Source organism: Pseudomonas syringae, from assembly GCF_001698815.1.
GTDB lineage: Bacteria > Pseudomonadota > Gammaproteobacteria > Pseudomonadales > Pseudomonadaceae > Aquipseudomonas > Aquipseudomonas syringae_A.
The window spans coordinates 57,672-173,014 of the sequence record NZ_LGSI01000040.1 but is presented as its reverse complement, the minus strand read 5'-3'; the positions used below and the strand labels follow the sequence as shown (position 1 = coordinate 173,014).

The window sequence follows — 115,343 nt, the reverse complement described above, 5'->3', positions numbered from 1 at the left end:
GGGTGATTTCGCCAGTCATCGCCACGTCCGCACGCACAGGGATCTGTGTCAGCGCCGAAACAAGGGCCGTGCACATGCCTACGCCTGCGCTAGGGCCATCTTTGGGCGTCGCGCCTTCTGGCATATGGATGTGCGTGTCGCGCTTCTCGTGGAAGTCCACAGGAATCCCCAGACTTTTCGCGCGACTGCGCACCACGGTCAGTGCGGCCGTAATGGATTCAACCATCACATCACCCAGCGAACCGGTCTTGATCAACTGACCTTTGCCCGGCACAACCGCCGCTTCGATGGTCAGCAATTCGCCACCCACTTGCGTCCACGCCAAACCGGTAACCTGCCCGATCTGGTCCTGCTGCTCAGCCAGGCCGTAGCGGAATTTGCGTACGCCGAGGAAATGCTCAAGCATTTCAGCCGTGACACGAATTGCAAAACGTTTTTCCAGCGCGTGCTCTTTGACCGCCTTACGGCAGACCTTGGCAATCTGGCGCTCAAGGCTACGCACGCCCGCTTCACGGGTGTAGTAACGAATGATGTCGCGGATCGCTTCCTCGTCGAATTCCACTTCGCCCTTCTTCAAGCCATTGGCCTGAATCTGCTTGGGCGAAAGGTATTTGACGGCAATGTTGATCTTCTCGTCTTCGGTGTAGCCAGGCAGACGGATGACTTCCATCCGGTCCAGCAACGCTGCAGGAATGTTCATCGAGTTCGCGGTGCACAGGAACATTACGTCGGACAGGTCGTAGTCGACTTCCAGGTAATGGTCGTTGAAGTTGTGGTTTTGTTCCGGATCGAGAACCTCAAGCAATGCCGAAGCCGGGTCGCCGCGCATGTCACTGCCCATCTTGTCGATTTCATCAAGCAGGAACAGTGGATTGCGAACGCCAACCTTTGTCATCTTTTGAATCAATCTTCCTGGCATCGAACCGATATACGTCCGGCGATGACCACGAATTTCCGCTTCATCACGCACGCCACCCAAGGCCATGCGCACGAATTTGCGGTTGGTTGCGTGCGCAATCGACTCGGCCAGGGAGGTTTTACCCACACCAGGCGGGCCAACCAGACACAGCACCGGGCCACGAATTTTCTTTACGCGTTTTTGCACGGCGAGGTATTCGAGAATACGTTCTTTTACTTCATCAAGACCGTAGTGGTCAGCGTCGAGGATGTCTTCAGCGCGGGCCAGATCCAGGCGAACCTTGCTCTGCGCCTTCCACGGCACCTGAACCAGCCAGTCGATATACGAGCGAACTACGGTGGCTTCTGCGGACATCGGCGACATCTGCTTGAGCTTGTTCAGCTCGGAAGTCGCCTTGGTCAGAGCATCTTTTGGCAGGCCAGCGGCATCGATACGCTTTTTCAGGTCTTCGATTTCGTTGTGACCTTCCTCGCTGTCGCCGAGCTCTTTCTGAATGGCCTTCATCTGCTCGTTCAGGTAGTACTCGCGCTGACTGCGCTCCATCTGCTTCTTGACCCGACCGCGGATGCGCTTCTCGACCTGCAGCAGGTCAATCTCGGCATCCAGCAGCGCCAGCACGTGCTCGACACGGGCCGGCAGATCAATAATTTCGAGAATCTCCTGCTTCTGCTCGATCTTCAGCGCCATGTGCGCCGCCATGGTATCCACCAGGCGACCCGGCTCATCGATGCTGTTAAGCGAGGAAAGCACTTCAGCCGGGACTTTCTTGCCCAACTGAACATATTGTTCGAACTGCGCCAACAGGCTGCGCACAAAAACTTCGGACTCGCGGTCAGGCGCTTCCGTTTCTTCGATCAGCGCGACTTCTGCGCGGCAGTGACCGTCGACTTCCATGAAGCGTTCGACCGAGCCGCGCTGCTCGCCTTCGACCAACACCTTGACGGTACCATCGGGCAATTTGAGCAGCTGCAATACGGTTGCAATGGTGCCGACGCTATAAAGAGCTTCTTCACCAGGATCATCATCAGCAGGATTTCTTTGCGCGAGCAACAGGATCTGTTTGTCGCCGGTCATCGCAGCCTCAAGGGCTTCGATAGACTTCTCGCGCCCCACGAACAGCGGGATAACCATGTGCGGATAAACCACAACATCACGCAATGGCAAGAGAGGCAATTCAATGGTCGTTTTCATGATTTCGCCTCTACGGCGGCCAAGTGGCCGTGACAGGTTGAATGAGCTTGAATTCAAGATGGGGGTAGATCCTGAAAAAAACAAGCTCTGAAGCAGGAAATGCAAAAGGGGCCCGAAGGCCCCTTCTTTATTCATGCAGCAGTGTCACTCACGCGTCCGGAGCAACCTTGGCAGGCGGCTCGCTGTTTTCATATATCAACAGCGGCTTGGACGTGCCATCGATGACGCTCTCGTCGATCACCACCTTGCTCACCTCGGATTGTGAGGGGATCTCGTACATGGTGTCGAGCAGAACGCCTTCGAGAATGGAGCGCAGACCACGGGCACCGGTTTTGCGCTCAAGCGCGCGACGGGCAACCGATTTCAACGCGTCGGCACGGAACTCGAGGTCCACACCTTCCATTTCGAACAACTTGGCATACTGCTTGGTCAGGGCGTTTTTCGGCTCGGTGAGAATCTGCATCAACGCAGCCTCATCCAGCTCATCCAACGTTGCCAGAACCGGCAGGCGACCCACGAACTCTGGAATCAGACCGAACTTGACCAGATCGTCAGGCTCGACTTCACGCAGGGACTCACCGACTTTCTTGCCTTCTTCCTTGCTGCGGACTTCGGCGTTGAAACCGATGCCACCGCGAGTCGAACGGCTTTGAATGACCTTTTCCAGCCCCGAGAACGCACCACCACAGATAAACAGGATGTTGCGTGTGTCCACTTGCAGGAATTCCTGCTGCGGATGCTTGCGACCACCTTGCGGAGGAACGGAAGCCACGGTGCCTTCGATCAGTTTCAGCAGGGCTTGTTGCACGCCTTCACCGGAAACGTCACGAGTAATGGAAGGGTTGTCGGATTTGCGGGAAATCTTGTCGATTTCATCGATGTAGACAATACCCATCTGGGCTTTTTCTACGTCGTAATCGCATTTCTGCAACAGCTTCTGAATAATGTTTTCCACATCCTCACCGACGTAACCCGCTTCGGTCAGGGTAGTAGCATCGGCGATGGTGAACGGAACATTGAGCAGACGCGCCAATGTTTCAGCGAGCAATGTCTTGCCGGAGCCCGTAGGGCCGATCAGCAGGATGTTACTTTTGCCGAGTTCAACATCATCGTTTTTCTTGTCACGCTGGTTCAGACGCTTGTAGTGGTTATACACCGCTACTGCGAGAACCTTCTTGGCACGTTCCTGACCGATAACGTATTGGTCAAGGATGCCGCTGATTTCTTTTGGCGATGGCAATTTATGCGCGCTGCTTTCAGCCTGGGCTTCCTGCACCTCCTCTCGGATGATGTCATTGCACAGGTCGACGCACTCGTCGCATATAAAGACCGAGGGGCCGGCAATCAATTTGCGCACTTCATGCTGGCTTTTGCCACAGAAGGAGCAATAGAGCAATTTGCCGTTGTCCTCGCCGTTGCGGGTGTCAGTCATTCGATCGATCCAATCCGGTAGGCTTGCAACACAAGATGAAGGCAATTGCGGGCTTTTTCAAGTCCGCAGGTGGCCGGTATGAGCAACCACCCACGATTGAGCTGCTTAAGCAGTCATTTGACGCTGAGTCAGAACCTGATCGATCAGACCATATTCAGCAGCGCGCTCGGCGCTCATGAAATTGTCCCGATTGGTGTCTTGCTCAATGGTCTCAAGCGTTTGCCCGGTGTGGTGCGCCAGAATTTCATTAAGGCGGGCACGAATGGACAGGATTTCCTTTGCATGGATATCAATGTCCGACGCCTGCCCCTGGAAACCGCCCAGTGGCTGGTGAATCATCATGCGCGAGTTAGGCAGGCAGTAACGCTTCTTCGCGGCGCCGCCAGCCAGCAGCAAGGCACCCATGCTGCAGGCCTGGCCGATGCAGATAGTCGAAACGTCTGGCTTGATGAATTGCATGGTGTCGTAGATCGACATGCCTGCAGTCACCGAACCGCCTGGTGAGTTGATGTAAAGATGGATGTCCTTGTCCGGGTTCTCGGCTTCAAGGAACAACAGCTGCGCCGCGATCAGGTTGGCCATGTAGTCTTCTACCGGGCCGACCAGAAAGATCACGCGCTCCTTGAGCAAACGCGAATAGATGTCATAGGCGCGTTCGCCACGGGCGGACTGCTCGATAACCATCGGGACCAGGCCGCCAGCGGCTTGGATGTCAGAGTTCTGCTGAATATAAGAATTGCGGGACATGTCCTGCATTCACTCCCAAATAGTCATTTCTTGAATACGCACAAGCCAGCGCGAAGGCTGGCTTGTAGGTGTTTTCGAACGAGAGAAAAAATCAGTCGGCTTGTGGAGCTTCTACCGGCTTGACTGCTTCTTCGTAGGAGACCGACTTGTCGGTCACGCTAGCTTTCTGCAAAACAGTATCCACAACTTGCTCTTCAAGCACAACAGAACGCACTTCGTTCATTTGCTGCTCGTTCTTGTAGTACCAGGCCACAACCTGCTCTGGCTCCTGGTAAGCGGATGCCATTTCCTGGATCAGCTCGCGAACACGAGTGTCGTCAGGCTTGAGGTCGAACTGCTTGACGACTTCAGCAACGATCAGGCCCAGCTCCACACGGCGCTTGGCTTGCTCTTCGAACAGCTCTGCCGGCAGTTGATCAGGCTTGATGTTGCCGCCGAACTGCTGAACAGCCTGCACGCGCAGACGGTTTACTTCGTTTTCCAGCAACGATTTAGGCACTTCGATCGGGTTGGCGGCCAGCAAGCCGTCCATTACCTGATTCTTGACCTTGGACTTGATCGCCTGACGCAGCTCGCGCTCCATGTTCTTGCGAACTTCGGTGCGGAAGCCGTCGATGCCGGTTTCCTTGATGCCGAACTGCTTGAAGAACTCTTCGTTCAGCTCAGGCAGTTTAGGCTCGGAAACAGTGTTGACCGTCACGGTGAACTCGGCGGCTTTACCAGCCAGTTCCAGGTTCTGATAGTCTTCCGGGAAGGTCAGATTCAGAACACGCTCTTCGCCGGCTTTAGCGCCAACCAGACCGTCTTCGAAGCCAGGGATCATGCGACCGGAACCCAATACCAACTGGGTGCCAGTGGCCGAACCGCCAGCGAACGCTTCGCCGTCAACCTTGCCAACGAAATCGATATTCAGCTGGTCTTCGTTCTGGGCAGCACGATCGGCCACTTCGAAACGAACGTTCTGCTTGCGCAGGATTTCCAGCATGTTGTCGAGATCGGCATCAGCTACGTCGGCAGCCAGACGCTCAACAGCGATGGATTCGAAACCTGCAACCGTGAACTCGGGGAACACTTCGAAGGTAGCGACGTATTCCAGATCCTTGCCCTTTTCGAAGGACTTAGGCTCTACAGAAGGAGCGCCAGCCGGGTTCAGCTTCTGCTCAACCACTGCTTCGTAAAAGGTCGCCTGGATCAGGTCGCCCAGAGCTTCCTGACGCGCGCCATCTTCATAACGCTGGCGGATCACGCTCATAGGCACTTTGCCTGGGCGGAAGCCCGGGATCTTGGCTTTACGTGCGGTCTGCTGCAGACGCTTGTTGACTTCAGTCTCGATGCGTTCGGCAGGCACGCCAATGGTCATGCGGCGCTCAAGAGCGGAAGTATTTTCAACAGAAACTTGCATGGATATTCCTCGTTGCACAGACGTTAGCCGGCCGTTTCCGACCCCAGAATCAAGGGCATGCATTCTAGTGGGTCAAACTCAAGAAGTCACCCTACGGAAAAAGGGCAAATGAAGAGGACGGATTCAGCGAGCCCGCAGGTGACAACCATGATGGGTCGCCACCGACCAAAACGCGTCTGGCACGGCCTTATAGAAGGCATTGCGTGCACCTGCTCGTCGCCGATTCCATCCCCAAAGCACGCTTTACGCGACCGACGGCAGCCGGGCTGAGCGATCGAGCAAAACGACAAAACCATAATCCTGAAACAAAAAAAGCCGCACTAGGCGGCTTTCTTTAGTCGTTAGTGCTGAACCAGCAACAACGTTTGTATCCTGGTGCGGACGGAGAGACTCGAACTCTCACACCTTGCGGCGCTGGAACCTAAATCCAGTGTGTCTACCAATTCCACCACATCCGCATTCAATCTTTAAAGCAAAGGCGCCAGATTATGAGTCTGGCGCCTCTCTGAATATGGGGTGGACGAAGGGGATCGAACCCTCGACAACGGGAGTCACAATCCCGTGCTCTACCAACTGAGCTACGCCCACCATATTGCGTTGTAACCGTGACATCTTACTTGTGCCAAAGCTGCCTTTAATGGCGCACCCGGCAGGACTCGAACCTGCGACCATCCGCTTAGAAGGCGGATGCTCTATCCAGCTGAGCTACGGGCACTTATATAATCTGTATTCTTTGACGATCACAAATTAAAAGGCTTTCAATCACACCGAGCCAATTTGCAACTCTGCCTGACCAAATCAACCAGTGCTAGCTTAACCAGTGCTGGGCTGTGCCCGACAAGTGCGACGAATCTTATAGACGGTCCCCAGGGTCGTCAACTCTTTTTTCGAAAAAATTCAGTTAGATAAAGGAGTTAGCTGAATTCGCGGACCAAGCGCCTTTGCCCATGCGTCATGACATGCGAGAATGCGCGCTCTTTTCCAATCCCTCTCGATGGTTAATCACGCGTAATGACTGCAAAACTTATCGACGGCAAAGCGATCGCAGCCAGCCTGCGCCAGCAGATCGCCAAACGTGTCGCCGAACGTCGCGATCAAGGCCTGCGCACACCCGGCCTCGCGGTGATTCTGGTGGGCAGCGACCCCGCCTCTCAGGTTTATGTCTCGCACAAGCGTAAAGACTGCGAGGAAGTCGGCTTCATTTCGCAAGCTTATGATCTTCCTGCCGAAACCACCCAGACTGCGCTGACCGACTTGATCGATCGCCTGAACGACGACCCGACTATCGACGGCGTGCTGCTGCAATTGCCGCTGCCCGCGCATCTGGATTCATCGTTGCTGCTGGAGCGTATTCGCCCGGACAAGGACGTGGATGGCTTCCATCCTTACAACGTCGGTCGTCTGGCCCAGCGGATTCCGTTGCTGCGTCCCTGCACCCCGAAAGGCATCATGACCCTGCTGGAAAGCACTGGCGTTGATCTCTACGGGATGGACGCTGTGGTTGTCGGGGCCTCGAACATCGTTGGTCGCCCAATGGCAATGGAACTGCTGCTGGCTGGCTGCACCGTGACCGTCACGCACCGCTTCACTCAGGATCTGGCCGGCCACGTGGGCCGCGCTGATCTGGTGGTGGTCGCGGCGGGCAAGCCGGGGCTGGTCAAGGGCGAATGGATCAAGCCGGGCGCGATCGTCATCGACGTCGGCATCAATCGCCAGGAAGACGGCAAGCTGGTTGGCGACGTCGTTTACGAAACCGCCCTGCCCCGCGCGGGCTGGATCACACCGGTTCCGGGCGGCGTTGGCCCGATGACCCGTGCCTGCCTGCTGGAAAACACCTTGTATGCGGCAGAAACCTTGCACGGCTGATCAAGACGGCAATTCGCAGCACAAAAAAAAGCACCCAGACGGGTGCTTTTTTTATTCACACCTGTTGTAGCTTACTTCTTGGCGCTTTCCCAGCTTTTGAGCAGTTCCGAATAAGCGATGGTTTCGCCTTTAGGCTTCTCGTTGGCCAGTTTGCGCTGAGGAGCAGCCCAGCCGTCCGGCGATGCTTCGCCTTTCTTGTACCAGGCTTCGGCCGTGGTTTCCGGGTTCATCTTCGGTGCACAGCCGCTGGCTTCCTGGACCTTGGAGCGCTCGATGCGGGTCATGATCGCATCCTGATCCTTGGCCAGACCGTCCAGCGCCACTTGCGCAGTCTTCTCGCCGGTTACCGCTTCAGCCACATGACTCCACCACAGCTGTGCCAGTTTCGGGTAATCCGGTACGTTGGTGCCGGTCGGCGACCATTGCACGCGCGCCGGGCTGCGGTAGAACTCCACCAGGCCACCGAGTTTCGGCGCCAGCGCGGTCATTTCCTTGGAGTTGATGTCCGATTCGCGAATCGGCGTCAGGCCAACAATGGTTTTCTTCAGGGAAACGCTTTTCGAGGTCACGAACTGGGCATAGAGCCACGCCGCCAGACGGCGTTTCTCGTCGGAGGCTTTCAGGAAGGTCCAGGAACCCACGTCCTGGTAACCCAGTTTCATGCCTTCTTTCCAGTACGGACCTTTAGGCGACGGCGCCATCCGCCATTTCGGCGTGCCATCGGCGTTCATCACCGGCAGGCCTGGCTTGGTCATGTCCGCAGTAAAGGCGGTGTACCAGAAAATCTGTTGCGCGACGTTACCTTGCGCTGGCACTGGCCCGGATTCGGAGAAGGTCATGCCTGCCGCTTCAGGCGGCGCATAAGCCTTGAGCCAGTCGATGTATTTCTGCGTTGCGAAAACCGCAGCAGGCCCGTTGGTATCGCCGCCGCGAGTGATGCTCGAACCGACCGGATGGCAGTCTTCCACGCGAATACCCCACTCATCCACCGGCAAACCGTTGGGCAAGCCCTTGTCGCCACTGCCGGCCATGGAGAACCAGGCATCGGTGAAACGCCAACCCAGCGACGGGTCTTTCTTGCCGTAATCCATGTGGCCATAAACTCGCTTGCCGTCGATTTCCTTGACGTCTTCGCTGAAGAATTTGGCGATGTCTTCATAGGCCGACCAGTTGACCGGCACACCCAGCTCGTAACCGTACTTGTCCTTGAATTTCTTTTTCAGGTCGGCACGTTCGAACCAGTCGGCGCGGAACCAATAAAGGTTGGCGAACTGCTGGTCAGGCAGCTGATACAGCTTGCCGTCAGGCGCGGTCGTAAACGACGTGCCAATGAAGTCTTTGATATCCAGGGTAGGCGATGTGGCCTTCATCCCTTCCGGACTGGCCATCATTTCTGTAATCGACAGCGCCTTGCCATAGCGGAAGTGAGTGCCAATCAAGTCGGAATCGTTTACCCAGCCGTCATAAATGCTTTTGTCGGACTGCATGGCGGTTTGCAGCTTCTCGATCACGTCGCCTTCCTGCAGCAAGTCATGGGTGACCTTGATGCCGGTGATTTCGGTAAACGCCTTGGCCAGGGTTTTCGACTCGTACTCATGGGTGGTCAAGGTTTCCGAAACCACCTTGATATCCATGCCACGGAACGGCTCGGCAGCCTTGATGAACCACTTCAGTTCCTCCAGTTGCTGCTCGGGGCTGAGGGTCGACGGCCTGAATTCACTGCCGGCCCATTTCTTTGCCGCGTCTTCGTACTGATCCGCCCACGCCGCCATGCTCAAGCCGCTGATGGTCAGCATCGTGGCGATTGTCACGCTATGTCGCAGCTTGTTTTTGTTATTGAACATAGACACCTCCAGTGTTGATTCTTATTTGGTCCACTCAAAAACCCGCAGCGGATCGCTTGGGCAAACGCGATCCAGCCACCGCCTAACCCCAACGCATTACTACCAACAGCCAAACCAGGGAAATCCCCGAAGCAACCCAGATACTCCAGTCAGTCGCACCAATGACCAAAAGGTGAAGGTAGGCGCTGCCGAGAAGCCCGATGAACAACCGATCACCACGGGTGGTGGCAATCGGTAAGAACCCCCTGCGTTCGATGCTCGCCGAGCGCAACTCCCATACCGTCATCCCCGCCAGGATCAGGGCGATGCCAGCGAAAAATGCGGCAGTCGGTAAAGTCCAGGACATCCACTCCATTTTTCGACTCCTCAGACCCGGCCGAGGGCAAAGCCCTTGACCACGTGATTACGAACAAACCAGATCACCAGCATGCCCGGCAGGATAGTCAGTACTCCCGCCGCCGCCAGGACGCCCCAGTCAATCCCCGACGCCGAGACGGTGCGGGTCATGACCGCCGCAATCGGCTTGGCGTTGACCGACGTCAACGTGCGCGCCAGCAACAGCTCGACCCACGAGAACATGAAGCAGAAGAACGCCGTCACGCCAATCCCCGAACCAATCAGCGGGACGAATATTTTCACAAAAAACTTCGGAAAGCTGTAACCGTCGATGTAGGCCGTTTCATCGATTTCCTTGGGAACGCCCGACATGAAGCCTTCGAGAATCCACACCGCCAGCGGAACGTTGAACAGGCAATGCGCCAGCGCTACGGCGATGTGCGTGTCGAACAACCCGATGGACGAGTACAGCTGGAAAAACGGCAGCAGAAAAACGGCCGGTGGCGCCATGCGGTTGGTCAGCAGCCAGAAGAACAGGTGCTTGTCGCCGAGAAAACGATAGCGTGAAAAAGCGTAGGCTGCTGGCAACGCGACACTCAGCGATATCACGGTATTCAGACAAACGTAGTACAGCGAATTGATATAGCCGCTGTACCAGCTCTCGTCGGTGAAAATCACCTTGTAATTGGCGAAGGTGAAATCCTGTGGGAACAGCGTCAGACCGCCGAGGATTTCCGTGTTGGTCTTGAACGACATATTGATCAGCCAGTAGATCGGCACCAGCAGAAACAGCAGGTAGATCCACAACGGCACTAGTTTGCGCAGGTTCATGGCCACTCCTCAGTTCTTTTCGCCGTGGGTCATGGCGGTGTAGAACACCCACGACACCAACAGAATGATCAGGAAGTACACCAGCGAGAATGCGGCCGCCGGCCCGAGGTCGAATTGGCCCAAGGCCATGGTGGTCAGTGTCTGGCTGAGGAACGTGGTCGAATTGCCCGGTCCGCCGCCGGTCAGCACGAAAGGTTCGGTATAGATCATGAAGCTGTCCATGAAGCGCAACATCACCGCGATCAGCAGCACGCTCTTCATTTTCGGCAGCTGGATATGTCGGAAAACCGCCCAGCCGGATGCACGATCAATCCGCGCCGCCTGGTAGTAAACATCCGGAATGGCACGCAGGCCGGAATAGCACAGCAGCGCCACCAGCGACGTCCAGTGCCAGACATCGATGACCAGCACCGTCACCCAGGCATCCGAGGCGTTGGCCGCATAGTTGTAGCTGATGCCGATCTTGTTCAGTGCATAGCCCATCAGCCCGATGTCGGCGCGGCCGAAGATCTGCCAGATGGTGCCCACCACGTTAAAGGGGATCAGCAGCGGAATGGTCATGACGATCAGGCACAACGAAGACCAGCGGCCTTTGGTCGGCATGGTCAGCGCGATGGCGATACCCAGCGGAATTTCGATCAGCAGCACGCAGCCCGAATAGATGAACTGGCGCAGCAGCGAGTCATGCAGACGCGGGTCCTGCAGCACCTGCTTGAACCAGTCGGTACCGACAAAATAGCGACTGGACTGGTCGAAGATGTCCTGCACCGAGTAATTGACCACGGTCATCATCGGGATGATGGCGCTGAACGCCACCAGCAGGAACACCGGCAGCACCAGCCACCAGGCCTTGTTGTTCTGCACCTTACGCATGGGGCACCTCGCTTTCGGAATCGGCCTGAAGCAGATACTCGTCGGCGTACAGCATCAGCCATTGCCCCGGAAAGCTGATCCACGCCTGGCCTTGCGGCACGGGTTTGTCTTCCTGCAAGCGCACTTTCAGCGACTGGCCAGCCAGATTCAGGGTCAGGATCTTGTAGGTGCCGAGATCTTCGACGTAGGTCACATCGGCGCACATCGCGTCGTCATACGGCCCTTCCCACACATGCACGAATTCCGGGCGGATGCCGATTTTCAAACTGCTCCACTGCGTATTGGCGAGCTTTTGTTGCAGCCCTTCGGACAGCGGCAGATGAATGTCACCGAAGCCGACGCCGCCGGCTTGCGGGGTGACGTCAATCAGGTTCATCCCAGGGCTGCCGATGAAATAGCCGACAAAGGTGTGGGAAGGTTTCTCGAACAGCTCGCGCGGCGTACCGAACTGCACGATCTGCCCGCCATACATCACCGCGATCTTGTCGGCGAAGGTCGAAGCCTCCAGCTGATCGTGAGTGACGTAGACCATGGTGATGTTGAATTGCTCGTGAATCTGCTTGAGCTTGCGCCGCAGCTTCCACTTCAAGTGTGGGTCGATGACCGTCAGCGGCTCATCGAAGAGGATCGCCGACACGTCATCACGCACCAGGCCGCGCCCCATGGAGACTTTCTGTTTTTCGTCGGCAGTGAGGTTCTTGGCCTTGTTTTTCAGCAATGGCTGGAGGTCCAGCACGTCGGCGATTTCCTGGACCTTGGCCTGAATGCGCTTTTCGTCCATGCCTTGATTCCGCAGCGGGAACGCCAGGTTGTCGTACACCGTCATGGTGTCGTAGACCACCGGAAACTGAAAAACCTGAGCGATGTTGCGCTTCTCGGGGGTCAGGTCGTTGACCACTTTCGAGTCAAACATCACCTGGCCTTCCGAAGGGCTGAGCAGGCCGGAAATAATATTGAGCAAGGTCGATTTGCCACAGCCCGAAGGCCCCAACAGGGCGTAGGCACCGCCCTGCTCCCAGATATGACTCATCTCGCGAATCGCATAGTCATCAGGGCCAGACGGCGCGCTGCTGTAACTGTGGGCGAGGTTCTGCAAACGAATTTCGGCCATCAGGCAACCCTCGCCATTCGCAAGCCAGGCGCCTGGATCAGGCGGCCCTGCTCATCGAAAACAAATAATTTGTGGGTCGGGATATACACCCGAATCGAGGCATCGACGTCGTAGGCGTGCACGCCGGGCAAATGCAGGACCAGCGAGAAGTGTTCGTTGCGCACGTGCAGAAAAGTCTCAGAGCCGCTGATTTCCGCCAGCTCCACGGTGACTGCCAGCTCAAGATCGTCATCATTGGACGGCACCAGACTCAAATGGCTGGGCCGCACGCCAAAACGATACTGGCCATCACCGACTTTGCGCAGGTCCACATTCAGCGGGAAATGTACGAAATTGGCGAAGCTGACTTCGTTGCCATCAATGCGCCCTGGCATCAGGTTGATCGGCGGTTCGGAAAACAATTCCGCGGCCAGCACGGTCTTGGGCTGGTGATACACCTCAGGCGTCTTGCCACTCTGCACAATCCGCCCTTCGTGCAAAACCGTCGTCGTGCCGCCCAGCGCCAGGGCTTCATTGGGTTCGGTGGTGGCGTAGATGGCGATGGTATGGCGCGCTTCGAACAGCTCACGCATTTCCTGGCGCAGCTCTTCCCGGAGTTTGTAGTCGAGGTTGACCAACGGCTCGTCAAACAGAATCAGCTCGGCATCCTTGACCAGCGCCCGGGCCATGGCCGTGCGCTGCTGTTGCCCGCCGGACAGTTCCAGCGGATAGCGCTGCAAAAAACGCTCGATGCGCAGCATCTTTGCGGTTTCGTGGACTTTGCTGTGGATAACTTCCTTGGATTCACCGGCCTGACGCAATGGCGAAGCGATGTTTTCAAACACCGTCATGCTCGGGTAGTTGATGAACTGCTGATAGACCATCGACACGTTGCGATGCCGAACCGCAGTCTGCGTGACGTCCTTGCCGTTCATCAGGATTCGTCCGCTGTCGGGTTTGTCCAGTCCCGCCATCAGGCGCATCAGGCTGGTTTTGCCTGACAGGGTGCGGCCCAGCAGAACGTTGAAAGAGCCGGGTTCGAAGCTCAAGGATGCATCGTCGATCCAGGTTTGGCCGTCGACAGCGCGGCTGACGTGCTCGAGCGTGAGTGACATGGCGTGCCCTTTATTGTTGGTTCTTATCAGGGGTGTTGCATGCAGTCGAAATCTGCATCGAAATCTTTTTCGAATGTTTGTGGCTATTTCCAAGAGCATTGCGACAAGCGTGCCAAGTGAGCGCTGCCGAAGTCGACAGAAGCAAAGCTGCGGATTAGAGCCTTCGCCTGGAATCAGCTGCGCAAAGAGGTTTCAGTGCTGAACAAAAATGAACAGCAAACGCTGAACACTTGAACAATCCGAAGGTTGACTTTGAACAATATTGAACAACACTGGATAAACGTTTCGAGCCAAGGCTCGTGCAGGTCGCACAACAAAAACAATAAAAGTACTCGCAGGATTCCCTCTCATGTCCACACCCAGTGCATCCCTCGCTCACGACATCATCGTTCAGGATTCATGGGCCCGTTGTCGGGAGTTCGGCCTGAGCCATCAGTCCAACCCCTCATTCGGTCAGTTGCCAGGTGCGCAAGTGATTGAGCTGCTGGAACGGCATGACTCGCTGGTGCAGACCACCCATCAGGAAGTGCTGCCGTTCTACGAGAACATCCTCGCCAACTCCAATTGCCTGATTCTGCTGGCCGATAATCAGGGCCAACTGCTCAAGTCCTGGGGTGCCCAGCGCTTTATCGAACCCTCGCGCACGCAAGGCTTCAAGGCCGGTGCCAGTTGGGTTGAGCGCGGCACCGGGACCAATGCCATTGGCACCGCGCTGGCCTGTGAACAGGCCGTGCACATCGAACACGACGAGCATTTCCTCAAGGCCAACCGCTTCATGACCGGTTCGGCCGCGCCTATCTTCGATGCCGGCCGGCGCATCATTGGCGTGCTCGATGTGTCCAGCGACAGCTTCCTGCCACCCTCCCACACGCTGGGCATGGTGAAAATGATGAGCCAGTCGGTGGAGAACCGGCTGATCCTTGACCAGTTTCAGGACACGTATTTCCAGCTGACCTTCAATACCGGGCTGAATAACCTGGACAGCCAATGGGCCGGGCTGTTGATCTTCGATGAAGCCGGGAACATCGTCAGCGCCAACCGCCGCGCCGATAATCTGCTGGGCGTCAGCTTGCTGCGGGCCAATATCGAAAATCTGTTCAAAAGCCCGGTCGCGCGCTTGCTGGATGAGCCCGAGGGGCAACCTTTTGCGCTGCAGGCGTCAGGACATAACCGCTTCCATGGTTTGCTCAGACGCCCGAAACGCAAACCGATGCATCTTCATGCCGTGCCGCCGCCAGCCAAAATACTCCCGAGCGATGTATTGCCGTTGGCAGCCGTGGGCTTGGGCGATGCAAAGGTCGAGAAAGCCGTGCGCCAGGCCGAACGGCTTCTGGAAAAGGACATTCCGCTGCTGATCCATGGCGAAACCGGGGTTGGCAAAGAGGTATTTGTCAAAGCCCTGCACCAGGCCAGCTCCCGCGCCGCCCGGCCGCTGATCGCGGTGAATTGCGCGGCAATACCCGCTGAGCTGGTGGAGTCCGAGCTGTTTGGCTATGAGAAAGGCGCGTTCACCGGTGCGCATAACAAAGGCAGCATCGGCCTGATCCGCAAGGCGGACAAAGGCACGCTGTTTCTCGATGAAATCGGCGACATGCCCTTGGCCGTTCAGGCCCGTCTGTTGCGGGTTTTGCAGGAGCGCTGCGTGCAGCCACTGGGCAGCAGCGAGCAGTATCCGGTTGACATTCGGCTGGTGTCCGCGACCAATCGGAATTTGCGCGAGCAGGTGCAAACCGGGCATTTCCGCCAGGATTTGTATTACCGGATCAGCGGACTGAATCTGGAGCTGCCGCCGTTACGGCAGCGCACGGACAAGGCCGCACTGATCCAGCGCCTCTGGGAACAGCATCGCGAAGCTCAGCAACATGTGGGGTTCGAACCGAAAGTCCTGGCGCTGTTCGAGGAGCATCCATGGCCCGGCAACCTGCGCCAGCTCAGCAACGTGATTCAGGTCGCGCTGGCCCTTGCCGACGACCAGCCCATCGGCCTTGAGCACCTGCCGGATGATTTTTTTGCCGACCTGGAACGGGCAAACCCCGTTGGAGCGACTTTAGTCGCGAAGGCGTCAATTGCTCTCCCGGCTAAAGCCGGTCCTACAGAAAGCCTCGCTCCAACAGATTTGAATGACTTGTTGCAAGCCACGGGCGGCAACATTTCCCAACTGGCAAAACGGCTCGGAGTGAGCCGCAATACGCTGTACAAGCGGTTGCGGGAACGGGGGATTTGAAGAGGCCAATGGCCCGTAGGACCGGCTTAAGCCGGGAGGCACTTCGCGGATAATCCGCTCCTACAGAACGGTGGTGTCCAGTAGGACCGGATTTATCCGGGAAGACGCCAGTACAGACGATAGATAAGCATCGAATGTACTGGCCTGTCCGGGAATGAATTCCCTCCCACAAAAACTCAGCCGCAGGTTATCAATCCGCCAATCGCCAGGTCGTTGCGCCTTTGCCGTCTTCCAGCACTACGCCCATGGCGGTGAGCTGGTCGCGGATGCGGTCGGATTCGCCCCAGTTCTTGGCGGCACGGGCTGCCAGACGCGCTTCGATCAAGGCTTCGACTTCAGCGGCATCAACCCGACCTTCAGCGCCAGCACGCAAAAAGTCATCGGACTCCAGTTGCAGGACGCCCAGCACGCTGGCCAATTCCTTCAAGCGTGCCGCCAGCCCAGCCGCAGCGGGCAGATCGGTATCACGCAGGCGGTTGATCTCGCGCACCATTTCGAACAGCACGGCGCACGCTTCCGGCGTACCGAAGTCCTCGTTCATGGCAGCCGAGAAACGCTCGATAAACACCTCGCCACCCGAAGGTTCGGCAACCGGCAAGCCGCGCAGCGCGTGATAGAAACGTTCCAGCGCGCTCTTGGACTCTTTCAGGCTGTCTTCGGAGTAGTTGATGGCGCTGCGGTAATGGCTCGAAACCAGCAGGTAACGCACCACTTCCGGATGATATTTCTCCAGCACGTCGCGAATGGTGAAGAAGTTGTTCAAGGACTTGGACATCTTCTCGCCATTGATGCGAATCATGCCGCAGTGCATCCAGGCATTGGCGTAGGTCTTGCCGGTCGCGGCTTCGCTCTGGGCGATTTCGTTTTCATGGTGCGGAAACTCAAGATCGCTGCCGCCGCCATGAATATCGAAGGTCTCGCCCAGGCAGCAGGTGGACATCACCGAGCATTCGATGTGCCAGCCCGGACGCCCGGCGCCCCATGGTGATTCCCAGCTCGGCTCGCCCGGCTTGACGCCTTTCCAGAGCACGAAATCCAGCGGATCGTCCTTGGACTCATCCACTTCGATACGCGCGCCGATGCGCAGGTCTTCGATCTTCTTGCGCGACAGCTTGCCGTAACCGAGGAACTTGCCGACGCGGTAATACACGTCGCCATTACCCGGCGCGTAAGCGTAACCCTTGTCGATCAAGGTCTGGATCATGGCGTGCATGCCGGCGATATGATCGGTGGCACGCGGTTCCATGTCCGGCGGCAGAATGTTCAGCCGCGCCTCGTCCTCATGCATCGCATCAATCATGCGCGCGGTCAGGGCATCGAACGTTTCGCCATTGTCACGGGCACGGTTGATGATCTTGTCGTCAATATCGGTGATGTTGCGCACGTACGTCAGGTCATAGCCGCTGAAACGCAGCCAGCGCGTGACGAGGTCGAACGCCACCATGCTGCGGCCGTGGCCAAGGTGGCAGTAGTCGTAAACGGTCATCCCGCAGACGTACATGCGCACCTTGTTGCCATCCAGCGGCTTGAAGACTTCTTTGCTCTTGGTGAGCGTGTTGTAGATGGAAAGCACGTGGTGTCCCTTAAGTCCAGGAGTCCCGCAGCGTTACCGTGCGGTTGAATACTGGTTGACCTGGTTTCGAGTCCTTGATGTCCGCGCAGAAATAACCTTCGCGTTCGAACTGGAAACGGTCTTCCGGTTGCGCATTGGCCAAAGAAGGTTCGGCACGACAACCGGTGAGGACCTGCAGCGAATCAGGATTGATGTTGTCCAGGAAGCTGGCACCGTCTTCGGCCTTTTCCGGGTTCGGCGAGCGGAACAGACGATCATACAGACGCACTTCGCATTCAACGCTGGCCGCGGCCGGCACCCAGTGCACCACGCCTTTGACCTTGCGGCCTTCAGGATTCTTGCCCAGGGTTTGCGGGTCATACGAGCAACGCAGCTCGACGATGTTGCCGTCGGCATCCTTGATCGCTTCGTCGGCACGGATCACGTAGCTGCCGCGCAGACGCACTTCGCCGTTGGGTTCCAGGCGCTTGTAACCCTTTGGCGGCTCTTCCATGTAATCGTCGCGGTCAATGTAGATCTCGCGGGCGAACGGCAACTCGCGCACGCCGAGGTCTTCTTTCGGGTGACGCGGCAGTTCCAGCTTCTCGACCTGGCCTTCCGGATAGTTGGTGATCACGACTTTCAGCGGACGCAGCACGCACATGGCACGCGGCGCGCTGTGGTCCAGATCGTCACGGATGCTGAATTCGAGCATGGCGAAATCCACTACGCCATCAGAGCGATTGGTGCCGATCATCTCGCAGAAGTTGCGGATCGACGCTGGCGTGTAGCCACGACGACGGAAACCCGAAATGGTCGACATACGCGGATCATCCCAGCCGGACACGTGCTGCTCGTCGACCAGTTGCTTGAGTTTGCGCTTGCTGGTGACGGTGTAGCTCAGGTTCAGACGCGAGAATTCGTACTGACGCGGATGGCAAGGTACTGGCAGATTCTCCAGGAACCAGTCATACAGCGGACGATGGCCTTCAAACTCCAGGGTGCAGATCGAGTGCGTGATGCCTTCGATGGCATCGGACTGACCGTGGGTGAAGTCATAGTTCGGGTAGATGCACCATTTGTCGCCGGTCTGGTGATGATGTGCGTGACGGATGCGATACAGGATCGGGTCGCGCAGGTTCATGTTCGGCGAGGCCATGTCGATCTTGGCGCGCAGCACGCGTGCGCCGTCCGGGAACTCACCGGCCTTCATGCGGGCGAACAGGTCCAGGCTTTCCTCGACGCTGCGCTCACGGAACGGGCTGTTCTTGCCCGGCTCGGTCAGGCTGCCGCGATATTCGCGGGCCTGCTCGGGGGTAAGATCGTCGACATAGGCCTTGCCCGACTTGATCAGCTCGACTGCCCAGTCGTGCAATTGGTCGAAATACTGCGAGGCATAGCGCACTTCGCCGGACCATTCGAAGCCCAGCCACTTGATGTCATTTTCGATGGCGTCGATGTATTCCTGGTCTTCCTTGGCCGGGTTTGTGTCATCGAAGCGCAGATGCGTTTCGCCGCCAAATTCCTTGGCGAGCCCGAAGTTCACGCAAATCGACTTGGCATGACCGATGTGCAGATAGCCGTTGGGCTCAGGCGGGAAGCGCGTGACGATCTTCGTGTGCTTGCCGGCATCCAGGTCAGCCTGGACGATCGGGCGCAGGAAATTGGTCGGGACGGCAGGGCCTGCCTTGGAATTCGCAACGGGGTCTTGAGTGGGCTTGCTCATAGGATCCTTGGACAATACAAGTGCGCGGCCAGGGTAGGCCGACTAAATCAAAGCGCCTATCATAGCCGATGCCGTCAAGAGGCTGACAGCACACTCTGCGAAAACACGCGAGTTAAAAACTCGACCGAATTATGTAACCACCTCTGTAAACTGCGCGTCAGGGTTATATCGCGCCCCATCCATGAATCAAAAAGAGCGACTTTTCCATGTCCAAAGTAAAATTGACCACCAATCACGGCGACATCGTATTGGAACTCAACGCTGAAAAAGCGCCACTGACCGTTGCCAACTTCATCGAATATGTCAACGCCGGCCACTACGAAAACACCGTTTTCCACCGTGTCATCGGCAACTTCATGATCCAGGGCGGCGGTTTTGAGCCAGGCATGAAAGAAAAGAAAGACAAGCGCCCAAGTATCCAGAACGAAGCTGACAACGGTTTGCCAAACGAGAAGTACACCGTGGCCATGGCTCGCACCATGGAGCCGCATTCGGCTTCCGCGCAGTTCTTCATCAACGTCGGCGACAACGCGTTCCTGAACCACAGCGCCAAGACCACTCAGGGCTGGGGCTACGCAGTATTCGCCAAAGTCGTTAAAGGCACCGAAGTAGTCGACAAGATCAAAGGTGTTTCCACCACCAGCAAATCCGGCCACCAAGATGTACCGGCTGAAGACGTGATCATCGAGAAAGCCGAGATCATTGAGTGATATTGCTGATCTCCGATCTGCATCTTGAGGAGGAGCGCCCGGACATTACCCGGGCGTTTCTGGATCTGCTCGCCGGCCGCGCCCGCGCTGCCGAGTCGCTGTATATCCTCGGGGATTTTTTCGAAGCCTGGATCGGTGATGACGCCATGTCGCCGTTCCAGCGCTCGATCTGCGAAGCCCTGCGCCAATTGAGCGACAGCGGCACGCACATTTTTCTGATGCACGGCAATCGTGACTTCATGATTGGCCGCGCATTTTGCAGGGCGGCAGGCTGCACACTGCTGCGCGACCCCAGCGTCGTCCAGATGAATGGTGAGCCGGTGCTGTTGATGCACGGCGACAGCCTGTGTACCCGGGATGAAGCCTACATCCGCATGCGTCGTATCCTGCGCAACCCGCTGACCTTATGGGTGTTGCGCAATCTGCCCAAAAGTACGCGCTACAAGCTGGCGCGCAAGCTGCGCAGCGAAAGCCGGGCGCAGACCCGCATGAAAACCAACGACATCGTTGACGTCACGCCCGAGGAAGTCCCAAAGGTGATGGCCCAATACGGTGTCCGAACCCTGATCCACGGCCACACCCATCGGCCTGCGATCCACAAGCTGCAAATCGGCGCTGACGCCGCCCGCCGCATCGTGCTCGGCGACTGGGACAAACAAGGCTGGGCCTTGCAGGTCGACGAACAGGGTTTTGCCTTGAGTGCGTTTGATTTTGTGGCGCAGCCAGTGCTGGCCCGCCCACCGGTTTGATGATCCGTTGGAGCGAGGCTTGCTGTAGGACCGGCTTTAGCCGGGAGAGCAGTTGACGCCTTCGCTGATTCGCGGGCAAGCCTCGCGCCAACAAGCATTATCAATGCCCGCCCCCCGCCGCAGGTCCGGCCTTGGCGGCAAACGGCGGCTTGGCCAGCCACACCAGCAAGATCAGCCCCATGAACACCCAACCCAGCAAGTAGAAATAATCCACCGTGGACATCATGTACGCCTGACTGTTGAGCGTCTGCTCCAGCTGCGCGTAAGCCTGTGGACTGGCGCCGCCCAGGCTGTTCAGTGCGTCACGCGTCGCGGGATCATAAGTGCTGAGGTTCTCGCTCAGATACGCATGATGCTGATCCGCCCGACGAATCCAGATCCAGGTGGTCAATGACGCGGCAAAGCTGCCGCCCAGCGTGCGCAGGAACGTCGCCAGCCCGGAACCGTCGGCGATCTGACTGGGCGGCAGGTCGGACAACAAAATACTCAAGGTTGGCATGAAGAACAGCGCTACACCTGCGCCCATGAACAGCTGCACCAGGGCGATGTGCTCGAAATCCACCTGATTGGTAAACCCGGCGCGCATGAAGCAGCTGGTGCCGATTGCCAGGAAAGCCAGGCCAGCCAGCAAGCGCAGGTCGAACTTGTGCGCGTACTTGCCGACAAACGGCGACATCAGCACCGGCAGGATACCGATGGGGGCCACCGCCAGCCCCGCGTAGGTCGCGGTATAGCCCATCTGGGTCTGCAACCATTGAGGCAACAGCAGATTGATGCCGAAGAACCCCGCGTAACCGCCGACCAGCACCATGGTGCCGATGCGGAAGTTGCGGAACGCGAACAGACGCAGATTGACGATAGGATGCTTGTCGGTCATTTCCCAAATGATGAACACCGACAAGGCAATCGCCGAAATCACGGTGCCGATCACAATGAAATTCGATTCGAACCAGTCCAGGTCGTTGCCCTTGTCGAGCACGATCTGCAACGCCCCCACGCCAATGATCAAGGTCAGCAGGCCCACGTAATCCATAGGCTGATAACTGGTCACCACCGGACGCTTGGCCATCTGCATGCGCACCACCAGCACCGCGAACAGACCAATCGGGATATTAATGAAGAAAATCCACGGCCAGCTGTAACTGTCGGTGATCCAGCCGCCGAGTATCGGCCCGGCAATGGGCGCGACCACCGTGACCATCGCCAGCAATGCCAGGGCCATCCCCCGCTTGGCCGGAGGATAGACTGCAATCAGCAAGGTCTGCGTCATCGGGTACAACGGCCCGGCGACCACGCCTTGCAACACGCGAAAGCCCACCAGCTCGGGCATCGACTGGGAAATCCCGCACAGGAACGAGGCAACCACGAACAGAATCGTCGCCCACAAAAACAGTTTCACTTCGCCAAACCGGCGGCTCAGCCAGCCGGTCAGCGGCAAGGCAATGGCGTTGCTGACGGCGAACGAGGTGATGACCCAGGTGCCCTGCTCCGAACTGACCCCGAGGTTACCCGAGATGGTCGGCAAGGCGACGTTGGCGATGGTGGTGTCCAGCACCTGCATGAACGTCGCCAGAGACAGGCCGATGGTGCATAACAGGAGGCTGGGCGGCGTAAATGAAGCGGGGGCGTTGGCGCTCATCGCGAATCCCTGAAAACTCTGGCGGCACCCCGACCTCGCAGGCCGGGGCTACGGATTGGCGGTTCAGCGCTGGGCAGTCTTGCCGGTCGCGGCGCTGTTTTCGTGAACCAGGCGCGCGATCAAGGCATCGGCCTCAGCCAATTGCTGTTCATACACCTTGGTGGTGAACGAGGCTTTTTTCGGCGGTTGCTGGGCCAGCACCGGGCCGCTTTGGTCGTGCAGATTGACATCGACAACCGTGGACAGGCCGATGCGCAACGGATGCTCGGCCAGTTCGTCGGCATTGATGTGAATCCGCACAGGCACGCGCTGGACGATCTTGATCCAGTTACCGGTGGCGTTCTGCGCAGGCAACAACGCGAATGCGCTACCGGTGCCGGCGCCCAGGCTGTCGATGGTGCCGCTGTACTTCACGTCGCTGCCATACAGATCAGACTCGATTTCCACCGGCTGGCCGATGCGCATCTTGCCCAGTTGGGTTTCCTTGAAGTTGGCGTCGATCCACAACTGATCCAGCGGGATCACCGCCATCATGGCCGTGCCCGGCTGCACGCGCTGCCCCAACTGCACGGTGCGTTTCGCCACATAACCAGTCACCGGAGCGATCAGGGTGCTGCGGGCATCAGCCAGATAAGCCTGACGCAATTGCGCGGCGGCGGCTTTGACGTCGGGATGCGACGAGACTTCGGTGTCATCCACCAAGGCCACGCTGCTGGCCAGTTGTTGTTGCAGATTGTTCAAGGCACTTTGCGCGCTGGTCAGATCGTCCTGCGCGTGAGAAAGCTCTTCCTGGGAAATCGCCCCGCCAGCGGCGAGATTCTTCCGGCGGCTGTAATTATCCTGCGCCCTCTTCACTTCCGCGCGCTGCGCCGCCAACTGAGCTTTCATGCCGTCGACATTGCTGTACAAGCCGCGCACCTGACGCACGGTCTTGGCCAGATTGGCCTCGGCGCTTTGCAGGCCGACTTCCGCGTCACTCGGGTCGAAGCGCAGCAACACCTGACCTTCGCGGACCAGATCGCCATCGTCAGCACCAATGCTGATCACGGTGCCGTTGATCAGCGGGGTGATTTCCACCACGTTGCCGTTCACATAAGCGTCGTCGGTGCTCTCGCTCCAGCGCCCATAAAGCTCGTGCCAGGCCAAAATGCCCAGCCCACCCAGAATCACGATCAATAACAAACCCAGCAGGAGGAATTTACGCTTGCCCGGATTGCTGTCTTTTTTGCCTTGCTGAGCCTTGGCGTTATCAGCCTGGTCTTTGGGTGCGGATGTATTTTCGCTAGCGGCAGTGGCCATGACAATTACCTTGAGTTAGTCAGCGAAGCAGTTGGCGAAGTGGCCGGATCGGTAGATTCCGAAGGACCTTGCCCCTCGAAACCACCGCCCAGGGCCTGCATCAACTGGATCGACAAATCGATTCGTTCGGCGTTGAGATCAGCCAGTTGGCGTTGCGATTGCAGCAATTGCTGTTCGATGGTCAGCACATCCAGGTAATTGCCGATACCCGAGCCGTAACGCTGGGTTACGGTGTCGAACGACTGCTGGATGACATCGGTGGCGTGCTGCCGCGCCTGGATCTGGCCATCCATGGCGCGCAGCTGACCAATGTTGTCGCTGACGTCGCCCAAGGCCCGAATCAGGCTTTTGTTGTATTGCGCCACGGCCAGGTCGTAATCGGCATCCCGCGCATCGAGGTCGGCGCGCAGTCGGCCGCCGTCGAACAGCGGCAGGGAAATGGTCGGGGCAATATTAAAGAAGCGACTGGCCGAGCCGAACAGCGCATCACCCAGCAACGACTCGGTGCCCGCCGCAGCGCTGAGGTTGAGGTTCGGGTAGAAATTGGTCTTGCCGGCCACGATGTTCTTGCTCGCCGCTTCGACTCGCCAACGCGCGGCAACGATGTCCGGGCGACGGCCCAACAGTTCAGCGGGCAACGACGACGGCAACGCCACCACAGCAGGCTTGAGCACCTTGGGCCGAAAGAGATCCTCGCCACGGTCCGGGCCTTTGCCGAGCAACACCGCCAGGGCGATTTTCGCGCTGCGCAGACGCTTGTCGGCGTCGATCAGCTGTTCCTGGGAGTTCGCCTCCAGGCTTTCGGTCTGCTGGTATTGATACTGGCTGTCGATCCCGGATTGCAGGCGCCGGCTGCCCAGATCGAGCAGCTGCCGGGTGCGTTTGAGGTCTTCGCTGGCCAGATCGCGAACCACGTAAGCCTGACCCAGATCGCTGTAGGCGCGCGCCACATCGGCGGCCAACGTCAGCTGCGCAGCCTGCTGATCGACTTCGGCTGCTCGGGCCTGACCCAGCGCCGCTTCCCAAGCGGCACGCTGGCCGCCCCAAAGGTCGAAGTTGTAATTGAAATTGATCGCCATGCTGCGCAACGTGCTGTAGCGCCCTCCCACACCGCTCGGGTCCTGATCCTTGGCCAGGCGCGAACGGCTGATGCTGGCGTCGGCATCAACGGTCGGCATGCGCGCGGCATCGGCGGCATAAGCAGTGGCCATCGCCTGATGAGTGCGCGCGCTGGCGACCTGCATGTCCGGGCTGTCGCGCAGGGCTTCGCTGATCAAGCCGTCAAGTTGCGGATCGCCGAGGTTTTTCCACCAATCGCGCTTGGGCCATGCAGCGGGTGAGAGGGTGATGTCTTGCAGATTGCGTTCGCTGTGCAGGGTCTTGGCGTCGAGGCTTTTACCCTCGGTCACCAGACCGCTGTAATTGGCGCAGCCGGCAAGGCTCAGGGCAAGCAACAACAGGCTATGGCGCGCCTGCAAAATCGTGCGACTCATGTTGCACCTGTGTCTTTAAAACTCAGACGAGTAATGGTGGTGTGATCATCAGCGCTCACCAGGATCTTGGTCAGAATGCGCTCCAGGCTGGCGACCTCCTCGGCCTCCAGTACACCGAGCAGGTCATTCAGGGCGTCGGCGCCGATCTGCGGCAAACGATCGGAAAGCGCCTGACCTTCAGCGGTCAACGCCAGATGCACCTGGCGCCGATCAGTCGCCGAACGGCTGCGAACCAGCAATGATTTCTGCTCCAGGCGGTCGAGCATGCGGGTCATTGAGCCGCTGTCCAGCGACAGGCAGCGAGACAATTCCGCCGGGGTATCAAAGCCGCCACGGGCGACGATGATCAACACCTTGAACTGCGAAGACGTCACGCCGTAGGGCGTCAGATGCTTGTCGAGCAAACGATCCTTAACCGAATTGGTTCGGCCGATCAGCATGCCCATGATTGAGGAATGCAGATCAGCAGGACTGAAATGTTTCATGAATCCACCAAAGTAGCTGCCTAGGCAGAGAGTTACATGATATTACTGCTTAGGCAGCAATTGGCCAAGCCTTTATTAGCAGGCTTACTATTTGGGCGAAAAAAAAAGGCGTCCGAAGACGCCTTCTATATAGAGAAAAGAATCAAGCCAGCGCAGGCACGCCGCTATGGAAGCGAAACTCTTCATCAGGGCTTTCGATCAACTCGCGTTCGGCGAGCAGAATTTCCTGGATCTTGGCCTCCACATCCATCTTGTCGCCGTAGGTATGCGCCAACTTCAGATAATCCTGAAAATGCCGTGCCTCGGATTTCAGCAGGCTGGAATAGAACTTGGCAAGATCCTCATCCAGATGCGGGACCAACGCTGCAAAGCGCTCGCAGGAACGCGCTTCGACAATCGCGCCGACAATCAGCGCATCCGTCAGGCGGTACGGATTGTGATTGCGTACCAGCTTGCGCAACGAACCGGCGTAACGGGCGGAGCTGATATTGACCAGCGGGATCGCGCGTTTGCGGATGATGGCGATGACTTGCTCGAAGTGGCGCAGTTCTTCGCGGGCCAGCCGGGACATTTTGCTCAGCAGGTCGAATTTGTCGTTGTACTGGAACATGAACTGAAATGCCGCCCCGGCAGCCTTCTTTTCATTGTTCGCATGATCGATCAACAGGATGTCCAGATTGCGCAAAGCGGCCTGGACCCAGCTGTCGGGGGTGCGGCAAAGCAGGAAGGCTTCTATTTCAGGGATCGGATACATGAGTTCACGGATGGCTGGATGGGCAAAGCCCGGCATTATACGAGGCCGGTCGAACTCCCGCGATATAAATGAAATTGACTTGAATCAACGCCCGATTCCGGGCAGCGCAACTATAGTTACCGGGTGCTTATGCAGCCGGGAGATCCAATTCATGCAAGCCATTCGCAGCATTCTAGTGGTCATCGAACCCGATCATCCTGACAGCCTGGCGCTCAAACGAGCGCGGCTGATCGCGGGCGTCACCCAGGCGCATCTGCATTTACTGATCTGCGACAGGAAAAACCATCCGCATAGTGCCCGGCTGGTCGAACTCAAACGGCGCCTGCATGACGAAGGCTTCACCGCAACCGCAGAACAGGCGTGGAATGAGAGCCTGCACAAAACCATCATTGAGGTGCAGCAGGCTGAAGGCTGCGGGCTGGTGATCAAACAGCACTTTCCCGACAATCCATTGAAGAAAGCGCTGCTCACGCCTGAGGACTGGAAGCTGCTGCGTCAGTGCCCGAGCCCGGTATTGATGGTCAAGACCGACAGGTCATGGGTGAACGGCGTGATCCTGGCGGCGGTTGACGTGGGTAACGCTGACGGCGAGCATCGCGCCCTGCACTTCGACATCATTGATCGCGGCTATGACATCGCGGCCCTGGCCAAGGCCCAGCTGCACGTGATCGCCGCACATCCGTCGCCGATGCTGTCGGCGGCCGACCCGGTATTCCAGCTCAAGGAAACCATCGAAGCGCGCTATCGCGAACAATGTCAGGCGTTCCAGACCGAGTTCGACATCGACGACAGTCATCTGCACATCGCCGAAGGGCCGGCCGACGTCCTGATCCCGTTCACCGCCCGTCAGTTGGGTGCAAGCGTGACCATCATCGGCACCGTCGCCCGCAGCGGGATTTCCGGGGCACTGATCGGCAACACCGCCGAAGTGGTACTGGATTCACTGGAAAGCGACGTGTTGGTGCTCAAGACCGAGGAAATCGTCAGCCATCTGGAAGAGGTCTGGGTGAAGGGTTGAAGCGTGGGTCAACCTGTTGGAGGCTTGCCCGCGAAGACTGCGTATCAGGCGCTATAGATGTCGCATCAAAAAACCGATTCGCGGGCAAGCCTCGCTCCAACGAGCATCACCCACCAAACGCATCCTTCAGAAACCCCGGCGCGATGTATCGCTCGTAGTGGGCTTCGGAAAGCAGAAAAAACTCCCGATCGATTGCGTCGCGCAGATCCGGCAGCGGCCAGTCGCGGAATTCCGGCAATAGCGCCAGGCCATAGGCTTCTATATTGGAGATCACCCGCGCGCCGCGTGCGATCAGCTGGTACGCCCAGCAATACTCGGACTGGTTGGGCACGAAGCGAATCTTGCGCTGCACCAGCTGCAAGCGCAGTTTTTCGGCGTCGAACACTTCGAGCTTGGCGGTCATGACCTGTACCAGCAACTGCTCCAGACGCAGCCACACCGCACGTTTTTCAGCCTCGTTATAGCCGTTCCAGTTGATCACTTCATGATGAAAACGCTTGCAGCCACGACAGACCAGATCCCCGTAAACGGTGGAGCAGAGGCCTACGCAGGGCGTTTTGATGATTTGATTGGGCATGGCGGACAGGACGGCGACAGGCGAAACAAGCCCGCATGTTAGCCCTTTGTCTAACAGGGGTCACCCCCGAAGGTGTAGGGCTTAACTTACCTTTAGCAAAGTTTTCCCGTAGAATCAGCGAGCCTTTTAAGGCGCCAATGTCCGTTGGAAGCTGTTTTCAAAGCGTCACGAGCACAGTCAAGTTAACCCCGCAGTCGGTGTTGACGCAGGTTTCGCGCCTTCGTCAACACTCATCAGCCGTCCTGCAGGCGTAAAACTTTGAAAACAGCTTCTGTAAGGAATTGCCGATTTACCCTGACCAAGGAACTCAAAAAGTTTCGTCGTGCAGGTATCGGGTAATTCCTGGATGAGCGTCCCGGACACCCATTTGGGACCACTGATGAGGGTAATACTGTGCTTGAAGCCTACCGTAAACACATCGAAGAGCGTGCCGCCCAGGGTATCGTGCCCCAGCCGCTTAACGCCGAACAAACTGCAGGCCTGATCGAGCTGCTGAAGAATCCCCCAGCTGGCGAAGAAGCTTTCCTTGTCGACCTGATCACCAATCGCGTTCCACCTGGCGTTGACGAAGCTGCCTACGTCAAGGCCGGTTTCCTGTCTGCCCTGGCCAAGGGTGAAGCCACTTCGCCGTTGATCGACAAAAAACGCGCTGTCGAATTGCTCGGCACCATGCAGGGCGGCTACAACATCGTCACGCTGGTCGACCTGCTGGACGACGCTACCCTCGCACCGGTTGCCGCCAAAGAACTCAAGCACACGCTGCTGATGTTCGATGCGTTCCATGACGTCGCTGAAAAAGCCAAGAACGGTAACGTTCAAGCCAAGGAAGTCCTGCAATCCTGGGCTGATGGCGAGTGGTTCCAGAAGCGTCCGACCCTGGCCGACAAGATCAGCCTGCGCGTCTTCAAGGTGACCGGCGAAACCAACACCGACGACCTGTCCCCGGCACCAGATGCATGGTCTCGTCCTGACATCCCGCTGCACGCCCTCGCCATGCTGAAAATGGCCCGCGACGGTATCGTGCCGGATGTTCAAGGCTCCATCGGTCCGATGAAGCAGATCGAAGAAATGCGCGGCCAGGGCTTCCCGATTGCCTATGTTGGCGACGTGGTCGGTACCGGTTCTTCGCGTAAATCCGCGACCAACTCGGTGCTGTGGTTCTTCGGCGACGACGTTCCTTACGTGCCGAACAAGCGTGCTGGCGGTTTCTGCTTCGGCAGCAAGATCGCTCCGATCTTCTACAACACCATGGAAGATGCTGGCGCACTGCCAATCGAATTCGACGTTACCAACATGAACATGGGCGACGTGATCGACCTGTACCCGCATGCTGGCAAAGTCTGCAAACACGGCACCGATGAAGTCCTGACCACCTTCGAAATGAAGACGCCGGTCCTGTTGGACGAAGTTCGTGCCGGCGGTCGTATCCCGCTGATCATCGGCCGTGGCCTGACCGAAAAAGCCCGTACCGAACTGGGTCTGCCACCATCGACACTGTTCAAGCTGCCTGAGCCTCCGGCTGAAAGCGACAAGGGTTACACCCTGGCGCAGAAAATGGTCGGCAAGGCATGCGGTCTGCCGGAAGGCAAAGGCGTTCGTCCAGGCACGTACTGCGAACCGAAGATGACCACCGTCGGTTCCCAGGACACCACTGGTCCGATGACCCGCGACGAACTGAAAGACCTGGCGTGCCTGGGTTTCTCTACCGATCTGGTCATGCAGTCGTTTTGCCACACCGCTGCCTATCCAAAACCGATCGACGTCACCACGCACCACACGCTGCCTGACTTCATCATGACCCGCGGCGGCGTTTCCCTGCGTCCGGGCGACGGCATCATCCACAGCTGGCTGAACCGCATGCTGCTGCCGGACACCGTCGGTACCGGTGGTGACTCCCACACCCGTTTCCCGATGGGCATTTCGTTCCCGGCCGGTTCCGGTCTGGTTGCGTTTGCCGCTGCCACTGGTGTCATGCCGCTGGACATGCCGGAATCGATCCTGGTGCGCTTCAAAGGCAAGATGCAACCTGGCATCACCTTGCGCGACCTGGTTCACGCCATTCCTTACTTCGCGATTCAGGCTGGCCTGTTGACCGTCGAGAAGAAAGGCAAGAAGAACGCCTTCTCCGGCCGCATCCTGGAAATCGAAGGCCTGGACGATCTGAGCATCGAGCAGGCATTTGAACTGTCCGATGCCTCGGCCGAACGCTCCGCTGCCGGTTGCACCATCAAGCTGTCGAAAGAATCCATCAGCGAATACCTGAAATCCAACATCACCCTGCTGCGCTGGATGATCGGCGAAGGCTACGGCGATGCACGGACTCTGGAACGTCGCGCACAAGCGATGGAAGCCTGGGTTGCCAATCCGGAACTGATGGTTGCCGATGCCGACGCGGAATACGCCGAAATCATCGAAATCGACCTGGCTGACGTGAAAGAGCCTGTGCTCTGCGCGCCGAACGACCCGGACGACGCCCGTCTGCTGTCCAGCGTTGCTGGCGAGAAGATTGACGAAGTGTTCATCGGTTCCTGCATGACCAACATTGGCCACTTCCGCGCTGCGGGCAAGTTGCTGGATCAGGTCAAAGGGCAACTGCCGACCCGTCTGTGGCTGTCGCCGCCGACCAAGATGGACGCTCACCAGCTGACCGAAGAAGGCTATTACGGCATCTACGGCAAGGCTGGCGCGCGCATGGAAATGCCGGGCTGCTCGTTGTGCATGGGTAACCAGGCACGGGTAGAGCCGAATTCGACCGTAGTGTCGACGTCGACCCGTAACTTCCCGAACCGTCTGGGCGACGGCGCGAATGTCTTCCTGGCCTCGGCCGAGCTGGCGTCCGTTGCTTCAATCCTGGGTCGCCTGCCGACCGTCGAAGAGTACATGGGCTACGCGAACCAGATCGACACCATGGCAGCGGACGTATACCGCTACCTGAGCTTCGATCAGATCGCCGAGTTCCGCGAAGCCGCAGCGAATGCCAAGATTCCGGTCATTCAAGCGTAAGAGCGAAACCCAGCGTTAAAAAAACCCCGTCCTGGTGACGGGGTTTTTATTGGGCCTGATTGAGTACATATCCAGCATTTTTGTGCTCTGAAACTATGGTTCCGCTCTTACGGCAGGTCACTTGACGGTTTTTTATGAGGGCATATCCGTTGCTCCGGTAACGGCCACTTAGGGTTGCGCTTTTACAGCGCCTCACTTTTGAACAGCCCAAAAGTAAGCAAAAGGCTCTTGCCCCACCACTTGGTGCCTCGCTTTGGCTCGGCATGCCCGTAATCCGACATTGATTTGGAGGGTCGCCGCAAAGGGCCATCCCTGGCCCAGTGCGGCTAAACCGGCGTCCTGCCGGTTTACCCTCCAAATCAACATCGAATTCCGGCCAGCGTGGTTTTACGGGGCGCTTAAGATCAAGATCAAGATCAAGATCAAAAACAAAGCCAGAGCCAAAGCCAAAGCCAAAGCCAAAGCCAAAGCGCCGCACAGTGTCAGATACACAACGTCATCGCTGTCGGTTACAGCCGGAAAAACCAACGCATACCGCGCGGTAAGTTCGCAAAAAACAGGCCGGCTTTCAGGCCGCCTCGCTTTTGATCTTGGGCGCCCCGTTAAACCACGCTGGCGGAACGCAGGCCTTGAGCCGTGGGCAACCCGGCAGGACGCCGGGTTAGCCGCACTGGGCCAGGGATGGCCTATTGCGGCGGCCCACGGAGCAAGGTCTGCGTTCCGGCACACCGAGCCAAGGCGAGGTGCCGAGTGGTGGGGCAAAAGCGCTTTGGTTACTTTCGCGCTTTTCGAAAGTGACCCGCCGTAAGGGCGGAACCCTAAGTAGCCATTACCGCAGCAACGGATATACCCCCTATTCGCAACAATAAAAAAACCCCGCATCTCTCGATGCAGGGTTTTTCGTTACTACCTGATCAAACCATCAAGCCGCGACGGTTTGTCCGCTCATGGCCAGGTCCAGCAGCTCACGGTTGGCGACTGCATACATGGCGTAATCCGTGCCGCTTGCCGCACGAATATCCACCAGCATCGCGCGCCAGCGGTCGACCATAGACACGTGCTGCTCCAGCCACACAGTCAGACGCTCTTCCACATCTTCTGGGCCGTCCGGCATTTGCAGGACCGAAACCGTGATCGCCCGCTGTTGCCAGTCGATGTCGTCACGGAAAGCTTCACGGGCCAGCGCCTGCCAGTTGTTTTCCACCGGCAGGTTGCTGATCTGTTGCAGGTACCAGGTCACGTCCAGCGCACTGCCCACAGCGAAGTAAACCTTGGCCACATCGGCAGCGTTCTGGCCGGTGACGTCGGAGGCTTCGATGATCGGCAACAAGGTATACAAGTGGCTAGTACCGGCCACCATCCGCGCCAGCAGCTCCGGCACACCAGCTTCGACGTAAGCCTGATAACGGATCTGCCAGACTTCCCGAGTCGGGCCTTCCAGCAGTTCGTCGAGTTTCAGACCCAGCGCCGCGATATGCGGACCGAAGTGCGCCACGTCACGACCGGCATCCAGTTCATTGCGACGGCTGCGCAGGAACCAGCGAGTGGCACGGCGACCCAGACGCATCAGCTCGTCCATCAAAGCCAGCTGGATTTCAGCAGGAACCTTGTAGTCCAGCGCTTCGATCTGACGGAACCAGTGCGGCAGGTGGAAGATGTCCCGCACGATCACGTAAGCGCCCGCCACGTTGGCCGCACTCATGCCAGTGGACTCTTTGAGTCGCTGCACGAAGGTGATGCCCATGTGGTTGACCAGGTCGTTGGCGATCTGGGTGCTGACGATCTCGCGCTTCAGGCGATGCTGACGCATGGAATCCGAGAACTTCGCCGCCAGAGACGGCGGGAACGCGGTTTCCATATCGCAAGCCAGGTAATCGTCGTCCGGAACACGGGATTCCAGCAACGCTTCCTTGAGATCGATCTTGCTGTAGGAAATCAATACCGACAGCTCCGGACGGGTCAGACCCTTGCCATCCGCAACGCGTTCGGCGATCTGATCCTCGGCAGGCAGGAACTCGATGGCGCGATCCAGCTTGCCACGGGCTTCCAGATCGCTCATCAGGCGCTTGTATTCTGCGATGCGCTCGTAGGCGCGACGTGTCGCCAGCGACAATGCCTGAGTCTGTTTGTAGTTGTTGCCCAACACCAGATGGCCGACTTCATCGGTCATGCTTTCCAGCAGCTGATTGCGCTGCTTCTCGGTCATGTCACCGGCCTGCACCACTTCGTTGAGCAGGATCTTGATGTTCACTTCGTGGTCAGAGCAGTCAACGCCACCGGCGTTATCAATGAAGTCGGTGTTGGAACCGCCGCCATTGAGGCCGAACTCGACACGACCCAGCTGCGTCATGCCCAGGTTACCGCCCTCGCCCACGACCTTGCAGCGCAACTCGTTGCCGTTGACCCGCAATGCGTCGTTGGCCTTGTCGCCCACGTCGGTGTGGGTTTCGAAGCTGGATTTGACGTAAGTACCGATGCCGCCGTTCCACAGCAGATCAACCGGCGCCTTGAGCAAGGCGTTGAGCAGCTCGGTTGGCGTCAGCTTGTCGGCCTTGATGTCGAAGCGCTCTTTCATCTCGGGACTGATGGCGATGCTTTTCAGGCTACGCGGAAAGATACCGCCGCCAGCGGACATGATGCTGGTGTCGTAATCGGTCCAGGCCGAACGCGGCAGGTCAAACAGACGCTGACGCTCAGCGAAGCTGCTGGCCGGTTCCGGGTTTGGATCGATGAAGATATGCAAATGGTTGAACGCGGCCACCAGTTGCAATTTATCCGACATCAGCAAACCGTTGCCGAACACGTCACCGGCCATGTCGCCGATGCCGATCACGCTGATATTGTCTTGCTGGACGTTGATGCCGCGCTCGCGGAAGTGGCGCTGCACGCCGACCCACGCGCCCTTGGCAGTGATGCCCATTTTCTTGTGGTCATAACCGGCCGAGCCGCCGGAAGCGAATGCATCGCCCAACCAGAAGCCGTAATCGATGGCGATGCCGTTGGCGATGTCGGAGAACGTCGCCGTGCCTTTGTCGGCCGCCACCACGAGGTACGGGTCATCATCGTCATGACGCACGACGTTGACCGGTGGCACCAGGGTGCCTTCCTTGAGGTTGTCGGTGATATCGAGCAAACCGGAGATGAAGATGCGATAGCAGGCGATACCTTCGGCCTGGATTTCGTCGCGACCGCCGCCCAGTGGCAGACGGCGCGGCAGGAAACCGCCCTTGGCGCCAACCGGCACGATCACCGAGTTTTTTACTTGCTGGGCTTTTACCAGGCCCAGCACTTCGGTGCGGTAGTCTTCTTCACGGTCGGACCAGCGCAGGCCGCCACGCGCAACGTTACCGAAGCGCAGATGCACGCCTTCAACACGCGGCGAATAGACGAAAATCTCGAACTTGGGCACCGGTTTCGGCAGTTCGGGAATCTGCCGTGGGTTGAACTTGAAGCTGAAGTAGCTCTTGTTCTGGCCATTCGCGTCGGTCTGGTAGAAGTTGGTGCGCTGGGTCGCCTTGATCAGGTCCAGGTAACGACGCAGGATGCGGTCTTCGTTGAGCACCTGAACGTCGTCCAGAGCAGACAGAATCGCTTGTTCCAGACGTTGCTGCTTGTCGTCCAGATCGTCGGCGGCCAGCTTGCGCGCCAGATAGAAGCGGGTCTTGAACAGCCGCGTCAGTTCACGGGCGATATCCGTGTGGTTGTTCAGGGTCGCCGCGATATAACCCAGGTCGAAGCCCAGGCGAATCTGTTTCAGATAACGGGCATAAGCGCGCAGCAACGCCACGTCACGCCATGGCAAACCAGCGGTGAGCACCAGGCGGTTGAACGCATCGTTCTCGGCTTCGCCACGCACGATGTGGACGAAAGCGTCCTGCAAGGTGTCGTTGAGCTGCTGGATATCCAGGTTCAGACCTTCACCATAGGTAAAGGCGAAATCATGAATCCAGAACTCGCGGCCATTGCTGTGATGCAGGCGATACGGGAACTCACCCAATACACGCAAGCCCAGGTTTTCCAGGATCGGCAGCACGTCGGACAGCGCCAGCGGCGTATCGGCGTGATACAGCTTGCAGTGCAGCTGCTGTTTACCACCGGTCAGCGGCTGATAGAAGCTCATCACCAGCGGATTGGTTTCGTTCAGGCTCAACAGGTGCTGCATGTCGACCACAGCCGAATGCGCCGCGAAACGCTCGCGATAACCCGCCGGAAAACCTTTCGGGAAGTCCGCCAGAACATTGGTGCCGTGGGCTTCGCCGAAGCTTTCCACGACCAGGCTGGCGTAATCGTCTTTCCACGAACGGCAGGCCTGAATCACTTCGTTTTCCAGCTGCACCGGATCGATGTTCAGATTGACCTTCGGGTCTACCCGCAGGATCAATTGCACACGCGCCAGCACGGATTCGGAGAAGAAGGTCCAGAATTCGCAGTCGCTTGCCTTCAGGCGATCCATCAGCACTTGCTGGATTTTCTGGCGGACTTCGGTGGAGTACACGTCACGCGGTACGTAAGCCAGGCAATAGCAGAAGCGGCCGTACGGGTCCTTGCGCAGGAACACACGAATCTTGTTGCGCTCCTGGATCTGCACGATGGACATCACGGTGGTGAACAATTCATCCACCGGTGTCTGGAACAGATCGTCACGCGGCAGTACTTCGACCACCTGAGCCAGTTCCTTGCCCAGATGCGCCTTGGCATCGAAGCCGGAACGGCGTTCAACTTCTGCGACCTTGCGGCGGATGTACGGGATTTCCCGAACGCTCTCGCCATACACCGATGAGGTGTAGAGGCCCATGAAGCGGCATTCCTTGATGACCTTGCCGGACGCATCAATCTGCCGGATCGACACATAATCCGGGTAAGCAGGACGATGCACACGGCTCGGATGGGCAGCCTTGGCGAACGACAGCAGCGTCGGCTCATGCAGGTAGTTCACTGCATAGCCTTCGATGTGCAGATCGTCTTCGGTCAGGCCGGCGCGCAGGCGCTTGGTCAGGCCCAGGAACGAAGATTCGTCATAGATCAACTGGCCACCATCGGCCTCGCCACGTACCTGGAATTCTTCGTAGCCCAGGAACGTGAAGTGGTTGTTCACCAGCCACTGCAGAAACGCCTTGATCTCGGACTTTTCACCTTCATCAACGCCGTACTGCACATCATCGATGCCTGCCAGCAGCTCGTGGAGCTTGGCTTTCATCGGTTCGAAATCTTCTACCGCAACCCGCACTTCACCCAGCACTTGTTCCAGCTCACGGGCCAGCACATTCAGCTCGCTGGTGTTGGCGCAGCGATCGATCTCCAGATACATCAGCGATTCTTGCAGCACGTTTTCGCCGGTCGTGCCCTTGGGCAGCAACTCCAGCAATTCACCTTTGCTGCCACGACGCACACTCAACACCGTGGTCTGCAGGGTGTGAATGCTGTAGCCGCGACGGTTCAGCTCGGTACGCACCGAGTCCACCAGAAATGGCAGATCGTGATGCAGCACTTCGACGGCGGTATGTGTCGATTGCCAGCCATGCCGTTCGTAATCGGGGTTATAGACCCGCACCAGCGGCTGGGCATGCTCGAAGCGCTCGAGCAGACGCCACGCTGACAGGGTGCAACCGACGAGGTCGGACAACCGACGCTGGGTCAGTTCATCCAGGGAAATGATGCCGAAGAATTGCTCGGCAAACAGCGCCACTTGTGGCAGTGCCTGTTCGCTGATGTGCTGCGCCAGTGCCGCTTGCAGTTGATGCTGGAAGTCGGGCTTGCTGGCTGCGGTGAAGAACGCCATCTGTGGTACTCCGCTTTGGCTTTTATAAGGAGGAAGCTGGATGGTTAGGTCGCGGACCATGCTCTGCCGTGGGTAACGGGCAGAACAGCAAAGCATGGCTGAGTGTAAAGCTAAAGAACTAACGCTTACGGTGCGCGACTCGTCACATCGAAATGCCGAAAATCGCTGTCAGAAAAGTCCACCCGTTGCGCAGGACCTTTCCACCGCCGTTCATATGACCTCCAGCTTAACGACAGCGGGCGGGCGACTGCTTGCGAGGCTGCGACATATTCAGTCATCGGCTCGTAGCGCTGTGGGCGATGATGACTCAGGAAGAGGACGGGAATTGCCGCCAGTCAGGCAGAAGTTACGGCCTCGAGATCCAGGCTTCCTGCCAGTGACTGCCAATTCCCGGTTCGAACTGAGTGTTGCTGCTGCTCCATTGAATGCAATAGCCGCTGTACGGGAACGGCTTACACTCGTAAACGCGCTGATTTTTTGGCTGAAGCACTTTCGTCCCCGCCTTGTAACCCGCCACGCCTTCCGGAAAGGCATGATCATGACTACCAGCGTCCTTGAGCTGGAGACTCTGGACTTTCATATAGCTTTTCGAGGGCTCGCCCCTGATAGTCACAGTCGCAATCATGGTCAGCGGCCCAACCCAACTGTCCGCCGCGCGCACGTCAAAAAATGGCGCATACGTCCCACTCACTATGTCCTGCTTCAACGCTACACGCTCGTCAGTCCCGGTATCGAAGATACTCACAGCCACGTTTCGAGTTTCTGTACCGCCACCGCCGCCAACCTGGAAGGTGAAGTTATCGCCTTTCTTCACGATGGACGGTGCGTCAAAAATTATAGATCCGCCATCATCCGCCGGTTGTGTGGTTACCCCGCCGCCCACAGGGTGGACCTCACTGATTGCGCGGGAATACCTGTCTGGAGCGACCGCGTAGAAATAGCGCGTTACCACGCCCCAGCCATAATTTTCCAGACCGCCATGGTGCACATTGGGATTGCCGGGGACCACGCCGATATTTGCTGTTTGTATCTGGTCCAGCAGGCGCAATGCCCAGCGATTACTGCCTTTATCGTCCTCGCTCACCGTTGAAGAGAAGGTATGCAGTTCTTCGTTCGCGGGTGAGAAAAAACGGACTTTGACGACGTCACCGGGTTGCCGTGGAGCATACATATCGAGCCCGCCCAGGAACTTCCAGGTCTTCCAGACTGAAAGTGGTATTACATCGTCGCTGGTCTCAATCGTGGGCGAGGCGCCAGCAAACTGTCCCGCCATAACGGCAATGACCATGCTCAACATCATCGCGGCTCTGCTGACCTTTCTTCCCTGAATGCAATGTTTCATTGAAGACCTCCCTGGTCTTGTCAGTTGCTGGATAACTCGATGCGGCCCGCCATTCCACGTTCAGGTCGCATACTTTATCCAAGGTAGACGCCTTATGAATTTACGATTCAGTGAAGATTTTCCAAAGATTGCAGCCGTGTGGGATGCCCGCCGCAATTACCCAGCAAAAATCAGGCAACACTGGCAAAATCGCTGGATTCACGCTCAGCTCAGGAACCCATCATGCAAATCACCACCGCCAGCCTCATCGTCAACCCGTGCGACGACGAATATGACGATATGGCGCTGCTCTGCTGCCACAGTGAAGACGGCGAGCTGTTTTCCCTGACCCGTTTCCCGGATGAAAACGAGGTGGAAATCACTATTCGTGACGACAAGACGCACACCGTTTCCAGCCTGAAGGTGACCTTCAGTGCCGAACGCCTGCTGGTGGAAATCGATCCGGCAGACGGCAACGAGCTGGATGGTCACAAGGTATTTGAAATCCACCACTCCACTTCAGCCGATGAGCTGCGGGATGTGGAAGAGACGTTGCAGATAATTCTGGAAAATGTCGGTACATATGTCAGCGAGATCGCTTAAGTCGATGTGAGTAAATAGGGCGCTCTCAGTACACGGACCGGAGCCGTCATGACCCAGCCGATTTTCGACGCCCATTGCCACATCATTGACCCGCGTTTTCCCCTCAAGGCCAATGACGGCTATGTGCCCAAGCCGTTTTGCGTTGCTAATTATCAGGCGTTGGCCGCTCCGTTAGGGGTGGTTGGCGGCGCAGTAGTGTCGGGCTCGTTTCAGGGCTTTGATCAGGGGTATCTGCTTGAAGCGCTGCGCCGACTGGGCGCAGGCTTTGTTGGCGTGACCCAGGTACCCGCCAACATCACCAACGCCGAACTGGAAACCCTCAACGGATTTGGCGTGCGCGCAGTGCGCTTCAACCTCAGGCGCGGCGGCTCGGAGCAACTGGATCAGCTGGAGTTCCTGGCCAGACGAGTGTTTGAACGAGTGGGTTGGCATACCGAGTTGTACGTGGACTCCAGCGAATTGCCAGAGATCGAAAGCCGTCTGCTGCAACTGCCGAAAGTCAGCATCGATCATCTGGGCCTGAGCGCAGAAGGCCTGCCCAGCGTGGTCCGACTCGCCGAAGGTGGCGTACATATCAAGGCCAGCGGTTTCGGTCGGGTGGACTTTCCGGTTGCCGTTGTCCTGAAGGCGATCTTCGCCGCCAATCCCCACGCACTGATGTTCGGCACCGATCTTCCCTCGACCCGCGCACCTCGGCCATTTCGAACCAGCGATATCGACATGATCAAGGACGCCATTGGCGAGCGCGATGCGCAGATGGTGCTTTGGGAGAACGCGTCGATGTTTTATCGGGCGCGATTTGTGTAAAGCGCGGCCAATAACCGGAGCCACGTCAACAGATTCCCGCTTGGCGCCTCAATTCCTACAAACCTTCAACATATGAAGTAGGACAATTCGGAGCTGTTTGTAATCTTCTGCCCGGAATGCCAGAAAAAACCCGTAGCCGTTAGTCGGAACACCCCTCTATGGATTAAAGTAACGCCCCCAGCTTCGGTGTCACCTGACGCCGCTGATTACCTGCCAGGAACAGTCATCGATGGAACATCGTGAAGCGCTGATTGCGCTGCGAACATTTCTTTCTACGCAGATTCTCGGCCAGGAAAAACTGATCGAACGCTTGTTGATCGCCCTGCTCGCCGACGGCCACATGCTGGTCGAAGGTGCGCCCGGCCTGGCCAAGACCAAAGCGATCAAGGAACTGGCTGAAGGCATCGAAGCGCAATTCCATCGCATCCAGTTCACCCCTGACCTGCTGCCTGCCGACATCACCGGCACCGAGATCTATCGTCCGGAAACGGGAAGCTTCGTCTTCCAACAGGGGCCGATCTTCCACAATCTGGTGCTTGCCGACGAAATCAACCGTGCCCCGGCCAAAGTGCAGTCGGCCTTGCTCGAAGCCATGGCCGAGCGGCAAGTCAGCGTCGGGCGCAGCACTTACGAGCTGTCCCCGCTGTTCCTGGTGATGGCGACTCAGAACCCGATTGAACAGGAAGGCACTTACCCGCTGCCGGAAGCACAGCTCGACCGGTTCCTGATGCACGTCAAGATCGGGTTCCCGGACGCCGCTGTGGAGCGCAAGATTCTGCAACAGGCCCGTGGCGAAGCGCTCAATGGCGAGACCAAACCCGAGCGCCGGGTCAGCCAGCAAGCGATTTTTGCAGCCCGCAAGGAAATTCTTAACCTCTACATGGCCGATGCCGTAGAGGAATATCTGGTGCAACTGGTCATGGCCACGCGCACGCCAGGCAAGTTCGATCCGGAAATGGCCGAGTGGATTTCCTACGGCGCCAGCCCGCGCGGCTCCATTGCCCTGGATCGCTGCTCACGGGCCCACGCGTGGCTGGCCGGGCGCGACTTCGTCAGCCCCGAAGATATTCAGGCTGTGCTGTTCGACGTCCTGCGTCATCGGATCATCCTGTCGTTCGAAGCGGAAGCGGCCGGCATCGATCAGGACCGGGTCATCCAGCGCATTCTTGATGTCGTGGCAGTCGCGTGAAACCATGCAACCCTATCTGATTCCCCAGCCAGGTATTCGCGTCAGCCTCGCCGAACTGATCGAAATGCGCCATCGCGTTCGCGAAGTGCAGCTGTTCTCCACCCCGAGTCGGCGCAGCCCGCTGATCGGCCTGCATCACTCCAAGCTGCGCGGCCGTGGCGTCGATTTCGATCAGGTCCGGGTTTATCAGGCCGGCGATGACGTGCGCAGCATCGACTGGCGCGTCACGGCCCGCACTCAGGAACCGCACACCAAGCTGTTCCATGAGGAACGCGAGCGGCCGATTTTCATCCTGGTCGAACAAAGCCGCCGGCTGTTCTTCGGTTCCGGCCTGATGTTCAAATCGGTGCTGGCAGCCCAGGCTGCGGCCCTGATTGGCTGGGCGGCGCTGATCCACAATGATCGGGTGGGCGGGCTGGTGTTCGGTGACAACGAGCATTACGAAATCAAACCCCGGCGCAGCAAGCAAAGCCTGTTGCAATTGCTCAACCGTCTGGTGCGGATCAATCAATCGCTGCACACCGAAATCGCCGCCGACCGCGACGCGTTCGGTATCGCCTTGCGCCGGGCGCGGGAGGTCTTGCGTCCGGGCAGTCTGGTCGTCGTGCTGTGCGATGAACGAGCGCTCTCGGACGCCGCCGAACAACAGCTGAGTCTGTTGTCGCGACATTGTGATCTGCTGCTGCTGCCTTTATCCGACCCGCTGGACCACGCCCTGCCCGCAGCAGGCCTGCTGCGTTTTGCTGAACGTGGCGCGCAACTGGAGCTGGACACCCTCGATCCTCAGCTGCGTCAGACCTACCGAACCCAAGGCGAAGAACGTGCCGCGCGCTGGGAATTGCTCGCGCAGAAACTTCGGGTGTTGCTGATGCCTTTGAGCACGCAACGGGAGATGGTGGAACAACTGCGCGAATACCTGAACGCCCAGCGTCCGGTAAAACACAAATGAACCCGCTGGATCAACTTCAGCCGCTGATCGCGCCGCAAGCCATCGGCTTCTGGCCACCTGCGCCAGGTTGGTGGCTGCTGCTGTTGTTGATCCCGATTGCGGGCTGGGGACTGTGGCGTGTACGGCATGTGATCCCGGTCAAAGCCGGCATCCGCCGCGCCGAGCAGCCATTGGACCCGGTCCGCATTGCCGCGCTGCTGGAACTGGCGCAGATGCCCAAACCCTATGACAGCGCTCCGGCCGGGGCCTGGTTGCAGCAAATCAACGGGCTGCTCAAACGTCTTTGCCGCAATCACTACCCGTACAGCCAGAGCCACACGCTAAACGGCCGAAAATGGTTGGCCTTCCTCGATAACCGTTGCCCGGCTGCTGGCCTGACGCGCTGGATGGTGCTGGTCGAAGGCGCGTATAAACCGGAATGCAAACTGGACGACAAAGCCATTTCCGGCTTGACCCAGGCGGTTGAAACCTGGATTCGCAAACATGTTTGAGTTCGCCTGGCCGTGGGTCTTCGCCCTGCTGCCCCTGCCCTGGGTGATGCGTATATTGCTGCCCGCAGCGGACAGCGGCGAGGCGGCGCTGAAAGTCAGTTTCCTCAGTGATCTGGAAGGTCTGGTGGGCCGTCGCGCCAAGGCCAACCTGCCGGCATGGCGCCAGCAGTTGCCGTTCATTCTGTTGTGGCTGCTGCTGTTGGTCGCCACCGCACGCCCGCAATGGTTGGGTGAGCCGCTGCCCGTCGCGTCCAGCGGACGGGATTTGCTGGTGGCAGTGGATGTGTCCGGTTCCATGGACTATCCCGACATGCAGTGGAAAGCCGACGAAGTCAGTCGGCTGGTGCTGGTCCAGCATCTGTTGGGGGATTTTCTTGAAGGCCGTCAGGGGGATCGCGTCGGGCTGATCCTGTTCGGCAGCCAGGCGTTCGTTCAGGCGCCGCTGACCTTTGATCGCCACACCGTGCGCGTCTGGCTCGATGAAGCGCGAATCGGCATTGCCGGTAAAAATACGGCCATTGGCGACGCCATTGGCCTGGCCCTCAAGCGCTTGCGTCTGCGTCCGGCACAAAGCCGGATTCTGGTGCTGGTCACCGATGGCGCCAACAATGGCGGCCAGATCGACCCCGTAACCGCCGCCCGCCTTGCCGCTGAAGAAGGCGTGAAAATTTACCCTATCGGCATCGGTGCGGACCCGGAAAAAGCCGGTTCGCTGGGCATGCTCGGGCTCAATCCGAGCCTGGATCTCGACGAACCTACCCTCAAGCAAATTGCCGAAATCAGCGGCGGCCAGTATTTCCGGGCCCGCGACGGCGATCAGCTGGAGAATATCCGCAAAAGTCTCGACGCGCTGGAACCGGTCGCGCAACAACCGACCCAGGCGCGCGCGGCGCTGGCGCTTTATCAGTGGCCGCTGGCTGGCGCCATGCTGCTGAGCCTGATCCTCGTGGTGCATGAGCGTTGGCCGAACAATCCGCTGCAACGCCTGCTCAACCGGCAACGTTTCATGCGCGACGGGCGACAATGGCGCGAGCGAATCAAGCGACTGCGGAGGCGCGCATGATCAGCCTCTGGCCGCACTGGTTTCGTCCCTGGTGGCTGCTTTTATTGCCGCTGCTGGTCTGGCTGCTCTGGCGGCTCTGGCATCGTCAGAAACGCGCCGGGCGCTGGCAGATGATTTTGCCGGTCGCCTTCCATTCGGTGCTGCTCAACGGTGGCAAGGGGCGCGACAATAAAACTCCGTGGATTTTCCTTGGGGTCGCGTGGATGCTGGCGATGCTTGCCTTGCTCGGTCCTGGCTGGCAGCGCGTGGAACAATTCAGCCAGAAACCGGTAGACCCGCTGGTAATTTTGCTGGAGGTCACTCCGGAAATGCTCGCCACTGACAGCCCGCCAACCCGGCTGGAGCAGGCCAAACGCAAACTGCAGGATCTGTTGCAGGCCCGCAGCGATTCGCAAACCGCCATCATTGTTTATGCGGGCAGTGCCCACACGCTGGTGCCCCTGTCGGACGATCTGGCCACCATCCGCAATCTTCTGGATGCGGTCAAACCTTCGATCATGCCGCAGGCCGGGCACCGCGCGGACCTTGCCATGCATCAGGCATTGGGTCTGCTCAAGCAAGCGGCGCTGGGCCGTGGTCGAGTCCTGCTGATCGGTTCGTCGTTGAGCGAACAGGAGCGCCAGGGTATTCGTCAGGCATTGGTGGGCCAGAGCCCGCCGCTGCTGATCCTGGGCGTCGGCACGGCCGAAGGTGCGCCGGTACTTCAGGAAAAAGGCGGGTTGCTTAAGGACAGCCAGGGAGCAATTTTGCTGCCGCGTCTGGACAGTGCCAGCCTGGCGGACTTCGCCGGCCAGCTCGGCGGCCAATACCGACAAGTGCGAGTGGATGACGACGACCTGCGCGAGCTTGGCTTGCTGGATGGGCCAAAAGCCCTGCGCAGCGACGGGCAACTGATCCAGCTGGACAGCTGGGCCGACCAGGGGCACTGGTTTCTGCTGCCGCTGCTGTTGCTGGCGGCTTGCGCCGGTCGTCGCGGCTGGTTGCTGTGCCTGCCGCTGCTGCTGATGCTGCCGCAGAACAGCTATGCGTTCGATTTTCAGGACTTGTGGCTGCGTCCCGATCAGCAGGGCCAGCGGTTGCTGGAGCAGCATCGCCCCGCCGAAGCGGCCCGACAGTTCGAAAACCCGCAATGGAAAGGTATCGCGCTCTACGAAGCAGGCGACTATGCCAGTGCCGCCCAGCGCTTCGCCGAAGGTAACACTGCGGCGGACCACTACAATCGCGGCAACGCGCTGGCGCGCAGCGGCGAACTGGAGGCAGCGCTGGACGCCTACGAACAAGCGCTGGAGCGGCAACCGGATCTGCAAGCGGCAGTGACGAACAAGGCGCTGGTCGAGCAGATCCTTGAGCAGAACAAGCAATCCAAAGCAGCGGAACCCGGCGAGACCAAGCCAAGCGACGGTGACGACGACGGCGACAATGCCCAAAGCCAGACGGCGACCGCGCAACAACCTCAAGACAAGGACAAGGAGCCCACCGAGCCCGGCGAGGAAAACAGTCCCGGCACTGAACCCCCGCCGCGTAATGGTGGCAATCCGGCGCCCGGCTCGCCTCTGGACGATAACGAAACCACCCAACCGCCGATCCGGCCTCCGGACCGTCCGATGGATGGCGAACGTCGACAAGCGCTGGAGCAATGGCTGCGCCAGATTCCGGATGATCCAGGGGAATTGCTGCGACGCAAATTCTGGTACCAACAGCAACAGCGTCAGGAAAAAACCCGATGAGTCGCGTGTACACCTTATTGATCAGCCTGCTGCTCTGTCTGGTCGCCCTGCCCAACCAGGCGGCGGAACTGACCGCGAGCGTGGATCGCGCCCGGCTCAACTCCGGGGAAACCGTCGAACTGACCCTGGAAACCAGCGACGTCACCCAATTCGGCAAACCTGACCTTAGCTCTCTGGAGCGCGACTTCGACGTGCGCGGCACGCGGCAGGTCAATCGCCTCAATACGCTGGACGGTGGCAATCAGGCGACTACGCGCTGGATCATCACCTTGCTGCCGAGGCAAACCGGGTCGGTAATCATCCCGGCGCTGGAGCTGGGGGAGCTGAAGAGCGAGCCGATCACCCTGCAAGTGATCCAGAGCGACGAGCAGAATCAACCCGGCAAACTGGCGCCGGTATTCTTCGACGCCAGCCTCGATCAGGACAGCGTTTACGTGCAGGCGCAGGCGGTGCTGAACCTGCGCATCTATCACTCGGTTGCGCTTTTCGACGACAGCAACCTCACGCCCCTTGAAGTGCCCGACGCGCGCATCGAAAAACTCGGCGAATCGAAGACCTACGAGAAACTCATCAACGGCATCCGACATGGCGTGATCGAGATGCGTTATGCCATTTATCCACAGCACAGCGGCACCCTGGTGATTCCGCCGCAGGTGTTTAGCGCCACGCTGGTCCAGCCCGCGGCGGAAAACGCCCAGACCAGCGATCCGGTCAATCCATTCGGCCCGCAGCCGGGCAAGGTGGTGCGGGTCAATTCGGCACCGCTGCCGCTGACCGTCAAGGCCAAGCCTGCCGACTACCCGGCCGATGCGCCCTGGCTGCCGGCCCGCAGCGTTATTCTGAGCGAAAGCTGGAGCCCGGAACCGGGACACAGCCAGGTGGGTGAATCCTTGACGCGGATCCTGACGCTCAAGGTCGAGGGCCTTTCCAGCGCCCAACTGCCGCCCTTGCCGGCCACCGACCTCAGCAGCCTGCGGCGCTATCCCGACCAGCCGCAACTGGCCAATCTGGCCAGCGAGCGCGGCATCATTGGCACTCGTGAAGAACGCGAAGCCCTGGTGCCGAACCGGGTCGGCTCCATCGACTTGCCCGCCGTCGATATTGTCTGGTGGAACACCCGCGAAGACCACCTGGAACATACCTCGCTGGCCGCACGCACCTTGCAGATCAGCAGCAACCCAAGCCTGGAAGTGGACACTCCGGTGAATAACGATCCGGGCGGTGTCACAGTGATTGGCCCGCCTGTCTGGCCGTGGCAGATGAGCACGTTGTTCTTTGCCTTTACCACGCTGATCGGGGTGATTCTCTGGTGGCGGGCGCGCTGGCAACCGGCGGTGGCGCGGGTGGCCCAGGCCGGGCCGAGTCCGCGCACGCTGCTGGATGATCTCAAACGCGCCAGCCTGGCTAACGATCCTCATGCGACCCGTCAGGCGCTGGACGCCTGGGCACGTCAGCAACCGGAAACCCTGGCCGACATGGCGGCACGTTTTGTCCCGCTGTCCGACGCCCTCGATGGCCTGAACGGCGCGCTGTACAGTGAAACCGGCCAACTGTGGCTGGGCGAAGACCTCTGGCGCGCGATCCGCACGCTGCCCGCCTCGGAACATGTTCCGGATGCGGCGACCGACCAGAGTCTGCCGCCGTTGTATCCAAAGTAGAGGGCTTTGCGCTGGAATTGAACGCTGTTGGAGCGAGCGGGCGGCGTTCCGACTTGCCCGCAAATCAGGCGCCGCGGTGGAACAGGCCCACCGCGTTACAGTTCTTCGCGGGCAAGCCTCGCTCCAACGAATATTTACGCGTCGCCAAGCCTCACGACACACAATTTAGAATTGAGAAAAACACATGCGATTGTTCCACACCTCCGACTGGCACCTCGGCCAGAACCTTCATGGCCAGGAGCGGGACTTTGAACACGCCAGCTTCCTGACCTGGCTGCTGGCCCGTCTGGCCGAGCGTCAGCCTGATGTGCTGCTGATTGCCGGGGACATCTTTGACACGGTCAATCCGCCGGTCAAAGCCCAGGAGCGGCTCTACGACTTTATCGTCAATGCTCACGAGCAGCAGCCGAAGCTGACCATCGTGATGATCGCTGGCAACCATGATTCGGGTTCACGCATCGAATTGCCCGCGCCGCTCATGCGCCGCCTGCGCACCCACGCGCTGGGCCGGGTGTTGTGGCTCGACGACGGAACCCTGGATGTCGAGCGCCTGCTGTTGCCACTGCCCGATGCCGAAGGCGAAGTCGGCGCCTGGTGCCTGGCCCTGCCCTTTCTGCGTCCGGCCGAAGTCACCGGCGCGACCCTGGGCGACAATTATTTGCGCGGCATCGGTCGGGTCCATGAACTGCTGATCGAAGCGGCCAATCTCAAGCGCCAGCCGGGGCAAGCCCTGATTGCCATCAGCCACGCGCACATGGCCGGTGGCTCAGTCTCGGAAGACTCCGAGCGCAGCCTGATCATCGGCAACGCCGAAGCCCTGCCCGCCAGCCTGTTCGGCCCGAGCATCACTTATGTCGCCCTCGGCCACTTGCACAAACCCCAGCGGGTCAATGGCGAAGAACGTATTCGCTACAGCGGATCGCCTATTCCGCTGTCATTTTCGGAAATCGGCTACGCGCATCAGATCCTGGAAATCACCTGCGAAGGCGACCAGCTGCACAGCGTCGAAACCCTGCTGATTCCCCGCGCAGTCAATCTGCAACGGATCGGCCCCGCGCCGCTCGCCGAATTACTGGTGCAGCTCAAGGACTTGCCGGACATCGATCTGCTCGCTGATATCGAACGCCAGCCGTGGCTGGAAGTCCGTGTACGCCTGGACGAGCCGCAACCGGACCTGCGCAACCAGATCGAAGGCGCACTGCAAGGCAAGGCCGTGCGGCTGGTGCGCATTGCCGCTGAATATGCCGGCAGCGGCCGTGGCGACGGCAGCGATGACGGCGAAGGCCTGATCGAACTCGATCAGCTCAACCCGCTGGAACTGTTCAGTCGCGCCTGGCAGGAGAATTACGGCAGCGAGGTCGACGAGCAAACCCTGACCGACTTCGCCACGCTGTTGCAGGAAGTCCAGCTGGAGAGCGAACAACCATGAAAATCCTCGCCATCCGCCTGAAAAACCTCGCGTCTCTGGCTGGCCCCTTTGAACTGGATTTCACCGCCGAACCCCTGGCCAGCGCCGGGCTGTTCGCCATCACGGGTCCAACCGGCGCGGGCAAAAGCACACTGCTTGATGCCTTGTGTCTGGCGCTGTTTGGGGCCATTCCGCGCCTGAGCAATATCGGCCAATCGAAAGTCCCGGAAATCGACGGCGACATCAGCACCAACGACCCGCGCACCCTGTTGCGGCGCGGCACCGGCAGCGGCTTCGCCGAGGTGGATTTCGTCGGCATCGACAGCCGTCGTTATCGCGCCCGCTGGGAAACCAACCGCGCGCGCGACAACGCCAGCAAGAAACTTCAGGCCAGTCGCCAGACGCTCACCGATCTGGACAGCGAGCAAATCCTCAGCAGCCAGAACAAGACTGAGTACAAAACCCTGCTCGAAGCGCGTCTGGGTCTCAACTTCGAACAGTTCACCCGCGCCGTCATGCTGGCCCAGAGTGAGTTCAGCGCCTTTCTCAAGGCCGACGACCGGGAACGCAGCGAGCTGCTGGAAAAACTCACCGACACGGCGATCTACAGCCAGTTGGGACGCCGCGCCTTCAGCAAGAGCCAGGAAGCGAAAAAGGCCCACGACGATCTCCAGGCCTTGGCAACCGGGGTCACGCCCATGGAGCCGGATGCCCGTGCCGAGCTGGACCAGCGTTTCGAAACCGCCCAACTGGCGCTCAAGACCCAGCAAAGCGAACTGCGCCAGCTTGAACTGCAACAGCAATGGCACAAAGTCCTGCTGCAACTTCAGCAAGAGCAGCAAAGCGCCGCCGAACAGTTGCAACAGGCGCAGCTACATTGGCAAAGCCAGAGCGGCGAACGGCTGAATCTGGCGCGCCTGGAACAACTGGCACCGCAGCGTCACCAGTTCCTGCGCCAAACCGAATTGACCGCGCAACTGACCCCGCTGACGAATCAGATCCAGCAACACATCGGGCAGCAGAACGAACTGCACACTCGCCAGACTCAGCTGCAACAGGCGTGCGTCGAAGCACAGGCCGCATCGCTCAAGGCGCAACAGCAGCACAGCGATGCCGCGCCATTGCTGCGTCAAGCCTTCGACATCCAGAGCAACGTGGCCCGATTGGCGGACGAATTGCGTCAGGCCGATGAGCACAGGCAACAGGCTGAGCACAGCTACACCCAAGGACAAAGCGCCTTGCAAAACCTGCTTGAGCAACAGGCTCAGGTTGCCGAGCGACTGCAACGGATTGCCGGACAGCTGGAACTCAGCCAGGCGCTGGCCCCGCTTGGCGAAGCCTGGAACGCCTATCGCGACCGCTTGAAACAACTGATGCAGATCGGCGCGCGCCTCAAACAGGGCCAGACCGAACTGCCGAGCCTGGAACAGCGCGCCGCCACTGCCAGCCAGCAAACAACCGAACTGCGCAACGCGCTGGATCTGCTGTATCGCGAAGCCGGCGCTGAAGCCGAAGCGGTGGGCGAGCAGATTCAAATTCTCGGCAGCTTGCTGCAGGACAATCGCAAACAGCAGCGGGCCTTTGAAGAACTGGCGCGGCTTTGGGCCAGCCTGCAGGAACTCGACAGCCGCGCGCTGGAGCTGACGGAAAAACAGCAACAGGTCCAGCAACAGCGCGATCAGCTCAACAGCCAAGGCCTGCAAGCGAAAAACCAACTGCAAGTCGCCGAACAAACCCTGAGCGTGACCCGCCAGTTACTGGAACGCCAGCGCCTGGCCCGCAGCGCCAGTGTTGAAGAACTGCGTCTGCAGTTGCAGGATGAGCAGCCATGTCCGGTGTGCGGCAGCAACGAGCATCCGTGGCATGAGCCGCAAGTCCTGCTGCAAAGCCTCACCCAGCATGACGAAAACGAAGAGAACAACGCGCAAAAAGCCGTAGATGCCCTGAAGGAAACACTGGCCGAGTTGCGCACCACAGTTGGCGGACTGATTGCCCAGCAGAAGGAGTTTCTGCACCAACAGGAACAACTCGCCACCCGCCAGCAGGCACTCGCGCCAGCCTTTGATGCGCATCCGTTGGGCAAGCGCTTGCTGGAACAGGACGCCGCCAAACGCGATAGCTGGTTGAACCAGCAACTGACGCAATTGACGCAAAACATCACTCAGGACGAACAGCGCCAGAACGCCCTGCTCACCCTGCAAAAAGACGCGGCGCGTCTGCAACAGCAACTCTTGAGCGCCAACGAAGCCAGTCAGGCCGCCACGCAACTACTGGCCGAACAGCAACGCGCACTGAACAGCGACCGTGAACGTCTTGAGGAAGAACTGACCGCCTTCGCGCCGCTGTTAAGCGCCGAGCAGCTGGAGGGCCTGCGCCATGACGCTGCTGCCACGGTCATGCAACTGGACCAGCAGGTCACCCAGCGCCTCGATCAGCTGGAACAGCAGCGCGACGAACTGCTGGAACAACGGGAACGCCAGCAGAAAATCGAGCTGGAACAGTCCCAACAGCAAACCCGTACCCGGCAACAGAGCGAACTGCAACAACGTTGCACCGTCCTTGGCGACCAGCAAACCACCGGCCAGCAGGCCTTGGCGCAACTGCTTGGCGAGCACGCCAATGCCGAGCAATGGCAGCAACGACTGGAATCCGCCGTGGAACAGTCGCGACACGCCGAAAGCTCGGCGAGTCAGGCCTTGCAGGATGTCAGCAGCCAGTTGATTCAACTGGCCGCCGAACTTCAGGCGCGCCAGGAACGCTTGCACGGCATGCAGCAGGAAAGCGCCGAACTGGGCGCACGGATTGCAGAATGGCGCAGTCGGCATAGCGAACTGGATGACAGCGGCCTGCAACAATTGCTCGGCGTTGACGATGAGCAAGTGAGCGAACTGCGCCGTCAACTGCAAGCCAGCGAAAAAGCCGTCGAGCAGTTCAAGGTGTTGCTGCAAGAACGCGAACAGCGCTTGAACAGCCATCAAGCGCAACAGGTCGGCAGCGTCGATGCCGAACATCTGCAAAGTGCGCTGACCGAACTGCACGGCTTGATTGCCGCAGGTGAACAACAGTGCGCCGACTTGCGCGCCCAGCAAGCCGACGACCAGCGCCGTCAGGACGCCAATCAGGCGTTGGCGCAGCGCATCAGCCAGGCTTATGACGAATGGCAACGCTGGGCGCGACTCAATGCGTTGATCGGCTCGGCCACCGGCGACACCTTCCGCAAGATTGCCCAGGCTTACAACCTCGACCTGCTGGTGCATCACGCCAACGCGCAACTCAAGCAACTGGTGCGACGTTATCGGCTGAAACGTGGCGGCAGCATGCTGGGTCTGTTGGTCATGGACACGGAAATGGGCGACGAACTGCGCTCGGTGCATTCGTTGTCCGGCGGCGAAACCTTCCTGGTTTCGCTGGCCTTGGCGTTGGGCCTGGCCTCGATGGCTTCCAGCACGCTGAAAATCGAATCGCTGTTCATCGACGAAGGCTTCGGCAGCCTCGATCCGGAATCCCTGCAACTGGCCATGGATGCGCTGGACGGGCTTCAGGCACAAGGCCGCAAGGTAGGGGTTATCTCTCACGTTCAGGAAATGCACGAACGCATTCCGGTGCAGATCCAGGTCCGCCGCCAAGGCAATGGCTTGAGCACTATCGAGGTCAGCAGTTGATGCCGATTCTGTATTCATTTCGACGTTGCCCATACGCCATGCGTGCGCGCATGGCCGTGCACTACGCCGGCTGCGAGGTGCGCACTCAGGAAGTCAGTCTCAAGGCCAAGCCGCCGGAAATGCTGGAGCGCTCACCTAAAGGCACGGTGCCGGTCTTGGTCCTTGGTGACCAGGTGCTGGAACAGAGCCTGGACATCATGCATTGGGCGCTGGCGCAGAACGACCCGGACAACTGGCTGATGATCAATGACGGCGATGCGCGACGTCAGATTCAGGTGTTCATCGAAGAAAACGATCAGGTGTTCAAAGTCCATCTGGATCGCTATAAGTATTTTGTCCGTCACCCTGAATATCCTCAGCAGCATTACCGGCAATTAGCTGAGGTATTTCTGCAACAACTGGAAGATCGGCTGCTACAGCGGGACTTTCTGGTCAGTGATCATCTGACGTTGGCGGATATCGCACTGGCGCCTTTTATCCGGCAATTCAGCGCGGTGGATCCTGAGTGGTTTACCGACAGCCCTTATCCGAAGTTGCGTGGCTGGTTGCAGCGGTTTGTCGAGTCGGCGTTGTTCAAGGCGGTGATGGTTAAGTAAGTACAAAGCCCGTGGGCAAGCTTGCTTGCGAAGTCTGTCTTTAAGACCAGTAAATTTTTCGAATGTAATGTCGCTTTCGCGAGCAAGCTCGCTCCCACCAGTTGCGCGTCAACCAAGTTCGCCCGCCCTTTCCGGCCGATTCCCCGCCACCATGTTCTGTGCCCTTGACCGCTCAATGGCATGGGCGATCTCGTGTCGGCATTCGATACTGCGCGCCAATCCGCCCACCGAACCCTGGCCAACGCCCAGCAATGAACTGCCATTGATCAATACCGCAAGTCCTGCTGTTACCCACAACTTCCCGCCACTCACGACGCACGCTCCTGGGCATTAACCGCAGTACGCTCAACCAGGGTTTGAGCCGAGGGTGTTGTAAGTTGTGGATTCATGCTGGTAACAGTGACCACGGCGATGAAAACAACATAAAGCGAAATGGCGATATAAGCGCCTTGTTTGATTGAATGAAGAATGGCAGCGGCCATGGTTGTAACTCCGTGATGTGTTTCCAGGCCGACAGGATCGTGGAAAAGCGCACTATTGAAAAACGATGGCTGGGCATAGCGGATATCAGTTGGGTTGATGATCAAACAGGACCACTCACGCGCCTGAACGATTAATTTCCCGTGAACGACGGACCCAAGGAGCCACGCCTGTAGTCCAATTCTGATTAACACGAAATCTAATCATTATCATTTGACCCTGATTTTCTACCCGATAATCTCCGCGTGCTCTCTCGAAGTCGCCCAGAGGATCAGGACTTGGAACACGCGCTCTACGATCAAAACCAGCAATTGCTCGCTCGCTGGAGCGAAGCGCTTCGAAGCCCTGCTTTCAAGTCGCACACCGTCACCCTCCATTCGCTCAGCACACACCTGAACCTTGCCATTGAGCGCAGCCTGCAACGACTCATACAGTCGTTGTTTCGCGAAAGTCTTCTCGATCCCCGAACTTGCGTGCATGACCAACAGCACGGTTGCTGGCTACCTTTGGCAGATGACAGCGGACTGCGCTTCGATTATTTGCGCCAGGGCCGCATGAACAGCTGGGACCTTCGTGGCGCAGTCACCTTTCATGAGGTGGGTAAACCGGCCGTTGAGATAACCTTTCCATCGCAGTTGCTGACGCTTGTCCGCGACAGGCTAAATCCTGTGCCGGCGGAACATGTCATCCAGCGATTGAATGAGGAACTCGACGACAGCCTGAGCAACGACACGCTATCCCTGGGCTTTCATCGGCAATGGACGCGGCAACTGATCGAAACAGTTGAACCGCAGTACAACGGCAATCTGCTGGCGTGGCTAAGCCATGGCAACGCCGTTGCCAATCCGACTGCGCTACTTGAGCAATGGGGCACGCTCGGGCATCCGTGGCACCCGAACTACAAGACCAAGCTGGGCTTGAATGTTGCTCAAGTCATCGACTTTTCTCCGGAGTTCGAAGCCCGTATCCCAATACTGCTGTGCGCGCTGCATCGTCAATTTGCCCATGTCGAAGCGATGGTCGGGACCGGCGATTACCGCGGCTGGTGGCAAGCCGGTTTCCCGGAAGCCGCCGGACAACTGGACGACGAACTGCAGCGTCAGGGACTTAACGCTGCCGATTATCTGCCGCTGCCCGTCCACCCCTGGCAAGCCGCGCACCAGCTGCCACTGACCTTCGCCAACGAAATCAGTGATCACTTATTGGTGCTGACCAAAGTGGTGGCGTTCATCGCGCTCCCGACCATGTCGTTTCGCACCGTGCTCCCTGAAGCACGCCCCGACGCGCCAATGGTAAAACTGCCTGTCGCACTGAGTCTTACCAGCGCACAACGCACCGTGTCACCGCGTGCTGTGCGCATGGGCCCACGCATCAGTCATTTGCTTCAGACAATCATTGATCAAGAGCCGCAGATCCGCGCAGTCCTGGACATTCTGCCAGAGCGGATCGGCGTGCACTTCTCGCCGCCAACCGCCAATGACGAGCGTTCTCGGCAGGCGGCTGTGCTGTATCGCGACAATCCACTGAGCCGCTTGCAGCCGGGCGAACTGGCCATACCGGTTGGCAGCCTGTTCACGCTGGACGCTGCCGGTCAGCCGCTGCTGCGTCACTGGATCGCATTGGCCGAAGGTCGGGATGATGCGCACGCCATGCAGACGTTCCTGCGCAAGTATCTGGCCATCAGCGTGCAGGGTTTGCTGGGCATGTATCTGCGCTACGGGATTGCCTTCGAAGCTCACCAACAGAACAGCTTCATGATCATGACTGCGGACAGCCAGCAGGATCGCCTGCTGGTCCGGGATTTTGGTGATATCAGGATCGAACGCAAAGTGCTGCGCGCGCGCGGTCTGGATATTGAACTGCACGACCCGAACATGACGCTGTATGACGATGCGGCCCATGTTCGCCATAAGCTGCTGCATGCAGTGTTCATGTGCCATCTGGGCGAGCTGATTCTGTTGTGCGCCCGGTATTGGGAGGCGCCAGCCTCGACTTTATGGAATGAACTGGCATGTCAGATCGCCCTTTGCTTCGACACACAGCGCCCGCATATCGAACCACAGCGCTGGGACACCGAACGCAGGGCCTTGCTTGAAGAAGACTGGCCAGCCAAATCGCTGCTGCGCATGCGCCTGCTCGACAGCCATGTCGATGTTGTGGGACGCCTGAAAAATCCTTTGCTCGGCTGTGTCTGTGACCACTGACGGCGCAGCGTTGCGCTTGCTGGTGCTCATTCAACTGATCTCCATGGCCGCCATGGAAATGAGCGGACCGTTCTGGCCGCTGCAAATCCGCATCCTGCTCGGCGCCGACAACGCTGCGTATCTTGGAATGTTGTACGCACTGGTCTACGCCGGCCCCATGCTCGCGGCAATGATTCTCACGCCACTGTGGGGCCGACTGGGCGATCGGACCGGGCACAAGCCGATGATCATTCGCGCGCTGCTGGCGCTTGGCATTTGCCAGGCGCTGGCCGCCGTCACGATTGATGCCGAATGCCTGGTCGCAATACGCATGCTGCAAGGCGCGCTGGCGGGATTCATCGCCACCGCTCAAGCCTATGCGATGGCCTGCTGTAAAACCGACGAACGCGGACGAACCCTGACACGCCTGCAATCGGCGACGGCGGTCGGCTCGCTGCTCGGTCCGCTGTTCGGCGGATGGCTGATGGATGCATCCGGCTTCAGCCTGCTGTGCATCAGCGCCGCGCTGATATGCCTGATCTGTGCAGCCATCGCATTGTTCCTGCCCAGCGACCGCCGGGCAGCCAAACCTTCTCGCCAAATGCCACCCCAGCCACTGCCCGGAAGATGGCTGAGCGCGCTGCTCGTCATCATTATTCTGATCCAGGCGGCGAAGATGATGCCGCAGCCCTTCTACGCGTTGTACGTGGTGGATGTCCTGCATGCGCCGGGTTGGTTGATCGGCGCCAGCTATGCAGCAAGCGCAGTGACATTGCTGCTGACGGCGCCGCTCTGGGGACGCTTGTTTGACCGCTGGCAACCGGAGCAAACCCTGCTGTTGATCGAATGGGTTTGCTGGGCCTGCACCTTGACGCTGGCGCTCTCCGCTTTGGCCAGCGAATGGACCGGCTTCTTGATATCCCGACTGCTATGGGGTGTCTGGCAAGGTGCGCTGTTACCTGTGGCTTACGCGTTGATCGCCAACACCGTTTCGACCAGCCAGCAAGGTTTTGCCCTTGGTCTGGGCAACAGCGCCGCCAAGGCAGGCGCCCTTTGCGGGGTCATCATCGGTGGCATCGGCATGCAATTCGTCGGACTTTCCAACGCTTTCTGGATGGTTGCATTCACCTACGCACTTGCTGCGTCGGGCATTCGGCTAATCCGCGCCCATGCACTACCACTCATTCCCTCCACCGTTTCCCCCCTTCTTCTGCCACTGAAAAGATAGAACCATGACCGCGACTCGATTTCCCGTTCTGCTACCCCTGCTTGGCCTGCTGAATGCTCCCGCCTGGGCTGAACAAACCGCTCCGGACGACAAGCCCGGCACTTTGGACCTGCCTGACGTGGTGATTTCCGCCACCCGCAGCGAAGCGAGCATCGCCTCGATTCCGGGCTCAGTGCAGGTCATCGACCAACAGCAGATTCAACAACAAGCCGGTGCCGGACAACGGGTCGCGGATATTCTCGGCAAGCTGGTGCCGGGGTTGGGACCGTCCAGCGGCGGCATGAGCAACTTCGGCCAAAGCCTGCGCGGCCGTAACATGTTGGTGCTGATCGACGGCGTATCGCAGAACGCTACTCGCGACAGCTACCGGCAGTTGAACAGCATTTCGCCGCAAAGCATCGAGCGCATCGAAGTCGTGTCGGGCGCCAGCAGCCTCTACGGTGCCGGTGCTTCGGGCGGCATCATCAATATCATTACCAAACGCAATCAGGGCGATAAGCTCGCATTCAGCAGTCGGCTGGGCGTGACCAGCGGCAACAATTTGAACGCCAGCGGATTTGCCTACGAAGCGTTTCAAAGCGTATCTGGACGCGAAGATGCCCTGGATTGGTATGTCTCGGCTGCCACCACCCAACGCAACGACCAATTTGACGGCAACCGCCAGCGCATCCCTCAGGACATATCCCAGGGAAGCAACATGGACACCTTGACCTATGACCTGCAAGGCAGATTCGGCTACGCGTTGGATGCCGACAAGAAAGTCAGCCTGTCGCTGCAAGACTACAAGGACCAACAGGACACCGACTACGCCAAAGACCCACGCAATACCCGCGAAGCCGTGGCGATCAAAGGTCTGCAACTCAGCGACCAGCCATTCACCCATAACCAGGCCGTCAACCTTAATTACCGGGACAGCGATTTCTACAGTCAGAACTTGCAGGTCGAAACCTATTGGCGTCGAGCCGATGCCTTGTTTGCTCCCGCCGTGTCACGGGGTAAAGCGGGAATATCGGACAACAACAGCGTGCAGAACGTCTACGGGTTTCGTCTGGCTATCGAGAGTGATATGCCGAACATTAGCTCGGCCACCGGCAGCCTGGTGTGGGGCACCGATTATGACAACGAACGCTCCTCGCAGCGTGCCGATCAATATGCGGTCAATGGCCTGAACTACACCAAGACTGGAACGACCTACGAATTGGGACCAGACATCGAAACCACAACCCGTGCGATTTTTGGCCAGCTGTCCTATGACATCGAAGATTGGACACTACGTGGCGGGATACGACGCGAGTGGATCCAAAGCGATATATCCGATAGCGTCGCCTATGGCGAAATCGTGCAGACCGGCAAGCACGCCATCCTGCCGGGCGGCACCCTCAAGTACGACGCCACGCTGTATAACCTCGGGGCGGTTTATCACCTGAATGACACTCAGGATGTATTCGCCAACTTTAGCCAAGGGTTTTCATTGCCGGATATCCAACGCTTCCTGCGCGATGTGCGTAGCACGTACGACGTCCGCGGGCTCAATGCCCAGTCCATCAAGGTCGACAGCTATGAACTGGGCTGGCGCGGCAACTGGGACAAATGGCAAGCCAACCTCACCGTTTACGAAAACACCTCGGACGTGACCCAGTTCTACGATGCCGCCGAACGCGCTCTGCGCCTGATCAGCCAGAAAGAGCGTGTCAGAGGTGTAGAAAGTCTTTTGACCTTTCACATGAACGAGCAATGGTCCATCGGCGGAACTTATGCGCGAGCCAAAGGCGAAACCCGACAGAACGGCAAATGGATTGACCTGCCAGCAACCCGGGTTTCCCCAGCCAAGACCACCGTATTTGTCGGATATGAGCAGAGCGATTACACCTTGCGTCTGCAGGCTATGCGCCTGGCCAACTATGACGCTGCCGCAAAAGACAACAATGGACGCTATGTTCAGGGCTATACCCTGTTCGACTTGCTCGGCTCCTTGAACTTACCGGTAGGCCGACTGGAGGGCGGCGTGCGTAATGTGACCAATCGCACGTACCAGAACATGTTTGCCCAGGCCAATTCTCCCGCCCCTTATGCAAATGCCGAAGGCCGGACGTTCAGCATGAGTTATTCAGTGGATTGGTAACGGACAAAAAAAGCCCGCGACTTAACAGGCGCGGGCCAAGGGGAATTCATCTGACGCTTTCGCGAGCAGGCTCACCGGGCAGAATTTGCAGGGTCTGATACACAATGATCAGTGGTCGCAAAAACCTGAGTAAGCGAACATGCTCGCGAAAGCGGCGGCTGTTACATACAACTTTGATTGCGAATCCATTCCCCGGTATTGAACCGCTCATTAACGGGGAATGGATTCACTTTTTAAATAGGTTCATTGTTGAGTCTTGTGATCCAGTGCAGCGTAGAACTTGGCGCTTTGTTGCAGATACTTGGGGGAGTAAGTCTGGGTAGAGTGTGCTTTTTTGTCGGCAACTTCGACACTGGCGTGAGCTGGCAGCGCAACAGTGGCGGAGATAGCGGACGCGGCGATGATGGAGAAGATATTGAAGTTCATGGCGGTAACCCTCGGATGTTCTGTAAAAGCTTCGTTTCAAGTCTTGACCGTCTTGGCCGTGACTCAAACTTACCCCCGAGGGCCGATCATTCGAAATGTTTTGTAGCACTAGCTCATATCAGCCGGATTAATACACACGCCAGCCCGCGTATCTGGCGGGCTGACGTCGATCCACAGCTACTTGCGCGTCAGGAAACGGAAGTCCGAAGGCGAATCGAAGTCGACCTTTTGCACGGTCTCGCCGAGCAGTCCGGTTTTCGGATCGACTTTGACGGTAACGATCTGATTGCTTTTCTGGTTGGCGATCAGCATGAAGTGGCCGCTCGGGTCAAAACTGAACTCCCGGGGTTCGGTGCCTTCCACGGAGCGTCGCTGAATTTCCTTGAGCTGGCCTTTGCCGTCGATTGCAAATACCAGCACCTGATTGGCTTCACCGCGATTGGCCACGTACAGGAACTTGCCGTCCGCCGAGGTGTGCAAACCACCCGCGCCGACTTTCTGCTGCACGCCTTTATTCTTCAGGTCCACCCGTTGTGTCTGCTTGAATGCACCGTCGTGATAATCGAACACCGCAACCTGGGCGAGCATTTCCAGCGTCAGCCAGGCGTGCTTGCCGTCCTTGCTGAACAACAGATGCCGAGGACCACTGCCCGGCGCCAACTCTACGGTCGGGTGCCTGGCGGGCTGCAACGGCTGGGTTTTCTGGCCGTCGTAGCTGAACACGAACAGCTTGTCGGCGCCCAGATCGCTGGCCACCAAATACTTGCCGTCCGGCGTTGGCACCGCTGAGTGCACGTGGGAAGACGCCTGGCGTTCCGCATTGACCTTGCTGGCGCCATGATTGTTGCTGACCTGCGCAACATCAGACAGCTTGCCGTCCTTGCCCACCGGAATGACTGCCAAGGCGCCGCCCGGATCGGGATGCACCGCGTAGTTGGAGACAAACAGGAAACGCTCATCCGGGCTCAGGCTCGAATGGGTCGGCTCGTCGCCACGGCTCACCACTTGATTGATCGGGGTTATCTCATGGCTTTTGGGGTCAATGGCAAAACTGCTGACCTTGCCCACCACATCGCTGCCGCCGGGGCCGTTTTCGTTGACTGCGAACAGATGACGCTGATCTTTGGACAGCGTCAGCCAGGACGGATTTTCGCTTTTGATCACTTGCAGCGGCTTGGCGTCGAGCTTGCCGGTCTGGCTGTCGAAACGATAACGGTAGATGCCTTCGCTGGCACCCTGGGTATATGAACCAATCAGTACATCGTAGTCGGTCATGCTTTGAGCCTGTAGCGGCAGAGCGCTCATTGCGCTGACCAGCGTCAGCAACGGCAGGAGTTTACGAGTCATGGGCATATCTCTTGTGGATTGTTATCGGGCGCCATCGATGCGAGAGTCACCTCTATGACACTGCCTGCCCCGGATTGGTTTTATACGGATCCGTCCTCTTCAAGCTCGTCCACGTCATTACTCGGAGTGAACGCATCCAGGCATTTCAGACTGTGATCGCTGGTGCCGTCGTTGATCGTCCAGCTTTGCAGCGCTGCGTCGAACGTCGCCGCGTGAATCTGCTCAAGACTGAAACGCCAGGTCTTGCGGTCGCGACCGTCCATGCATTCCAGAGTCAGGAAGTCGCCCAGGAAGAAATCCCAGGCGTGCAGGCCGTCGATTTCCAGCATGGTCGCGGTCTTCAGGGATTCGTGCAGGGTGGCAGGAGCGTCGGTCATTTCATTCGCCTTCATGAAAAAGGCGAATGATAGGCCAAAATGCCCTGTTCGGTCAGGCCGGGGCTTGTACCGGTGATGCAATCGGCTTGTCGTGAATGGTCTCACACACGTAATAGCGATTCGGTATGCCCCAGATAATCAACGCCGTAGCCAGCACGCAGACGGCGCACAGCACATAAAGCGCAGGCGTGGCGACACCGGTCAGGTCCTTGATCCGGCCGACCATGAACGGCGCGATGATCCCGCCGAGCTGACCAATGGAGTTGATCAGCGCGATCCCCGCAGCCGCCGCCAGACCGCTGAGAAAACGCGGCGGAATGGTCCAGAAGATCGGCATCCAGGCGATGATTCCGGTCATGATCATAGTCATGCCGACCATCAACGGCACCAGCTGTCCAGGGAAGCTGGCGCAGACCAGATAACCCGCAGCGGTCAGTGAGGCGCAACCGGCCATGTGCCAGCGACGCTCGCCATGGCGGTCCGAGCTGGCACCGATCAACAGGTTGCCGACGACGGCGCCCAGATACGGAATGACCGTCAACAGCCCAATGTTCATGGTGTCGGCCACGCCTGCGGTCTTGATCAGCTGCGGCATCCAGAACAGCAGGCCGGTCAGCGCCATCACCAGGCACAGATAAATCACCGACATCACGTAAGTGGTCGGGTGTTTCCAGATGTCCTTGAAGGTCTGGGGAATCTCCGGCTGCACTTCCTTGGCCATCCGCGCCAACACGACTTTCTTCTCCCGGTCATTCAACCACGGCGCATCTTCGATCCGGTCGCAGACGAACCAGAACACCACGATGCCGAGCAGCACCGAAGGGATGCCCTCCAGCAGGAACAACCAGCGCCAACCGGGCATGCCCAGCACGCCATCAAAATGACCAAGAATCAATCCGGCAATCGGACCGCCGACAATACCGCACAGGCAGATCGAACTCTTGAAGTAGGAATTGACCCGCGCCCGACGATTACCCGGGTACCACTGGGTAAAGAAATACAGCACACCGGGGACGAAGCCCGCTTCCATCACGCCGATCAGGAACCGCAAGGTGTAGAACCAGAATTCGTTCTGCACAAACATCATGCAGGCCGAGGTAATGCCCCAGGTCACCATGATTCGCGCGATCCACACCCGCGCGCCGATCTTGTGCAGCAGCATGTTGCTGGGCACTTCGAACAGGAAATAGCCGACGAAAAACAGGCTGGCGCCGAGGCCATAAACCGTTTCGCTGAAACCCAGATCGCTCTGCATCTGCAACTTGGCGAAACTGATATTGACCCGATCCAGATAGGCGAACAGGAAACAGGCGATGAACAACGGGATGATCCGCCAGTTCACCTTGCGATATATCCTGTCCTCGAAAGCGTCCTCGTCGAAGGCTTCGACGGGCACAGTAGTGTTGGTCATGTGCACACCTCGTTATTTTTATTGGATGTTTACGTCACGACGTGAAAAACGGTGGCAATCATTGTGGGAGGGGGTTTATCCCCGAAGAGGCCAGGGCGACCGCCTTCGGGGATAAATCCCCTCCCACAGATGTGTACCTGGCCCCGCGTTAAAGCCTGCCAATCCCACCCGGCTGAAACGCGGCTTCAGTGGTGGCGATCCCGTTGACCAGTGGCTTGCCGAATTCGGCCTGGCTGATTTCAAACTGATCGCCTGGCTGGGTACGAATGCCGTCGGCGAACGACAGGGTCGCGGTGCCGAAGAAATGCACATGCACGTCGCCCGGACGCAGGAACTGCGCGTATTTGAAGTGGTGGTATTCGAGGTTTTCCAGGCTGTGGCACATGTTGGCCTCGCCGCTGAGGAACTCCTTCTCCCACAGCACGGCGCCATCGCGAATGACCCGACTGGTGCCGGCCAGATTCTGCGGCAGCTCGCCAACCCGCAACTCAGGCCCGAACGAACAGGCGCGCAGTTTGGAATGGGCCAGATACAGGTAGTTTCTGCGCTCCATGATGTGATCGGAGTATTCGTTGCCGATGGCGAAACCCAGGCGATACGGCTTACCGTCGTTGCCGATCACGTACAGGCCGCTGAGTTCCGGCTCTTCGCCGCCGTCTTCGGCAAAAGGTGGCAAAGGAAACGCCGCGCCAGGGCGCACGACGATGCCGCCATCGCCTTTGTAGAACCACTCAGGTTGCACACCCGCCTGACCGGCCTCGGGCTTGCCGCCCTCCACGCCCCATTTGAAGATGCGCATGGTGTCGGTCATCGACGCTTCGTCGCCCGCCTGCTGGTGCATCTTGTCCCGCGCCGAGGCGCTGCCCAAGTGCGTCAAACCTGTACCGCTGACCAGCAAGTGCGCTGGATCGGGATGGTCCAGCGGCGGCAGAATGCGCTGTTCGCTGAGCAATTGCGCATAATCGTGGCTGTCACCGAGACCTTGGCTGTCGACCTGCCGAGCCAGATCGATGCCCGCATCAATGGCTGACAACGCCAGTTCTCGCACACTCTGTGCGCCCTGCACTTCGCGGATCAGATCGCCGTCCACCAGGCCAACACGACGCTGGCCGTTGCTCAATTCAAATTGCACTAAGTTCATATCTAATGTCCTCCAGAGAGTTGGATCAGGCTTGGCGGCTGCGCGCACTCGCCGCGAAATCGCTGGCGGGCAAGACGTGTTTGCGCTCCAGCAGGCGATACACCACGCCGGTCAGCACCAGGCCGAAGACCATCACACCAGACAGGAAATACAGGCCGGACGCGAGATTGCCGGTGTATTCCTTGAGCGCGCCGATCACGAACGGACCGATGTAACCGCCCAGGTTGCCCACCGAGTTGATCAAGGCGATCCCGGCTGCGGCGCTGGCACCGGCAAAGAAACGTCCCGGCAGCGTCCAGAACACGGCGGTGCAGGAGAACAGCGAGAAAGCCACCAGACACAATGCCGCCAGTTGCGCGACCGGAATGGTCAGCCAGGCACTGAGGAACAGGCCGATGGCGCCCAGCACATAAAGCACTGCCAGATGTCCGTAACGGTCATTCAGGCGGTCAGAACTGCGCGGCACGATCAGCAGGCCGATGATGCCGAAGATGTAGGGCACTGAAGACACGAAGCCGGTCACCAGATCAGTGCCGCCGAACTGCTTGATCAGCGTCGGCAACCACAGGCCCAGACCATAGATGCTCAGCGTCACTGGCAGATAGAACAGCGCCAGCAGCAACACGCGTTTGTCTTTCAGGGCGTGCAGCGGATTGCCGTGGCGGGTCTGGCCGTATTCTTCGAGGTCTTTTTTCAGTTCACCGGTGAGCCAGTCTTTCTCGGCCTGATCCATCCATTTGACTTGTTTTGGACCGTCCGGCAACCAGCGCAGGACCGGCCAGGTCAGCAGAATCGCTGGCGTACCGATCACGATGAACAGCCACTGCCAGCCGTGCAAGCCAAGTACGCCGTCCATGCCCAGCAGACCGCCGGACACAGGCCCGGTGATCATCATGGCGATGGGCTGGGAAAGGATGAACAGGCCGAGGATCTTGCCGCGATGACGAACCGGGAACCACTGGGTGATGTAGTACAGCACGCCAGGGAAGAAGCCGGCTTCCGCCGCGCCCAGCAGGAAACGCATCACATAAAAGCTGTGCGCACCCTGAACGAACGCCATGCCGATGGTGATTGCACCCCAAGTGATCATGATCCGGGCGAACCAGCGGCGCGCACCGAAACGCTCAAGCATCAGGTTGCTGGGGATTTCCAGGAGGAAATAGCCGATGAAGAACAAACCGGCACCCAGGCCATAAGCCGCATCACCGATGCCGATGTCTGCGCTCATGTGCAGCTTGGCGAAGCCGACGGCGGACCGGTCAACGTAGGCGATCAGGTAGAGCAGGATCAGAAAGGGGATCAATTTCAGGGTGATGCGGCGAATAAGCCTGAGTTCCTGGCTCATGAAAGCGGTCTCCAATTGTTTTTGTTATGGAACCTCTGGGGCCGCCTCTGGCTTCAAGCATGCGCTTTTGCCAGGGTCATTCCCTCATTGAAAACCGACTATATAGTATTACTATTTAGCTCACAACTCTTCCAATGAGCCGAATTTACGCTTACTTTAACCATCAGAAACGCCATTAAGTCTTACAATAAGAGAGCCGATCATGTCTGATTCCGATAAAAAACCCACCCTGCGTTCTGCCCAATGGTTTGGTACTGCCGACAAGAACGGCTTTATGTACCGCAGCTGGATGAAGAATCAGGGCATCGCCGATCATCAATTTCAGGGCAAGCCGATTATTGGCATCTGCAACACATGGTCCGAGCTGACGCCCTGCAACGCGCACTTCCGGCAGATCGCCGAGCACGTCAAGCGCGGCGTGATCGAGGCCGGTGGCTGGCCGGTGGAATTCCCGGTGTTCTCCAACGGCGAATCCAACCTGCGCCCCACCGCGATGTTCACCCGCAACCTGACCAGCATGGACGTCGAAGAAGCGATTCGCGGCAATCCCATTGATGGCGTGGTGTTGCTCACCGGCTGCGACAAAACCACTCCGGCGTTGCTGATGGGCGCGGCCAGCTGCGACGTTCCGGCCATCGTCGTTACTGGCGGACCGATGCTCAACGGCAAGCACAAAGGCAAGGACATCGGCTCCGGCACCGTGGTCTGGCAAATGCACGAAGCCTATAAAGGCGGGCAGATTACCCTCGATGACTTCCTCGCGGCGGAAGGTGACATGTCGCGCTCGGCCGGCACCTGCAACACCATGGGCACGGCGTCGACCATGGCTTGCATGGCCGAAGCATTGGGCACTTCCCTGCCCCACAACGCCGCGATCCCGGCTGTGGATTCACGTCGTTATGTGCTGGCGCATATGTCGGGCATGCGCGCCGTGGAAATGGTCCGCGAAGACCTGCGGCTGTCGAAGATCCTCACTAAAGAGGCATTTGAAAACGCGATTCGGGTCAACGCTGCCATCGGCGGTTCGACCAACGCCGTCATCCACCTCAAAGCCATCGCCGGGCGCATTGGCGTGGATCTGGAGCTGGACGACTGGACACGCATCGGCCGAGGCATGCCGACCATCGTCGACTTGCAGCCGTCCGGACGTTTCCTGATGGAAGAGTTTTACTACGCAGGCGGCTTGCCCGCCGTGCTGCGCCGCATGGATGAGGCCAAGTTGCTGCCCAATCCTGACGCGTTGACGGTCAACGGCAAATCCATCCGCGAAAACACCCGGAACGCGCCGATCTACGGTGAAGACGAAGTGATCCGCGCCCTGGACAACCCGATCCGCGCCGATGGCGGCATCTGTGTGCTGCGCGGCAACCTTGCGCCATTGGGCGCAGTGCTCAAACCGTCCGCTGCCACCGCGTCACTGATGCAGCACCGGGGCCGCGCAGTGGTCTTCGAGAATTTCGACATGTACAAGGCGCGGATCAATGATCCTGATCTGGACATCGACGCCAACTCGGTCATGGTCATGAAAAACTGCGGCCCCAAGGGTTATCCAGGCATGGCCGAGGTCGGCAACATGGGCCTGCCCGCCAAGCTGCTCGCCCAAGGAGTGACTGACATGGTGCGGATTTCCGATGCGCGCATGAGCGGCACCGCTTATGGCACCGTGGTTTTGCACGTAGCGCCGGAAGCTGCTGCGGGCGGACCGCTGGCGGTGGTGCAGGAAGGTGACTGGATCGAACTCGACTGCGCAACGGGCCGCCTGCATCTGGACATCTCCGACGCCGAGCTGGCCGCACGCCTGGCCGACTGGCAAGCCCCACCGAAACTGCTGGTCGGCGGTTATCGTGAGTTGTATGTCGAGCACGTGTTGCAGGCGGACCAGGGTTGCGATTTTGACTTCCTGGTGGGCTGCCGCGGGGCCGAGGTGCCGCGTCATTCGCATTGATTGACAGCTTTGGAGGCTTGCACTGTAGGACCGGCTTTAGCCGGGAGGACGCTCTCCCGGCTAAAGCCGGTCCTACGCAAGCGCGCAATCTCCTGCAATCGTGCGCCAATGCTATGATGCGCCGCATTCATCGCTCAGGATCGACTTGCGTTCCCATGGATTACCGAAAGCCTTCCGACCGTAAAAGCATGCACGCCCGCATCGTCCAGGAACTTGGCATGCAGATCGTCTCCGGGCGTTTCAAACCTGACGAAAAGCTGCCCGCCGAAGCCTTGCTGTGCGAAGAATATGCGGTCAGTCGGCCGGTCCTGCGTGAGGCAACTCGGGTTCTGGTTGCCAAGGGCCTGGTTTATTCCCGCCCGCGCGTAGGGACTGTCGTCAAAGCGCGTAAGGAATGGCACTTGCTAGATCCGGACGTGCTGCATTGGGTCATGCAGAGCACCCCGCAAAACGAATTCTTCAACCTGCTCACCAGCGTTCGGGCGGTCATCGAGCCGGCAGTTGCCGCGCTGGCCGCCCAGTACGCAACCGATGAAGAAATCGCCTCCATCGACGAAGCCTACCAACGCATGGAAGCCGCGCCGACGCCGGAAGCGTTGTTGCAGCCGGACCTGGACTTTCACAGCCGCATCGCCGACGCCACCCACAACGACTTGCTCTCGCACCTGTGCAACATGCTGTCGCTGGCGCTGCGTGAAGCCCTCAAGCATTCCAATCGACGGCCCAACCTGCACGAGCTGGCGCTGCCGCGTCACAAGGCGATCCTCACCGCCATCCAGAACCGCGACGCCCTAGGCGCCCGACACGCGACGCTGGTGCAGCTCGACGATGCCAGGAATGCGTTGAGTGTGGTGTTGGGGCAAAGTTCGGGGCTGTAGCGCAACGCACCAACCCCTGGTAACCCGTAGGACCGGCTTCAGCCGGGAGAGCGTCGCTCGCGGCTGAAGCCGCTCCTACGGATGAACACGTCAATGGGAAAACAACGAATTCCCCACCTTGCCCGCCATTTTCTCCGGTTTGATCAGGAACCGAGCCAGTGCTGGCAATAGCCACAACGCGCCGAACATGTTCCAGAGCAGCATGAAGGTCAGCATCAGGCCCATGTCCGCCTGGAACTTGATCGCCGAGAAAATCCAGGTGCACACGCCAATGGCCAGGCACAAACCGGTGAATAACACCGCCTTGCCGGTGGACTTCAAGGTTTCGTAATAGGCTTCCTGCAACGGCAGGCCAGCGCGCAGGAAGCTTTCCAGGCGACTGTAGACATAAATGCCGTAATCAACCCCAATCCCCACGCCCAAGGCAATTACCGGCAAGGTCGCGACCTTGACGCCGATCCCCATGAACGCCATCAAGGCGTTACCCAGCACCGACGTCAGCACCAGCGGCAAGACGATACACAAGGTCGCCGCCCAGGAGCGGAAGGTGATCATGCACATGGTTGCGACGCAGATATAGACCAGAATCAGAATGGTCATTTCGGTCTGTTTGATCACTTCGTTGGTGGCGGCTTCAATGCCGGCGTTACCCGCGGCAAGCAGGAATTCCAGGCCTTCGCGGTTATTTTCCTTGGCGAAGTCCTGCACCGCATGCACGGCGCGATCCAGGGTTTCGGCCTTGTGGTCGTTGAGGAAGATCAACAGTGGGGCCAGCGAGCAATCGTTGTTGTACAGGCCATCGGCCCGGGCAATGGAGCTGTTGAGCACGTCCTTGTTGCGCGACAGGGATTCCCATTTCAGGTTGCCCTCGTTCATGCCCTTGATCATTTGCTTGGACACGGTCACCAGGGAAATCGCCGATTGCACCCCCGGCGTGTTCTCCATCTTCCAGGTCAATTCGTTGATCGCCGACAGGGTTGGGTACGCCGAGCACCCTTCCCGTGGCGTCTTGACCATGACCACCAGCACGTCGGAACTGGTGGAGTAATTGTTGATGATGAAGCTGTTGTCCTTGTTGTAACGCGAATCCGGGCGCAGTTCCGGAGCGCCTTGGTCAAGGTCGCCGATCTTCAGGTTCTGGCTGTACCAAAGCCCGCCACCAAAGGCCAGCAACGCCAGCGCGATGGACACCGGCGCGACCTTGGCGCTGGCGAAGTTCGACAACAAGCGCCAGAACGGATGCTCGCAGACTGAATCCTTCTTGCTGCGGCTGACCGCTTTTTTGCTGATGCCGACGTAGGAAATCGCCACGGGCAACAGAATCAGGTTGGTGAACACGATTACCGCGACACCAATCGAGGCGCCAATCGCCAGCTCGCGGATCACGCCGATGTCGATGATCAGCAGCGTGATGAACCCCACCGCATCGGCCAGAATCGCGATCATCCCCGGCAGGAACAGCTGGCGGAAGGTGCGCCGCGCTGCGGTCAGGGCGTTATCGGCGTCACTGGATTGCAGGGCGATACCGTTGATTTTCTGCACGCCGTGGGAAATACCAATGGCGAAAATCAGGAACGGCACCAGCATCGAATATGGGTCCAGCCCGAAACCCACCACATGCATCAGGCCCAGTTGCCAGACCACGGCAATCAACGTGGTGCTCAATACCGCGACCGTGCTGCGAATACAGCGGGTAAACCAGATCAGCAGCACCAGGGTAATCAGGAACGCCACGCCAAAGAACAGCACCACCATCAACAGGCCGTCGATGAGGTCGCCGACTTTCTTGGCGAAACCGACGATGTGAATCTTGATGTTGGGGTTTTGCGCCTGGTACTTGTCGCGAATCTTTTCTTCCAGTTGATGGGAGAACTGCTGGTAGTCCAGCTTGACCAGCTTGCCCTGGTCTTCAGGGTCCGGGTAGGACTCCAGCAGCGGCACATCGACGATGCTCGACTTGAAGTCGTTGGACACCAGTCGGCCGACCTGACCGGACTTGAGCACGTTGTTGCGCAGCAGATCCAGGCTGTCATCCGAACCGTTGTAGCTCTGTGGGATCACCTCGCCACCGGCGAAGCCCTCCTCGGTCACTTCGGTCCAGCGCACGCTGGGGCTCCACAACGACTTGAGCCCGGAACGGTCGACGCCGGGGATGTAAAACACCTCGTCGTTGATTTCGCGCAGGGTTTCCATGTACTGCTTGGAAAAGATGTCGCCATCTACCGCCTCGACCGAAATCCGCACCGTATTGCCCAGGTTGGCGAGGTCGTTACGGTGCTCCATCATCTTTTGAATGAACGGATGCTCCAGCGGGATCATCTTCTCGAAACTGGTGGAGGGTCGAACCAGCGTGGCCTGCCAGAACAGAAAGGCGCTGACCAGCAGACAGATGACGATCACTGCCGGACGATTGTTGAAAATCAGCCGCTCAAGAAATGTGGCCTTGTCGTTGTTGTGCTGCTGAGTGTGATGAAGATTACTCATGCCGGATGTCCCGCCTTGATATTTCTTATTGTTGGGTCGACTCGGCGCCGGTCGGTGAGGTAACGCGAACGCCACCCTGCCCGACCAGAATCAGATTGCCCTGTGCGTCACCCGCCACGCCGGACAACGAAATCCGGTCCGGACGGTTATAAACCTGAAACGTCAGGCCATCGTCGGTACTGCGCATGACGCTGCCGCCGTTGCCCACGAGCACCAGTGAGCCGTCAGTGAGCAGGGTGGCGTTGGACAAGCCGAATTCCAGCGGCCCACGCGCAGCCTTCAATTCGATGGGACTCCAGGTATCGCCAAAATCCGTCGAGCGATACAGATTGCCGCGCAGTCCGTAGACCAGCAGCGTGCCGGGCTGCCCCGTGCCGATGGCACCAAACAGCGAGCCTTGATAAGGGCCTTCGAGTTTTTCCCAGGTTTGCCCGTCGTCAGCCGAGCGGAACATGGCGCCCGCCTCGCCGACGATGAACAAGCCTGCGTCTGCGACCTGAGCAATCCCGTTAAGGTGATATTGGTCTTCGTTGTCGAGGCGGTCGCTGGCATCTTGCCAATGCTGGCCGCCATCAGTCGTGGTCATCAACGAACCATAGGCGCCGACTGCAAAACCTGTGCTGAGATCCTTGAACCAGACGTCCAGCAGCGGTGCTTCGCGCTTGAGGTCTTCGAACTGTTTGCCCCAGTTCGCGCCGCCGTCGCTGCTGGCAAGAATCTGCGCATCATGGCCAACCGCCCAGCCGTGTTTTTCATCGACGAAATACACCGCGGTGAGCAGCTGCCGGGTTGGCACCTTGGCCTGGGTCCAGGTCTTGCCTTGATCATCGGAATACAGGATGTGGCCGCGATCACCCACCACCACCAGCCTTGCGCCGGCGTGGGTTACGTCCAGCAACAGCCCGCGTGCGGATTTGGCGGATTCGATGGAATAAAGCGCAGCAGGATCACCGCCAGCGCTGCTCGGCGCACTGTCGGTTGCAGCCATGGAGGTAGTGATGAAACCCGCCAGCATCAATGCAGCGAGAAGCGAGCAGGATTTAGCCAGGGGCTTGCCTGTGCGTAGTGTCGGTGAACGGCCAATGGCCGCGTCCGCACTGGACTGGGTGCGCCGATCTGCAGGCTCACTCATGGAGCGTTCCCCTTTTATTGTTATTAGGTCTACCGAAGACTGACCAGCCTTTGCAGAACCGCTGCAAGCGCTCTAGCCCTAGCCTTTTGGAAGCAGACCTATCCTATCCAGCTTTGGAAACCCGTGACAATCGACAAGACGTTATCTTTTGTTAAGCGCCCTTGGTGTGATTGTTTGGGTATCAGTAAAGCTGATGTGGCAGGAGTGCAGCTCCTCGTAGATACCGTCTTGATCCCCCATCACACAACCCTTTGAAGTTCCGTAGGACCGGCTTTAGCCGGGAGGACGCCGGGACATTCGCAGCAGTTGCGTCGTCAGACCTTCCGCCCTCCCGGCTAAAGCCGGTCCTACGACCCCTGTGTGCTGGCCGATATCGGCAATCGAGTTCAGAACCGGTAGGCCACCGCCAATGTGGACACCGTGGTTCTGCTGGCCTGAGCGCTGGAATCGTTGCCGAATCGCTGACTGTCGCCGGTTATTGCGTTCTTGCGCAGCGTAGAACCTTTGGCTTCAGCGTAGACCTGATGATCAACCCCCGCCTTCACCGAGAACTGCGGATTGAAGTTGTACGTCAGCCCCAGAGCCATCGATTGCATACGGCCTGTGTTGCCGTGATTGCCGGCAAACGTCAGATCGCGCATGTGATGCGTGTCGAAATCCCTGGCCTTGACCCACTGGCTGTGCTTGAACCGACCTTCAAGTGTCAAGTTCTGGAGGGTGTAGATGCCGACAAGGCCGAGGAACGGCGTGTCGTAAGTCTGCTGGTAACTGATGGCCTTGGCTCCGGCGGGAAACTCGCCGGTCCGGTCACGATATTCGTCTTTAGACGAATAGATGTAACTGCCGCCACGGGATTCCCAATCGAACTGGCTGCGCTGATAGCCGGCCATCACCCCAAGGGCAAGGTCTTCACGCTTGAGCGCCCAGGCTGTGGCAGCGAACTCGGCCTGCCAGGCATTCTTGAGACGGGTATCCGGGTGATCGGAACGATGGGTCCAACCGGCCTCATCGCCGTCGAGCCAGTCGTAATCGCGCATGTGACTGTTGCCTGCGCTCATGCGCGTCCAACCGCGCACGTCCAGGGTAAGCCAGTCCAGTGCGTGGTAGGTCAGGCCCAGATGCAAGGTGGGTACCTGTTTGATGTCCCAGTTCAGCTGACTGAGCTTTTCGCCACTGTCGTAGACTTTTTCCTCGGACTTCCCGTTCAACAGCCCGACACCGAGATTCAACTCGACACTGCCCACCTGCAACTGCTGTTCCCTGGTCACCTGCGCATTAGCCGCAGCCTCTTGCCCAAGTGCAACCAACCCCAGCATTACCAGCGTATTCCGTCCATTCATCAACAAAGTCCATACCTCAATCGGGATGATGTGCGCGACGATCAGGGTCAACGCAGCACGAAACGAAAGGATGAACTTTGTCACAGGAAATCTCTGCCAGCCGAGTCCGCACGGGTCTGTATGAAACCTCCATGGCTACCTCTGGAAAGCCCCTACATGGACACCCCTTTTACGAACAGCGCGCGCATGAAAAAGGGCCTCTCCGCTTACGCGTCAGGCCCTTTTTTACCAACCGCTGAAGTTACTCGGCCAGGCTTTTGCTCACCACTTCGTACACGTCACTGGACAGCTCACCCGAATCACGGATGCGCACCAGTTCGGCCTTCATCAACGCCTGACGGGCGCTGTCGTATTTGCGCCAGCGGGTCAGCGGCGCCAGTTGACGCGACGCGATTTGCGGGTTGAACGCGTTGAGTTCGATGACCAGATCCGCCAGGAAGCGATAGCCGGAGCCGTCCGCCGCATGGAAGTTGATCAGGTTCTGGCCCGCGAACGCACCGATCAGGGCGCGGACCTTGTTCGGGTTCTTGATGTTGAATGCCGGATGCTGCATCAGCGCCTTGACCCGATCCAGACCGCCCGGCAAGGTGCTGCCAGCCTGCACGCTGAACCATTGGTCCATAACCAGCGGGTTGTCCTTGAAGTTTTCCGCGAACACCGTCAGCGCTTTGTCCTTCTCGGCGGTGAATGGCGAATTGACCAGCACGGCCAGCGCGGTGAGGCGTTCGGTCATGTTGTCGCTGGTGTCGAACTGCTCGATGGTGGCGGCCAGAACTTCCGGCTTGCCACTGAGCATCAGGTACGACAAGGCAATGTTTTGCAGGGCGCGACGGGCAAAATGCTCGGCTTCGGCCACATAAGGCGTGGCTTTCGACACCTCGCGGTTGCTGGTGTAGCGCGACCACAAGGCCTCGAACAGGCTGTTCGCCAGTTGCTTGCGGACGAATTCGCGAGCGGCGTGGATCGCATCCACATCAGCCACTTCGCTGATCTCGGTCAGATAAGCTTCGCCCGGCAACGACAACATCTCGGCGATCATTGCCTGATCCAGCGTGGTGTCCGCCAGAACCGTGCCCAGCGCGGTAACCAGACGCTGATCAAGGACCATGTCCTGACCTTGCTGATACTGGCCGATCAATTCCTGCAGGACTTGCACAGACAGCTGCTGCCCGGCATCCCAACGATTGAAGCCGTCGCTGTCATGCTGCATGAGGAACATCAGCTGATCGCGGTTGTACGGGAAGCTCAGTTTCACCGGGGCCGAGAAACCGCGCAGCAGCGACGGCAATGGCTGTTCGGCAACATCAACGAAGGTAAAGGTCTGCTCGGCTTCGGTGACGGAAATCACCCGAGTAGTACCCGACGCAGCCGCTTCGCCTTGCAGATGCAAAGCCACTTCGCCGCCTTGTTTGTCCAGCAGGCCCAGGGCAACAGGGATCACGAAAGGCTTTTTCGCATCGCCAGGCTGGCCCGGCGTGGTTGGACAGCTTTGGCGGAAGGTCAGGCTGTAGGTATTCGCGGCGCTGTCGTAGGACTCGCTCACCGTAAGACGCGGCGTGCCAGCCTGGCTGTACCAGCGCTTGAACTGGGTCAGGTCGACACCATTGGCGTCTTCCATGGCCTTGATGAAGTCATCGCAGGTCACGGCCTGGCCGTCGTGGCGTTCGAAGTACAGGTCGCTGCCTTTGCGGAAGCCTTCGGCACCCAACAAGGTATGGATCATGCCGACCACTTCCGAGCCCTTTTCGTACACGGTCAACGTATAGAAATTGGAAATCTCGATGAAGCTGTCCGGGCGCACGGCGTGGGCCATGGGGCCGGCGTCTTCGGCGAACTGGTGGGTGCGCAGGTAAGCCACATCCTGAATGCGCTTGACCGTGGCCGAGTTCATGTCCGCCGAGAAACCGGAATCGCGATAAACCGTGAAGCCTTCCTTGAGAGACAGCTGGAACCAGTCGCGGCAGGTCACGCGGTTGCCCGACCAGTTGTGGAAGTATTCGTGGGCCACGATGGCCTCGACCCGCTGGTGCGCGGCATCGGTGGCGGTTTCGGCACGGGCCAGCACGGCGCTGGAGTTGAAGATGTTGAGGCCCTTGTTCTCCATGGCGCCCATGTTGAAGTCGTTGACCGCAACGATCATGAAGATGTCCAGGTCGTACTCGCGACCGTAGGTTTCTTCGTCCCAGCGCATGGATTTCTTCAGGCTGGTCATGGCGTGCTGGCACTTGTCGATATTTTCCGGCTCGACATAGATGCGCAGGGTCACTTCCCGGTCGCTCATGGTGGTGAACTTGTCTTCCACGCACCACAGATCACCGGCCACCAGCGCGAACAGGTACGCCGGTTTCATGAACGGGTCTTCCCAGGTCGCCCAATGCCGACCGTCATCTTCCGGCCCGCTGGCAATCGGATTGCCATTGGAGAGCAGGACCGGAAAAGCGTGTTTGTCGGCGCTCAGGGTCGTGGTGAACTTGCTCATCACGTCCGGGCGGTCGAGGTAATAGGTGATCTTGCGAAAACCTTCGGCCTCGCACTGGGTGCAGAACATGCCGCTGGATTTATACAGGCCTTCCAGGGCGGTGTTGGTTTCCGGGTGAATTCGCACGCTGCTGTCGACCACGAAGGATTCAGCCTTCGGGTGCAGCGTCAGGTGGTCCGGGGTCAGCTGGTAATCGGTGTTGGTCAGTTCGACATCGTCGAGCTTGACCGACAGCAGTTCCAGCAACTGACCATCCAGCACCAACGGCGGCAGACCCGCGCCACGGGCCGGGTTGCGGCGCATGACCAGCTGGGTGTGCACCAGCGAATGGTCGTCGAACAATTCGAAGGTCAGGTGCGTCTCGTCGATGAGGTACTCGGGCGCCTGGTAGTCCTTCAGGTAGATCATTTTCGGTTGATCGGTGCGCATGATGGAGTCCTTTTTACTGATGCACGGCCAGTTGATAGGCCGTGTATTTGCGAATATTGATCACGCCGGTATCGAAAATCAGGTACTGGCCCTTGATCCCCAGCAACGTGCCTTCGGCGATCGGATTCTTGTCCAGGTTGAAGCTGACAATCTTGGTCGGGTACGCCTCGACGGGGTAGCGGATCTCGATTGGCTCGACGTCATGTAGCAATTGGATAGCCTGCAGGCCGAATCGTTCTTGCAGTCCTGCCAGCCCCTCGGCGCAACTGTCGAACAATTGCTGGCGCACGGCGGCAAGGTCCACAGGCACCGCGTCGCCCTTGAGCAGCGCGCGCCAGTTGGTGCGGTCGGCAACCTGGCTACGCAGCAGGTCTTCGACAAAACCGGACTGCTGGCGAGTGGCTACGCGAATAATCGGCAACGCCTGGCTTGCACCCTGGTCGAGCCAGCGTGTCGGCAGCTGGGTCGCGCGGGTGATGCCGACTTTGACGCCCGACGAATTGGCCAGGTACACCACGTGATCGGTCATGCAGAACTGCTCGCCCCACGCCGGATCGCGGCAAGTGCCGTGTTCGTGATGGCATTTTTCCGGGCTCATGATGCAGATGTCGCACTGCGCCAGCTTGAGCATGCACGGGTAGCAATAGCCTTGACTGTAGCTGGACTTGGTCTTGCGCCCGCAATGACTGCAATGAATCGCGCCGAGGAATTCCAGGCGCACGGTCTTGCCAATCAGCGGGTTGACCGGAATCTCGTTGTCACCCAGACGAAAGCTGTATTGCACCAGCGGTTCATCAAGGCGGGCTGACATTTTGTTGACTGCGCCGCGACCAATCTCGATCAATGGATGGCATCCGACTTGAACAGGATGTTAGGCACCGTCGTGGATTTGGAGGCGCATTCCTGCGGCCCCATGTAGCCGATGCGCTGGTCTTCCGGCAGATTCTGCACTTCCCAGGCGATCAGCGCCTGCAAGGACAATTCACGCTGTTCCTGGGTCAGCTTGCGGCCGTCCGACCATTTCCCGATTTCCACGGCCAGCTTCAGGCTCTCGTAGATGTCCGGGGTGATGTTTTCGATCATTTCAACAAAAGAGGACATAGAACGCTCCACAACACTCAATAAAAACAAGCGGGAAATTTTAGACGCTGCGGCGGGCCAGAGCACCGCCCAACAGACCTGTAACACAACCGATGATCAGACCGCCCACATGCGCGCCGTTGGCGATTTCGCCGAAGCCGAGCATGCTCACCAGCCCCGACAGGCACAACGCCAGCCAGACCAGCATCATCACCAGAACCCCGCGCGGTAAACGATAGATGGGGTTCGGTGCGAGCATTTGAAAGATCCAGCAATGACCGAGCAAGCCATACAGCACGCCGGACAAGCCGCCAAACAGGCTCGGTCCACCGAACTGGTATTGAACGTAGTTGGAAACCGCGCTGAACAACAGGGTCAGGCCGAGCAAATACCCACTGCCTTGACGCAATTCGATGCGCCGCCCCAGCTCCCAGTACCACATGGCGTTCATGGCCAAGTGCAGGATGCCGAAGTGAATCAGCATGGGCGTGACGATACGCCACCATTGACCCGCTGCCAGAGTATCGGCAAGTGGCCTGAAACTCGCGTAATCGCCATGAATGCGGAAATCGAGGAAGGTCAGCCAGCTCACCGCCTGCAGGTTGTCGCCCAGCAGCGTGATGCCGGCCACGATCAGACAGGCCAGCAGAATCAGCGACGTGACCGGGCTGTCCTTGAGCTGCCGGACAAAACCCGAGCGCGGCAGGCTGCCGGACTGTTGGCCAGGGGGCAGCTGGTAGTTTTCGTCGCCTTCCGGGTATTGCTGATACAGGGTGCGCACATCTTCGGCGAGCTGCGGGGTGTCCGGCACCCACAACACTTGCTCGCCCGCCTCTTCACTGACGCGATGGGGCACCCGCAAGCGGTTCAACAGGCTGACAAAGCCACTCAGATCAGTGGTCAGCGGCAGACGCAATACAGCAACAGGACTCATTACACAGCCTCGGGGCGTTTGACATCGATCCAGACGAATTTGTCAGGATCGATACGGGTTTCCTGGTCAAGCCGATAGGCGACCAACTTGCCGTAAAGCACGGCGCTGTAATCCAGGCAAGCCAGGTTTGGCCGAATGGGAGCAGGCACGCCGCTGCGCCAGTAATGGCCGACGAACAGCAAGGGTTCGTCGATGCCATAGCGCAACAGGGCGTTTTTTTCAGTGGTGGTCAACGGCGTCTTGGCCACGCCTTCCGGCAAGGCGTCGGGCTGAAAGACCACGTCGCCATAGGTTTGCGGATCGTCTTCCCAGAATTTGGTGCGAAAGAACGCCCGCGTCAGGCCGTCGCCACCGGTAAACGTCATGCCATGGGGCAAACGCATGTCGGTGCCGCGCAACAGGCGATCGAATACCGCGCTGGCAAAACTGCCGGGCACCGCCGACGCCTGGACAAAATGCTTGTCGATGCAACCGTTGCCATGCAAACCCAGCAAGGGTCCGATCAGACTGGAGTCCCAGCACGCATGCACCACGCGAAAACGCTCGGCGTCGATGAACAGCGGCAGTTCGTAGAACCAGTTGACGAAGTCGTTCCACTCGTCCGGATATTGCTCGAACTGCGCCAGGGTTTCGCCAATCAGGCGCGCGTGCCGTGGCGAATGCTCGCGCACGAACAGCTTGCCGCTTTCGGACAAGGCCGGTGTCACCCAACCCAGCGCATTGAACTCGTGATTACCCATGATGCACACCGCATGCCCGGCCACGACCATGTCGCGCACGATATGCAGGGCTTCGCGGATCAAGGGCCCGCGGTCGATGATGTCGCCGAGGAACACCGCGATGCGCTCCGGGTGACGCCAGACGCCGGCCTGAAAACGGTAGCCCAGCACGCTGAGCAATTGCTCCAGCGTATGGGCACATCCATGCACGTCACCGATCAGATCGTAGCTACGCGCGGGATCGAGCATCAATCGCCTCCACCACCAAGCCGGCTGCCCCAGCCAAGCTTGGTGCGGCACACTTCGTAATAGTTGTGATCCAGCGGATGGATCAGGCGCAGTTTCTGCGGCTTCTTGCTCACGGTAATGGTATCGCCGGGTGCGCAAGTGAAATGGTTCTGCCCGTCACAGGAGACCTGTGGATAAATCGTCATGTCCTTGGAGACGACGATTTTCAGTTCACTATTGCCGTCCACCACAATAGGCCGGCCGGACAAGGTGTGCGGGTACATCGGCACGATGACGATGGCATCAAGCTTGGGATGCATGATCGGCCCGCCCGCCGACAGCGCATACGCAGTCGAACCGGTTGGCGTGGCGACGATCAGGCCATCGGCCTTCTGACTGCAGACGAACTGGCCGTCGATGTACAGCTCGAATTCGATCATGCGCGTCGACTTGCCGGGGTGCAGCACTACGTCGTTCAGAGCATCGCCCTGACCAATGGCTTCGCCGTGACGACGGACTTCGGCCTGCAACAGGAAGCGGTTTTCCACCAGATAGTGGCCGTCCAGCACTTCGGCGCACTTCACTTCCAGCTCGTCGGGACGAATATCAGTGAGAAATCCCAGGCTGCCGCGGTTGATCCCCAGCACCGGCACATTGTGCTTGGCCAGCGCTCGCGCCGCGCCGAGCAGGCTGCCATCGCCGCCAACGACGATCACCATGTCGCACACTTCCCCGAGCATCTTGCGCGACGAGGTTTGCAGGCCATGGCCCGGCAACACTTCAGCAATGGTGTCTTCGAGAATGACGTGCAGGTGCCGTCCCAGCAGAAACTTCTTGAGTCGGCGAACGGTATCGAGCACCTGCACACTGCCGAGGCGACCGATGATGCCGATATTGCGAAATTGCTCCATGGGGCTCCTGCGGGGGTTCGATGCGGCTTAAAGAAGGGGATTATGGGTGAAAGGCCGGGGTAGCGGCAATTGCCGATGTTGTGGGGGTCAACTTGTTGGCGAGGCGTTGATCCTGGGTAGAACGGAATAACGCCTCGCGAAGAAGTTCGCTCCCACCATGTCTCCGGTCCGTACACCGAAACAAAGGGGGTCGACCGTCAGGGCGAAACCTGATTAAGCCGCGCCGCAAATGCTGTTGGTGCAACTCGACTCAAGACGCTCGCAAGTGTTTCACCGCCGACAAGTGCATTGGCTGACGTGACGTCATCGCGGGCAAGCCTCGCTCCAACGGATTTAGCGTTTGCCGCGCGACAGGCTGCGCCGTACGCCCTCCCGCAAGTTCCGCTATCCTCGGACCATGAGCCTATTCCCGAGCCTGACTCACCTGCCCCGCCAATTACGCAACTCGCCAGTGCGTGATCTTGCCTGGGTCATCCTGGCGCCTCCGATGCTTGGGCAGACCCCGTGGCCGCAGCGCCATCCATTGTCGGCCAGCGACTGGGTACACCAGCCGCACCAATTGGCCGACTTCCTGCTCCAGCTGGATCAGGACAGCCACAAACTCGATCACTGGCTGGCGCTGGGTGCAACGCGACGCCTGGGTTTGTATTACGAACGCCTGTGGCAATTCGCTGTGCATCATGCGCCGGGCGTCGAGATGATCGCCGCCAACCTGCCGATCCGCGTGGGCGGGCATACGCTGGGGGAACTGGATATGCTGCTGCGCGATGCAGATGGCGTGCACCACGTGGAACTGGCGATCAAGCTGTATCTGGGTCCGCAAAACGGTGATGGCAGCGATCCGGCACAATGGCTGGGGCCAGGCTGCCATGACCGGTTGGATCGCAAACTGGCTCACCTTAGTCAGCATCAACTGCCGATTTCAGCGCGTCCGGAAAGTCGCGAAACCCTTGCGGCGCTGAATATCGAGCATTTCAACGCCGAACTTTGGCTGGGCGGTTACCTGCTGTATCCCTGGCCCGGTCAGGCGCAAGCTCCCGAAGGCGCGCATCCCCAGCATTTGCGCGGCAGTTGGCTGCATCAGCGTGATTGGGACGAATTTGCCAGCCAGCGCCCCAAAGGTCGCTGGCAATTGCTGCCGCGTCACGCCTGGCTGGCACCGGCGCATTACGCGCAACCGTGGAGCCACGAACAACTTGATGACTGGCTGGCAGAGCTGGACCCACGGGCGCCGGCACAACTTCTGGTACGCCTGACGGAAAATCCTGACGGCGAATGGGAAGAAGCCGAGCGAATATTTCTCGTCGCTGATATCTGGCCCAATCTGGGTGACACCAGCAACGCTACGCCGATCCTCGCCCAGCCCGTCGCTCCGGTTTAAACGATCAGGCAGACTTTCTGGAGCGCGGCAGGAAAATCGCCAGGATGCCCAGCAGCGGCAGGAACGAACACAGCGTATAGACGAACAAAATGCCGTGGCTGTCCGCCAGATAACCGAGCAACGCCGCACCGATGCCGCCGAAACCGAACATCAGGCCGAAGAAAATCCCCGCGATCATGCCGACGTTGCCCGGCACCAGTTCCTGGGCGTACACGACAATGGCGGAGAATGCCGAAGCCAGGATGAAACCGATGATCACGCTCAAAACGCTGGTCCAGAACAGGTCCGCGTAAGGCAATGCCAACGTGAAGGGTGCCGCGCCGAGAATCGAAAACCAGATCACCGCCTTGCGGCCGATCTTGTCGCCAATCGGCCCGCCAAAGAAGGTGCCCGCCGCCACCGCGCCGAGAAACAGGAACAGCTGCAACTGCGAAGCCGCCACCGACAGATCAAACTTTTCTATCAGGTAAAAGGTGAAGTAGCTGGTAATGCTCGACATATAGAAGAACTTGGAAAACACCAGAAACGCCAGGATCGCCAACGCCATGGTTACACGGCCTTTCGACAATCCGTGCGTCGCGGCCTGGCCTTGCTTGAGCTTGAACAGACTCAAGTGCGAGCGATACCAACGGCTGATGGCGTACAGCAAACCTAAGGAAAACAGCGCAAACAGCCCGAACCAGGCCACGTGCCCCTGGCCGAACGGAATGATGATCGCCGCCGCCAGCAGCGGGCCGAATGCCGAGCCGGTGTTGCCGCCTACCTGAAAGGTCGACTGCGCCAAGCCAAAACGCCCACCCGATGCCAGCCGCGCGATACGCGAAGCTTCCGGGTGAAAGGTCGAGGAACCGATGCCGATCAGCGCCGAAGCCAGGAGGATCAGCGGAAAACTGCCGACCATGGACAGCATCAGAATGCCAATCAGGGTGCAGATCGAACCCAGCGGCAAGACCAGCGGATTGGGGTGGCGGTCAGTGTAATAACCCACCCAGGGCTGCAGCAGCGAAGCGGTGATCTGGAATGTCAGCGTAATCAGGCCAACCTGGGTGAAGCTCAGCCCGTAGTTTTCCTTGAGCATCGGGTAGATCGACGGCAGCACAGCCTGGATCAGGTCATTGATCAAATGCGCCAGCGCCACCGCGCCAATGATGCGCATCACCAGTGGACTGGTCGTGCTGGAGGGTGAGGCTGGAATTGCGTTTGAAGCAGGGTTGCTGACGGCCATGAAGTTCATCCGTGGAGCGTTTGGATGTGCCCTGACAGCTCATTGCAAAATGTGTCGACGGCACGCGGGGCCGCCAATGTGCCATTTTTTGGGGCGCTATCGCCACAATTTGTTGCAGAAATAAACAGTCAGTGGGAGCGAGGCGCCTGATTCGCGGGCAAGCCTCGCTCCAACAATTTCACGTCGCGACAGTAACCACTGCAGCCTTGTTCTCAGTGGGAACATCATGCAGGGAAATCCGCGAAGTTTCCCGCAAGGCCATCCCGCCCGCCAACGCCAGCAAGGCGACAGCGATCAGGTAAAACGCCGGCGAAAGGTTGCTGCCCGTCGTCGTGATCAACCAGGTCGCCATCAAGGGCGCGGTGCCACCAAAGATGGTGTAGGCCATGTTGTAGGTGATCGCCGATGCGGTATAGCGGGTGCGGGTTGGAAAGGTTTCCGAAAGCAACGCCGCCGTAACCACACCGCACAACACCGCGCCAACGGCCAGCAGCATGACGCCGACAATGGACGCCGCGAACGAGCCGGAGCTGGCCATCAGGAAGGATGGATAAACCACAATGATCAACAACGCGCAGGCGCTCATGATCGTGACGCGGCGCCCGACGCGATCCGAATAGAGCCCGGCCAGCGGACAGATTGCTGCGGCGAAGATCAATGCGATCAATGACACCAGCAGCGCCGTGGCACGACTCAGGCCGCCGGCCACTTGCAGGTAGGTGGCGAAATAAGTGGTGAACATATAGAACGACAAGGCCGTCAGGGAAACGAAAGCGCCAAGACAGCAGATCGCCGCACCGTGGTTGCGCAGGGTTTCCTTGAGTGGCGAGTGGGCAACCGCGTGCTCCTCTTTGACAGCCTGAAACGCCGGGGTTTCGTCCAGTTTCCAGCGCAGGTAAAGCCCGACGAGCCCCAATGGCGCGGCGATCAGGAACGGCAGGCGCCAGCCCCAGCTGCCCATGGCCTCGGCAGACAGCGATGCTTCCAGTGCATAAGCCACCACCGCTGCGGCAGCGAAGGCGGAAAAGGTCGAAACGGGAATGAAGCTGCCATACCAGGCACGCTTGTCGTTGGGCGCATGCTCCATCAGATAAGCGCAGGCCCCGGCGTACTCACCGCCCGCCGAGAAACCTTGCGCGCAGCGGATGAGCGTCAACAGAATCGGCGCCATCACTCCGATGGCGGCATAGGTCGGTAACACGCCGATCAGGGTCGTGGCGCCAGCCATCAGCAAAATGGTCATCGCCAGAGTTCGCTTACGTCCGATCCGGTCGCCCAGCATGCCGAAGAAAATCCCGCCCAAAGGCCGAAATGCGAAGGCCACGGCGAACACCGCGAAGGTTTTCAACAAGGCGGCACTGGCATCGCCGCTGGGAAAAAACTGTTGGGCAATGGTGGTGGCCAGGAAGCCGTAGACCGCGAAGTCGAACCATTCGACGAAGTTGCCGATGGCGGCGGCAACAATGACTTTTCTCAAAGTGGCGGGACTGACCTGCCCTGCAGTTGCACTGGTCATGCTGAACCTCGACGTTGCATCAGGAAGCTATCGATTATCGGGACAGCGGCTGAAAGGGTTCACTCTGAAAGTGTCATCCACGTATTCAGGGCCGACCCGTCATGACCAGAGTGGCGCAGGATTCGTGCCAAAGGCAGGAATCGGCCGCCTAGAGGCCCATCGCTCGCCGACCTTGCAGGCCTCCGGTGTGAATGAAGATCAAACGCGTGCTCGCCACGAAACGCCCAGCCGAAACTTCATCGCGCAGCATCAGCAGGGCTTTGCCTGTGTACAGCGGTTCGAAGGGAATGCCACTCTGGTTTTCGCTGGCAGCGATGAAATCGAGCAGCAGCGGATCGGTTTTGGCGAAGCCGCCGCGACTGGCGTCGAGCAGATGAAACAGGGAATCTGCGGCAGGAGACAACTTGTTGTCGGGACTGAGTGTCAGCCTGCTTCGCGAGCAAGCTCGCTCCCACTCAAGTTCGCTCCTACACGCTTGCGCAGTTCCCGCATGGAGGACCGCCGCCACATTCTCCTGCACCCCATGCCCATCCGGCACCGCCATGGCGCCATACACTGGATGCGCCCCCGCTTCAGCCAGCACCAGCCCGGCCAGCGTCGTGCCCGTTCCGGCGGCCAGCCACCAGCCGTGATAATCGTCCCAACTTAAATTACCCAGCTGGCCACGGGCCATGCTCAATAACTCGGCGCATCCCGAAGCACCGGCCAAACCGCCACCGCCTTCCGGGATCGGATAAAAGTCCGGATAGCGCGCCAGCCAGGGCAGCCAGAAATCAGGCTCGTGCCGCGCCCGATAGCCGCCATAACCGAGCCAATGCAACTGCATGCCAAATGCCTGCAGATCCCGCGTGGTCGGGGTTTCCTGCGCATGACCGCGCAATAAGCCTACGGTGGGGAAATCGAAACGTTTGCCTGCCGCCGCCAAAGCATGCAAATGATTGGAATGCGCACCGCCCAGACTGATCACGCCCTGGGCATTGGCCTCGCTGGCGGCCGCAAGGTGATGATCAAGCTTGAACCATTTATTGCCGCTGATCAGGGCGTCGATCAGGTCCAGACGCAACACTGCCACCTCGACGCAGGCATGGTCTAGCCAGGGCAGTTTCAGCGGTTGCAGAGGGGCATGGGGTTGCCAGTTGATGGGGTTGAGTGACACGTCGTCTGGCCCGCATTGAGAGAGGCGCAGTCTAACACTCACGCACATTCAGCTGGTCTGGCGCAGATTCGTGGGAGCGGATTTATCCGCGAAAGCGCCTGTTCAGGCGACGGATCTTCACCGCCTGTTCAAATGCCTTCGGGAATAAATTCCCTCCTACAGGGATACATCGGTTTACAAACCCGCCGCCAACCTTGAGCCTTGATCAATCGCCCGCTTGGCATCCAGCTCCGCCGCCACGTCCGCGCCGCCGATCAGGTGCACCTGCTGGCCCGTGTCCACCAGCCCGTCGTACAACTCCCGCAGCGGGTCCTGGCCGGCGCAGATCACGATGTTATCCACCGGCAGCAATTTCTCTTCGCCTTCGCCGATGCGGATGTGCAGGCCGGCGTCGTCGATCCGCAGGTATTCAACGCTGTTGAGCATCTGCACCTGTTTGTTTTTCAGACCGGTGCGATGAATCCAGCCGGTGGTTTTGCCCAGACCGTCGCCGACCTTGGAAGCCTTGCGCTGCAACAGAAACACCTGACGCGCCGGTGCATGGGGCTCGGGTTTGATGCCCGCCACGCCACCCCGGGCTTGCAGGGCGGTGTCGATGCCCCATTCCTTCCAGAACGCCTCGCGATCCAGGCTCGTCGAAACACCTTGATGGACCAGGAATTCCGACACATCGAAACCGATGCCGCCCGCGCCAATTACTGCAACGTTATGCCCTACAGGCTTACGCGCAAGGATCACGTCCAGATAGCTCAGCACCTTGGGGTTGTCGATGCCGGGAATGGCTGGAGTGCGCGGCGCGATACCGGTGGCGAGGATGATGTCGTCATAACCCGCGTTGACCAGATCCGCCACGGCAACCCGTTCGTTCAGGCGGACTTCAACACCGGTGGTCTGCAACTTGCGAGCGAAATACCGCAAGGTTTCGAAAAACTCTTCCTTGCCCGGCACGCGCTTGGCGATGTTGAACTGGCCGCCGATCTCGCTCGCGGAATCGAACAGCGTGACCTTATGTCCACGCTCGGCGGCCACCGTGGCCGCTGCCAGACCCGCAGGACCGGCGCCGATCACCGCAATGCGCTTGATCTGCCGGGTGGGTACATAGTTGAGTTCGGTTTCGTGACAGGCGCGAGGGTTGACCAGACAGGTAGTCAGCTTGCCGCCGAAGGTGTGGTCCAGGCACGCCTGGTTGCAGCCAATACACGTATTGATTTCATCGGCGCGACCGGCAGCGGCTTTGTTGACGAACTCTGGATCGGCGAGGAACGGTCGGGCCATGGAGACCATGTCGGCGTCGCCTTCGCTGAGGATCTGCTCGGCGATTTCCGGGGTATTGATCCGGTTAGTGGTGATCAGCGGAATGCTCACCGAGCCGCGCAGCTTGGCCGTCACTTTGCTGAACGCCGCACGCGGCACTTTGGTGGCAATGGTCGGAATCCGCGCTTCATGCCAGCCGATCCCGGTGTTGATGAGGGTCGCGCCAGCCTGCTCAATGGCCTTGGCCAGCTGAACGATTTCTTCCCAGCTGCTGCCGCCTTCGATCAGATCCAGCATCGACAGACGGAAAATGATGATGAACTGCGGGCCGACCGCTTCGCGTACCCGACGCACGATGTCTACCGCCAGACGCATGCGATTTTCGTAGCTGCCACCCCAGCGATCAGTGCGATGGTTGGTATGGGCGGCGAGGAACTGGTTAATGAAGTAGCCTTCCGAACCCATGATTTCGACGCCGTCGTAGGCGGCGCTCTGGGCCAGGGTCGAGCAGGTCACGAAATCCTGAATCTGTTTCTCGATGCCTTCTTCGTCCAGCTCCCGGGGTGTGAACGGGTTGATCGGCGCTTTGATTGCGCTCGGCGCGACTTGTTTGGGGCTGTAGGCATAGCGCCCGGCATGCAGGATTTGCAGGCAGATCTTGCCGCCCGCTTCATGCACGGCTTGGGTGACGATGCGATGCTGTTCCGCTTCCCCGGTATTGGTCAGCTTCGCGGCGCCGGAATACACACCCCCTTCATCGTTGGGCGCGATACCGCCGGTCACCATCAGGCCGACGCCGCCACGGGCACGCTCGGCAAAGTACGCCGCCATGCGCTCGAATCCACCGGGTTTCTCTTCCAGACCGGTGTGCATGGAGCCCATCAATGTGCGGTTGCGCAGCGTGGTGAAACCCAGATCCAGCGGGGCCAACAGGTGCGGGTAGTGAGCGGCGGCCATAAAGACTCCATCAAGCGTGATCACGGGACGCGGATGCCTTGGGCAACCGTCAATTATTCAAGCCCTCGGGGCCTGTTCATGGCGCAACAGTAAAGGCCGCACCCAACACGCTCAATGACTGAAAGTGACAAGTTATTGATCCAAACGTGCAGCAAGGGTTGGCAAGCGCGATGGCGCGCCCTACCCTAGGCGGCAAACCAGTACCCGGCAGCCCTTTTCCTTCTTATGCGTACATTTTTTGCTGTTTTCATTGCCGCGCTGCTGCTGATCGCCCTGACCAGTTACGGGGTCTGGACCGAGCAGCGCCCGGTGGGCCATTACTTGTCCGACCTGCGCATCCAACTGGCAGTCGATGACGGTCAGCCCAGCGAGCGCGGCAACTTGCTGGGCGTGCAGGCGGAGCTGTTTCCCGCCGACTACCAAAGCATCGACCGCCTGCACCGCAAATTGGCGGCTTATCTGCAGCAAGCCCGTGACAAAGGTCTGATCAACAGCAAGACCATCGTTGTGCTGCCCGAACATGTGGGTACCTGGCTGTTTGCCAGCGGCGAAAAGAATCAGGTGTATCAAGCCACCACTATTGATGAAGCGATGACCTGGCTGGCTGTCAGTAACCCGCTGAAGTTCGTGGGTGCCATGCTCAGCGCCACCGGCGAGAACCGTTTGAACGACGCCCACTTGCGCATGAAAGCCAGCAGCATGGCCAACGATTACCAGACAGTGTTCGGCGGGCTGGCGAAAGAATTCGGCGTGACGCTGGTCGCCGGTTCCATCGTGCTGCCCGAACCCCACGTGGTGAACGGTAAACTGGAAGTCGGCAGCGGCCCTTTGTTCAACAGCAGCCTGGCATTCGGCAGCGATGGCCTGCCTCTTGGCCAGCCACAGCGACAGTTGTATCCGGCCAGTTATCAGCGCGGTTATATCCAGTCCGCCGCCGACGCACCGCTCAACGTAATCGATACCCCGGCGGGACGATTGGGCATCCTGATCGGCATCGACAGCTGGTATCCGCGCAACTACAGCCGCTTGAACGACAGCGGCGCGGAGTTGATCGCCGTACCCGCATTCGTGGTCGGCAACGGCGGCTGGCTCAAACCCTGGCGCGGCGAGCAAAGCGCCGACCTCACCCCTTCCGTCGATCTGGCGGCTGGCAGCCTCAGCGAAGGCGAAGCCTGGCAGCGCCTGACCCTGACCAGCAAGCTGCCAGACAGCTCGGCCCGCGCCGGAGTCAGCGTGTTCATGCGTGGTCAGTTCTGGGATCAGGGCAGCGCGGGGCACAGTTTCGCCAGTCGTAACGGCCTGAAGATCGTCGAGCCTTCGCTGGACGACAAGACCGGCCACGGCGCGCGCCTGATCAACGTCTGGCTCTGACCATGAATCCGTCGCCGATGCGTCTGGGAGATCTGTCCGTCGGGTTTGTTCACAGCCTGAGTGATGCGGTGCGCAGCTTCGGTTGCGATCCTGCCCCGCTGCTGGAGCAATACGGCCTGGACGCCGCACGCCTGGGTGAAGCCTGCGCCCGCCTGTCGATTCCGCGCTACATGCGCCTGGGCCATGCCGCCATCCAGCTCACCGGTCAGCCGGGATTGGGTTTGCGCATGGGCCGGTTAAGCCGGATCAGCCAATGCGGCCTGGCGGGCGTGACCGCCGCACAAGCGCCGACGGTGCGTGAGGCAGTGCGCACGCTGATCCGTTTTGAAGCGCTGTACGGCTCCAATTACCGAGGCCATTCGAGTTTTCATGAAGACGCTCAAGGCGCATGGCTGCGTTTTTACTCCATCAGCCCGTACAACGCTTACAACCGCTTCGTGGTGGATTCGATATTCGCCGGTTGGGTGCAGCAACTCTCGACGCTGGCCGGGACATCGATTCGTGCGCAGCGCATTGAAATCGAATTCGACGCGCCGCAGTACGCCGCTGACTATGCAACGCTGAGTGAAAATCCGGTGACGTTTGCTGCGGATTCTAATCAATTGCTGCTGGATCAAGACGTGCTGGCATTGCGCAATCCCGAGCATTGCCCGAGCACCTGGCGGCACTTGCTGCAACTGTGTGAAAAGGAACTGGAGCAACTGACCCGCACCCGCAGTTTGCGTGAACGCATCACGCGTTTGCTCGGGCCGTTGTTGAATGGCGGCAGGGAACCGGACCTGGAAGAGGTTGCCGCACGGTTGAAGCTGCCGACCTGGACATTGCGCCGCAAGCTGGCTGAAGAAGGCACGCGGTTTCGCACCATTCTCAATGACACACGTCGCGATCTGGCCATGACTTACATACGCGATACTGAACTTGCGTTCGGTGAAATCGCCTATCTGCTGGGTTTCGCTTCGGCCGAAGCGTTCCAGCGCGCCTTTAAGCGCTGGAACGGCCAGACTCCTGGGGAGTTCCGCCGCAGCCAACGCCACATTGCCTGAAACCTTAAGTGACGCTTACAGCTCGGTAGCGTCGTCCGCAGGTTCCGGTGGATCCAGTTCAAACGCTTTGTATTCGAGTATTTCTTCCAGATAGTCGTCCATAACGCATGCCCTCTTGGCTGTTCTTTAATGACTGCACTCACTGACCATGACCTCCACCTTAAAGTGCCGAGGTGAAGGAAAAATGTCAGTGCCATTAAAGATACGCGGCGCATTGGCGGGAATTTAGCCAACACCGCCTTGACTTGGCCCGCACAACCGAAATAGTCTTCAGGCCATGAACGTAACCAAGCATTTCTTCGGCCAGATTATTATTACCGCCATTCCAGTCATGGCGGGTTAGCCGACGCTTGCACCCAACCCGCCCTAGAGGCGGGTTTTTTCTGTCTCCAGGGCCAACCACTCAGGAGTCAGACATGATCATTTGCCCAACCCCGCTCGCCCTCTTCATCTCGCAGGACCTGCGCGCTTTCAATACCAGTGAAGGACGGACGCGATGACCGGCCTGCTCAATCATTACGCCCGGAAAATCCTCACCTCCCGCGTCTACGACGTGGCCGTGGAAACTCCGCTGCATGGCGCTCGCCAGCTGTCCGAACGGCTGGGCAATCAGGNGAAAATCCTCACCTCCCGCGTCTACGACGTGGCCGTGGAAACTCCGCTGCATGGCGCTCGCCAGCTGTCCGAACGGCTGGGCAATCAGGTGCTGCTCAAGCGCGAAGACTTGCAGCCGGTGTTCTCGTTTAAGATTCGCGGCGCGTACAACAAGCTGGCGCAGTTGAGCCCGGAAGAGCTGGCGCGCGGCGTGGTCACCGCGTCGGCGGGCAATCACGCGCAAGGCCTGGCGCTGGCGGCCAAGACGCTGGGCGTGGAAGCGACCATCGTCATGCCCAAGACCACCCCGGAAATCAAGGTTGAAGGCGTGCGTTCCCGTGGCGGCAAAGTGCTGCTGCACGGCGATTCGTTCCCCGAAGCGCTGGCCTACTCGCTGAAACTGGTCGAGGAAATGGGCTTCGTCTACATCCATCCGTACGACGACCCCGATACGATTGCCGGGCAAGGCACCGTGGCGATGGAAATTCTCCGTCAGCAACCGGGCCAGCTCGACGCGATTTTCGTCCCGGTGGGCGGCGGCGGGCTGATTGCCGGTATCGCGGCCTACGTGAAATACCTGCGCCCGGACATCAAGGTAATCGGCGTCGAGCCGGACGATTCCAACTGCCTGCAACAGGCCATGGCCTACGGCGAGCGCGTGGTGTTGCAGCAGGTCGGCTTGTTCGCCGATGGCGTGGCAGTGGCGCAGATCGGCAAGCACACCTTCGACATCTGCAAGGATTACGTCGACGAAGTGATCACGGTCAGCACCGACGAAATCTGCGCGGCGATCAAGGACATCTACGACGACACCCGTTCGATCACCGAACCTGCCGGCGCCTTGGGTGTGGCCGGGATCAAGAAGTACGTCGAGCATTACGGCGTCAGCGGCCAGACCCTGGTGGCCATTGATTCCGGCGCCAACGTCAATTTCGACCGCCTGCGCCATGTAGCCGAGCGCGCCGAGCTGGGCGAAGGCCGCGAAGCCATCATCGCCGTGACCATTCCCGAGCAGCCCGGCAGCTTCAAGGCCTTCTGCGAAGCGATCGGCAAACGGCAGATCACCGAATTCAACTACCGCTACCACGCCGACCGCGAAGCGCACATCTTCGTCGGCGTGCAGACCCATCCCGACACCGACCCGCGTGCGGCCTTGGTGGCCAGCCTGACCGAACAGGGTTTTCCGGTGCTGGACCTTACCGACAACGAACTGGCCAAGCTGCACATCCGGCACATGGTCGGCGGCCATGCCGAGCGAGTCAGCGATGAAGTGGTGTTCCGCTTCGAATTCCCGGAACGGCCGGGGGCGCTGTTCAACTTCCTCAACAAGCTGGGCGGCCAGTGGACGATTTCAATGTTCCACTACCGCAACCACGGCGCGGCAGATGGCCGGGTCGTGGCCGGGCTGGTGGTGCCCGAAGGCGAGCGGCATCTGGTTCCGGCGGCGCTGGCCGAGATTGGCTATCCGTATTGGGATGAGAGCGAGAATCCAGCTTATAAGCTGTTTTTGGGGTGAAGCCCTGTAGGAGCGGCTTTAGCCGCGAGAGGCATTCTCCCGGCTGAAGCCGGTCCTACAGTCGATTAGCGAGCAAATCGGAACGCCGCTCGCTCCAACGGTTCAGGGCGTTGTCGTGGTTTCCGGCGTGGCTGGCGCAGCCTCAACCGGCGCGGGCTCGGCCTGGAAGGAATCAGCGGCGCCAGGAGCTGGCACCGGCTGACTGGTTTCCACAGCGGGCGCTGCGGCTGGCTCAGCCTTCGGTGCTTCTTCGGCAGGCTCGGTTTCAGCAGGCTTGGGCTCGGTGAGGGCAGCAGGTTTGGCAGTTGGCTCAGGCACGCCAAGGTCGGCCTTCGGCTTTTCCTTGATATGCGCGGCTTTCTTCGCTTCCGGGGGCAGGAAATTCTCCACCAGAATGAAGAAACGCTCGTAGAACTTGTCCGACGCCACGGTCTCGCTGGCGACCTTGACCATCGAATCATCGGTAGAGCCAATCGGCATCGACACCGAACCCAGCACACCGACACCCAGGCTGGCAGAGTTGTTGGTCTTTTTCAGCGCGTAGCGGTCCTGCAAGGCATTGGCGAACATGGTCGAACCGTTTTCAGCGGTGCCATCAGCGGCGCAGACCACATTGAAGCTGATCTCCATATGGGTTTCGCCGGTTTGCTGGAAGCTTTTGTGCCCGCTGATCATCTTCGGGTCACTGCTGGTGATGATGTAGCCCTGACTGAGCAAGGCACGGCGCGCCGCTTCACAGGAAGCGGAGTCAGTCACGGGGTAGGCTCTGGAAAAAGTCCCCGCATCGTCAAAGTTTTCATGCTCATACATGGCGGTCTTCTTTGCCGAACAGCCTGCGGCAGCCAGCAGGGCAACTGCCCAGCACGCGGTACGAAAGCTAAATAATTTTGGCATCAAGAATCCTGGAGGAGATAACGGTCAGCAGTACTGCGGACTTGGAGAACATCGGCAAGTCTGCAACAAGGCAGGCGCGGGATCAACGCGGACATTGAAAGGATGCGGATACAAATGACGAAATGGCGGTGCCAACACTGAAATCAGCGCAAAAAAAAGCGACCTGTTAAGGTCGCTTTCTTTCGCTTCAAGGAGTTCAAGGGCCTCGAAGCTATGTATGGCGCAGCGGACGGGACTCGAACCCGCGACCCCCGGCGTGACAGGCCGGTATTCTAACCGACTGAACTACCGCTGCGTATCGCTCGGACTTGCATCCGTTTGAACCTGTTGAAACAGATTTTCGAGAATCTGTTTCGTTGTAACCCTGACTAATCGGCCTTGAGGCTTTTCAATCGCAGACCGGGCTGACCCGATCCGTAAAATATGGCGCAGCGGACGGGACTCGAACCCGCGACCCCCGGCGTGACAGGCCGGTATTCTAACCGACTGAACTACCGCTGCTTGTCGGTGGACTTGCGTCCGGTGCTGCTATCAAACCTTGTAGCTTGAAACTCACGAAGTGGTGGGTGATGACGGGATCGAACCGCCGACCCGCTGCTTGTAAGGCAGCTGCTCTCCCAGCTGAGCTAATCACCCTTTGCTTCGTTGAGGCCGCGAAATTTACGCACCTAACGAACCTAAGTCAATAGCCTGCTTGAAGTTTTTTTCAAATGGGCTAAAAAAGCAGTGGCGAGCCTCAGGCTTCAAGCCGCACGCCAGAAACGAAAAAAGGCGCAATCTCTTGCGCCTTTGCCAACTCCGTACAGATCACAGCGCCAATGGCACCTTCACTCCACGTAAACCATTTTGCGGGTCATGCCGCCGTCGACCACAAACTCCTGCCCGGTAATGAAACCGGCATTGCGCGACAGCAGCCAGGCCACCATTGCCGCCACGTCCTCTACGTTGCCTACCCTACCCGCCGGATGCTGCGCATGATCGGCCTCAGACAGCGGCTCAGCGCGTCGCACGGAGGGGTCGCGGACGTCGATCCAGCCTGGACTCACCGCATTGACCCTGATTTCCGGACCAAGGCTGATCGCCAGGGCGTGGGTCAGCGCCAACAGCCCACCCTTGCTGGCCGCGTAAGCCTCTGTATCGGGTTCTGATTGTCGGGCGCGAGTCGAGGTCAGGTTGACGATACTGCCGCAGTGAGCGCGCAGATACGGCGCACAGTGCTTGGCCAGCAGCATCGGACCATTGAGATTGACCGCCAGCACACGATTCCAGTGCGCCAGGCTCAAGCTTTCGAGAGTGGTGTTGCGCGGATCAGCCACCGCGGCGTTGCAGACCAGTGCATCCAGGCGACCGAAGCGTCCAATTACCTCAGCGACGCCGACGGTAACCTGCTCTTCACTGGCCACGTCCATGGCAATGAACAACGCATTCTCACCGAGCGCCTCGGCGACCCGCGAACCACGGGGGCGATCAACGTCGGCGAGGACGACCTGCCAGCCCTCGGTAATCAACCAGGCAGCGATGCCCAGGCCGATCCCGCGTGCTGCACCGGTGACCAAGGCCACCCGGCCATTACTGGAGCTGGCGGCCTGCATCACCCAATCGCTCACAATGCCGCCAGACCACGCGCCAGATCGGCTTTGAGGTCAGCAACATCTTCCAGACCGACCGCGACGCGAATCAGACTGTCACGAATGCCCGCCGCTTCCCGCTCCTGAGGCGCCAGACGCCCATGAGACGTGGTGCTTGGGTGGGTGATGGTGGTTTTGCTGTCACCCAGGTTGGCCGTGATGGAGATCAGGCGGGTAGCGTCGATGAAACGCCACGCGCCGTCCTTGCCGCCCTTGACTTCAAAACTGACCACTGCACCAAAGCCTTTCTGCTGGCGTTGAGCCAAAGCATGCTGCGGATGGCTTTTGAGACCGGCGTAATGCACCTTCTCGATGCCGTCCTGCTGCTCCAGCCACTCGGCCAACTCAAGAGCACTGGCGCAATGAGCGCGCATGCGCAGGTTGAGGGTTTCAAGACCCTTGAGAAAAATCCAGGCATTGAACGGGCTCAGTGTCGGCCCGGCCGTGCGCAGGAAGCCTACGACTTCCTTCATTTGCTCGCTGCGCCCGGCAACCACACCGCCCATGCAACGACCCTGGCCGTCGATGAACTTGGTGGCCGAATGCACAACCACATCGGCACCCAGCAGCAACGGCTGTTGCAGCGCAGGCGTACAGAAGCAGTTATCCACCACTAACATGGCGCCCTTGGCGTGGGCGATTTCGGCCAAGGCTGCGATATCCACCAATTCAGCCAATGGATTGGACGGCGACTCGACGAACAGCAATTTAGTGTTCGATTTGATGGCCGCATCCCAGCCGGCCAGTTCAGCCAGCGGCACATAGTCAACTTCGACACCAAAGCGCTTGAAGTACTTCTCGAACAGGCTGATGGTCGAACCGAACACACTACGCGATACCAGTACATGGTCGCCCGCGCTGCACAGACTCATGACCGTGGCCAGGATCGCCGCCATACCCGTCGCCGTCGCTACCGCTTGCTCCGCGCCTTCGAGGGCGGCGATGCGCTCTTCGAAGGAGCGCACGGTCGGGTTGGTGTAGCGCGAGTAAACGTTGCCCGGCACTTCACCGGCGAAACGCGCAGCCGCGTCGGCGGCCGTGCGGAACACGTAACTGGAGGTGAAGAACATCGGGTCGCCGTGCTCGCCTTCCGGCGTGCGGTGTTGACCTGCCCGTACGGCGAGGGTGTCGAAACCCACGCCTTCAAGATCGCTGTCCAGCCGACCGGCATCCCATTCCTGAGTCATGCCGCGCCCTCCCTGATAATTAGTTGTTGTACAGATCGATGATCGCGCTCACGGCCTGAGTCTTGACCTTGGAGGCGTCATTGCGCGCCTGCTCGATCTTGTTCAGGTAATGCTCGTCGATATCACCGGTCACGTACTTGCCGTCAAAGACCGAGCAATCGAAGTTATCGATCTTGATCTTTTTGCTGCCGCTGACCGCTTCGATCAGGTCACTCAAATCCTGATAGATCAACCAGTCGGCGCCGATCAGATCAGCGACGTCCTGAGTGGTACGGTTGTGGGCGATCAGCTCGTGAGCGCTCGGCATGTCGATGCCATACACGTTCGGATAGCGAACTGCCGGTGCAGCGGAACAGAAATAAACGTTCTTGGCGCCAGCTTCACGAGCCATCTGGATGATCTGCTTGCAAGTGGTGCCGCGCACGATGGAGTCGTCCACCAGCATCACGTTCTTGCCGCGGAATTCCAGCTCGATGGCATTGAGCTTCTGGCGTACGGATTTTTTCCGTGCGGCCTGGCCGGGCATGATGAACGTGCGGCCGATGTAACGGTTCTTGACGAAGCCTTCGCGAAACTTGACGCCCAGGTGATTCGCCAGCTCAAGAGCGGCGGTACGGCTGGTGTCGGGAATCGGGATAACCACGTCGATGTCGTGGTCCGGACGCTCGCGCAGGATCTTGTCGGCCAGCTTCTCGCCCATGCGCAGACGCGCCTTATAGACCGAGATGCCGTCGATGATCGAGTCCGGACGCGCCAGATAGACGTGTTCGAAGATGCACGGGGCGTACTTCGGATTCGCAGCACATTGACGGGTGTGGAGCTTGCCGTCTTCGGTGATGTAAACCGCTTCACCCGGCGCCAGGTCACGGATCAGCGTGAAGCCGAGAACGTCAAGGGAAACGCTTTCCGAGGCGATCATGTACTCGACGCCTTCGTCGGTATGACGCTGGCCGAACACGATCGGGCGAATGGCGTCTGGATCACGGAAACCAACGATGCCATAACCGGTGATCATCGCGACGACGGCATAGCCGCCACGGCAACGATTGTGCACGTCGGACACTGCCGCGAAGACGTCTTCTTCGGTGGGCTGCAACTTGCCGCGCCGGGCCAGCTCATGGGCGAAGACGTTGAGCAGCACTTCCGAATCGGAATTGGTGTTGACGTGGCGCAGGTCGGATTCGTAAATCTCCTTGGCCAGTTGCTCAACGTTGGTCAGGTTGCCGTTGTGGGCCAACGTGATGCCATACGGCGAGTTGACGTAGAACGGCTGGGCCTCGGCCGAGGTCGAGCTGCCCGCTGTTGGATAACGCACATGGCCAATGCCCATATGTCCGACCAGACGCTGCATATGGCGCTGATGGAATACGTCACGAACCAAACCATTGTCCTTGCGCAGGAATAACCGGCCATCATGACTGGTTACGATACCGGCAGCGTCCTGGCCGCGGTGCTGGAGGACGGTTAGCGCGTCATACAGCGCCTGATTGACATTCGACTTACCAACGATACCGACGATGCCACACATGCGACACAACCCCTACTTAGTGGAACTGGATTTACCGAGCACTTCCTGCGGCATTGTAGGCGGCAGAAGGTGATCCTTGAACGGCAGATCAGCAGGTACGCTGATGCCGCTGGCGAGCCACTTGCTGGACATCCCGAGAATCAGGTTTTTCGACCAGTCAGCGACCATGAGAAATTGTGGCAACAATCTGGACTGCTGCCACCATTGATCCTGTTGTACCGGCCCCAGGCTTAACAGCCCAACCGCCACTACGACAAGCAAGCCCCCGCGCGCTGCGCCGAAGACCATGCCGAGAAAACGATCGGTCCCGGAAAGCCCGGTGACTCGAATCAGTTCTCCGATGAGAAAGTTGATCATTGCGCCGACCAGCAAGGTGGCGACAAATAGAATAGTACAGGCTGCGATCACCCTGAACGAGGGTGTCTCGATATAACTGACCAGATACTGCGAAAGCCCCGCACCGAACATCCAGGCAACGACGCCTGCAATGATCCAGGTCACCAGCGACAGAGCTTCCTTGACGAAGCCGCGCTTGAGACTGATCAGAGCAGAAATGACGACAATCCCGAGGATCGCCCAGTCGACCGGGGTAAATGGCACGTTTGAGCCTGCGAACAGATAAGGCGGCGCATTTTAGCAGAGCGCCAGCCTGCCGGTAAGCGGGGATTACCGGCAGGCCTCACATTCGCCGAAAAAGCCTCAGCCGCGCTCGGGCTGGAAGCGTACGACGATGCCCTTGAGCTTCTGCTGCTTGTCGAGCTGATCGCGCAGCCGGTCGGCTTCGGCACGCTCGATCAGCGGACCGACAAACACCCGATTCACACCGTCGGCGGTGCGGATATAGGCGTTATAGCCTTGGGTACGCAGGGTTTTCTGCAGGTTGTCTGCATTGGCTCGATTCGACAGGCTTGCCAGTTGCACCGACCAGCTGACCGACAGACCGTTGGCATCAACGCCGCTTGGCGTGGCCGGTTTGGCCGCCGCTTGCGCGGGCGCAGTGGCCGGCGCGGCTGGAGCCGGTGCGGGCGCAGCAGGCTTGGGCGCCGGCTTTGCAACAGGCGCAACAGGCGCAGGGGTTGACTTGGCCGCGGGCGGCGCAGGTGCGATTGGCGTCGAAGGTGCCTGGGCAATCTGGCCAATTTCGTCGTCAGCCGGTACTGGCTCCTGAGGCAGGGTCTGAGGTTCGGGAACCGGAACCGGCTCGATCCGCACCTGAGGCGTGGGCGGTGTCTGCGGAGCAGCTGGCGCGTCGACCAATACCCGATGCGACTCGTCCTGTCGCGTGAACAGCATTGGCAGGAAAATCACCGCCACGGCAATAAGCACCAGTGCGCCGACCATTCGCTGTTTGAATACGTTATCCAGCAGTGCCATTTGCAGCTTCCTCTTTGGCGTGCCGGGTCAACCATTCCAGGGCCTCGGCAACACAGTAAAAAGACCCGAACAGCAAAATTTCGTCATCGGCCGTGGCGTGCGCGCACTGAGCTTCCAGCGCCAACGCAACACTCTGATAGGACGTCACTTTTGCTCCAAGGTTCTGTAGTGCTACCTGAAGATCGGACGCCGGACGACTGCGAGAGGTTGGCAACGGCGCAACAGCCCATTCGGCAATACTGCCAACCAGCTCGGCAACCACACCTTCGAGCTCCTTGTCAGCCAGCAACCCAAACACCGCAAGGCGCTTGCCGACGACCGGACGCTGCGCCATACGGCGGGCGAGAAACTGCGCAGCATGGGGGTTATGGCCCACATCCAACAGTAAATGCAGGTGCTTGCCATGCCAGTTGAACGAGCGGCGATCCAGGCGACCGATAATCCGCGTGCCGACCAATGCCGCACGAATAACCTCCGGTTGCCAGGCAATATCCAGCAATAAATAGGCCTGCAACGCCAGCGCGGCGTTCTCCATGGGCAAATCAAGCAGCGGCAGGTCGCGTAGTTCAACCAACTGCCCTGCCCCGTCGCGACCCAGCCAGTTCCAGTTGTGGTCGGTAATCGACAGATCGAACTCTCGACCGCGCAACCACAGCGGGCAATTGAGTGCCGCAGCCTGGGCCAGCAAAGGCGCCGGAGGGTCCAGATCGCCACAAAGCGCAGGATGGCCCTCGCGGAAAATGCCCGCCTTTTCGAAGGCGACAGATTCACGGGTATCGCCCAACCAGTCGGCATGATCGATGCCGATGCTGGTGACCAGCGCCAGATCCGCATCGATCAGGTTGACTGCGTCCAGCCGGCCGCCGAGGCCGACTTCAAGCACGGCAACATCCAGCCCGGCCCGCTCGAACAGCCAGAAAGCCGCCAAAGTGCCCATCTCGAAATAAGTCAGCGTGACATCACCCCGCGCCGCCTCCACAGCGGCAAAGGCGTCGCACAGCTCCACATCAGTGGCTTCGACGCCCTGCACCTGCACCCGCTCGTTGTATCGCAGCAGATGAGGCGAACTGTAGACGCCGACTTTCAAGCCTTGCGCCTGCAGCAATGCTGCGAGGAATGCACAGGTCGAACCCTTGCCGTTGGTTCCGGTGACGGTAATCACCTTGGGCGCAGGCCGGGTCAGACCCAATTGCCGGGCAACCTGTTGCGAACGCTCCAGCCCCATATCAATGGCCGAAGGGTGCAACTGCTCCAGATAGGCGAGCCAGTCGCCCAGCGATCCTGGGGTCATACGTTCGCCGGAACCGGCGGAACGACGATAGGTTCCAGGACCGGCGGTACGAATTTAGGGGTAGGCAGGTTCATGAATTGCGCGAGCAGATTGCCCAGGCGCGGACGCAGCTCCTGACGATGGACGATCAAATCGATAGCGCCATGATCCAGCAGGAACTCGCTGCGCTGGAAGCCTTCAGGCAGCTTTTCGCGCACGGTCTGCTCGATGACGCGAGGACCGGCGAAACCGATCAGCGCCTTGGGCTCTGCAACAATCACATCACCCAGCATTGCCAGACTCGCGGAAACACCGCCGTAGACCGGGTCGGTGAGTACCGAGATAAATGGCAGGCCTTCTTCACGCAGACGGGCCAGCACGGCCGAAGTCTTGGCCATCTGCATCAGGGAAATCAGGGCTTCCTGCATGCGCGCGCCGCCGGAGGCAGCGAAGCAGATCATCGGGCAACGTTTTTCCAGCGCGTAGTTGGCGGCCTGTACGAAACGCTCGCCAACGATAGCCCCCATCGAACCACCCATGAAGGAGAACTCGAATGCGCAAGCGACCACCGGCATGCCCAGCAAGGAACCGCTCATGGAAATCAGTGCATCCTTTTCCCCGGTCTGCTTCTGCGCACCGGTGAGACGATCCTTGTATTTCTTGCTGTCGCGAAACTTCAGGCGATCCACTGGCTCCAGATCAGCGCCGATCTCGGCACGACCATCGGTGTCCAGAAAGATGTTCAGACGTGCCCGGGCGCCAATACGCATGTGGTGGTTGCACTTGGGGCAGACGTCCAGGGTCTTTTCCAGTTCTGGACGATAAAGCACCGCTTCGCAAGAAGGGCACTTATGCCAAAGACCTTCGGGAACCGAGCTTTTCTTGACCTCGGAACGCATGATTGAAGGGATCAGCTTATCTACCAACCAGTTGCTCATGCTTTATTTCTCCAGTACCGGTGGCTCGAACGCAGACGAATCGACGTCTGCGCATGCCCTTGAGCTAAATTCTTGGATGATCTGACAACCCGGCGTCAGCGGTCGGCAATTGGCCTGACCTGCATGACAACAACGTCGTCAGTCGTGGAACTGCAACAGCTTCGGCGCGGCGTACCGACACCTGCGCACTCTCAATTCGACCTGTGCGCCAATCGCGCAGCCAGGGTTATGGACGGCGGACAATCATTAGCCGTCACATCTATAGCAGCTGGCTATCAAGCGCCATGCACCGCACTCATGAATGCGCGGATCTTGTCATGGTCCTTGATGCCCCCACTTTTTTCGACCCCTCCGCTGACATCCACCGCATACGGCCGGACCTGAGCAATGGCCTGCGCCACATTGGCGGAAGTCAGACCGCCCGCCAGAATGATCGGTTTACTCAGACCGCTCGGGATCAAGGCCCAGTCAAAGGTTTCGCCGGTTCCGCCAGGAACGCCGGCAACATAGGTATCCAGCAGAATACCGCTGGCTCCGGAATACGCACGGCAACTGGCGGCAATATCATCACCGGCCTGTACCCGCAACGCCTTGATCCAGGGGCGATGATAGCCTTCACATTGCTCTGGCGTTTCGTCGCCATGAAACTGCAAGAGATCCAGCGGCACGGCGTCCAGCGTCTCGTTGAGTTCGCAGGCACTGGCATTGACGAAAAGCCCGACGGTACTGACAAACGGCGGCAGCGCAGCGATGATCGCCCGCGCTTGCTGCACGGTCACCGCGCGCGGGCTCTTGGCATAAAACACCAGCCCAATAGCATCAGCCCCGGCTTCGACAGCAGCCAAAGCGTCTTCTATGCGGGTAATGCCGCAGATCTTGCTGCGAACGGCTGACATGTAGAGAACCCCAAGCCTTTCTGTAAAGTTCGGGATGGTAGCAAATGCTTTTCCGGACGTCAGCCGTCAAGTTCCGAGAACCCTGTCAGAAAGTGCGGGCCGACATAGCGTTCCGGCAACGGAAACTCATCGCGATACTCAACCTGAACCAGATACAACCCATAAGGGTGTGCCGTTACGCCGCCGGTCCTGCGCACCTTGCTCTCCAGAACATCCCGCGCCCATTCGATCGGGCGCTCGCCCGTGCCGATCGTCATCAACACGCCCGCGATATTGCGCACCATGTGATGCAGAAAGGCATTGGCGCGTACATCAATGACAATCATCTTGCCGTGCCGCGAAACGCGCAGATGGTGCAGCTGTTTGATCGGCGACTTGGCCTGGCACTGCCCGGCCCGGAACGCGCTGAAATCATGAGTACCGACCAGATGCTGCGCGGCCTGCGCCATGCGTTCGGCGTCCAGCGGGCGGTGGTTCCAGGTAATTTCCTGGCCGAGATGAGCTGGCCGAATCTGGTCGTTATAGATGACATAACGATAGCGTCGGGCGATTGCCTTGAAGCGCGCATGGAAATCGGCCGGCATCACTTTGGCCCACGTCACGCTGACGTCATGGGGCAGATTGATATTGGCACCCATGACCCAGGCCTTCATGGAGCGTTCGGCCTGAGTATCGAAATGCACCACCTGGCCGCAGGCATGCACGCCCGCGTCGGTGCGCCCGGCGCACAATAGCGACACCGGCGAATCCGCGACTTTGGACAGCGCATTTTCCAGGGTTTCCTGAACGGTCAGCACACCGGAAGCCTGACGCTGCCAGCCGCAATAGCGAGAGCCTTTGTACTCGACACCGAGCGCGATTCTGGAAAAACCAGCGGCGACCATTTCGGCCGCCGCGTTATCTATATTCGCCAAGAAGTGACAGCCTGTTGAATTACGAAATGGCGGCCATTATAAGGCCACGAAAAAAAGACGCCATGTGCCCCGCCCGCAAATGCAAACGGCCGCAAAAGCGGCCGTTGCAGTCCATCGAACAAATCACACCAGACGGCTGAGCATTTCCCGTGCCTCGGTTTTCTGACCGTCATCACCTTCGGTGACCACCTCGTCAAGAATGTCCCGCGCGCCGTCGCTGTCACCCATCTCAATGTAGGCGCGAGCCAGATCGAGCTTGGTGGCGGCCTCATCGGTACCTGACAGGAAGTCGAATTCCGGCTCGTCATCGTCGAGTGCAGCGGCGTCTTCGGCAGTAAAGCTCGGCGCTTCGAACGGCTTGGCCATGGGCGGCTGCTCAAGATTCTGCGACAGGCGCTCCAGCTCGGCATTCACATCCTCGATCTCGGAGGCGAACGCTTGAGTTGCCTGATCAGTCTCGATTTCGTCGGCCAGCGACAGATCGAAATCATCCGGCAGGTCCAGGTCGTCGGCAGGCTGAGGCGGCACTGATTCACCCAGATTCAACGGCGGCTCGTCGAGACTGAGCAGGAAATCATCCTCGGCACTTAGCGCAGGCTCGTCTTCGGTGCTATTCAGATCAAAGTCAGCCAGATCAAAATCAGCCGGGTCGTTCGGCGTGCTCGCCGCCTTGGCTTCGTTTTGCTGCTTCAAGACCGACTCGAAACTCAGCTCGTCATCGTCATCGTCATTGATGGCCGGCAAAGCAGGTGCATCCAGCTCCAGATCATACAAATCGGTTGGATTGGTCACCTGCGTAGGCGAGGCCTCTTCAAGGTCGTCCAGACTCAAATCGAAATCATGATCGAACTCATCGAGTTCATCCGCTTGAGCGACCGGTTCTGGCGTTTCCGGCACAGGTGTTTGCGCCACAACGACTGGTTCAGGTTCAGGTTCAGGCTGAGGCTCCGGCTCGGGCTCCGCCGGCTCGTCGAGCAACAATTCCTCGACATACTTCGCATCCAGTTCAGAGGCCACCGCAGCAGCGGTCGCCGTTGCTGCCGCCGCTACGACGGCAGCGGTGATCATGGCCGGGTAACGACTCTTGAGCTGCTCGACCTCAGCGTGGTGCTTTCCCCCAGCCACCATCTTCCGTTCATGAATCGCGAACGCCTTGCTATTACCTTGCTCAGCGTAGATTTCCATGAGTTTGAGGCGAATATCATCCCGGGCCGGATCTTCCTTCAACGACTCTTCCAGCAGCTCGACAGCCTGATTCATGCGCCCGTAAGCAATATGGATCTCAGCCTGAACCAGCGCATCGGCTGGACGCTCACGAGCAGGATCGGCACTCGCACCGCCCATCGGCGCCATTTTCACGTTAGGCGCGGCAACGACCAGCCCGTCGAAGCTGGCCTGCGGCACGTCCATGTCCATGTCGGAAACGAACTCAGATTCTTCAGCCAGCGCACGAGCCATCCGACGGTGCTTCTCGGCTTCGGCCTTGGCATTGCGGCGGCGGGCCAGAAACAGCATCAACAGCAGCAGAAGCAGCACGACCGCGCCGCCGATCAAGCCGAGGACGATCGGGTTACCTAGCAGTTGCTTGAACGCCTTGTCCGAATCGGCTTCCTGATCCACGACCGGTTCGACGGCCAAAGGCTGGTCCGCGGCCGGTGCGCTGACTTGCGCCGCACCCGCTGGCAGAGCATCTTCGGGTGCAATTTCGCCCGGCGGCTTGGCGGCAGCCCCGGGTGCTGCAACCAATGCTGCCGGCAAAGCCGGGTCGGCAGGCACCGGTGGAACCGTGGCACCCGAGGCCTGCATCTTGGCCAGTTGATCGCTCTTGAGCTGAATCAGGCGCTGCATCTTGTCTAGCTGACTCTGCAAGTCGTTCATGCGACTTTTCAGTTCGGCGTTGTCACGACGCGCGGTATCCAGATTTTCCTCGGCCACCGCCAGTTTGTTACTCAAGTCCTTGTCGCCTGCCGCACCCTTGGCAGAAGGGTTGGAGCCTGCGGCGACCAGACTCAGGCTGTCGCTTGGAGCAACTCTGGATGGTGCGGCACCGGCGCGATCACGGCGAGTCGCATCGACCTGACGCGTGCCGGACGGCAAACGACGACCCTGGCGCCAGGCCTGATTCTGTTCGGCAACCTTGGCCACGGCTTGAGGCTGAGGCACGGTGGTGGTTTGTTGCGGATTAGGCAGGCGCAATACCTGGCCTTTTTTCAGGCGATTGATATTGCCACCGATGAACGCATCAGGGTTCAACGCCTGAATGGCCAGCATGGTTTGCTGGACGGTGCCGCCATTACGCACTTTCTCGGCAATTTCCCAGAGCGTGTCGTTGTTCGTGGTGGTGTATTGCGCAGGCTTGGCCTCGGCAGCGGGTGCAGCTTCCGGAACCGGAGTCGGTGCGGGCGGCGCTACTTCTGGAGTCGCCGGCGCCTGGGCTGGCTGTGGCGCAGTCGCTGGCAATTGCGGCGCCGCAGCGGCAGCCGCTGCAGCTTCAGGGGAAAACTTCGGTGGGTCCAGCAACAGGCTGTATTCGCGCAGCAGGCGGCCATTGGGCCAGAGCACTTGCACGAGGAATTTCACAAAGGGTTCACGCACCGGCTTGCTGGAAGTAATGCGCAATACGCTTTTACCGCTGGCATTGAGTACCGGAGTAAACGTCAGGTCGTTGAGAAACGCCTGTCGGGCAACGCCCGCCTGAGCGAAATCAGCAGTGGTCGCCAGGCTTGGCACCACTTGCGCAGCGCTCAGGCCTTGGGCCTGTGTCAATTCGATCTCGGCTACAAGGGGTTGATTCAGGGTCGACTTGACCGACAATTCCCCGAGTCCCAGCGCGTGCGCCATGCCTGATGACAACGCCGATGCGGCAGCAATTGCCAATACCAGTTTGCGAACCTGAACCATAGCCCATCCCTTGTTTAAAAACTCCCCGGCACCCGGGAAGGTAAAGCATGCATTGGGTGTCTAAGCAGACATCTCAGGAGATCGATGACACACACGGCTAGAAAGTTTTTTCAAATTGAAGGCAAGTATCTTTTACACATAGTCTTTTATCAACAATTGCGCGACCTGCACAGCGTTGAGCGCAGCGCCTTTGCGCACATTGTCAGACGTCACCCACAGATTCAGCTCACAGGGATCGTCTATGCCACTGCGCACGCGTCCTACATAAACAACATCCTGGCCTACGGCATCTCCTACAGCCGTCGGGTAATCCCCGGCGTCCACCAGCTCGATCCCCGGCGCGGCTTCCAGCGCGGCATTGACCGCTTGCAGATCCACCGGCCGCGCGGTTTGCAGCGACACGGTAAAGCTGTCGCCAAAAAACACCGGAGCTTGCACGCACGTTGCGGCGACCTTGAGTAAAGGCAATGCCAGCAACTCGCGCAACTCTGCAACCAGTCGAACTTCCAGCGGCGCATGACCTTGTGCGTCCGGCACGCCGACCTGGGCGAGCAGGTTGAAGGCCATCTGCCGGTCAAAAAAGCGCGGTTCGAGGGGGCGAATATTCAGCAGCTCGGTGGTTTGACGCGCCAGTTCCGCAACACCTTCGCGGCCCTGGCTGGAGACTGCCAGGCATGCAGTGACATTGACGCGCAGGATTTCCAGCACACCAAGCAACGGAGCAAGGGTCAGCGCGATGGCCGTGCCGGAAGCGCTCGGACTGGAAACCTGATAAGGCTTGCCGTGGGACTCAATTGACTGGGCGTTGATTTCCGGCACCACGCCGGGAGCGTCTGCAGCGGGCAAGCCGCCCGACAAATCAATCACCGAACAGCCCGCGTCCAAGGCGCGCGCAGCGTAGCTGCGGGTAATGGCCGGACCGGCGGCAAAGAATGCGACCTGCGCCTTGTTGAAATCGAATTCGTCGACTTCCTTGACCCGCACGTTCTTGCCCCTGAACGGCACGGAATGCCCCGCCGACTCGATGCTGGCCAGCAAGTGCAGCTGCCCGACCGGGAAGTCGAGCTCTTCAAGAATCTGGACGATGGTTTCGCCGACAGTACCGGTGGCGCCGATCACGGCGATGTCAAAGGACTGGCTCATGCAAAAACCTCAGGAAAAACGCGGAGCGGCACTTTAACCGTCGCGCCGGGAGCAGGCAATTGATGGGACATCATCCGAGGAACTCGTTACTCAGGGTTCAAGGCCGATTGGAAAGAACAACCCGCCACTCCAGACGCCCAGCCAGCGCTGCCCGTCGATATCACGCGGCACGGCCAGCTCGACCAGTTGATAGAAGACGTTGCGATGAATCAGCGCTTCAAGATTGACCCGCACATTGATGTAGGGCGCCGGTTCGTCGGTTTCGGGATCGATCAGCACCCGCAACGGATGCTCTGGACCTGCTTCGGTCACGTCATCGACATTGGTGGTAAAACGCAGCACCTGACGCTCGCCCTCGCCTTCGACTTCCAGGCTGACCGCCACGAATGGCGCGTCATCAACCTTGATGCGCACTTTCTCCACCGGAGTGATCAGGAAATAGTCATCGCCGTCACGGCGCATGATGGTAGAGAACAAGCGAACCATGGGTTTGCGGCCGATAGGCGTACCCAGGTAATACCAGGTGCCATCGCGGGCGATGCGCATGTCGATATCGCCGCAGAAATCCGGGTTCCATAAATGAACAGGCGGCAACCCTTTGGATTTGGGGATCTGCGCGAACAGATCATTGGCCTTGCCTGTATCACTCATGACTTTCTCCTTAACGGCTTATGCCCAACAGACTGCGAGCGTAATCCTCCAGAGGCGGGCCAAGCAAATCTTGTGGCTTGGTGTCGTGCAGTGTCAGCAATCCGCCACGGCTGCGAATGCGCGCACTGTCGATGAGGTAGCGGGTGCTGGTTTCGATCAACATCAGCTGGATGACGCCGCTGTCGATGCCGAGCCGATCCAACGCTTCTTGATCAGACCACTCGTCGGTGTTGCCGATGCGGTCATCGGCCTTGGCAAAGCGGGTATAGAGCAGATAATGCGCACCCGCCGAACGAGCCTCAGTCATTGCCTCATCCAGACCTAGCGGCCCGCGCGCGCGACGAACCATCGGGAAATACTCGATGAAGCCGTTGAAGGCTTCTTCGGCCACGACGTTAGGTCTTGGGTAGGCGCTGCCCGGCGGTGCAAACGCACCTTGAGCGATATAGATGAAGGAATCCGGCTGCAAGCGCCAGTTGCTGATGCGTCGGGTTTCACTGTGATCCAGCAATCCGGCGTCACTGAATTGATCATGAGCGCCCTGGCCCAGATCACTGACACTCATACAACCATTCAACGCCAACAGCGCCAGTAGCAAAACCAGGCTACGCATCACTTCCTCCCAAGTGCCGGTGACGGAAAACCGGCGAATGGTCGTCGGATGCAGCTTCCGCGCCATCATGGGCAAAGCAGGCCATTAATGCGTGCAGGTCCTGAAAAGGCTCAACCGCCAGTGGTGTTGGGGTTCAGATCAACAATTGTCTCGGGATCGCGCTTGCGCTTGTTGCCCATGCGTACGCCGATATCCATCAGGAACTGGAAAAAACCTTCCTGATCTTCGAGGACATTGCTCCAGAACGGCGAGTGGTAAAGCGCCACTGCGCCATGGACCAACGCCCACGCGGCGCAATAGTGGAAGTAAGGCGGGACGTCTTCGAGTTTGCCTTCGTTGATTCGACCTTTGATCAGCAGCGTCAGGCGCTCGAAATTCGAGGCGCGAATCTTGTGCAGCTCCTCGACCAGCTCCGGCACCTGATTGCCCTTGACGACTTTCTCTTCAAGCCGATCAAACAACCGGTAACGCTGGGGATCGCGCATGCGGAACTCGAAGTAGGCGCGGGACAGCGCTTCCTTGTCCTTGTCGACATCCGCCGAATGCAGCAGCTCGTTCAAATCACGCTCGTAGTCGAGCATCAGGCGCAGGTAGATCTCCGCCTTGGATTTGAAATGCTTATAGATCGTGCCTTTGCCGATACCCACGGCATCAGCAATCATCTCGACGGTGACGCTGTCTTCACCTTGATCGAGGAACAGCTTGAGCGCGGTGTCGAGAATTTCTTGCTCGCGGCGTCGAAATTCACGGACCTTTCGGGGTTCTTTCTGCATAAGAAGGTCTGTAGGGGTCAAAATCGAAGCCGGGTATTATGCCTAACTTGCGCGAAATTGCACGGATCATCCGACCATGGCGCGGTTTGTTGGCCTAAATGGCCAAATTAGCGTCTTGACCGACAAATGCGTGGCCGGGTATGCACGATGTGTGAAATGCGGACTCAGCAGCCGCCCGGCTATTCCAAATCTGTTTAAAAAATGATCAGAACCAACTGGACGCCCTGCAATCATGACCAATACTTAAGGCGTTGGCGTTGCATATCCCCCAAATGACACGCCAGTAAAGGTGCCGACGGATGGCGCACCTTTGTTTTACTCCTAATGGTCTTAACCCGGATTCACCCCCCAGAACCCGGGTTTTTTTTGCCCGGGATTCTGTACGGGAACGTTCATTCGACATCTAGCGCTTGAGGTGCGCCAAAGGGAACAGGCGCGCGAAGTTGTCGGTGGTCATTTCGGCAAAGCGCTCGTAGGACTCGCCACGCAGCATTGCCAGAAACTCAGCGACTTCGCGTACGTACTGGGGCAGGTTTGGTTTGCCCCGATACGGAATCGGCGCCAGATAAGGAGAGTCCGTTTCAACCAGCAGGCGATCTGCGGGAACCTGGCGCGCTACGTCGCGCAACGCATCGGCATTGCGGAACGTGACAATGCCGGACAGGGAAATGTAAAAGCCCAGGTCCAGAGCCGCCTTGGCCATGTCCCAGTCCTCGGTAAAACAATGCAGCACACCGCCTTGCGGCAAGGCAGCTTCGCGCAACAGGTTCAGCGTGTCGGCGCGCGCGCCACGGGTATGCACGATGACCGGCTTGCCGGTGACGTTGGCGGCTTGCAGATGCAGACGAAATGACGCCTGTTGCAGTTCGGCGGCTTCAGGCTCGTAGTGGTAATCCAGGCCGGTTTCGCCAATGGCGACCACGCGCGGGTGGTTCAACTCGCCCAACAACCATTCCAGCGCAGGCGCCTCACCCGGCTTCAAGTCCAGCGGATGAATGCCGACCGAGCAATCCACGTCGTCATAGCGTTCTGCCAGGGCTTTTACCGCACCCGCATTGTCAGAGCTGACGCCGATACAGAGAAAATGCCCAACCCCTCTGCCCCGTGCTGCTTCAAGGGCAGCGTCAAGAGAGCCGGCATGTTCAGCGAGATCGAGGCGGTCAAGGTGGCAATGGGAATCTACGAGCATGGCAATGGTTATCTACATCGTGTGAGTTGGACGGTCGGACTTCAAAGCACCGGCCAGATAGGTTTCGATCATGTTGCGGGCGGTATTGTCGCCGTCATTGAATTGCACGCCGACACCCGCGGCCCGATTGCCCTGCGCGCCTTTGGGGGTAATCCAGGTGACTTTGCCAGCGACCGGAACCTTCTCCGGCTCGTCCATCAGATTGAGCAGCATGAACACTTCATCGCCGAGTTTGTAGCTCTTGCTGGTCGGAATGAACAACCCGCCGTTCCTGATGAACGGCATGTAAGCGGCGTAAAGCACGGACTTGTCCTTGATGGTCAGGGACAAAATACCGTTACGGGGACCGGAATTCAGCGGCAAACTCATCACAACTCCTCAGGATTCCAATGAATACAGCCTAACGTTGCAGCGGCAATCCAGCCCACTGTACCAATAAAGCTTCGAGCAGCAGCACGCGGTTCAGATTGGCCTTGGACATGACCTTTTGTCGCTGGGCCAGGATCCAGTCCTGAATGTCGAGAACCTTACCCTGATTGGACTTCTGCGCCATGTACTGCAGCACTTTACGCATATCCGCCAAACCGAGGCCTTCTTCGTCCTCGGTGAGTTGATAGCGCAAGATCAGATGCGACCAGTCGCAGAACCAGTCGAACAGCAGCAACAACGGAATATCTTTCCAGCCTTCGGCCAGTTGCGTCGGCGATTGCTGCTGCTTGAGCAGCTTCTTCACCCCGTCGACCACCAGCGCACGCTGCTCGCGAACGCCCTGAGCCTGAAGACCGACAGCGGCCAACGGCGAACCTGCGGCGAGAATCAGCAATTCGTTACGCTCGTCCTGCGTGCAGTCGGGCAACGCATCGGCCAGCCACGCCAGACTCATGGCTTCGCTCGGCAGCGGGCAAGCCTGCTGCACACAACGGCTTCTGACCGTCGGCAGCAATCGGCTTGGTTGATGGCTCACCAACAACAGCACCGTGTTGCCTGAAGGCTCTTCAAGACTTTTCAGCAGGGCATTGGCGGCGTTGATGTTCATCGACTCCACCGGCTCGATCAATACCACCTTGCGCCCGCCCATCTGCGCGGTCTGCACAACGAAGCTGACCAGATCGCGCACTTGATCGACCTTGATTGCTTTGTCGGCCTCTTCCGGCTCCAGCACGTAGTTATCCGGATGACTGCCGGCAACCAGCAGCATGCAGGATTTACAGGTCCCGCAGGCATCCAGACCTTCGGGACGCTGGCACAGTAAACTGGCCATCAGCCGTTCGGCCAAGGCCCGCTTGCCGATTCCGGCCGGGCCGTGCAGCAGGTAAGCGTGCGCGTGCTGAGGACGTCCGGCCATTTGCTGCCAGAGCGCTTCCTGCCAGGGATAGGCCTCAGCCACGGTAAAGCTCCAGCATTTCCGGGACCAGCGCATCAAGGGAGTGCTGGACTTGCGGCAGGGACAACGCCGCATCAACCAGACGATATCGTGCAGGCTCGGCACTGGCGCGGTGCAGATAAGTACTGCGCACGGCATCGAAGAAGGTCCGCCCTTCCTGCTCGAACCGATCCAGCCGACCACGCGCAGAAGCGCGGGCCAGGCCGACTTCAACCGGCAAATCGAAGATCAGGGTCAGGTCCGGGCGCAAATCACCCTGGACAAAGTTTTCCAGCGCGGTAATCCGCTCGTGGCTCAAGCCACGGCCGCCGCCCTGATAGGCGTAGGTTGCGTCGGTAAAACGATCACACAAAACGATCTCGCCACGCGCCAGCGCCGGGCGAATCACTTGCGCCAGATGCTGTGCGCGTGCGGCAAATACCAGCAGCAGCTCGGTATCGGCATGCATGGACTCATCGCTGGGCGCCAGCAACAGCTCACGAATCCGCTCGGCCAACGGCGTGCCACCGGGTTCGCGAGTGAGTAATACAGCGATCCCTTCGGCGCGCAGTCTGGCGGCCAGGTATTCGCGGTTGGTGCTTTTCCCAGCGCCTTCCGGACCTTCCAGGGTAATAAACAGGCCAGTCACAGGCAGTCCTCGTTCATCTTCATTTCGGGCTTGGCTCGCTCTGGTTGGCATCTGGCTCCGAAGCTGGCTCCGGGACGGGCGCGGTTTCCGGCGCCGTCGCTGCATCAGGAACGGGTGCCGCCGGGACTGGCGCCACCGGATTCGTTTCGGCCGGGATGACTGGAACAACGGTCGGAGCAGCAGGCGCCGGACTGGAGCGATAATCGGCACGTCGCTTGAGCTGGTACTCACGAACGGCTGCGTTATGCGCGTCCAGATCCGCCGAGAACACGTGACTGCCGTCGCCGCGTGCGACGAAATACAAACTGTTGCCTGAAACCGGATTCAGTGCGGCATGAATAGCTTCACGCCCCACCAGGGAAATCGGCGTCGGTGGCAGGCCGGCGATGACGTAAGTGTTATACGGCGTCGCTTCCTTGAGGTGCGCACGGGTCAACTTGCCGTTGTAACGCTCGCCGAGGCCGTAGATAACCGTCGGATCGGTCTGCAGCAACATGCCCAGACGCAAGCGTCTGACAAACACCCCGGCAATCTGCCCGCGCTCCTGAGGAACGCCAGTCTCTTTTTCCACCAGCGACGCCATGATCAAGGCTTGATACGGGTCGACGTAGGGAACATCCGCAGCGCGCCTGGACCATTCTTCATCCAGCACTTCATCCAGACGGTTGTAAGCCTGCTTGAGCAACTCGACGTCGGTCATGCCCCGCACATAGCGGTAGGTGTCAGGAAAGAAGCGGCCTTCGGGATAGACATCGGGATGACCCAGTTTGGCCATCAGCTCGTTGTCGCTCAAGCCTGTCAGGGTCTGCTCAAGCTTGGGCTGCTTCGCCAAAGCGGCACGCACCTGACGGAAATTCCAGCCTTCGACCAGGGTCAGGCTGTATTGAACCACTTCGCCACGCTGCCACAAGGTCAGCAACGACTGAGCGTCCATACCGGGCGTCATGCGGTATTCGCCACTGTGCAGCGACTGCCCGGAAAGATTGAAGCGCCAATACAGCCGCAGCCAGAAAGCATCCTTGACCACGCCGTCGGCTTCCAGACGATTGAGTACGCCCGTTGGCGTGGAGCCTGCCGGAACATCCAGCAACTGCTCCTGCGTCACCTTCAAAGGCTGATGCAGCGCTTCGTTCTGCTGCCAAAACGCAACGCCCAGCGCCAGGCCTGCCAGCACTACGCCTGTTTCCAGCAAGACCAATAATTTTCGAATCACTAAGCAATATCCAGAAGCGCGAGAACGGTGCGCTGCAGTTTACGGGTGAGCGGCCCAACCGGCCAGCTCAGCTGCATGAAGCCGCGAACGGGCCACACGCCATAGACACTGTTGCAGACAAAGACTTCGTCAGCCTGCTGCAAGTCAGACATTTGCAGGTCGCGGACTTCTACCGGAATACCCAGCGCGGGAGCCTGCTCCAGCAATTCGGCACGCATCACCCCGGCGACGCCGCACCGCGCCAGACCAGCGGTGAGCAGAACCCCGCCGCTGACCAGGAACAGATTGCTGTAGACCCCTTCGATGATGCGCCCGGACATATCGAGCATCAGCCCCTCGGCGTGGTCGCTGTCCTGCCATTCCGAGCGAGCGAGCACCTGCTCCAACCGATTCAGATGCTTGAGCCCGGCCAGCAGCGGTTGTTCAGCCAGACGAGTCTGACAGGGAAAGAGACGTACGCCCTGCTCGGCATGAGCGCTCGGGTACAGCGGCGGCGGGCCGCCTTGCAGGATTCGTCGAGGTTGGGAATTCGGTGCGGGGGCATAACCGCGCAGGCTGTCGCCCCGAGTGACAATCAACTTCATCACGCCGTCGCCAAGCTGCGTGGCAAACGCCAGCAGCTCGCGGTGAATCAAATCCAGGTCGGCGGCAATACCCAGACGAGCACAGCCGCCTTCAAGACGTTGCAGGTGGCGCTCAAGAAGCAATGGCCGTCCGTGCTTGACGGCGATGGTCTCAAACAGCCCATCGCCATACGCCAGCCCCCTGTCCTTGATGGACAGCAGATCGGCGGGACAGCCATCGATCCAGCTGAGCATCACTCGCTGAACCGGCGGAACACCAGTGAGCCGTTGGTCCCGCCAAACCCGAACGAGTTGGACAGCACCACGTTGATCGGCATGCTTTGCGCTTCATGGGGTACAAAATTCAGATCGCAGCCTTCGCCCGGTTCATCCAGGTTGATGGTCGGCGGCGCAACCTGACCGTTGATGGCCAGAATACTGAAAATCGCTTCCACGGCGCCCGCCGCACCCAGCAAGTGGCCGGTCATGGATTTGGTGGAACTGACCGCCAGCTTGTAGGCGTGATCGCCGAACACCGACTTGATCGCCCGAGCTTCAGCCAGGTCGCCGGCCAGCGTCGAAGTGCCGTGAGCATTGATGTACTGCACGTCATCGGCATTGACCTTGGCATCGCGCAGCGCATTGACGATGCAACGCGCAGCACCTGCGCCGTCATCCGGTGGCGAGGTCATGTGGTACGCGTCGCCGCTCATGCCGAAGCCGATCAGCTCGGCATAGATCGTCGCACCGCGCGCCTTGGCGTGTTCCAGCTCTTCAAGCACCAACGCTCCGGAACCGTCAGACAGGACGAAACCGTCACGGCCTTTGTCCCACGGACGGCTGGCGCGCGTCGGATCGTCGTTACGGGTCGACAACGCACGGGACGCACCGAAACCGCCCATACCGAGACCGCAGGCCGCCATTTCGGCGCCGCCGGCAATCATCACGTCGGCCTCGCCATAAGCGATGTTGCGTGCAGCCATGCCGATGCAATGCGTACCGGTCGTACAGGCCGTCGCGATTGCATAGTTAGGCCCCTGTGCACCCAGATGGATCGACAGGAACCCGGAAATCATGTTGATGATCGAGCCCGGCACAAAGAACGGGGAAATCCGTCCCGGCCCTTGCTCATGCAACGAACGGCTGTTGTTTTCGATATTGGTCAGGCCGCCGATACCGGAACCCATGGCAACGCCAATACGATCACGGTTGGCGTCGGTGACTTCAAGGCCGGAATTGCGCACAGCCTGAAAACTGGCCGCCAGACCATATTGAATGAAGAGATCCAGCCGGCGAGCCTCTTTGGGCGCCAGGTACTCTTCAACGTTGAATCCTTTGATCGAACCGCCAAAGCGGGTCGTGTAAGCCGAAAGGTCCGTGTGCTCGATAAGGCCAATGCCACTGCGGCCAGCCAGAATGCCTTGCCAACTGCTCGGCACATCCGTACCCAATGGCGACAGCATGCCCATACCGGTGACCACGACGCGTCTACGCGACACAGGACTCTCCTTTTCTCTTATTGACGATACAGGGTATCGTTTTTAAAGAAAAAACCGCACGCCGGCAGGCAGTGCGGTTTTCCCATGACAGCAACGACGATTACAGCGTGTTACGCCTGGTGGGCGGTAACGTAATCGATAGCAGCTTGAACAGTAGTGATTTTCTCAGCTTCTTCGTCAGGGATTTCAGTCTCGAATTCCTCTTCCAGAGCCATCACCAGCTCAACGGTATCAAGGGAGTCGGCACCCAGGTCTTCAACGAAAGAAGCAGTGTTAACTACCTCCTCCGATTTGACGCCAAGCTGCTCGGTAACGATTTTCTTGACGCGCTCTTCGATGGTGCTCATACCTAGTTTTAACTCCTAGTGGACAAATTCAGGCGGCTGGCCGGTGGGTAAGTGTATAGAAGAGGTTTTGCGCATTTCAAGCTCAATGCTAACCCCGCTGACCTCACCGACCTGACGCCCATTAATAGATTGCAGCTTTATAACGGATTTTGGACGCAACGTATGACATTTTTTTACCGCAGTCCGTTACTTTCAACTCATGTACATGCCGCCATTCACGGGGATTGTAGCCCCGGTAACGTAGCCTGCACCTTCCGAAGCAAGAAAAGCGACCACGTGCGCGATCTCTTCAGCCTGCCCCAGACGACCCAGTGGAATCTGGGAAATCAGCGACTCACGCTGAGCTTCCGGTAGCTCGCGCGTCATATCGGTATCGATAAAACCCGGTGCAACCGAGTTTACCGTGACCGCGCGCGAACCCACTTCACGAGCCAAGGCCCGGCTGAAACCTTCCAGACCGGCCTTCGCGGCCGCATAGTTTACTTGGCCTGCGTTGCCCATGGCACCCACAACGGAACCAATACTGATAATTCGACCCCAGCGCGCCTTGGTCATGCCCCGCAAAACACCCTTGGACAAGCGAAACAGGCTGTTCAGATTGGTATCGACGACATCATGCCATTCGTCATCTTTCATCCGCATCATCAGGTTGTCACGGGTGATGCCGGCGTTATTGACGAGGATCAACGGCGCGCCAACACGTTCCTGGATCAACGCCAAGGTGGCGCTCACGGACTCGGAATCGGTGACATTGAGCATCAGACCGAAGCCTTCGATGCCCCGCTCCTTGAACGTTGCGCTGATGCGCTCTGCACCGCTCTCGGAAGTCGCGGTACCCACGACCACAGCACCATTGCGCCCCAATTCCAGGGCAATGGCTTGACCAATTCCACGACTGGCACCGGTAACCAGTGCAACTTTACCTTGCAGGCTCATGCAAGCTCTCCTTATCAGGCCAGTGCCGCGCGAGCGGCGACAAAGGCGTCTGGGGTGTTGAGGTTGTGAGTCGTCACGCCGTCGGCGCAACGCTTATTGAGGCCAGCCAGCACT

Annotated in this window: 91 protein-coding genes, 6 tRNA genes and 2 pseudogenes (2 of these 99 cut by a window edge); 27 read left to right on the top strand and 72 right to left on the bottom strand. The window is 59.0% G+C overall.

Going from position 1 to position 115,343, the window contains the following annotated elements:
• The 7 genes from lon to AFK24_RS12125 all read right to left on the bottom strand — a co-directional run.
• Positions 1 to 2,110 carry the 5' portion of an endopeptidase La gene (gene lon / locus AFK24_RS12155; protein WP_065833465.1) on the bottom strand. The gene continues 287 nt to the left of window position 1, outside the view, so the window shows 2,110 of its 2,397 coding nt (coding positions 1-2,110); the start codon lies at positions 2,108 to 2,110; its stop codon lies off the left edge, out of view.
• A gap of 148 nt (positions 2,111 to 2,258) precedes the next feature.
• Entirely contained in the window at positions 2,259 to 3,542 is a 1,284-nt protein-coding gene (clpX, locus tag AFK24_RS12150; protein WP_065833464.1) for an ATP-dependent Clp protease ATP-binding subunit ClpX, read from the bottom strand.
• Positions 3,543 to 3,647: 105 nt separating this feature from the next.
• Positions 3,648 to 4,289, bottom strand: coding sequence for an ATP-dependent Clp endopeptidase proteolytic subunit ClpP (gene clpP, locus AFK24_RS12145; RefSeq protein WP_065833463.1), 642 nt, complete (start codon positions 4,287 to 4,289; stop codon positions 3,648 to 3,650).
• A 91-nt stretch (positions 4,290 to 4,380) separates the two neighbouring features.
• Positions 4,381 to 5,691, bottom strand: a complete 1,311-nt coding sequence (gene tig / locus AFK24_RS12140) for a trigger factor (protein ID WP_065833462.1) — start codon at positions 5,689 to 5,691, stop codon at positions 4,381 to 4,383.
• A gap of 373 nt (positions 5,692 to 6,064) precedes the next feature.
• A tRNA-Leu gene (locus AFK24_RS12135) sits at positions 6,065 to 6,149 on the bottom strand.
• A gap of 54 nt (positions 6,150 to 6,203) precedes the next feature.
• A tRNA-His gene (locus AFK24_RS12130) sits at positions 6,204 to 6,279 on the bottom strand.
• 50 nt (positions 6,280 to 6,329) lie between these two features.
• Positions 6,330 to 6,406, bottom strand: a tRNA-Arg gene (locus AFK24_RS12125).
• A gap of 296 nt (positions 6,407 to 6,702) precedes the next feature.
• Between AFK24_RS12125 and folD the strand changes: the two genes are divergently transcribed.
• The gene (gene folD / locus AFK24_RS12120; protein ID WP_065833461.1) at positions 6,703 to 7,557 is read left to right on the top strand and encodes a bifunctional methylenetetrahydrofolate dehydrogenase/methenyltetrahydrofolate cyclohydrolase FolD; all 855 of its coding nucleotides are present in this window, start codon (positions 6,703 to 6,705) and stop codon (positions 7,555 to 7,557) included.
• 71 nt (positions 7,558 to 7,628) lie between these two features.
• Here the strand turns inward: folD and AFK24_RS12115 are convergent, their stop codons facing one another.
• The 6 genes from AFK24_RS12115 to AFK24_RS12090 all read right to left on the bottom strand — a co-directional run bounded on the left by AFK24_RS12115 (position 7,629) and on the right by AFK24_RS12090 (position 13,646).
• Positions 7,629 to 9,401 carry an ABC transporter substrate-binding protein gene (locus tag AFK24_RS12115; protein ID WP_065833460.1) on the bottom strand — a complete coding sequence of 591 codons (1,773 nt, stop codon included), beginning with the start codon at positions 9,399 to 9,401 and terminating at the stop codon, positions 7,629 to 7,631.
• Positions 9,402 to 9,483: 82 nt separating this feature from the next.
• Positions 9,484 to 9,756, bottom strand: coding sequence for a DUF2160 domain-containing protein (locus tag AFK24_RS12110; protein WP_065833459.1), 273 nt, complete (start codon positions 9,754 to 9,756; stop codon positions 9,484 to 9,486).
• Positions 9,757 to 9,767: 11 nt separating this feature from the next.
• On the bottom strand, positions 9,768 to 10,568 hold the full coding sequence (locus tag AFK24_RS12105) for a carbohydrate ABC transporter permease (protein WP_065833458.1): 801 nt from the start codon (positions 10,566 to 10,568) through the stop codon (positions 9,768 to 9,770).
• A gap of 9 nt (positions 10,569 to 10,577) precedes the next feature.
• Positions 10,578 to 11,441, bottom strand: a complete 864-nt coding sequence (locus tag AFK24_RS12100) for a carbohydrate ABC transporter permease (protein ID WP_065833457.1) — start codon at positions 11,439 to 11,441, stop codon at positions 10,578 to 10,580.
• A complete protein-coding gene (locus AFK24_RS12095) occupies positions 11,434 to 12,552 on the bottom strand; it encodes an ABC transporter ATP-binding protein (protein ID WP_065833456.1) in 1,119 nt (372 codons plus the stop codon). The genes AFK24_RS12100 and AFK24_RS12095 overlap by 8 nt, the downstream gene beginning before the upstream one ends.
• The gene (locus AFK24_RS12090; protein ID WP_065833455.1) at positions 12,552 to 13,646 is read right to left on the bottom strand and encodes an ABC transporter ATP-binding protein; all 1,095 of its coding nucleotides are present in this window, start codon (positions 13,644 to 13,646) and stop codon (positions 12,552 to 12,554) included. The genes AFK24_RS12095 and AFK24_RS12090 overlap by 1 nt, the downstream gene beginning before the upstream one ends.
• 349 nt (positions 13,647 to 13,995) lie before the next feature.
• On the opposite strand from AFK24_RS12090, the pseudogene AFK24_RS32050 reads away from it, so the two are divergent.
• Positions 13,996 to 14,851, top strand: a pseudogene (locus AFK24_RS32050) (sigma-54-dependent Fis family transcriptional regulator); the annotation flags it as partial.
• Between the two features lie 80 nt (positions 14,852 to 14,931).
• Positions 14,932 to 15,870, top strand: a pseudogene (locus tag AFK24_RS32045) (sigma-54-dependent Fis family transcriptional regulator); the annotation flags it as partial.
• Positions 15,871 to 16,060: 190 nt separating this feature from the next.
• Here AFK24_RS32045 and cysS read toward each other — a convergent pair.
• Both cysS and AFK24_RS12075 read right to left on the bottom strand, forming a co-directional pair.
• The gene (cysS, locus tag AFK24_RS12080) at positions 16,061 to 17,443 is read right to left on the bottom strand and encodes a cysteine--tRNA ligase (protein ID WP_065833453.1); all 1,383 of its coding nucleotides are present in this window, start codon (positions 17,441 to 17,443) and stop codon (positions 16,061 to 16,063) included.
• Between the two features lie 10 nt (positions 17,444 to 17,453).
• The gene (locus tag AFK24_RS12075; RefSeq protein ID WP_065833452.1) at positions 17,454 to 19,148 is read right to left on the bottom strand and encodes a glutamine--tRNA ligase/YqeY domain fusion protein; all 1,695 of its coding nucleotides are present in this window, start codon (positions 19,146 to 19,148) and stop codon (positions 17,454 to 17,456) included.
• Between the two features lie 206 nt (positions 19,149 to 19,354).
• On the opposite strand from AFK24_RS12075, the gene AFK24_RS12070 reads away from it, so the two are divergent.
• Both AFK24_RS12070 and lpxH read left to right on the top strand, forming a co-directional pair.
• Positions 19,355 to 19,858 (top strand): peptidylprolyl isomerase, encoded by a 504-nt coding sequence (locus tag AFK24_RS12070; protein ID WP_065833451.1) that lies wholly within the window; start codon positions 19,355 to 19,357, stop codon positions 19,856 to 19,858.
• Positions 19,855 to 20,607: a UDP-2,3-diacylglucosamine diphosphatase gene (lpxH, locus tag AFK24_RS12065; RefSeq protein ID WP_065833450.1), complete on the top strand. Its 753-nt coding sequence runs from the start codon at positions 19,855 to 19,857 to the stop codon at positions 20,605 to 20,607. The genes AFK24_RS12070 and lpxH overlap by 4 nt, the downstream gene beginning before the upstream one ends.
• Before the next feature lie 100 nt (positions 20,608 to 20,707).
• Here lpxH and AFK24_RS12060 read toward each other — a convergent pair whose 3' ends face one another.
• The 5 genes from AFK24_RS12060 to AFK24_RS12040 form a co-directional block, all read right to left on the bottom strand.
• Positions 20,708 to 22,246, bottom strand: a complete 1,539-nt coding sequence (locus tag AFK24_RS12060; protein WP_065833449.1) for a DHA2 family efflux MFS transporter permease subunit — start codon at positions 22,244 to 22,246, stop codon at positions 20,708 to 20,710.
• A gap of 63 nt (positions 22,247 to 22,309) precedes the next feature.
• Complete coding sequence (locus AFK24_RS12055) at positions 22,310 to 23,545, bottom strand: efflux RND transporter periplasmic adaptor subunit (protein WP_065833448.1); 1,236 nt, start codon at positions 23,543 to 23,545, stop codon at positions 22,310 to 22,312.
• A gap of 5 nt (positions 23,546 to 23,550) precedes the next feature.
• Entirely contained in the window at positions 23,551 to 25,038 is a 1,488-nt protein-coding gene (locus AFK24_RS12050) for an efflux transporter outer membrane subunit (protein WP_065833447.1), read from the bottom strand.
• Positions 25,035 to 25,523 carry a MarR family winged helix-turn-helix transcriptional regulator gene (locus AFK24_RS12045; RefSeq protein WP_065833446.1) on the bottom strand — a complete coding sequence of 163 codons (489 nt, stop codon included), beginning with the start codon at positions 25,521 to 25,523 and terminating at the stop codon, positions 25,035 to 25,037. Before AFK24_RS12045 ends, AFK24_RS12050 begins: the two co-directional genes overlap by 4 nt.
• Before the next feature lie 142 nt (positions 25,524 to 25,665).
• A complete protein-coding gene (locus tag AFK24_RS12040) occupies positions 25,666 to 26,277 on the bottom strand; it encodes a tRNA-(ms[2]io[6]A)-hydroxylase (RefSeq protein ID WP_065833533.1) in 612 nt (203 codons plus the stop codon).
• A gap of 151 nt (positions 26,278 to 26,428) precedes the next feature.
• On the opposite strand from AFK24_RS12040, the gene AFK24_RS12035 reads away from it, so the two are divergent.
• On the top strand, positions 26,429 to 27,295 hold the full coding sequence (locus tag AFK24_RS12035) for a universal stress protein (protein WP_065833445.1): 867 nt from the start codon (positions 26,429 to 26,431) through the stop codon (positions 27,293 to 27,295).
• Positions 27,296 to 27,401: 106 nt separating this feature from the next.
• Here AFK24_RS12035 and AFK24_RS12030 read toward each other — a convergent pair whose 3' ends face one another.
• Positions 27,402 to 27,872 (bottom strand): DUF1289 domain-containing protein, encoded by a 471-nt coding sequence (locus tag AFK24_RS12030; protein WP_020288799.1) that lies wholly within the window; start codon positions 27,870 to 27,872, stop codon positions 27,402 to 27,404.
• A gap of 393 nt (positions 27,873 to 28,265) precedes the next feature.
• Here AFK24_RS12030 and acnB point away from each other — a divergent pair, with 393 nt between their 5' ends.
• Positions 28,266 to 30,875, top strand: a complete 2,610-nt coding sequence (gene acnB / locus AFK24_RS12025) for a bifunctional aconitate hydratase 2/2-methylisocitrate dehydratase (protein WP_065833444.1) — start codon at positions 28,266 to 28,268, stop codon at positions 30,873 to 30,875.
• Positions 30,876 to 31,797: 922 nt separating this feature from the next.
• Here the strand turns inward: acnB and AFK24_RS12020 are convergent.
• On the bottom strand, positions 31,798 to 36,654 hold the full coding sequence (locus AFK24_RS12020; RefSeq protein WP_065833443.1) for an NAD-glutamate dehydrogenase: 4,857 nt from the start codon (positions 36,652 to 36,654) through the stop codon (positions 31,798 to 31,800).
• A gap of 346 nt (positions 36,655 to 37,000) precedes the next feature.
• Positions 37,001 to 37,996: a hypothetical protein gene (locus AFK24_RS12015; protein ID WP_065833442.1), complete on the bottom strand. Its 996-nt coding sequence runs from the start codon at positions 37,994 to 37,996 to the stop codon at positions 37,001 to 37,003.
• 222 nt (positions 37,997 to 38,218) lie between these two features.
• Here AFK24_RS12015 and AFK24_RS12010 point away from each other — a divergent pair, with 222 nt between their 5' ends.
• The 11 genes from AFK24_RS12010 (at position 38,219) to AFK24_RS11960 (ending at position 52,128) form a co-directional block, all read left to right on the top strand.
• Entirely contained in the window at positions 38,219 to 38,578 is a 360-nt protein-coding gene (locus tag AFK24_RS12010) for a hypothetical protein (RefSeq protein ID WP_065833441.1), read from the top strand.
• A 48-nt stretch (positions 38,579 to 38,626) separates the two neighbouring features.
• Positions 38,627 to 39,385, top strand: coding sequence for an amidohydrolase family protein (locus AFK24_RS12005; protein ID WP_065833440.1), 759 nt, complete (start codon positions 38,627 to 38,629; stop codon positions 39,383 to 39,385).
• A 229-nt stretch (positions 39,386 to 39,614) separates the two neighbouring features.
• Positions 39,615 to 40,574 carry an AAA family ATPase gene (locus AFK24_RS12000; protein WP_020288806.1) on the top strand — a complete coding sequence of 320 codons (960 nt, stop codon included), beginning with the start codon at positions 39,615 to 39,617 and terminating at the stop codon, positions 40,572 to 40,574.
• Positions 40,575 to 40,578: 4 nt separating this feature from the next.
• Positions 40,579 to 41,523: a DUF58 domain-containing protein gene (locus AFK24_RS11995; RefSeq protein ID WP_065833532.1), complete on the top strand. Its 945-nt coding sequence runs from the start codon at positions 40,579 to 40,581 to the stop codon at positions 41,521 to 41,523.
• Positions 41,520 to 42,014: a DUF4381 domain-containing protein gene (locus tag AFK24_RS11990; protein WP_065833439.1), complete on the top strand. Its 495-nt coding sequence runs from the start codon at positions 41,520 to 41,522 to the stop codon at positions 42,012 to 42,014. Before AFK24_RS11995 ends, AFK24_RS11990 begins: the two co-directional genes overlap by 4 nt.
• A complete protein-coding gene (locus tag AFK24_RS11985) occupies positions 42,007 to 43,077 on the top strand; it encodes a vWA domain-containing protein (protein ID WP_065833438.1) in 1,071 nt (356 codons plus the stop codon). Before AFK24_RS11990 ends, AFK24_RS11985 begins: the two co-directional genes overlap by 8 nt.
• Entirely contained in the window at positions 43,074 to 44,804 is a 1,731-nt protein-coding gene (locus tag AFK24_RS11980; protein WP_065833437.1) for a VWA domain-containing protein, read from the top strand. Before AFK24_RS11985 ends, AFK24_RS11980 begins: the two co-directional genes overlap by 4 nt.
• Positions 44,801 to 46,462 carry a BatD family protein gene (locus AFK24_RS11975; protein ID WP_065833436.1) on the top strand — a complete coding sequence of 554 codons (1,662 nt, stop codon included), beginning with the start codon at positions 44,801 to 44,803 and terminating at the stop codon, positions 46,460 to 46,462. Before AFK24_RS11980 ends, AFK24_RS11975 begins: the two co-directional genes overlap by 4 nt.
• Positions 46,463 to 46,646: 184 nt before the next feature.
• The gene (locus AFK24_RS11970; RefSeq protein ID WP_065833435.1) at positions 46,647 to 47,891 is read left to right on the top strand and encodes an exonuclease SbcCD subunit D C-terminal domain-containing protein; all 1,245 of its coding nucleotides are present in this window, start codon (positions 46,647 to 46,649) and stop codon (positions 47,889 to 47,891) included.
• Positions 47,888 to 51,532, top strand: coding sequence for an AAA family ATPase (locus AFK24_RS11965; RefSeq protein WP_065833434.1), 3,645 nt, complete (start codon positions 47,888 to 47,890; stop codon positions 51,530 to 51,532). Before AFK24_RS11970 ends, AFK24_RS11965 begins: the two co-directional genes overlap by 4 nt.
• Positions 51,532 to 52,128: a glutathione S-transferase gene (locus tag AFK24_RS11960; protein WP_065833433.1), complete on the top strand. Its 597-nt coding sequence runs from the start codon at positions 51,532 to 51,534 to the stop codon at positions 52,126 to 52,128. Before AFK24_RS11965 ends, AFK24_RS11960 begins: the two co-directional genes overlap by 1 nt.
• A 108-nt stretch (positions 52,129 to 52,236) precedes the next feature.
• Here AFK24_RS11960 and AFK24_RS11955 read toward each other — a convergent pair whose 3' ends face one another.
• Both AFK24_RS11955 and AFK24_RS30735 read right to left on the bottom strand, forming a co-directional pair.
• On the bottom strand, positions 52,237 to 52,440 hold the full coding sequence (locus tag AFK24_RS11955) for a hypothetical protein (RefSeq protein WP_065833432.1): 204 nt from the start codon (positions 52,438 to 52,440) through the stop codon (positions 52,237 to 52,239).
• Entirely contained in the window at positions 52,437 to 52,715 is a 279-nt protein-coding gene (locus tag AFK24_RS30735; RefSeq protein WP_139110497.1) for a hypothetical protein, read from the bottom strand. Before AFK24_RS30735 ends, AFK24_RS11955 begins: the two co-directional genes overlap by 4 nt.
• A 171-nt stretch (positions 52,716 to 52,886) precedes the next feature.
• Between AFK24_RS30735 and AFK24_RS11950 the strand changes: the two genes are divergently transcribed.
• The 3 genes from AFK24_RS11950 to AFK24_RS11940 are packed head-to-tail and all read left to right on the top strand — an operon-like array spanning position 52,887 to position 58,141.
• Positions 52,887 to 54,812 (top strand): IucA/IucC family protein, encoded by a 1,926-nt coding sequence (locus AFK24_RS11950; RefSeq protein WP_065833431.1) that lies wholly within the window; start codon positions 52,887 to 52,889, stop codon positions 54,810 to 54,812.
• Complete coding sequence (locus AFK24_RS11945; RefSeq protein WP_065833430.1) at positions 54,802 to 56,019, top strand: MFS transporter; 1,218 nt, start codon at positions 54,802 to 54,804, stop codon at positions 56,017 to 56,019. The genes AFK24_RS11950 and AFK24_RS11945 overlap by 11 nt, the downstream gene beginning before the upstream one ends.
• 4 nt (positions 56,020 to 56,023) lie before the next feature.
• A complete protein-coding gene (locus AFK24_RS11940) occupies positions 56,024 to 58,141 on the top strand; it encodes a TonB-dependent receptor (RefSeq protein WP_065833429.1) in 2,118 nt (705 codons plus the stop codon).
• A 243-nt stretch (positions 58,142 to 58,384) separates the two neighbouring features.
• On the opposite strand, the gene AFK24_RS11935 is transcribed toward AFK24_RS11940, so the two are convergent.
• From AFK24_RS11935 to AFK24_RS11910, 6 genes are all read right to left on the bottom strand, one after another.
• The gene (locus AFK24_RS11935; RefSeq protein WP_065833428.1) at positions 58,385 to 58,567 is read right to left on the bottom strand and encodes a hypothetical protein; all 183 of its coding nucleotides are present in this window, start codon (positions 58,565 to 58,567) and stop codon (positions 58,385 to 58,387) included.
• 177 nt (positions 58,568 to 58,744) lie between these two features.
• Entirely contained in the window at positions 58,745 to 59,914 is a 1,170-nt protein-coding gene (locus AFK24_RS11930; protein WP_065833427.1) for a lactonase family protein, read from the bottom strand.
• An 80-nt stretch (positions 59,915 to 59,994) separates the two neighbouring features.
• The gene (locus tag AFK24_RS11925; RefSeq protein WP_065833426.1) at positions 59,995 to 60,291 is read right to left on the bottom strand and encodes a DUF5629 family protein; all 297 of its coding nucleotides are present in this window, start codon (positions 60,289 to 60,291) and stop codon (positions 59,995 to 59,997) included.
• 52 nt (positions 60,292 to 60,343) lie between these two features.
• Entirely contained in the window at positions 60,344 to 61,702 is a 1,359-nt protein-coding gene (locus AFK24_RS11920; RefSeq protein WP_065833425.1) for an MFS transporter, read from the bottom strand.
• Between the two features lie 148 nt (positions 61,703 to 61,850).
• On the bottom strand, positions 61,851 to 62,843 hold the full coding sequence (araD1, locus tag AFK24_RS11915) for an AraD1 family protein (protein ID WP_065833424.1): 993 nt from the start codon (positions 62,841 to 62,843) through the stop codon (positions 61,851 to 61,853).
• A 25-nt stretch (positions 62,844 to 62,868) separates the two neighbouring features.
• On the bottom strand, positions 62,869 to 64,188 hold the full coding sequence (locus tag AFK24_RS11910) for an MFS transporter (RefSeq protein WP_065833423.1): 1,320 nt from the start codon (positions 64,186 to 64,188) through the stop codon (positions 62,869 to 62,871).
• 202 nt (positions 64,189 to 64,390) lie between these two features.
• Here AFK24_RS11910 and AFK24_RS11905 point away from each other — a divergent pair, with 202 nt between their 5' ends.
• Together AFK24_RS11905 and AFK24_RS11900 are read left to right on the top strand one after the other, a co-directional pair.
• The gene (locus AFK24_RS11905) at positions 64,391 to 66,133 is read left to right on the top strand and encodes an IlvD/Edd family dehydratase (RefSeq protein ID WP_065833422.1); all 1,743 of its coding nucleotides are present in this window, start codon (positions 64,391 to 64,393) and stop codon (positions 66,131 to 66,133) included.
• A gap of 155 nt (positions 66,134 to 66,288) precedes the next feature.
• Positions 66,289 to 67,011, top strand: coding sequence for a FadR/GntR family transcriptional regulator (locus AFK24_RS11900; RefSeq protein WP_065833421.1), 723 nt, complete (start codon positions 66,289 to 66,291; stop codon positions 67,009 to 67,011).
• Between the two features lie 90 nt (positions 67,012 to 67,101).
• On the opposite strand, the gene AFK24_RS11895 is transcribed toward AFK24_RS11900, so the two are convergent.
• The 9 genes from AFK24_RS11895 to AFK24_RS11855 all read right to left on the bottom strand — a co-directional run bounded on the left by AFK24_RS11895 (position 67,102) and on the right by AFK24_RS11855 (position 78,747).
• Positions 67,102 to 69,495, bottom strand: a complete 2,394-nt coding sequence (locus AFK24_RS11895; RefSeq protein ID WP_065833420.1) for an efflux RND transporter permease subunit — start codon at positions 69,493 to 69,495, stop codon at positions 67,102 to 67,104.
• Between the two features lie 25 nt (positions 69,496 to 69,520).
• Positions 69,521 to 70,627, bottom strand: coding sequence for a WD40/YVTN/BNR-like repeat-containing protein (locus AFK24_RS11890; RefSeq protein WP_430962158.1), 1,107 nt, complete (start codon positions 70,625 to 70,627; stop codon positions 69,521 to 69,523).
• Between the two features lie 386 nt (positions 70,628 to 71,013).
• Positions 71,014 to 72,051 carry an omptin family outer membrane protease gene (locus AFK24_RS11885; protein WP_065833419.1) on the bottom strand — a complete coding sequence of 346 codons (1,038 nt, stop codon included), beginning with the start codon at positions 72,049 to 72,051 and terminating at the stop codon, positions 71,014 to 71,016.
• Positions 72,052 to 72,208: 157 nt separating this feature from the next.
• Entirely contained in the window at positions 72,209 to 74,875 is a 2,667-nt protein-coding gene (gene pepN, locus AFK24_RS11880; RefSeq protein ID WP_065833418.1) for an aminopeptidase N, read from the bottom strand.
• Between the two features lie 13 nt (positions 74,876 to 74,888).
• The gene (locus AFK24_RS11875) at positions 74,889 to 75,719 is read right to left on the bottom strand and encodes a DUF2797 domain-containing protein (RefSeq protein WP_065833417.1); all 831 of its coding nucleotides are present in this window, start codon (positions 75,717 to 75,719) and stop codon (positions 74,889 to 74,891) included.
• Positions 75,716 to 75,976, bottom strand: coding sequence for a YeaC family protein (locus tag AFK24_RS11870; RefSeq protein WP_020288830.1), 261 nt, complete (start codon positions 75,974 to 75,976; stop codon positions 75,716 to 75,718). The genes AFK24_RS11875 and AFK24_RS11870 overlap by 4 nt, the downstream gene beginning before the upstream one ends.
• Positions 75,977 to 76,016: 40 nt before the next feature.
• A complete protein-coding gene (locus AFK24_RS11865; RefSeq protein ID WP_065833416.1) occupies positions 76,017 to 76,889 on the bottom strand; it encodes a rhomboid family intramembrane serine protease in 873 nt (290 codons plus the stop codon).
• A complete protein-coding gene (locus AFK24_RS11860; protein ID WP_065833415.1) occupies positions 76,889 to 77,857 on the bottom strand; it encodes a metallophosphoesterase in 969 nt (322 codons plus the stop codon). Before AFK24_RS11860 ends, AFK24_RS11865 begins: the two co-directional genes overlap by 1 nt.
• Positions 77,857 to 78,747 (bottom strand): NAD(+) kinase, encoded by an 891-nt coding sequence (locus tag AFK24_RS11855; protein WP_020288833.1) that lies wholly within the window; start codon positions 78,745 to 78,747, stop codon positions 77,857 to 77,859. The genes AFK24_RS11860 and AFK24_RS11855 overlap by 1 nt, the downstream gene beginning before the upstream one ends.
• A gap of 397 nt (positions 78,748 to 79,144) precedes the next feature.
• Between AFK24_RS11855 and AFK24_RS11850 the strand changes: the two genes are divergently transcribed.
• Positions 79,145 to 80,128 (top strand): DUF1853 family protein, encoded by a 984-nt coding sequence (locus tag AFK24_RS11850; RefSeq protein ID WP_065833530.1) that lies wholly within the window; start codon positions 79,145 to 79,147, stop codon positions 80,126 to 80,128.
• Positions 80,129 to 80,132: 4 nt separating this feature from the next.
• Here AFK24_RS11850 and AFK24_RS11845 read toward each other — a convergent pair whose 3' ends face one another.
• The 4 genes from AFK24_RS11845 to AFK24_RS11830 form a co-directional block, all read right to left on the bottom strand.
• The gene (locus AFK24_RS11845) at positions 80,133 to 81,353 is read right to left on the bottom strand and encodes an MFS transporter (RefSeq protein ID WP_065833529.1); all 1,221 of its coding nucleotides are present in this window, start codon (positions 81,351 to 81,353) and stop codon (positions 80,133 to 80,135) included.
• A 178-nt stretch (positions 81,354 to 81,531) separates the two neighbouring features.
• On the bottom strand, positions 81,532 to 82,869 hold the full coding sequence (locus AFK24_RS11840) for an MFS transporter (protein ID WP_065833414.1): 1,338 nt from the start codon (positions 82,867 to 82,869) through the stop codon (positions 81,532 to 81,534).
• Positions 82,870 to 83,017: 148 nt separating this feature from the next.
• Positions 83,018 to 84,025 carry a 1-aminocyclopropane-1-carboxylate deaminase/D-cysteine desulfhydrase gene (locus AFK24_RS11835; protein ID WP_065833413.1) on the bottom strand — a complete coding sequence of 336 codons (1,008 nt, stop codon included), beginning with the start codon at positions 84,023 to 84,025 and terminating at the stop codon, positions 83,018 to 83,020.
• A gap of 174 nt (positions 84,026 to 84,199) precedes the next feature.
• Positions 84,200 to 86,236, bottom strand: coding sequence for an NADPH-dependent 2,4-dienoyl-CoA reductase (locus tag AFK24_RS11830; RefSeq protein ID WP_065833412.1), 2,037 nt, complete (start codon positions 86,234 to 86,236; stop codon positions 84,200 to 84,202).
• Positions 86,237 to 86,461: 225 nt separating this feature from the next.
• Here AFK24_RS11830 and AFK24_RS11825 point away from each other — a divergent pair, with 225 nt between their 5' ends.
• From AFK24_RS11825 to ilvA, 3 genes are all read left to right on the top strand, one after another.
• Positions 86,462 to 87,607 (top strand): nitrilase-related carbon-nitrogen hydrolase, encoded by a 1,146-nt coding sequence (locus AFK24_RS11825; protein ID WP_065833411.1) that lies wholly within the window; start codon positions 86,462 to 86,464, stop codon positions 87,605 to 87,607.
• Positions 87,608 to 87,609: 2 nt separating this feature from the next.
• Positions 87,610 to 88,650, top strand: a complete 1,041-nt coding sequence (locus AFK24_RS11820) for an AraC family transcriptional regulator (protein ID WP_065833410.1) — start codon at positions 87,610 to 87,612, stop codon at positions 88,648 to 88,650.
• A gap of 496 nt (positions 88,651 to 89,146) precedes the next feature.
• A complete protein-coding gene (ilvA, locus tag AFK24_RS11810; RefSeq protein WP_240500378.1) occupies positions 89,147 to 90,760 on the top strand; it encodes a threonine ammonia-lyase, biosynthetic in 1,614 nt (537 codons plus the stop codon).
• A gap of 102 nt (positions 90,761 to 90,862) precedes the next feature.
• Here ilvA and AFK24_RS11805 read toward each other — a convergent pair whose 3' ends face one another.
• The 28 genes from AFK24_RS11805 to fabD form a co-directional block, all read right to left on the bottom strand.
• Entirely contained in the window at positions 90,863 to 91,654 is a 792-nt protein-coding gene (locus tag AFK24_RS11805) for a DUF2242 domain-containing protein (protein ID WP_065833409.1), read from the bottom strand.
• A gap of 218 nt (positions 91,655 to 91,872) precedes the next feature.
• A tRNA-Asp gene (locus tag AFK24_RS11800) sits at positions 91,873 to 91,949 on the bottom strand.
• 129 nt (positions 91,950 to 92,078) lie between these two features.
• A tRNA-Asp gene (locus tag AFK24_RS11795) sits at positions 92,079 to 92,155 on the bottom strand.
• A 59-nt stretch (positions 92,156 to 92,214) separates the two neighbouring features.
• Positions 92,215 to 92,290: transfer RNA gene (locus tag AFK24_RS11790), tRNA-Val, on the bottom strand.
• A gap of 191 nt (positions 92,291 to 92,481) precedes the next feature.
• The gene (locus AFK24_RS11785) at positions 92,482 to 93,246 is read right to left on the bottom strand and encodes an SDR family oxidoreductase (protein WP_065833527.1); all 765 of its coding nucleotides are present in this window, start codon (positions 93,244 to 93,246) and stop codon (positions 92,482 to 92,484) included.
• 11 nt (positions 93,247 to 93,257) lie between these two features.
• Positions 93,258 to 94,469, bottom strand: coding sequence for an O-succinylhomoserine sulfhydrylase (locus tag AFK24_RS11780; RefSeq protein WP_020290361.1), 1,212 nt, complete (start codon positions 94,467 to 94,469; stop codon positions 93,258 to 93,260).
• A 19-nt stretch (positions 94,470 to 94,488) separates the two neighbouring features.
• Positions 94,489 to 95,997, bottom strand: coding sequence for an amidophosphoribosyltransferase (purF, locus tag AFK24_RS11775; protein ID WP_065833408.1), 1,509 nt, complete (start codon positions 95,995 to 95,997; stop codon positions 94,489 to 94,491).
• Positions 95,998 to 96,009: 12 nt separating this feature from the next.
• Entirely contained in the window at positions 96,010 to 96,597 is a 588-nt protein-coding gene (locus AFK24_RS11770; RefSeq protein ID WP_020290363.1) for a CvpA family protein, read from the bottom strand.
• Between the two features lie 99 nt (positions 96,598 to 96,696).
• Positions 96,697 to 97,371 carry an SPOR domain-containing protein gene (locus AFK24_RS11765; protein ID WP_065833407.1) on the bottom strand — a complete coding sequence of 225 codons (675 nt, stop codon included), beginning with the start codon at positions 97,369 to 97,371 and terminating at the stop codon, positions 96,697 to 96,699.
• The gene (gene folC, locus AFK24_RS11760) at positions 97,355 to 98,662 is read right to left on the bottom strand and encodes a bifunctional tetrahydrofolate synthase/dihydrofolate synthase (RefSeq protein WP_065833406.1); all 1,308 of its coding nucleotides are present in this window, start codon (positions 98,660 to 98,662) and stop codon (positions 97,355 to 97,357) included. Before folC ends, AFK24_RS11765 begins: the two co-directional genes overlap by 17 nt.
• The gene (gene accD, locus AFK24_RS11755; RefSeq protein WP_065833405.1) at positions 98,659 to 99,579 is read right to left on the bottom strand and encodes an acetyl-CoA carboxylase, carboxyltransferase subunit beta; all 921 of its coding nucleotides are present in this window, start codon (positions 99,577 to 99,579) and stop codon (positions 98,659 to 98,661) included. Before accD ends, folC begins: the two co-directional genes overlap by 4 nt.
• Before the next feature lie 275 nt (positions 99,580 to 99,854).
• The gene (locus tag AFK24_RS11750) at positions 99,855 to 100,475 is read right to left on the bottom strand and encodes a phosphoribosylanthranilate isomerase (RefSeq protein WP_047575654.1); all 621 of its coding nucleotides are present in this window, start codon (positions 100,473 to 100,475) and stop codon (positions 99,855 to 99,857) included.
• A gap of 59 nt (positions 100,476 to 100,534) precedes the next feature.
• Positions 100,535 to 101,359, bottom strand: coding sequence for a tRNA pseudouridine(38-40) synthase TruA (truA, locus tag AFK24_RS11745; RefSeq protein ID WP_065833404.1), 825 nt, complete (start codon positions 101,357 to 101,359; stop codon positions 100,535 to 100,537).
• A 153-nt stretch (positions 101,360 to 101,512) separates the two neighbouring features.
• Positions 101,513 to 104,290: a FimV/HubP family polar landmark protein gene (locus AFK24_RS11740; protein WP_065833403.1), complete on the bottom strand. Its 2,778-nt coding sequence runs from the start codon at positions 104,288 to 104,290 to the stop codon at positions 101,513 to 101,515.
• 132 nt (positions 104,291 to 104,422) lie between these two features.
• Entirely contained in the window at positions 104,423 to 105,433 is a 1,011-nt protein-coding gene (locus AFK24_RS11735) for an aspartate-semialdehyde dehydrogenase (protein WP_065833402.1), read from the bottom strand.
• Between the two features lie 90 nt (positions 105,434 to 105,523).
• A complete protein-coding gene (locus AFK24_RS11730; RefSeq protein ID WP_065833401.1) occupies positions 105,524 to 106,084 on the bottom strand; it encodes a DUF1285 domain-containing protein in 561 nt (186 codons plus the stop codon).
• A gap of 10 nt (positions 106,085 to 106,094) precedes the next feature.
• Positions 106,095 to 106,697: a DUF4823 domain-containing protein gene (locus tag AFK24_RS11725; protein ID WP_065833526.1), complete on the bottom strand. Its 603-nt coding sequence runs from the start codon at positions 106,695 to 106,697 to the stop codon at positions 106,095 to 106,097.
• 110 nt (positions 106,698 to 106,807) lie between these two features.
• Positions 106,808 to 107,470 (bottom strand): TetR/AcrR family transcriptional regulator, encoded by a 663-nt coding sequence (locus AFK24_RS11720; RefSeq protein WP_065833400.1) that lies wholly within the window; start codon positions 107,468 to 107,470, stop codon positions 106,808 to 106,810.
• Between the two features lie 403 nt (positions 107,471 to 107,873).
• Entirely contained in the window at positions 107,874 to 108,659 is a 786-nt protein-coding gene (locus tag AFK24_RS11715; RefSeq protein ID WP_065833399.1) for a TatD family hydrolase, read from the bottom strand.
• A gap of 12 nt (positions 108,660 to 108,671) precedes the next feature.
• Positions 108,672 to 109,028: a PilZ domain-containing protein gene (locus AFK24_RS11710; RefSeq protein WP_065833398.1), complete on the bottom strand. Its 357-nt coding sequence runs from the start codon at positions 109,026 to 109,028 to the stop codon at positions 108,672 to 108,674.
• 31 nt (positions 109,029 to 109,059) lie between these two features.
• A complete protein-coding gene (locus AFK24_RS11705; RefSeq protein WP_065833397.1) occupies positions 109,060 to 110,046 on the bottom strand; it encodes a DNA polymerase III subunit delta' in 987 nt (328 codons plus the stop codon).
• Positions 110,039 to 110,671: a dTMP kinase gene (gene tmk, locus AFK24_RS11700; protein WP_065833396.1), complete on the bottom strand. Its 633-nt coding sequence runs from the start codon at positions 110,669 to 110,671 to the stop codon at positions 110,039 to 110,041. The genes AFK24_RS11705 and tmk overlap by 8 nt, the downstream gene beginning before the upstream one ends.
• A 19-nt stretch (positions 110,672 to 110,690) precedes the next feature.
• Positions 110,691 to 111,884: an endolytic transglycosylase MltG gene (mltG, locus tag AFK24_RS11695; protein WP_065833395.1), complete on the bottom strand. Its 1,194-nt coding sequence runs from the start codon at positions 111,882 to 111,884 to the stop codon at positions 110,691 to 110,693.
• Positions 111,884 to 112,702, bottom strand: coding sequence for an aminodeoxychorismate lyase (gene pabC / locus AFK24_RS11690; RefSeq protein WP_065833394.1), 819 nt, complete (start codon positions 112,700 to 112,702; stop codon positions 111,884 to 111,886). Before pabC ends, mltG begins: the two co-directional genes overlap by 1 nt.
• Positions 112,702 to 113,946, bottom strand: coding sequence for a beta-ketoacyl-ACP synthase II (gene fabF / locus AFK24_RS11685; protein ID WP_065833393.1), 1,245 nt, complete (start codon positions 113,944 to 113,946; stop codon positions 112,702 to 112,704). The genes pabC and fabF overlap by 1 nt, the downstream gene beginning before the upstream one ends.
• A 110-nt stretch (positions 113,947 to 114,056) precedes the next feature.
• On the bottom strand, positions 114,057 to 114,293 hold the full coding sequence (gene acpP, locus AFK24_RS11680; protein ID WP_065833392.1) for an acyl carrier protein: 237 nt from the start codon (positions 114,291 to 114,293) through the stop codon (positions 114,057 to 114,059).
• Positions 114,294 to 114,485: 192 nt separating this feature from the next.
• Positions 114,486 to 115,229: a 3-oxoacyl-ACP reductase FabG gene (gene fabG, locus AFK24_RS11675; RefSeq protein ID WP_065833391.1), complete on the bottom strand. Its 744-nt coding sequence runs from the start codon at positions 115,227 to 115,229 to the stop codon at positions 114,486 to 114,488.
• 14 nt (positions 115,230 to 115,243) lie between these two features.
• Positions 115,244 to 115,343: the end of an ACP S-malonyltransferase gene (gene fabD / locus AFK24_RS11670; RefSeq protein ID WP_065833390.1), read on the bottom strand. The gene runs 839 nt beyond the window's last position; only the last 100 of its 939 coding nucleotides appear in the window; its start codon lies off the right edge, out of view; the stop codon is at positions 115,244 to 115,246.

What these genes read in the sequence shown, in the direction of transcription:
- clpX (WP_065833464.1), bottom strand. Translation starts at nt 3,542, where the DNA reads ATGACTGACACCCGCAACGGCGAGGACAACGGCAAATTGCTCTATTGC.
- clpP (WP_065833463.1), bottom strand. Translation starts at nt 4,289, where the DNA reads ATGTCCCGCAATTCTTATATTCAGCAGAACTCTGACATCCAAGCCGCT.
- tig (WP_065833462.1), bottom strand. Translation starts at nt 5,691, where the DNA reads ATGCAAGTTTCTGTTGAAAATACTTCCGCTCTTGAGCGCCGCATGACC.
- folD (WP_065833461.1), top strand. Translation starts at nt 6,703, where the DNA reads ATGACTGCAAAACTTATCGACGGCAAAGCGATCGCAGCCAGCCTGCGC.
- AFK24_RS12115 (WP_065833460.1), bottom strand. Translation starts at nt 9,401, where the DNA reads ATGTTCAATAACAAAAACAAGCTGCGACATAGCGTGACAATCGCCACG.
- AFK24_RS12110 (WP_065833459.1), bottom strand. Translation starts at nt 9,756, where the DNA reads ATGGAGTGGATGTCCTGGACTTTACCGACTGCCGCATTTTTCGCTGGC.
- AFK24_RS12105 (WP_065833458.1), bottom strand. Translation starts at nt 10,568, where the DNA reads ATGAACCTGCGCAAACTAGTGCCGTTGTGGATCTACCTGCTGTTTCTG.
- AFK24_RS12100 (WP_065833457.1), bottom strand. Translation starts at nt 11,441, where the DNA reads ATGCGTAAGGTGCAGAACAACAAGGCCTGGTGGCTGGTGCTGCCGGTG.
- AFK24_RS12095 (WP_065833456.1), bottom strand. Translation starts at nt 12,552, where the DNA reads ATGGCCGAAATTCGTTTGCAGAACCTCGCCCACAGTTACAGCAGCGCG.
- AFK24_RS12090 (WP_065833455.1), bottom strand. Translation starts at nt 13,646, where the DNA reads ATGTCACTCACGCTCGAGCACGTCAGCCGCGCTGTCGACGGCCAAACC.
- AFK24_RS12075 (WP_065833452.1), bottom strand. Translation starts at nt 19,148, where the DNA reads ATGAGCAAGCCCACTCAAGACCCCGTTGCGAATTCCAAGGCAGGCCCT.
- AFK24_RS12070 (WP_065833451.1), top strand. Translation starts at nt 19,355, where the DNA reads ATGTCCAAAGTAAAATTGACCACCAATCACGGCGACATCGTATTGGAA.
- AFK24_RS12060 (WP_065833449.1), bottom strand. Translation starts at nt 22,246, where the DNA reads ATGAGCGCCAACGCCCCCGCTTCATTTACGCCGCCCAGCCTCCTGTTA.
- AFK24_RS12055 (WP_065833448.1), bottom strand. Translation starts at nt 23,545, where the DNA reads ATGGCCACTGCCGCTAGCGAAAATACATCCGCACCCAAAGACCAGGCT.
- AFK24_RS12050 (WP_065833447.1), bottom strand. Translation starts at nt 25,038, where the DNA reads ATGAGTCGCACGATTTTGCAGGCGCGCCATAGCCTGTTGTTGCTTGCC.
- AFK24_RS12045 (WP_065833446.1), bottom strand. Translation starts at nt 25,523, where the DNA reads ATGAAACATTTCAGTCCTGCTGATCTGCATTCCTCAATCATGGGCATG.
- AFK24_RS12040 (WP_065833533.1), bottom strand. Translation starts at nt 26,277, where the DNA reads ATGTATCCGATCCCTGAAATAGAAGCCTTCCTGCTTTGCCGCACCCCC.
- AFK24_RS12035 (WP_065833445.1), top strand. Translation starts at nt 26,429, where the DNA reads ATGCAAGCCATTCGCAGCATTCTAGTGGTCATCGAACCCGATCATCCT.
- AFK24_RS12030 (WP_020288799.1), bottom strand. Translation starts at nt 27,872, where the DNA reads ATGCCCAATCAAATCATCAAAACGCCCTGCGTAGGCCTCTGCTCCACC.
- AFK24_RS12020 (WP_065833443.1), bottom strand. Translation starts at nt 36,654, where the DNA reads ATGGCGTTCTTCACCGCAGCCAGCAAGCCCGACTTCCAGCATCAACTG.
- AFK24_RS12015 (WP_065833442.1), bottom strand. Translation starts at nt 37,996, where the DNA reads ATGAAACATTGCATTCAGGGAAGAAAGGTCAGCAGAGCCGCGATGATG.
- AFK24_RS12010 (WP_065833441.1), top strand. Translation starts at nt 38,219, where the DNA reads ATGCAAATCACCACCGCCAGCCTCATCGTCAACCCGTGCGACGACGAA.
- AFK24_RS12005 (WP_065833440.1), top strand. Translation starts at nt 38,627, where the DNA reads ATGACCCAGCCGATTTTCGACGCCCATTGCCACATCATTGACCCGCGT.
- AFK24_RS12000 (WP_020288806.1), top strand. Translation starts at nt 39,615, where the DNA reads ATGGAACATCGTGAAGCGCTGATTGCGCTGCGAACATTTCTTTCTACG.
- AFK24_RS11995 (WP_065833532.1), top strand. Translation starts at nt 40,579, where the DNA reads ATGCAACCCTATCTGATTCCCCAGCCAGGTATTCGCGTCAGCCTCGCC.
- AFK24_RS11990 (WP_065833439.1), top strand. Translation starts at nt 41,520, where the DNA reads ATGAACCCGCTGGATCAACTTCAGCCGCTGATCGCGCCGCAAGCCATC.
- AFK24_RS11985 (WP_065833438.1), top strand. Translation starts at nt 42,007, where the DNA reads ATGTTTGAGTTCGCCTGGCCGTGGGTCTTCGCCCTGCTGCCCCTGCCC.
- AFK24_RS11980 (WP_065833437.1), top strand. Translation starts at nt 43,074, where the DNA reads ATGATCAGCCTCTGGCCGCACTGGTTTCGTCCCTGGTGGCTGCTTTTA.
- AFK24_RS11975 (WP_065833436.1), top strand. Translation starts at nt 44,801, where the DNA reads ATGAGTCGCGTGTACACCTTATTGATCAGCCTGCTGCTCTGTCTGGTC.
- AFK24_RS11970 (WP_065833435.1), top strand. Translation starts at nt 46,647, where the DNA reads ATGCGATTGTTCCACACCTCCGACTGGCACCTCGGCCAGAACCTTCAT.
- AFK24_RS11965 (WP_065833434.1), top strand. Translation starts at nt 47,888, where the DNA reads ATGAAAATCCTCGCCATCCGCCTGAAAAACCTCGCGTCTCTGGCTGGC.
- AFK24_RS11960 (WP_065833433.1), top strand. Translation starts at nt 51,532, where the DNA reads ATGCCGATTCTGTATTCATTTCGACGTTGCCCATACGCCATGCGTGCG.
- AFK24_RS11940 (WP_065833429.1), top strand. Translation starts at nt 56,024, where the DNA reads ATGACCGCGACTCGATTTCCCGTTCTGCTACCCCTGCTTGGCCTGCTG.
- AFK24_RS11935 (WP_065833428.1), bottom strand. Translation starts at nt 58,567, where the DNA reads ATGAACTTCAATATCTTCTCCATCATCGCCGCGTCCGCTATCTCCGCC.
- AFK24_RS11930 (WP_065833427.1), bottom strand. Translation starts at nt 59,914, where the DNA reads ATGACTCGTAAACTCCTGCCGTTGCTGACGCTGGTCAGCGCAATGAGC.
- AFK24_RS11925 (WP_065833426.1), bottom strand. Translation starts at nt 60,291, where the DNA reads ATGACCGACGCTCCTGCCACCCTGCACGAATCCCTGAAGACCGCGACC.
- AFK24_RS11920 (WP_065833425.1), bottom strand. Translation starts at nt 61,702, where the DNA reads ATGACCAACACTACTGTGCCCGTCGAAGCCTTCGACGAGGACGCTTTC.
- araD1 (WP_065833424.1), bottom strand. Translation starts at nt 62,843, where the DNA reads ATGAACTTAGTGCAATTTGAATTGAGCAACGGCCAGCGTCGTGTTGGC.
- AFK24_RS11910 (WP_065833423.1), bottom strand. Translation starts at nt 64,188, where the DNA reads ATGAGCCAGGAACTCAGGCTTATTCGCCGCATCACCCTGAAATTGATC.
- AFK24_RS11905 (WP_065833422.1), top strand. Translation starts at nt 64,391, where the DNA reads ATGTCTGATTCCGATAAAAAACCCACCCTGCGTTCTGCCCAATGGTTT.
- AFK24_RS11900 (WP_065833421.1), top strand. Translation starts at nt 66,289, where the DNA reads ATGGATTACCGAAAGCCTTCCGACCGTAAAAGCATGCACGCCCGCATC.
- AFK24_RS11895 (WP_065833420.1), bottom strand. Translation starts at nt 69,495, where the DNA reads ATGAGTAATCTTCATCACACTCAGCAGCACAACAACGACAAGGCCACA.
- AFK24_RS11890 (WP_430962158.1), bottom strand. Translation starts at nt 70,627, where the DNA reads ATGAGTGAGCCTGCAGATCGGCGCACCCAGTCCAGTGCGGACGCGGCC.
- pepN (WP_065833418.1), bottom strand. Translation starts at nt 74,875, where the DNA reads ATGCGCACCGATCAACCGAAAATGATCTACCTGAAGGACTACCAGGCG.
- AFK24_RS11870 (WP_020288830.1), bottom strand. Translation starts at nt 75,976, where the DNA reads ATGTCCTCTTTTGTTGAAATGATCGAAAACATCACCCCGGACATCTAC.
- AFK24_RS11865 (WP_065833416.1), bottom strand. Translation starts at nt 76,889, where the DNA reads ATGAGTCCTGTTGCTGTATTGCGTCTGCCGCTGACCACTGATCTGAGT.
- AFK24_RS11860 (WP_065833415.1), bottom strand. Translation starts at nt 77,857, where the DNA reads ATGCTCGATCCCGCGCGTAGCTACGATCTGATCGGTGACGTGCATGGA.
- AFK24_RS11855 (WP_020288833.1), bottom strand. Translation starts at nt 78,747, where the DNA reads ATGGAGCAATTTCGCAATATCGGCATCATCGGTCGCCTCGGCAGTGTG.
- AFK24_RS11850 (WP_065833530.1), top strand. Translation starts at nt 79,145, where the DNA reads ATGAGCCTATTCCCGAGCCTGACTCACCTGCCCCGCCAATTACGCAAC.
- AFK24_RS11845 (WP_065833529.1), bottom strand. Translation starts at nt 81,353, where the DNA reads ATGGCCGTCAGCAACCCTGCTTCAAACGCAATTCCAGCCTCACCCTCC.
- AFK24_RS11840 (WP_065833414.1), bottom strand. Translation starts at nt 82,869, where the DNA reads ATGACCAGTGCAACTGCAGGGCAGGTCAGTCCCGCCACTTTGAGAAAA.
- AFK24_RS11830 (WP_065833412.1), bottom strand. Translation starts at nt 86,236, where the DNA reads ATGGCCGCCGCTCACTACCCGCACCTGTTGGCCCCGCTGGATCTGGGT.
- AFK24_RS11825 (WP_065833411.1), top strand. Translation starts at nt 86,462, where the DNA reads ATGCGTACATTTTTTGCTGTTTTCATTGCCGCGCTGCTGCTGATCGCC.
- AFK24_RS11820 (WP_065833410.1), top strand. Translation starts at nt 87,610, where the DNA reads ATGAATCCGTCGCCGATGCGTCTGGGAGATCTGTCCGTCGGGTTTGTT.
- AFK24_RS11805 (WP_065833409.1), bottom strand. Translation starts at nt 91,654, where the DNA reads ATGCCAAAATTATTTAGCTTTCGTACCGCGTGCTGGGCAGTTGCCCTG.
- AFK24_RS11785 (WP_065833527.1), bottom strand. Translation starts at nt 93,246, where the DNA reads ATGCAGGCCGCCAGCTCCAGTAATGGCCGGGTGGCCTTGGTCACCGGT.
- AFK24_RS11780 (WP_020290361.1), bottom strand. Translation starts at nt 94,469, where the DNA reads ATGACTCAGGAATGGGATGCCGGTCGGCTGGACAGCGATCTTGAAGGC.
- purF (WP_065833408.1), bottom strand. Translation starts at nt 95,997, where the DNA reads ATGTGTGGCATCGTCGGTATCGTTGGTAAGTCGAATGTCAATCAGGCG.
- AFK24_RS11765 (WP_065833407.1), bottom strand. Translation starts at nt 97,371, where the DNA reads ATGGCACTGCTGGATAACGTATTCAAACAGCGAATGGTCGGCGCACTG.
- folC (WP_065833406.1), bottom strand. Translation starts at nt 98,662, where the DNA reads ATGACCCCAGGATCGCTGGGCGACTGGCTCGCCTATCTGGAGCAGTTG.
- accD (WP_065833405.1), bottom strand. Translation starts at nt 99,579, where the DNA reads ATGAGCAACTGGTTGGTAGATAAGCTGATCCCTTCAATCATGCGTTCC.
- AFK24_RS11750 (WP_047575654.1), bottom strand. Translation starts at nt 100,475, where the DNA reads ATGTCAGCCGTTCGCAGCAAGATCTGCGGCATTACCCGCATAGAAGAC.
- truA (WP_065833404.1), bottom strand. Translation starts at nt 101,359, where the DNA reads ATGGTCGCCGCTGGTTTTTCCAGAATCGCGCTCGGTGTCGAGTACAAA.
- AFK24_RS11740 (WP_065833403.1), bottom strand. Translation starts at nt 104,290, where the DNA reads ATGGTTCAGGTTCGCAAACTGGTATTGGCAATTGCTGCCGCATCGGCG.
- AFK24_RS11735 (WP_065833402.1), bottom strand. Translation starts at nt 105,433, where the DNA reads ATGAGCCAGTCCTTTGACATCGCCGTGATCGGCGCCACCGGTACTGTC.
- AFK24_RS11730 (WP_065833401.1), bottom strand. Translation starts at nt 106,084, where the DNA reads ATGAGTGATACAGGCAAGGCCAATGATCTGTTCGCGCAGATCCCCAAA.
- AFK24_RS11725 (WP_065833526.1), bottom strand. Translation starts at nt 106,697, where the DNA reads ATGCGTAGCCTGGTTTTGCTACTGGCGCTGTTGGCGTTGAATGGTTGT.
- AFK24_RS11720 (WP_065833400.1), bottom strand. Translation starts at nt 107,470, where the DNA reads ATGCAGAAAGAACCCCGAAAGGTCCGTGAATTTCGACGCCGCGAGCAA.
- AFK24_RS11715 (WP_065833399.1), bottom strand. Translation starts at nt 108,659, where the DNA reads ATGCTCGTAGATTCCCATTGCCACCTTGACCGCCTCGATCTCGCTGAA.
- AFK24_RS11710 (WP_065833398.1), bottom strand. Translation starts at nt 109,028, where the DNA reads ATGAGTTTGCCGCTGAATTCCGGTCCCCGTAACGGTATTTTGTCCCTG.
- pabC (WP_065833394.1), bottom strand. Translation starts at nt 112,702, where the DNA reads ATGCTCAGCTGGATCGATGGCTGTCCCGCCGATCTGCTGTCCATCAAG.
- acpP (WP_065833392.1), bottom strand. Translation starts at nt 114,293, where the DNA reads ATGAGCACCATCGAAGAGCGCGTCAAGAAAATCGTTACCGAGCAGCTT.
- fabG (WP_065833391.1), bottom strand. Translation starts at nt 115,229, where the DNA reads ATGAGCCTGCAAGGTAAAGTTGCACTGGTTACCGGTGCCAGTCGTGGA.